The sequence below is a fragment of the Pseudomonas sp. TMW22090 genome (assembly GCF_022496665.1).
GTDB classification, from domain to species: Bacteria; Pseudomonadota; Gammaproteobacteria; order Pseudomonadales; family Pseudomonadaceae; genus Aquipseudomonas; species Aquipseudomonas gregormendelii.
Map to the genome: position 1 here is coordinate 1 of NZ_SCFH01000005.1, position 115,343 is coordinate 115,343.

A 115,343-nucleotide genomic window follows, 5' to 3' on the forward strand; every position below is an offset into this window, starting at 1 on the left:
GTGACGCTGATGTTCAGGGTGGAGGTGACATTGCTACCGGAACCGTCGGTGACGGTGTAGCTGACCACTGGCACGCTGCCGTTGTAGTTGGCGGCCGGAGTAAAGGTGTACGCCCCGTTCGCGCCGATCACCAGGGTGCCGACATTGGCGATGGTCGCCGTTGTGCCAGCGGCGTAGGTGGTTTCGCCGATGGTGAAGTTAAGCACGCTGACCGGGCCGTCGACGCTGGAAGTTCCGGTCAGCACGCTGCCGGAGACTGGGGCATCTTCGGTGGTGGTCACGGTTTCGCCGAGATCGGTGAAGCTGTCATCAACCGGAGTGACGCTGATATTCAGGGTCGAAGTGACGTCAGTACCGGAACCGTCGGTAACGGTGTAGCTGACCACTGGCACGCTGCCGTTGTAGTTGGCGGCCGGAGTAAAGGTGTACGCCCCGTTCGCGCCGATCACCAGGGTGCCGACATTGGCGATGGTCGCCGTTGTGCCAGCGGCGTAGGTGGTTTCGCCGATGGTGAAGTTAAGCACGCTGACCGGGCCGTCGACGCTGGAAGTACCCGTCAGCACGCTGCCGGAGACGGGTGCATCTTCGGTGGTGGTCACGGTTTCGCCGAGGTCGGTGAAGCTGTCATCAACCGGGGTGACGCTGATGTTCAGGGTCGAAGTGACATTGCTACCGGAGCCGTCGGTGACGGTGTAGCTGACCACTGGCACGCTGCCGTTGTAGTTGGCGGCCGGAGTAAAGGTGTACGCCCCGTTCGTCCCGATCACCAGGGTGCCGACGTTGGCGATAGTCGCGGTGCTGCCGGCGGTGTAGGTGTTCGCACCGATGGTGAAGTTGACCACGGTCACATCGCCGTCGACGCTCGAGGTACCAGTGAGGACGCTGCCGGTAACGGCAGTGTCTTCCAGGGTGGAGACCGTTTCGCTGGCATCGGTGAAGCTGTCATCAACCGGGGTGACGCTGATGTTCAGGGTCGAGGTGACGTCAGAGCCAGAGCCGTCAGTGACGGTGTAGCTGACCACTGGAACGGTGCCGTTGTAGTTGGCGGCTGGGGTGAAGGTGTAAGCCCCGTTCGCTCCGATTACCAGGGTGCCGACATTGGCGATGGTCGCCGTTGTGCCAGCGGCGTAGGTGGTTTCGCCGATGGTGAAGTTGAGCACGCTGACAGGGCCGTCGACGCTGGAAGTCCCGGTCAGCACACTGCCGGAGACTGGGGCATCTTCGGTGGTGGTCACGGTTTCGCCAAGGTCGGTGAAACTGTCATCAACCGGGGTGACGCTGATATTCAGGGTCGAAGTGACATTGCTACCGGAACCGTCGGTGACGGTGTAGCTGACCACTGGAACGCTGCCGTTGTAGTTGGCGGCCGGAGTAAAGGTGTACGCCCCGTTCGCGCCGATCACCAGGGTGCCGACGTTGGCGATAGTCGCGGTGCTGCCGGCGGTGTAGGTGTTCGCACCGATGGTGAAGTTGACCACGGTCACGTCGCCGTCGACGCTCGAGGTACCCGTGAGGACGCTGCCGGTAACGGCGGTGTCTTCCAGGGTGGAGACCGTTTCGCTGGCATCGGTGAAGCTGTCGTCGACCGGGGTGACGCTGATATTCAGGGTCGAGGTGACGTCAGAGCCAGAGCCGTCGGTAACGGTGTAGCTGACTGTTGGCACTGTGCCGTTGTAGTTGGCGGCCGGAGTAAAGGTGTAGGCGCCATTGGCCGCAATGACCAGAGTGCCGACATTGGCGATAGTCGCGGTGCTACCAGCGGTGTAAGTGCTCGCACCGATGGTGAAGTTGACCACGGTCACGTCGCCGTCGACGCTCGAGGTGCCAGTGAGGACGCTGCCGGTAACGGCAGTGTCTTCCAGGGTGGACACGGTTTCGCTGGCATCGGTGAAGCTGTCATCGACCGGGGTGACGCTGATGTTCAGGGTGGAGGTGACATTGCTACCGGAACCGTCGGTGACGGTGTAGCTGACCACTGGCACGCTGCCGTTGTAGTTGGCGGCCGGAGTAAAGGTGTACGCCCCGTTCGCGCCGATCACCAGGGTGCCGACATTGGCGATGGTCGCCGTTGTGCCAGCGGCGTAGGTGGTTTCGCCGATGGTGAAGTTAAGCACGCTGACCGGGCCGTCGACGCTGGAAGTTCCGGTCAGCACGCTGCCGGAGACTGGGGCATCTTCGGTGGTGGTCACGGTTTCGCCGAGATCGGTGAAGCTGTCATCAACCGGGGTGACGCTGATGTTCAGGGTCGAAGTGACATTGCTACCGGAACCGTCGGTGACGGTGTAGCTGACCACTGGCACGCTGCCGTTGTAGTTGGCGGCCGGAGTAAAGGTGTACGCCCCGTTCGCGCCGATCACCAGAGTGCCGACATTGGCGATGGTCGCTGTGCTACCAGCGGCGTAGGTGGTTTCGCCGATGGTGAAGTTAAGCACGCTGACCGGGCCGTCGACGCTGGAAGTACCCGTCAGCACGCTGCCGGAGACGGGTGCATCTTCGGTGGTGGTCACGGTTTCGCCGAGGTCGGTGAAGCTGTCATCAACCGGGGTGACGCTGATGTTCAGGGTCGAGGTGACGTCAGAGCCAGAGCCGTCAGTGACGGTGTAGCTGACCACTGGCACGCTGCCGTTGTAGTTGGCGGCCGGAGTAAAGGTGTACGCCCCGTTCGCGCCGATCACCAGGGTGCCGACATTGGCGATAGTCGCGGTGCTACCAGCGGCGTAGGTGGTTTCGCCGATGGTGAAGTTGACCACGGTCACGTCGCCGTCGACGCTCGAGGTACCAGTGAGGACGCTGCCGGTAACGGCGGTGTCTTCCAAGGTGGAGACCGTTTCGCTGGCATCGGGGAAGCTGTCATCACCCGGGGTGACGCTGATGTTCAGGGTCGAGGTGACGTCAGAGCCAGAGCCGTCAGTGACGGTGTAGCTGACCACTGGCACGCTGCCGTTGTAGTTGGCGGCCGGAGTAAAGGTGTAGGCGCCATTGGCCGCAATGACCAGAGTGCCGACGTTGGCGATAGTCGCGGTGCTACCAGCGGCGTAGGTGGTTTCGCCGATGGTGAAGTTAAGCACGCTGACCGGGCCGTCGACGCTGGAAGTTCCGGTCAGCACGCTGCCGGAAACTGGGGCATCTTCGGTGGTGGTCACGGATTCGCCGAGATCGGTGAAGCTGTCATCGACCGGGATGACGCTGATATCCAGTGTACTGGTCAATCCAGTGTTGGTTGTGTAGGTGACTTGCGGTACGGCGCCGTTGTAATTTGCGTCCGGAGTAAAGGTGTAGTTGCCGTTAGTACCGATGGTCAACGTACCGACGCCGATGATGGACGCCGTCTGGCCTGCGGTGAAACTGCCCGTCATGCCGGCGACGGTGAAGCTGGCGACACTGAGGGGCGTGTCGGAATCGCTATCGTTGTTCAGTACGTTGCCGGTCGCGACGCTGTCTTCGGCCTGTGTGCCAGTATCAGCAGTCACTACGCTCTGAGCGTTGGTGGTTGTGGTGTCCTGGATGCCGGTATCGAGCGTGCTGATCGTGGCAGCGAAATCAAGGCCGTCGGTGGGGAAACCAATGATCGGGTCGACCCGGCCGGCGGTTTCTTCCAGCATCACGAAGCTATGACCGCCGCCTGCCGCGCCGCCCGTGCCGGTAGCCGTAGGGCCTGCGGCAGTGGCTTCCAGATCTTTAGTCGGGTCGGCGCCGGCTACGATGGCTTGTTGCAGTTCTTCAACCGATGGCGCGGCTTGCGCGGTGGCCTCGGCAAGGTCCGTGATGGAGTCAGGAGCGCTGCCGCTCCATTGCGTCTCGCGACCCAGGTCCAGTGTGCGGCCGTCGGCCAGCTCAAGGGTGACGGCGCCGGCCAGGCCGGTGTCGACCTGATCACCGACGAACAGGCGATCGCCTTCAACAAGCACGCGCCGGATGCCCTCTGGGGACACCACGAAAACTTGACCAACAATGCTTTTGACGATGGCAACAACACTGCTCATTGAAGACTCTCCGGGTGTCACGTTCAGTAGACTTCCATGGACCTGACGGCACTGTTGCCTAATCAGTCTGGACGCTCTTTCCTGCAATAATAGTTACAACTTTGACGCTTTCTAGCGTCAATATTCTGTCAATAATTTTCGGCTATAAACCATATGCCAAACTATTGACCTTATGGGTGCCATCCTAAACAATCGCCCCGGTAATGTCACATTGATATTCGGGTGGCAACCGGTGCCGAACCGTGTGATCCAGTACCCATTTTGCACTTTCCGACAAACGGTATAGGGTCTGCTCAGGATCCCCTGTGACTGCACGTTTTGCAGTGATTCAGGACAACGAATTATCAAGTATCCAGACTGCCCATTGACGAACAATCCAGTCCGACCATTTCTCCTGATTGCTCGTTTTGCCTCATTTTTCCCTGGACTGGGTCTTGAGGGTATTCGCAGGAATTGAATCGCGCCGCATGACGTTCAGGGATGCCGCAAGTTGCTGTTGCCGGATTTGCGGCGTACTTCTCAGCAACGCGTCAACAATCCGTGCTCTGCGTGGTTCAGAAACATTCAGTTATTTACTCGGTACCGAATCAAGGCGACCATGGGCAAGTTGCTCAAGAGCCAGGGAGTGGTCGCACCGTTGGCATCCGTTGTGCAAAACAGCGTGAAGCCAAGGTCCAACTGCCCGGTACGGATTGAGCAGAACCTTAATCGTTCAATTGTTAGCCAAGAGTGCCGAGCGTGGAATCAGAAGTCAGTCGAGTTCATCTCATCCATGATCCACGCGCGTTGCATGACGATCCATTACTGGACGGTCTGCTAGCCCTTTGCACGTTGCATCAGAAGCCCGCCAGCGCCGCGATGTTGACCACAGGCCTGCCATTGCCCAAGCAGCGACTAAGTGTTGAGTTGCTGCCGCGCGCTGCGGCCCGTGCTGGCCTGCAAGGGCGAGTGCTGGTGCGCAAGCTGGAGCAGATACCAGAGATCGCAATGCCCGCGCTACTGCTGCTCAAGGACGGTCGAAGCGCCGTCCTTCTCGGCTGGCATGGCGAAGACCAGGCTCGCCTGCTGTTGAGCGAAAGCGACGGCGGCGAGAGTCTCGTCGCTCGAGAATTGCTGGCCGACGACTACATTGGCAAAGTGTTCTTCGCCCAACCCCAACATAAATTCGACGTCAATCACGGCACGCTCATTCCCCGCGCGCGGTCGTGGTTTCGCGACACCCTCAAGCGTTCCCGCTGGCTGTATGCCGATGCGATCGCCGCCAGTTTCCTGATCAACATCATCGCCATGGCGGCGCCCTTGTTCGTCATGAACGTGTACGACCGCGTAGTGCCGAACCAGGCCGAGTCCACCCTCTGGGTGCTGGCCATCGGTATCTGCGGTGCCTACATGTTCGACCTGATTCTCAAGAGCCTGCGCAGCCTGTGCCTGGATCTTGCCGGCAAGAAAACCGACCTGATCATCTCGGCAACGCTGTTCGAGCGAATTGTGGGTATGTCGATGAAGTTTCGGCCAGCCCGGGTCGGCAGCTTCGCGCAAAACATCCACGAGTTTCAGAGCCTGCGCGACTTCCTCGCGTCGCTGACCCTCACCAGCCTGATCGACCTGCCGTTCACGCTGCTGATCTTCATGGTTATCGCGATCCTCGGCGGGCACCTTGTGTGGATTCCGGTGCTGGCCTTCCCGATTGCCTTGCTGATCGGTTATGCGCTGCAGAAGCCACTGGTCGCGACCATGGAGCGCACCATGGCGCTCGGCGCAGAGCGCCAGTCGAGCCTGATCGAAACCCTGGCCGGCCTGGATGCAGTGAAGGTCAACAACGCTGAAAGCGAACGCCAGTACCAGTGGGAACAAACCATCGGCACCCTCAGCCGCCTTGAGCTGCGGGTGAAAATGCTCTCCGGCCTGGCCATGAACATCACCCTGCTGATCCAGCAACTGGCCGGGGTGATCATGATTGTGTTCGGCGTGTACCAGATCATCGCTGGCAACTTGAGCATGGGCGGTCTCATCGCCTGCTACATGCTCAGTGGTCGCGCGCTCAGCCCGCTGGCGTCGCTGTCCGGCCTGCTGACCCGCTATCAACAGGCGCGGGTCACCATGACCTCGGTCGACCAGATGATGGAGTTGCCCCAGGAGCGCAATTTCGAAGAGCGTCCGCTGAGCCGCAAGGTATTGCAGGGTGGCATCGAATGCCGTCAGTTGAACTTCACCTACCCGCAACAACAGAACCCGGCGCTGAAAAATATCAACCTCGTCATCAAGCCGGGCGAGAAAATCGGCATTATCGGTCGCAGCGGCTCGGGCAAGAGCTCGCTGGCCAAGCTTATAGTGGGCCTGTATCAACCGGATGACGGCGCGTTGCTGGTGGACGGTGTCGACATTCGCCAGATCGACGTCAGCGAGTTGCGCCACAGCATTGGCTACGTGGCCCAGGATATCCAGCTGCTGTCCGGCACGCTGCGCGACAACCTGGTCTCCGGCGCACGTTACGTGGAAGACGAAATGGTCCTGCAAGCCGCCGAGCTGGCAGGCGTGCACGAGTTCGCCCGCCTGCACCCGCAGGGGTATGAGTTGCAGGTGGGTGAGCGGGGGCAAAACCTGTCTGGCGGTCAGCGGCAGAACGTGGCCCTGGCCCGGGCCCTGCTGCTCAACCCGCCGATACTGTTGCTCGATGAGCCGACCAGCGCCATGGATAACACCGGTGAAGAACGCCTCAAGCAACGCCTCGCAGCGGTGATTGAAAACAAGACCGTGGTGCTGGTGACGCACCGTGCCTCGCTGTTGTCGCTGGTCGATCGCCTGATCGTCATCGACCGTGGGCAGATACTCGCCGATGGGCCGAAAGCCGTGGTGATGGAAGCGTTGAAAAAGGGGCAAATCAGTGTTGCTTAAGTCCGGGATCAAAGGTTCCATCCGCCGCTATTTCAAAGGCACCGATTCACTGCATGGGCAGCCGCTTCCGGAGGTTAACAAGGCCCTCATCGAAGATGCTCCGCGCGTGGTGCGCCTGACCATTTGGGGCATCATCGGCTTTTTCCTGTTCCTCCTGATCTGGGCCAATTTTGCCGTGATCGATGAGGTCACCAAGGGCGACGGCAAGGCGATTCCTTCGTCGAAGATCCAGAAAATCCAGAACCTTGAGGGCGGTATCGTTGCCGAGCTGTTTGTCTCGGAAGGGCAGATCGTCGAGGCTGGTGCCCCTTTGATCCGCCTGGACGACACGCGTTTCGCCTCCAACGTTGGTGAAACCGAAGCTGATCGCCTGGCGATGCTGCTGCGTGTTGAGCGCCTGAGCGCCGAAGTCGATGACCGGCCACTGAAATTCCCGGCTGACGTGCTGAAGGCCGTTCCGGGTCAGGCTGCCAGCGAGGAGTCGCTGTACATCAGCCGTCGCCAGCAGCTGCACGATGAGATCGGCGGCCTGCAAGAGCAGTTGATCCAGCGCCAGCAGGAGCTGCGCGAGTTCACCTCCAAGCAGTCCCAGTACCGCAATGGGCTGGCTTTGCAGCGTCAGGAAATCAACATGTCCGAGCCGCTCGTGGCCCAGGGTGCGGTGTCGCCGGTAGAGGTGCTGCGACTCAAGCGCGCGGAGGTTGAAACCCGTGGCCAGTTGGACGCGATGACGCTGGCTATCCCGCGTGCCGAGTCGGCCATCAAGGAAGTGGCGCGCAAGATCGATGAGACCCGGGGCAAATTCCGCAGCGAAGCGCTGACCCAGCTCAACGAAGCCCGCACAGACCTGAACAAGGCCCAGGCTACCGGCAAGGCGCTGGAAGACCGTGTCAGCCGGACCCTGGTGACATCGCCTGTGCGCGGCATCGTCAACAAGCTTCTGGTGAACACCATTGGTGGGGTGATCCAGCCGGGCAGTGATCTAATCGAGATCGTGCCGCTGGACGACACCTTGCTGGTGGAAGCCAAGATTCGTCCGCAGGACATCGCGTTCCTGCATCCGGGGCAGGAAGCGACGGTGAAATTCACTGCCTACGACTACACCATCTATGGCGGTCTGAAAGCCAAGCTTGAGCAGATTGGTGCAGACACCATCACCGATGAAGACAAGAAAACCACTTACTACATCATCAAGCTGCGCACTGATAAGAGCCACTTGGGCACAGATGAGAAGCCGCTGCTGATTATCCCCGGAATGGTGGCTTCGGTGGATATCATCACGGGTAAGAAAACGGTGCTCAGCTATCTGCTCAAGCCGATCATTCGCGCTCGGGCTGAGGCCTTGCACGAGCGGTAGACCTCATCCGATGCACCCATCCCTGTAGGAGCGAGCTTGCTCGCGAAAACCCCGAGGGCGCCTCGGGGTGTCAGGAAGCCAGCGTTATCGTTGACGACCATCGCGAGCGAGCCCGCTCCTGCAGGAGCCCCCAAGCCTCACGAGACAAAAGCCATATCGTTATTCAATAACGGTATTTAAATTCTAATTCTTATATCTATAAAGTCACTTCCCTGCGTACCTGCCGACCAATCGGCGCGCCGCACGACACGAACCAACACGGGACCTCCGTGAGTTTCTTGATCGACGCGCGCGCCTTTGAGCGTGCCGTGCGTGGGAGTGATTTTTATGTCCGCCGTATCCGCCTCCAGCAGCATCGCGCCACAAACCTTCGACATTCGCCCGTTCACTGGCGCTGTCGGTGCCGAAATCATCGGCCTTGACCTGTCCCGCCCGATCAATGATCAGGATTTCGCCCGCATTCACCGAGCGCACCTTGACCATCACGTGGTGGTATTTCGCGACCAGCGCATCACCCCCGAACAACAGATTGATTTCAGCCGACGGTTCGGCGTGCTGCAAATCCATGTCCTCAAGCAGTTTCTGCTCACCGGCCACCCGGAAATCCTCATCGTTTCCAACATTATCGAAAACGGCCAATCCATCGGTCTCGGTGACGCTGGCAAGTTCTGGCACTCCGACCTTTCCTATAAAGAACTTCCAAGTCTGGGCTCGATGCTGCATGCCCAGGAGCTGCCGTCCGAAGGCGGCGATACGCTGTTCGCCGACATGCACAAAGCCTGGGACAACCTGCCGGACGCGCTGCGCAAAGCCGTGGAAGGCCGCTCGGCTGCGCATTCGTACACGGCGCGCTACAGCGAGACCAAGTTCGAAGGCAACTGGCGTCCCACCCTGACACCGGAGCAGCTCGCCCAAGTCGCCGAAGTCGTGCACCCCATCGTTCGTACCCACCCGGAAAGCGGGCGCCAGGCGTTGTTCGTCAGTGAAGGCTTCACCACGCGCATCGTCGGCCTGCCTGAAGACGAAAGCCGGCAACTGTTGGCCGAGCTGTACGCCCACAGTGTGCTCGAGCAAAACATCTATCGCCATCAATGGCAGCCCCATGACCTGGTGTTCTGGGACAACCGCTCGCTGATCCACCTCGCCGCCGGGTGCCCAAGTCATCTGCGCCGCAAGCTGTATCGCACCACCATCCAGGGCGATGCGCCTTTCTGATTTGCCGGAGAAACACCATGTCCAGACGTCTTCCATTTGCACCCCTGGCTGCCGCTATCGGCCTGGGTTTGAGCCTGATCGCCGGCAGCCTGGTAGCGCCCGCCGCAGCCCACGCCGAAGGTGAAATCCGCATTGCTGAACAATTCGGCATCGTTTACCTGCTCCTCAACGTGGTGCGCGATCAGAATCTCATCGAGAAACACGGCAAAGAGCAGGGCATCGATATCAAGGTCGACTGGACCCAGTTGTCCGGAGGCGCGGCAGTCAACGACGCCTTGCTCTCGGGTTCCATAGACATCGCCGGCGCCGGCGTAGGACCGTTGCTGACCATCTGGGACCGCACCCACGGCAAGCAGAACGTCAAGGCCGTCGCTTCCCTGGGCAACTTTCCGTACTACCTGGTGAGCAACAATCCCAAGGTCAAGACCATCGCCGATTTTACTGAAAAGGACCGCATCGCGGTGCCGGCGGTCGGGGTTTCCGTGCAGTCGCGCTTCCTGCAATACGCCGCCGCCAGGCAGTGGGGTGACAAGGAGTTCAATCGACTCGACAAGTACACCATCGCGCTGCCCCATCCGGACGCCACGGCTGCGCTGATCGCCGGTGGTACCGAGCTGAGCGGGCATTTCTCCAATCCGCCGTTCCAGGATCAGGCCCTGGAAAATCCCAACGTGCACGTGGTACTGAACACCTACGACCTGCTCGGTCCAAACTCGCCGACGGTGCTGTTTGCCACCGAGAAATTCCGCGACGAGAACCCCAAGACCTACAAGGCCTTTGTCGATGCGTTGACCGAAGCGGCGCAGTTCGCCCAGAACGACAAAGGAGCTGCGGCTGATACCTACATCCGTGTGACCAAGGCGAAAATCGACCGTGCCGCGCTGCTGAAAATCATCGATAACCCGCAGTACGAATTCAGCGTCACGCCGAAAAATACTTATCCGCTGGCCGAGTTCCTGTACCGCGTCGGCGCGATTAAAAACAAACCGGATTCCTGGAAAGATTACTTCTTCCAGGATGCCAAACCGCTGCAGGGGAGCTGATCAAGATGAACGCCCCCTTGCAAGGCCACACGGTCAGCAAACCGAGCGCAGCAACCCAGGCGTTGCTGTCGGTCGATAAAGTCAGCCTCGAATACCGCACGCCCCAGCGTGTGGTTCGAGCGACCCACCAGGTCAGTTTCGAGATCGATCCGGCCGACCGCTTCGTACTCCTTGGCCCTTCAGGGTGCGGAAAATCCACCCTGCTCAAGGCTGTCGCCGGGTTCATTGAGCCCTGCGAAGGCGAGATCCGCCTGCAAGGGCAGACGGTCCATGCGCCAGGCCCGGACCGCATCGTGGTGTTTCAGGAATTCGACCAGCTCCCGCCCTGGAAAACCGTGAAGCAGAACGTCATGTTTCCGCTGCTGGCCTCTAAAACCCTCAAGCGCAAAGAAGCTGAAGAGCGCGCGCTGCACTACCTCGACAAGGTTGGTCTGGGTGCGTTCGCCGATGCCTATCCGCATACCCTGTCCGGAGGCATGAAGGCGCGTGTCGCCATCGCTCGCGCCTTGGCCATGCAGCCCAAAATCCTGCTCATGGACGAGCCCTTCGCCGCCCTCGACGCTCTAACCCGACGCAAGATGCAGGAAGAGCTACTGCTGCTATGGGAAGAGGTGCGCTTCACCTTGCTGTTCGTCACTCACTCCATCGAAGAAGCGTTGGTGGTGGGCAATCGCATCCTCCTCCTGTCGCCCCATCCGGGACGAGTGCGGGCGGAAGTCCACAGCCATCAATACGATTTGCACAGCCTCGGAGGATCGCAATTTCAAGCGTCGGCGCGCCGGATTCACCGGTTGCTGTTCGATGAAGGCCAGTCGCCGGAAACCGAGCGTGAGCTGGATTTTTCCGATATCCGCATCGCTTATTGAGCCATTGAGAGGAGTGCCCGATGAGCCTTTTATCATCCCCGCGTAAAGAGTTTGAAACTGAACTGCAGCCACTGTTGAGTGTTCCGGTTGAGCGTGAGCTGCCGTTGCGCCAGCGCTTGTGGCAGCAAGGCTGGCTGCGCAAAAGTCTGATCCTGATAATGCTCGCGGTGCTGTGGGAGGTGATTGCGCGAATCCAGAACAACGACCTGCTGCTGCCCAGCTTCATGCAAACCGCCAACGCCCTGTATGGAGGGCTGCTCAGTGGCGAGTTGCTGGGCAAGGTGTGGATCTCTCTGGTAGTGCTGCTCAAGGGCTACCTGATCGGCATCGTCCTGGCATTCGGCTTGACCACCTTGGCGGTATCGACCCAGTTCGGCCGCGATCTGCTCAGCACCCTGACCTCGATGTTCAACCCGCTTCCGGCGATTGCACTGCTGCCATTGGCACTGCTGTGGTTTGGGCTGGGGCAGAACAGCCTGATTTTCGTGCTGGTGCATTCAGTGTTGTGGGCATTGGCGTTGAACACCTACGCCGGCTTTCTCGGGGTCTCGGAAACCCTGCGCATGGCCGGGCGCAATTACGGGCTCAAGGGGATGAGATTTGTCTTGTTCATCCTCATCCCCGCCGCGCTGCCCTCAATCCTCGCAGGTTTGAAAATAGGCTGGGCCTTCGCCTGGCGTACGCTGATTGCCGCTGAACTGGTGTTCGGAGCGACCAGTGGCAAGGGTGGGTTGGGCTGGTACATTTTTCAGAATCGCAATGAGCTGTACACCGATAAGGTGTTTGCCGGGTTGGCGGTGGTGATTCTGATTGGGTTGCTCGTGGAGAACCTGGTGTTTGATACGTTGGAAAGAGTGACAGTGAAGCGGTGGGGGATGCAGCGGTAAGCCTTCACCTCTCTTAACCTGGGGGAGCAAAGCTTGCTCGCGATTGCCGTAACACTGTCTAACTGATCAACGCGTCATCGCTCATCGCGAGCAACCTTTGCTCCTACAGGGTGCGCCTTCACTGTTAGGATTGCGGCTAAGTCAATCCTGATCGTTTACGAGTGCTCAGTATGCAGCTTCCGGACATGAACCTATTGGTCGCCCTCGACGCCTTGCTCGACGAGGGGAGTGTGGTGGGCGCTGCGCGGCGGATGAATCTCAGCCCGGCAGCGATGAGTCGGACGCTGACGCGTATTCGTGAAGCCATTGGCGATCCGATCCTGGTGCGGGCGGGGCGTGGCCTGGTGCCGACGCCCAAGGCGCTGGAGTTGCGTGAGCAGGTGCGGGATGTGGTGGAGCAGGCCTCGTTGTTGTTTCGCTCGGCCGATGATGTGGATCTGGGGAGCTTGCGCCGACGTTTCAGCATTCGCGCCAATGACTTCTTTGTGGGCGTCTACGGCGGCAAGCTGTTCGACACCATGGAGCGCCAGGCCCCTCATTGTGAGCTGCGTTTTGTTCCTGAGGGGGATGGGGATGACGAGGCCTTGCGAGAGGGGCGGATCGATCTGAGCGTCAGCAACAATCGCCCGCTGATGCCTGAGGTGAAAGTGCAGAATCTGTTCGCCACGCACTTCGTCGGCCTGGTTCGTGAGGATCACCCATTGTTCGATGAAGAGATCACTGCCGAGCGATATGCGGGGTTTTCCCATATCAGCATGTCGCGCCGTGGTATTGCCCGTGGGCCGATCGATACGGCGCTCAATGCCCTGGGGTTGGAGCGGCGGGTGGCGGTGATTGCGCCAAGTTTCCATGCGGCGATGTTTGCGTTGCCGGATTCCGATTTGATCCTGCCCGTGCCCAAGGAAGCGTTGCTGAGCATCCGGCGCCTGGGCCTGAAGCTGCGCTCGTTTACCCTGCCGATACCGCTACCGACCATCATGCTGACCCAGGCCTGGCATCCGCGGTTCGATAAGGATCCAGCGCATCGCTGGCTGCGTGAGACGTTGAAGTCGTGTTGTGATGAGACTTGGTCGGCAGCGCAGCCTTAAAAGATCAGAGGATCGCAGTCACCTTCAGGTATGCCTGTAGGAGCTGCCGAAGGCTGCGATCTTTTGATCTTTTATGACGATTGCGCCCCACGCACTTATAACCTGCCAATAAGTTGATTTTCGTCAGCTGCCACCCTTCATAAAATAGCCGGGTATTCAAATCCCGGAGCCTGCAGTACATGACTTCCCTCACGGTCCCGGCACCTGTCGCCACGGCCGCTGCTTCGCCCCCGGTATTCGGCCCGCGGATTATCATCGGCCTGGTCGGCGTGCTCATCGCCGTGCTGGTGTCCGGCCTGAACGAGATGGTCACCAAGGTGGCCCTCGCCGACATCCGCGGTGCGCTGGCCATTGGTTACGACGAAGGTACCTGGCTGGTCGCCAGCTACACCGCTACATCGGTGGCGGCCATGGCCTTCGCTCCGTGGTGTTCGGTGACCTTCTCTCTGCGCCGGTTCACGCTCTGGGCCATCGGCGTATTTACCGTGCTGGGTGTGCTGTGTCCGTTCGCCCCGAACTACGAAAGCCTGCTGCTGATGCGCACTTTGCAAGGCCTGGCGGGGGGAGCGTTGCCGCCGATGCTGATGACGGTCGCGCTGCGCTTCCTGCCGGCCGACGTGAAGCTCTATGGGCTGGCAGGGTATGCATTGACAGCCACTTTTGGTCCCGGCCTCGGCACTCCGCTGGCCGGGCTGTGGACCGAGTACGTCGGCTGGCAGTGGACCTTCTGGCAAATCGTCGTGCCGTGCCTGATCGCCATGGCCGCGGTGGCTTACGGTTTGCCCCAGGATCCGCTGCGCCTTGAGCGCTGCAAACAGTTCAACTGGCGCGGTTTGCTGTTGGGATTCCCGGCGATCTGCATGCTGGTGATCGGCATCCTGCAGGGCAATCGCCTGGACTGGTTCGAGTCGAGCCTGATCTGCACGTTGCTCGGCGGCGGGTTGCTGCTGCTAGTGCTGTTCCTGATCAACGAATGGTCGCAACCGATACCGTTTTTCAAGATGCAGATGCTGGGTATCCGTAACCTGGCCTTCGCGTTGCTCACCCTGGCCGGGGTGCTGGTGATCCTGCTGGCGGTGATCATTATTCCGTCCAGCTATCTGGCGCAGGTCCAGGGTTATCGCCCGATCCAGACCGCGCCAATCACCTTGTTGGCAGCACTGCCACAGTTGATCGCGCTGCCACTGGTGGCGGCCTTGTGCAACCTGCGCTGGGTCGATTGTCGATGGGTGCTGGGGATTGGCCTCGGCATGTTGGTGCTGTCATGCATCGGGGGCTCGCAGCTGACGTCGGTGTGGATTCGCGACGATTTCTACCCGCTGCAACTGCTGCAGATTTTCGGCCAGCCCATGTCGGTGCTGCCGTTGTTGATGCTGTCCACCGGCAGTATCAGCCCGATGGAAGGGCCGTTCGCCTCCGCCTGGTTCAACACGGTCAAGGGCCTGTCGGCGGTGATCGCCACCGGCGTGATTGAGGCGCTGACCACCGCAAGACAACATTTTCACTCGACCATGCTGGTCGACCGTCTCGGCAATTCGCCCCTGGCGGACAGTGACAGCCCCGGCCTCGCTCACCGTTTGCACCAACAGGTCGTCGTGCTCACCGCATCGGATCTCTACCTGTGCATGGCCGGCGTCGCATTGGCGCTGATCCTGCTGATTTTCTGGATGCCAACGCGGATCTATCCGCCCCGGGCCCCGACTTGAACGCTCCACGAAACAGAAGGTTTTTATGACGACTCTCTCCAGGAAAAAAGCGGCCGTCGGCATCGCGGCGGTGGTTACGCTCGGCGTATTGATTTACCTGCTGGCACCCGGTTTGTTCGGCAAACGTACACACCAGACCACCAATGATGCTTTCGTTTCTGCGGACTTCACCCTGGTGGTCCCGCGTGTTGCCGGGTTCATCAAGGAAGTGCTGGTGGAAGACAACCAGCAGGTGAAGGCCGGGCAGTTGCTGGCGCTGATCGATGACCGGGACCTGCGCGCAGCCGCCCAGGCCGCCGACGCGGAAACGCTGGTCGCCAGGGCTCAATTGCAGAATGTGCGGGCAACGCTGGAGCGCCAGGCCTCCGTGATCGCCCAGGCGCAAGCGAGCGTGGTATCGGCCAAGGCAGAAAGGGACTTCGCCGAACATGAACTGAACCGCTACAACCACCTCGCTGGCGTCGGTGCCGGCACGGTACAGAACGCACAGCAAGCCCGCACTCGCATCGACCAGGCGTCGGCGAAGCTGGCCAATGTCACGGCTGTATTGGCCGCAGAGCGCAAGCAGGTGGACATCCTCATCGCCCAGCGGGATGCGGCTGAAGGTGGCCTCAAGCGTGCACAGGCTGCGTTGGAAATTGCCAGTTTTGAGCTGTCGTACACACGCATCGTTGCGCCCCAGGACGGCATGGTTGGCGAGCGCGCAGTGCGAGTCGGCGCGTACGTCACGCCCGGCAGCAAAATCCTCGCAGTGGTGCCGCTGGCGCAGGCTTATGTGGTGGCCAACTTTCAGGAGACCCAATTGGCCGACGTGCGGCCCGGGCAGCAGGTCCAGGTACGCGTGGACAGCCTGGACGGCGAAGCGCTGACGGGGCGTGTCGAAAGTATTGCACCGGCCACCGGGGTGACGTTTGCCTCGATCAAGCCGGACAACGCGACGGGTAACTTCACCAAGGTGGTACAGCGGATTCCGGTGAAGATTGTGCTTGATCCAGGGCAGCCGTCGGCCGAGCGGCTGCGAGTTGGCATGTCGGTGGAGGCGAGTATCGACACTGCCGCGACCGATAAGCATGAGGTGGCGCAACGATGAAAGGATTGGTTGATTGGGCCGGCGCCTCCGCGAGCAAGCCCGCTCCCACAAGGGGCCTGATTCATTCCCCCACGTTTTGCCTGGACTCTGATCACCTGTGGGAGCGGGCTTGCCCGCGAAGAGGCCGCAAGCCAAAACTCACCCTCTGTGCCTTACTGGTAATAAGCCTCTCAGCCTGCACGGTCGGCCCCGACTTCCAGAAACCCCAGGTACAGCAAATGGCCGACTGGTCGCAGCCCACCAAGGCGGCCGCGAGTCAGGCGGTCGCCGAAAACATGGACGAGCGCTGGTGGGAAGTCTTCAACGATCCCAAACTTTCAGCGCTCACCCAGCGTGCCCTGACCGACAACCTGGACCTCAAACTCGCCAGCAGTCGCCTGCAGCAAAGCCGCGCAGCACGCCAGGTGATCACCGCCGACCGTTACCCCAACACCGCCGCCACCGGCAGCTATGGGCGTAAACGCAACAGCGGCGAAGGCTTGAACGACCCTTCGGGCAACAACGGTGACTCGGCCTTCAATTTGTGGGACGCCGGCTTCTCGGCGTCCTGGGAGCTGGATTTCTGGGGCCGGGTGCGGCGCGAGACCGAGGCTGCCGATGCCACCCTCGAAGTCGCCGAAAATGATCGTCGCGGGGTACTGCTGTCGGTGCTCGCCGAAACCGCCCGGGACTACATCCAGCTGCGCGGAGTACAAGGCACACGAGCAGTCACCGAACAAAACCTCGACGTCGCCCGGCACAGCCTCAAGCTGTCACAGCTGCGCCTGGCCGACGGCGTCGCCACGGACCTGGACGTCGCCGAAGCCGCTGCGCAAGTGTCCGCCATCGAGTCGCGCCTGCCGGCGCTTGAGCAACGCCAGTCGCAGTTGATCAACGCGTTGAGCCTGTTGATGGGGGAACCGCCCCATGCGCTGTCCGCTGAATTGGCCGCCGATGCACCGGTACCGCAGAGCCCAAGCCAGATCGCCATTGGCTTGCCTTCGCAACTGGCCGAGCGACGACCGGATATCCGTCAGGCCGAAGCACGCCTGCACGCCGCCACCGCGAGTATTGGCGTGGCCAAAGGCGATTTTTATCCACGGATTACCTTGTCAGGCAACGTCGGCTCCCAAGCGATGCAGTTGAGTGATTTCGGAAGCTGGGGTTCTCGCGCATTCGGCATCGGTCCGCAGTTCAGCCTGCCCTTGTTCGACGGCGGTCGCCTGCGCGGCGTGCTCAACCTGCGCGAAGCCCAGCAACAGGAAGCGGCTATCGCCTATCAGCAAACTGTCCTGCGCGCGTGGCACGAAATCGATGATCAGATGAGCGCCTACAATGCCAGCCAGCGGCGTCGCGACAGCCTGGCCGAAGCCGTGCGCCAGAACCAGATCGCACTGACCACCGCGCAACGGCAATACGTCGAGGGCGTTGTCGATTTCGTCAACGTACTCACCGTACAAGGCGAACTGCTGGCGACCCAGGAACAGTGGGTAGAGAGCTCGACCGGGGTGTCGTTGGCGATGGTTGGCTTGTACAAGGCGTTGGGTGGGGGATGGGAGTCGGTGTATCCGCTTGAGGCAGCCACAGTTAGCCGTTAATCAATGTCGTTTTGCCAGTTGCTGCGTAAAGTGTAATGATAATTGCTATCAATCACACGCGTAGACCACCCATGGACGCAGCAACTGACGGCAACGACTCTCTCCATCGTCTTTACCGCGATAACCATGGCTGGTTGCAGGGCTGGCTGCGCAAGCGCCTGGGTGATCGTGAGCATGCGGCAGATGTGGCCCAGGATACGTTTTTGCGCCTGCTGGTATCCGGGCGCCTGCCCGGCCCGCTGGAGAGCCGCAGCTATCTGACGCAGATTGCCCGCAACCTGGTGATCGACCAGTGGCGGCGGCTGCGGATCGAGCGCGCCTATCTGGAAAGCATCGCGCATCTGCCGGAGCCTGAGTCGCCGTCCCTGGAGACTCGCGCCCTGATCCTCGAAACCCTGACCCAGATCGACGCGATGCTCGACCGTATGCCGGACAACGTACGCCAGGCATTCCTGCTGTCGCAATTCGAAGGCCTGAGCTATGCGCAGATTGCCGAGCGGCTCGGGGTGACCGTCAGCTCGGTGCAGAAGTACATGACCCGGGCGATCCTTGCCTGCTACCAGTTGGTCTACGAATCATGAGCCGTGCGCTTGATGCTCCGATCGATACCGCGATCGTCGAGCAGGCCAGTGAATGGCTGATGCTGCATTGGGGCGGCGAACTGGATGCGGACCAACGCAAGGCATTCTCCAACTGGCAGCACGCCCATCCTGAGCATCGGCGCGCCTGGCAGCGATTGCAGCAGCTGCAGGAAACCTTCGGCGCGGTACCTGCAGGGTGCGCTCGGGCGGTGCTGCGAGACAGTCCCGATCCGCAGCGCCGGGCAGCGCTGAAAATGCTCGGCCTGTTGCTGGTGGCTGGCGGCAGCGGATATCTCCTGCAAAACCAGGTGTCCTGGCGCTCGACGTTCGCTGAGCACCGCACGGCGACCGGTGAAATCAGGCACATGACCCTGAGCGATGGCACCCGGCTCGACCTCAATAGCAACACGGCAGTCGACCTGCGCTTCACCGCGCAGGAGCGCCGTATTCGCTTGCTCAGCGGCGAAATCCTGCTCAGCAGTGGGCACGATCCGATCCGCCCATTGATCGTGGAAACCGCCAGCGGCGATGTCCAGGCGCTGGGGACCCGCTTCTCGGTGCGTGAAATGGACGACGGGGCGCGAGTTGAACTGTACGAAGGCCAATTGCGCATCGGCCCGCGCCATGGCGCCACCGCACACATGAATGCCGGCGACAGCCTCTGGTTCAGCAGCGACGGTGCGGGCCACAAGCAACCTGCAAATCCGGATGACAGCAGCTGGAGCCAGGGCCGGCTGGTGGCCGAGCGGCAACCGCTGGGGCGTTTCCTGGCCGAGCTGGCGCGTTATCGACCGGGCTGGATTCGTTGCGACGAGGCGGCCTCCCAGCTGCTGTTGACCGGGGTGTTCCCGCTCGATGACACCGACGCGGTGCTGGCCGCCCTCGAGCGCACGTTGCCGGTGCATGTCGAGTCCGTGACCCGTTACTGGGTGACGGTAAAACGTCGCGCCTGATGCTGAAAAAATAAATTAACCAAATGCTTGTCGGTTTTCATCCCCCGTTCGGGATACCTCTTGAAAGCAAATCAAGAAGCATTCTCATGGGGAGTTCCGGAATGCCACACCGCCCGACACAGAAGATTTTTCCTTTGAATGGTGTAATGCGCCGCGGCGTGTTCGCCACCCTGCTGGCCACTACACCGATGCTGCCGTCCCTGTCTTGGGCTGAAGAGGCAAGCGTCAGCCAGGTGCGCCAGTACAGCATCGGCGCCGGCAATCTCGATCAGGTCCTGAATCGTTTTGCCAGTCAGGCGGGGATTCTACTGTCGGTGGACGCTCAGCTCACCTCGGGCAAGCGCAGCACCGGGTTGCAGGGGCGGTTCGATGTGGCGCGAGGTCTTGAGCGCGTGCTGGCAGGCAGTGGCTTGCAGGCCGTTTACGCTCAGGGCGGCTGGTCGTTGCAAGCCGTCGCGCAAGACGGTCCGCTACAACTGGGCGTTACCCAGGTGAATGCCACCGAGGCGCTGGAAAATGCCTGGGGCCCGGTCGCTGGCATCGTTGCCAAGCGCAGTGCCACCGGGACCAAGACCGATGCGGCGCTGGTAGAAATTCCGCAAACCATCAACGTCGTCACCGCCGCCGAGATCAACTCTCGCAGCGCGCAAAGTGTCACCGAAGCCCTGCGCTATACGCCGGGCATCACGGGCGGGGGGTTCTCTGACCGGGTGAAGATTTTCGATGAGCCGACCTCGCGCGGGTTCTCGCCTACACCGTTGTACCTCGATGGCCTGCACCTGCCCTATGGCGGCGGCAGTACCGGTGGTGCGCTGCAGATCGAGCCTTACTCGCTCGAGCGGATCGAGGTGCTCAAGGGCCCGGCGTCGGTGCTGTATGGGCAGAATCAGCCAGGCGGTATCGTCAATCTGGTCAGCAAGCGCCCGACCGAAACGCCCCTGCATCAAATCAAATTCGAGGCCGGCAGCTATGACCATAAGAGTGCGGCCATCGACCTCGGTGGCCCGCTGGATGACGAGGGCAAGTTCCTCTATCGCCTGACCGCCCTGGCCAACGACAGCAATGACGAAATCGATTACGTCGAAGAACGGCGCCAGTTCATCGCGCCCAGTTTCACCTGGCGGCCGAGTGAAGACACCAGCCTGACAGTGTTCGCCCAGTACCAGAAAGACAAAGGCGTGCCCGAGGCCCAGGGCTTGCCAGCAGTCGGCACGCTGTTCGACAACCCCAACGGCAAGATCGACCGCGACCTGTTCCTCGGTGAGCCCGGCGTCAACGACTACCACCGTGAGCAGTACGCGTTCGGCTACGAGTTTTCCCACCGCCTGAACGACGTCTGGACCTTGAAGCAGAATGCGCGCTACGCCCGTGTCAACGACCACTACACCGCGCCGCTGCACGGTTACCGGTTCGTCACCAACCCCATCACCGGGCAGAACGACCAGCGTTACCAGACCCGCTACGGCGTGGACTGGCAACAGGACAACAAAGTCTTCGGTGTGGATAACATCGCCCAGGCCGAATTCGATACCGGTCCATTCAGCCATACCGCAATCGTCGGCCTTGATTACTACCACTTCAATTCAAAGTTCGACGGCCTGTACGACTACAACCCGCCGATCATCGCCTTGTTCACGCCGACCTATGGCCAGCCGTTGAATTTCGGCAACAACTATCGCTGGGACAACACCATCACCCAGACCGGTTTATACGCCCAGGATCAGATCAAGCTCGACCAGTGGATCTTCGTCCTCGGCGGTCGTTACGACTGGGCCGAGACCGATAACAAGCAACCGCTCAGCGGCGCTCACACCAGCAGCAAGGATGAGAAATTCACCGGCCGCGGCGGCATCGTCTACCTGTTCGATAACGGCTTGGCACCCTTTATCAGCTACTCGGAATCGTTCCTGCCGCTCACTGGCACCAACGTCCAGGGCAAAGCGTTCGACCCTTCCACCGGCAAGCAGTACGAGGCGGGCGTGAAATACCAGCCACCGGGGCAGAACAGCTTCGTGCAGATTTCCGCTTATGAGCTGGAACAGGAAAACATCCTGACCACCGATCTCGGCAACCCCGGGTTCAGCAACCAGAGCGGCGCCATACGCTCCAAAGGCATCGAGCTCGAAGCCAAGGCAGAGCTGACCGAGGCACTGGACGTGATCGCTTCGGCGTCGCGCAACGACATCAAGTACACCAAGGACAACGACGGCCGCAAAGGTCGCCACCCGGCGGGCAATCCACCGCTGACAGCCGCGCTCTGGGTCAACTACACCTTGCTCGGCGATACACCCTTGTCAGGATTGGGCGCCGGCCTGGGTGCGCGTTATGCCCGCGGCAGTTATGGCGATGACTACGAAGGCGCATTCCAGATCCCGTCCTACACCGTGTACGACGCCAGCCTGACTTACGACCTCGGCACCTCGGCATTTCGCCTCAAAGGCGTGAAGCTGGCGCTGAACGTAAAGAACCTGACGGACAAGGAATACGTCGCCAGTTGCGTCAGTGAGTGGGATTGCTACTACGGCGATGGCCGGACTGTGGTGTCGAGCCTGACTTACGATTGGTAAGGCAAATTGCAGAAACTGTGGGAGCTCGAACGACTCAACTCGAATCGACACCACAAATCCCTGTGGGAGCGGGCTTGCCCGCGAAAGATGCCGTCACATTCAGTATCCATGCTGACTAAGGCACCGCTTTCGCAAGCAAGCCCACTCCCGAGGGAACCGCATCTGCCGAGGCCGGCTCTTCAACCCTTCCCAGACAAATCCGCCATTCCCTTGAGCAACTCAATCGGCAGCGGAAACACAATCGTCGAACTCTTGTCCCCCGCAATCGAACTCAACGTCTGCATATACCTCAACTGCATCGCCCCAGGTTGACGGCCGAGCATTTCGGCGGCCTGCATGAGTTTTTCCGAGGCCTGCAGTTCGCCTTCGGCGTGGATGACTTTGGCCCGGCGCTCGCGTTCGGCTTCGGCTTGTTTGGCAATGGCGCGGACCATCGATTCGTTGAGGTCGACGTGCTTGATCTCGACGTTGGCGACCTTGATGCCCCAGGCATCCGTCTGGGCGTCCAGGACTTGCTGGATGTCGATGTTCAGGCGCTCGCGCTCGGCGAGGAGTTCGTCAAGCTCGTGCTTGCCCAGCACTGCGCGCAAGGTGGTTTGTGCCAGTTGGCTGGTGGCCATCAGGAAGTCTTCCACCTGTATTATGGCCTTCTGCGGATCGAGGACGCGGAAGTACAGCACGGCGTTGACCTTGACCGAGACGTTGTCGCGAGTGATCACGTCCTGGGACGGCACATCCAGTACCACGGTGCGCAGATCAACTCGGACCATCTGCTGGACCACCGGAATCAGCAGGATCAGGCCTGGCCCTTTGACTTGCCAGAAGCGACCGAGCTGGAATACCACTGCGCGCTCGTATTCTCGCAGGATGCGAAAGGTCGACCCCGCCAGTGCGATCAGCAACAGCAAGAGCGCGGCAAAACCCAGTTGCATACCCATGGCTATTCTCCTGGCGGCGAAGTATCAGCTGCGGCGACTTGCAGCATTAGTCCCTTGCGCGCCACCACGCGCACCCGCTGTCCGGGTTGCAGTGGCGTGGCGCTTTGGACTTGCCACTGTTCACCTTGCAGGTGAACCCAGCCGGTCAAGCTGCTGCCGGACTGCAGGGCGGTGATCGCAGTCACGCTGCCAACCAGCCCGGCATCACCGCTGACGGTGTGGCGCGGTCGGGTTTTGAGGGCGCGCACCAGCAGGAAGACCAGCAGCAACCCGCTGACCAGCCCCAGGCCGAGCATCATTGGTACCGGGACTTCGGTATTGGTCAGGATCACCGCGCCAATTACGAACATCACGATGCCGCCCAGGCCCATGACCCCATAATTAGGCAGGGCTGCTTCAGCGATCAGGAAACCAAGGCCGAAGATAATCAGCCAAACGCCGATCGGGTTGGCGCCCAGCAGCACGACCGGGTCCGCCGCGAAAGCCGATCCGCTCAGCGCCAGGAATAATGCAGTCGCACAACAACGGGTGTTCACGTGACCCTCCGGGAGCGTCATCCAGTGGCTCTGTATTCAGTCTAGTCGAGGGCTCGACTGTATGAATTTTGATCAATCGGCACACTGGCCCGATGGGCGGATTTCCCCCGCGATCGCCTTGGCGGGCCTAGACTTTTGTAATGGAGCCAATGGGTTTAACCATCGTCCGCGGGTAATCCATGCGGACACCGAGGTGCATCATGCGTATGGCAAAAACTGTGCAGAGCAGCCTGGAAAAGGCCAACTGCGAATTTGACATCGTCAGTCACCCTCACTCGGCCAGCAGCCTGGAAACCGCGCGTGTCGCCGGTATTCCGGCCGAACGAGTGGCCAAGTCGGTGATCCTGGATGATCACCATGGGCGTTACCTGATGGCCGTCCTGCCGGCCAGTCGGCACCTGGACTTGAGCAAGGTCCGCGGCAGCGGGGAGTGGCAGATCACTCGTGAAAGCAACCTGGCGCACCTGTTCAATGACTGCGAACGCGGAGCGGTGCCGGCGCTGGGTGAGTCCTACGGCCTGGACATGGTCATCGACCCGTTGCTGACGCGGCAAAAAGACATCTACCTGGAGGCGGGTAATCACAACAACCTGCTGCACATGAGTGTGCCGCAGTACTTGAAAATGGTGCCGCACGCGCAGGTAGTCGAGGTGAGTGATTGAATTCTGCGGCGTCAGCGACCTCTATTCGCGAGCAGGCTCGCTCCCGCAGGGAAAATGCGCTCAACTGTGGGGACGAGTCTGCTCGCGATTACTTCTTGATCACCATAGGAAGCCTGACATGGAATCCCCAACACATAGCTTGCCCTCTCTGTTCAAGCAGCTGGGGCTGGCCGACGATCCGGTCAGCATCGACCAGTTCATCGCCACCCACTCGCCGCTCAAGCCGGAACTGCACCTGGCGGACGCATTCTTCTGGACCCAGAGCCAGGCAACGTTCCTGCGGGACGAAATTCTGGATGATGCGGACTGGGCGGAGGTGGTTGACCAGTTGAATGTGTTGTTGAGAAAGGGAAGGGGCGCTTAACAGGCAGAGAAAAGTTACTCCAGGGTTGCTGGCCGTCAGAAAAAAGACCAGAATTAAGACCTAAAAGAGGTCTTAATTATGCAAAATGTTCTAGCCGATATGGCTGTCAGTGTTTCAGAGTTGAAGAAAAATCCTTCAGCCGTTCTGAACGGCTCATTGGGTGGTCCTGTCGCAGTGCTCAATCATAATCGCGTCATGGGTTACATGGTTCCCGCGGATGTTTTCGAACGCATGGTTGAACGCCTCGACGATCTCGAGTTGGCAGAAATCGTTCGCTCGCGTCTTCATGAGACACCGGTGCCGGTAACGCTGGATGACTTATAAGCTCGAGTTTCTGCCATCTGCCCGCAGGGAGTGGGACAAGCTGGGACACACATTGCGCGAGCAATTCAAGCAAAAGCTGGCAGAAAGATTAGAGGTGCCTCGAATACCTTCGGACCTACTGCATGGAATGTCTGACTGCTACAAGATAAAACTGAAGGCATCGGGATATCGTCTGGTTTATCAAGTAGTGGATGAGCGTGTAGTCGTTTCAGTTGTGGCGGTAGGTAAGCGCGAGCGCAGCGAAGGCTACGAGCGAGCTCGAAAACGCTGAACGCAGCCAAATTGTTTCAAAACTTGACCAGCATTCCCCGCAAATGCGATATTGATAGTTAGCAAACTAACAGTGTGTGCATTGTCTCGTGCCGAAGAACCTCGACGCCCTCCAAATGAACATCAGCAGTGCCATGGTGGTAGCCGCCAGGCACTGGCGCAAAATCTGCCAGACCACGCTGGTCAATTATGGAATTTCCGAAGCCTGCGCCGTCCCGCTCTTGATGATCGGGCGTTTGGGTGAGGGTGTGCGTCAGGTGACGGTGGCGCAGGCGGCGGGGATGGAAAGCCCTTCGCTGGTGCGCTTGCTCGATCAGCTTTGTCATTCCGGCTATGTACGGCGTACCGAAGATGCCCATGATCGCCGGGCCAAGTGCCTGAGCCTGACTGAAACCGGGCGGGAGCTGGTGCAGGCGGTTGAAGCCGAGTTGGTCCGCTTGCGTCATGAAGTGCTCGAAGGCATCGACCAGAGTGACCTGGAAGCCACGTTGCGGGTGCTTCGGGCGTTCGAAGCGGCGAACGCGCCGTCGGTGACTGGCTCGTGAGCGGATTTTTTACCGGCATGCCCCCTGCGCGGGACTGGTTCTACGGGGTTCGCACGTTTGCCGCCTCCATGATCGCGCTCTACATCGCCATGCTCATGCAAATGCCCCGTCCATATTGGGCGATGGCCACGGTATATATCGTCTCCAGCCCTTTTGTCGGCCCCACCAGTTCCAAGGCGCTGTACCGTGCGGTCGGGACTTTTCTAGGCGCCATGGCAGCGGTTTTCTTCGTGCCGATGTTCGTGCAAAGCCCTTACGTACTGGTGGTGGTGATCGCGCTATGGACCGGGACGTTGCTGTTTCTGTCCCTGCACCTGCGTACTGCCAACAGCTATGCCTTGATGCTCGCTGGCTACACCTTGCCGCTGATTGCCTTGCCGGTGGTGGATAACCCGTTGGCGGTGTGGGATGTGGCCGAAGCGCGTACGGAGGAAATTTTCCTCGGTATCGCAGTAGCTGCGGTGGTTGGCGCGATGTTCTGGCCGCGCCGGCTGGCGCCGGTGTTCAACGACTCGGTGGGGAAATGGTTTACCGACGCTTCGACTTACAGCCTGCGGTTTCTCAATCGCCAGGTGCAGCCCGATGAAGTCAGCGCCCTGCGGGCCTCGATGGTCGCGACCTTCAACACCCTGGAACTGATGATCGGCCAGTTGCCCCACGAGGGAGCCCGGCCACAAACCGTGCGCAATACCAAAGAGCTGCGTGGGCGGATGATTCATCTGCTTCCCGTGATTGATGCCCTGGACGATGCGCTGTATGCCCTGGAGCGGCGTACTCCCGAGCTGGTGGAGAAATTTGCCCCGTTGCTGGCGGCCACCACCCAATGGCTCGAACACAAGGACGCCGACCTGCATCGCTGGCAGGCCCTGAAAAACCAACTCGAAGCCCTGCAACCTGGCGCCGAGGCGCTGGATGATCGCAGGCAACTGTTGTTCTCCAATGCCATCTATCGCCTAGGTGAATGGATCGACCTGTGGCAGGACTGCCGCAGCCTGCAGCATGCCATTGAGTGCGAAAGCCAGGACAGCTGGCGCGCAGTGTATCGGCACTGGCGCCTGGGCCGGCTCTCGCCGTTCCTGGATCGTGGGCTGATGTTGTATTCGGCGGCATCGACGGTCACTGCGATCATCGTGGCGTCGGTGCTGTGGATCCTGCTCGGCTGGACTGACGGCGGCGCTGCAGTGATTCTCGCGGCCGTGGCGTGCAGCTTCTTCGCCTCGATGGACGACCCGGCGCCGCAGATTTACCGGTTTTTCTTCTGGACGGCGATGTCGGTGGTGTTCGCCAGCCTGTACCTGTTTCTGGTCCTGCCCAACCTGCATGACTTTCCGATGCTGGTGCTGGCGTTCGCGGTCCCGTTCATTTGCATTGGCACCCTGACGGTCAAGCCGCAGTTCTACCTGGGCATGTTGCTGACGCTGGTTAACACCTCGTCGTTCATCAGTATCCAGGGAGCCTATGACGCGGATTTCCTGAGCTTCGCCAACTCCAATCTGGCCGGCCCGGTCGGGCTGCTATTCGCGTTCGTCTGGACCCTGATTGCCCGCCCATTCGGCGCGGAACTGGCAGCCAAGCGCCTGACCCGGTTCAGCTGGCGCGACATTGTCAGCCTCACCGAGCCGGCGACCCTGTCCGAACATCGGCACCTGGGCGTGCAGATGCTCGATCGCCTCATGCAGCACCTGCCGCGGCTGGCGATGACCGGCCAGGACACCGGCATTGCCCTGCGCGAAGTGCGCGTGGCGTTGAACCTGCTCGACTTGCTGGCCTACACGCCACGGGTCACAGGCGTTCCGCAGACGCTGCTGCACCAGGTAGTGGCGGAAGTTGGCGCCTACTTCAAGGCCTGCCTCAAGGCGGACGAACGCTTGCCCGCGCCGACGGCCCTGCAGATGACGCTCGATCGTACCCGCCGTGCGCTCACCACCGAGTGTGACGAAGGGGCGCGCCTGCACTTGCTCCACGCCCTGAGCGGGCTACGCCTGGCACTGTTGCCGGGGGTGGAATTTGTCGGCACGGGCGAACTCGAAGAACCGCTTCCCCATGGCATCGATGGAGCGCCTTTATGATCGGTGATCTGGATATCAGCGGTGTTTTCCTGCCCACGCTGCTGGTGCTGATGGGCATTACTTACGTGATTTTCCTGCTGGTGCACGGGCTGCTGACGCGTCTGCACTTTTACCGTCTGGTCTGGCACCGGGCATTGTTCAACGTGGCTCTCTACGCCTTGCTACTTGGCGCCGTGGACTCACTCAGTCGATACCTGATGACATGAAAAAACCTTTTTTGACCCTCGGTCGCGTGGTGCTGACCCTGCTGATCGTGACCTTCGCCGTCGTCGTCGTCTGGCGCATGGTGATGTACTACATGTTCGCCCCATGGACCCGGGACGGGCACATCCGTGCCGACATCGTGCAGATCGCGCCGGACGTGTCCGGGCTGATCCAGACCGTTGAAGTGCGCGACAACCAGCTGGTCAAGCGTGGCCAGGTGCTGTTCAGCATCGACCAGGACCGCTTCAAACTCGCGTTGCGCCAGGCCAGGGCCGCCGTGGCTGATCGTCAGGAAACCCTGGCGCAGGCGCAGCGCGAGCACAAACGTAACCGTGGCCTGGGCAACCTGGTGCCGGGCGAGCAACTGGAAGAAAGCCAGTCCCGGGTCGCCCGCGCCGAAGTCGCGTTGATGGAAGCCCAGGTGGCGGTGGACAGTGCCCAGCTCAACCTGGATCGCTCAACCATCCGCAGCCCGGTGGACGGCTACGTCAACGACCGGGCGCCACGCCATCAGGAATTCGTAACCGCCGGGCGCCCGGTGTTGTCGGTGGTGGACAGCAACTCGTTCCACATTGACGGCTATTTCGAAGAGACCAAGCTCGACGGTATTCACGTCGGCCAGAGCGTCGATATCCGGGTGGTGGGTGACCGCTCGCGATTGCGTGGGCATGTCGAAAGTATCGTTGCCGGTATCGAAGACCGCGACCGCAGCAGCGGCAGTAACCTGCTGCCCAACGTCAACCCGGCATTCAGCTGGGTACGGTTGGCCCAGCGGATTCCGGTGCGCATTGCTTTCGATGACGTGCCTGCGGACTTCCGCATGATCGCCGGGCGTACCGCCACCGTATCGATCATCGAGGATCAGCAACAGGAGCCCGCGCAATGAGCAAGGCTTCGGGTTTGGCGGTGATCGGCCTGGGCATGTTGCTGTCGGCCTGCCAGGTGGTCGGGCCGGATTACCACCTGCCGGACGAAGCCGCCCTGCACCGTGATGATTTGCAGGGCGAACTGGCGGTGAACGACAAGAACGTCGTTTCCGCGCCCGTGCCCGGTGATTGGTGGCGGTTGTACCAGGATCCGCGCCTGGATCAACTGGTGCAGCAGGCCATGGTCACCAACACCGATCTGCGAGTGGCAGCGGCGAACATTTCCCGGGCCCGGGCACAGGTCGACGAAGCGCAAGCGGCAGGCGGCTGGAGCGGCGGTGTGAAAATAGGCGCCCAGCGTTTGCAGGAGTCCGGCGAAGCATTCCTGCTGGCGGACAAGGTGCCGGTGGCCAATGTGGGCGATATTGGCATCACCACCTCCTACCAATTCGACCTGTTCGGCACCTTGCAGCGCGGTATCGAGGCGGCGAAGGCCAATGCCGACGCGACTCAAGCGGCAGCCGATACTGCACGAATCACCCTGGTGGCCGATGTGGTGCGGGCCTACACCCAGGTGTGCGCGGCCAACGAAGAGCAGGAAATCGCCCAGCATTCCCTGGATCTGCAAGCCCAGGGCACCACGCTGGTACAGCGGCTGCGCGATGCGGGACGCGGTGATGAAACCCAGGTGACCCGCTCGCAAACCCAATTCAAATCCCTGCGTGCCGAAATGCCGCGCTACGAGGCGGCCCGTCAGGCGGGCTTGTTCCGCCTGTCGATGCTACTCGCCCAGCCAGTGGATCAATTGCCCGCCGGGACGGCGACTTGCGCCGAGCTGCCAAAAATTACCCAACTGTTACCTGTGGGTGACGGTGCCACGTTGCTCAAGCGCCGCCCCGACGTGCGGCAGGCCGAGCGGCGACTCGCGGCCTCCACCGCCGGCATTGGCATCGCCACGGGCGAGCTGTACCCGGACATCAGCATCGGCGCGTCGGTTGGAACCGTCGGCATCCTGGAAAACCTCGGCAAGCCGGCGACCAATCGCTGGGGCTTCGGCCCGTTACTGAGCTGGACCGTACCGTCCAACGGCTCGCGGGCGCGCATTCGTGAGGCCGAAGCGACCACCCAGGGCGCTCTGGCGCATTTCGATGGGGTAGTGCTCAACGCCATTCGCGAAACCCAGACCGGCCTGGCCCAATACTCCGCGTTGCTGCAACGTCGCGATGCGCTGGCCGAGGCGGAACAATCGGCGCAACAGGCAGCAGACCAGACCCACCGCTTCTTCCAGGCCGGCCGGGCGTCGTTCCTCGCGGACCTGCAAGCCACCCGGACCTACACCGACGTACGGGCGCAGTTGGCCGCCGCGAACACCCAGGTTGCCATGAGCCAGATCGATTTGTTCCTGGCGCTGGGCGGCGGATGGGAAAGCGGACGAACGCAAGGTTCGAACTCCAGCAAACCCTGAGGCCGTTGCTATGCTTTGATTTGTTGGGCTGACGCGCCACGAGCCACGCCAGTCCACTGATCAAGGCTCGCGTTGGTCATGGGGACTAAAATAATGAAAAACCCTTATGCTCCCGGCTTCTGGTGCGCTATAGCCGCACTGGTCCTGCTGTCAGCCACCTATTTCTACGGCATCATGCTGGCCCACCAGATCGACAAGGCCCTGATATTTCTCGACAGTGCCTCGGCCCTGATCGCCGTGCTGTCGATTGTGGTGGTCGCCTGGGCTTCTGTTCAGGGCGCCCGTATCAAGAAAAAACACCTCGAACAAGGCAAGACACTGGTGCTCATCTGGGACACCAAGGTGGCTTTGCGCCGGGTTGAAACCGTGTTCGACCGCTATTTCTGGGGCAGCTACTGGCAACCCGGCCGCACTTTCCAGGAAGTCATGGGCGAGCTGACCGGCACGCCGCTGGAAAAAAGCCTGGAAACCTTGAAGAAGCAGTGCCTGGCACTGGACAAGCAGGTGTCGGACGAGGAGCGGCATTGGCTAAGCAACGCCCGCGAGCTCTCCGATGTCGCCACCGCCATGGCCCGGGAGCGTTACCAGCTGGACTTCTGCGACCCGCGCGCGGAGGTGACGGGTGGGGCGGTGATCAATCGGGATTTTGAGGTGCTGGTGTATACCTGGACCGCGCGGCTGAAGAGTTTTGACCATCAGCTCGATGAAATTGAAGTGCAGTATTCCTGATTCAGTGGTGGCCGGACCAACGCCTTCGTCGGAAAGCCGCCCAGAGCAAGCCCGCTCCCACAGCGACCGCTTTGAACCTGTGGGAGCGAGCTTGCTCGCGAAGGCAATCTAATGTGCGCCGAAACTCTCCCCCCCCTGCACAGTCCCATGGACACTCTTTAACCTTTAATCATTGGGCCACCCAGTGCGCCCGGTGCTAATCTCCATCGCACTTTCAGCTTAGTCGTGTCCGTAACCCGTCACGGGTTCAGGGAAGACGACACACCTTCAAACAACGGACATTGATCGGGTAATTCATGAATAAATCAGCAGGCGTGCTTCTGGGAATTGTCGTGGCAATCGGTGCAATCAGCGCAGGGGGTGCCTGGTACACCGGCACCAAGCTTGAGGGCGTGCTCAATACCTCGATCGCCGATGCCAACAAGGAGCTGCAAGCCGCGCTGGTAGGTTCCAACGGCACCGCGTCGCTGGAGCTGGTATCGCTGGAGCGCAACATATTCAGCAGCACCGCGCATTACCGCCTCAAGGGTGAAGGCGAGATGTTCGGTGAAGCCCCGGTGGAGTTACTGTTCGTCGACCACATCGAGCACGGCCCTCTGCCATTCTCCCGCCTCGTGTCGCTGAAGTGGCTGCCAGTCATGGCCACCAGTCACTACGAACTGGAAAAAACCCCACTCACCGCCAAATGGTTCGCCGCGGCCAAGGACAAATCCCCGCTCACCGGCGTGGTCAACATCGGCTACGACAAATCCACCAACGGTAACCTCCAGTTGCTGCCGCTGGACGTCGCCCTTGACGACAAGTCCCAGCTGAAGTTTTCCGGATTGAACGTCGACGTCGATGCCAGCGCCCAGGCGAAAAAGGTCAAGGCCAACGGTTACATGGACAGCCTGACCCTCACGACCGTGGCTGAGGACCTGACGCCGGTTAAAGTCGAACTCGGCGGCCTGACCTTCGCCAGCAACCTGACCAAGGGTAGCTACGGGTATTACGTCGGCGAAAACACCGTCGAGCTGACCGACAACAAGACCACCTTCGGTGCCGGCCAGTCAGTATTGGGCCTGAAGAAGTTTGAAATGAAGAACCAGACCGAAGAATCGGGCACCAGCGCTTCAGGCCGTGCCGATTACAAGGTGGGCGAGGTGTCGCTGAACGGCAAGACCATCGGCTCCGCGCAGATGGCCATGAGCCTGAAGAACCTGGATATTCCGGCGACCATGTCGTTGATGCAGGTTTACCAGACCAAACTGCAACCTTACGAAAAGGCCGCGGCTGAAGCAGCAGCGGCAGGTTTGCCGGCGCCGGAGCTGGTGCTGACCCCGGCTGAAGAGGCCCAGGTAAAAACCGGCCTGGAAAAACTGCTGGCCGCCGGGCCGCAGGTTGCACTGGAAAACCTCTCGCTGAAAACCGCCAACGGCGAAAGCAAGGCCAACCTGGTGCTCGACCTGACCAAGCCGAAATCGATGGACCTGCCGCCGGATCAGTTGACTCAGCAGCTGATCGCTCTGCTGGACCTCAACGTGCAAGTGTCCAAGCCGATGTTGGTTGACCTGTTCAGCGTGCAGTCACAAATCGATGGCCAGACCGATGCCAAGCTGATCGCCGACCAGGCCACGGCCACTGCGGACATGTTCGGCAGCATGGCGGTGGGCAGCGAGTTTGCCAAACTCGATGGCAACAACATCGTCACCAAGCTGCACTACGCCAACAACCTGGTGGAGTTCAATGGCCAGAAGATGACCGTTGAAGAGTTTGTCGGCTTCATCATGAGCAAAATCAGCGCTCCGGCACCCGTCGAGTAAGCTCCCGCGCTGGCGGATGAACCGCTGACCCCGTAGGAGCTGCCGAAGGCTGCGATCTTTTGATCTTGTAAGTCAAAAGATCGCAGCCTCAGGCAGCTCCTACGGGGAATGTTGCAGCAACTAATTCAATGAGCATCGCGAATCAGTCGCCAGGCTTCATCCAGGGACAACGGCTGTTTCATACGTTCCGCCAGCATCGCCATCGCCCGCTCTTCATCGCACGCAACCGCAGCCGCGACCACTCCGTGTTGACCAAACAGCCCAATAAACGGCGGATGGTAGGGGTCGCCCTTGAACTCCACCTCGTCCCACGTTTCAGCGTGCCCGAGGTAGTCGTAGTTCTTGCCGAAATGCCAGGTCCAGAAATACGGGACGTCGAGGTAATGCTCAGCACCCCCGAGCATGTTCGCGGCGGCGATGCGCGCCTGTTGCTGGGCCAGGCGCCAGTGCTCGATGCGGTGGGGCTGGCCGTTGAGCGGGAAGGTCGCGATATCACCGACTGCCCATAGACCCTCGGTTAGGCGCATGCCGCCGTCGACCAGCAAAGACTGATCTTCGGCTCTGGGCAGATCTGAAAATGCCTCGGTCGCGGGAGTCACCCCAATCCCCGCCAGCACCAGGTCTGCGGGTAAGCGCTGGCCGTTGTCCAGCAGCACGGCTTCGACTTTTTCGCTGCCTTCGATTCCGGCAGCTTCACCGTCGGTATGAAAGCGCACGCCGTGGGCCTCATGTCGGGCGCGAATGGCTTTGCCGACAGTGTCGCCGAACTGCCTGGCGAAGGGCACTGTATGGCGGGCCAGAATCGTTACGTCCAGGCCGTATTCACGCAGGGCCCCTGCACACTCCAGGGCAATGAAACTGTCGCCGATGATCACGGCTTTCTGTCCGGGTTTTGCCGACTGCATGATCTCTTGCGCCTGATTTCTGGAGCGCAAGACGAAGACCTGTGGCAGGTCGGCGCCGGGCAGCTTGAGCGGATTGGGGGTGCCTCCGGTGGCGAGCAAGGCGGCGTCGTAGGCAAGGGTCTGTCCGTTAGTGAGCTCCAGAGTCTGGTTGTCGGCGTCCAGGCGTGCTACTTCGCCGGTCAATCGCTCGATCCGCTGCTCTTGGTAGAAGTGCTCGTCGCGCAGGGGCGGGACTTCTTGCGGCGACATTTCAGCGGACAACACAAACTTGCTCAACACCGTCCGGTCGTAGCCCGCTTCTGCTTCGCGATCGACCAGCTGGATTCGGCCACCGAAGCCTTTTTCCCTCAGCGCAGCCGCAGCCGCTGTCCCTGCGGCACCCGCACCGACTATCAAGAAGGTTCGCTCATCGTCGGCGGGTGGGGTATTGGCGGCTGGTAGCGGTTGATCATCGACCCACACCTGATCATCGCGCATTTGCAGTGGGTAACGCTTGAGGCTGTCGAGGGCAGGCGGTTCGCAGAGGGCGCCATCTTCCATTCGGTACGCGGCTTTGTGCCACGGACAAATCAGCCGCCCGTTGCACAGCGCTCCCTCCGCCAGCGGCGCCCCGGCATGTGGGCACTCGCCCTGGTAGGCGCGCAACTCATCGCCAACCCGCAGCAGAACGATTTTCGTCCCCGCGACCTCGACTTCCAGACCACGGTGTTCCGGTATATCGGCGAATTGGGCAACGCGTTGCAAGGCCATGATCGCTCTCCAGGCAGGCATTTCCATTAAGACTGGGCGGCCGATCGCGAGGTTCAGCCAAATCCCTCTGCCACGGCGCGAACGGTGCGGCTATAGTTCGCAAGCCGACGTTGGCCCCACCCGCACCAGGTGCTCCGCAATGACCCGATTGACCTCTTTGACCCCTTGGCTGGCGGCCCTTGCAGTTGCCTTTTTCGTACAACTGCCGGCCCAGGCCCAGGAGCGTTTCACCGTTAACATTCCGGGCGTCTCCGATGACCGGCTGTTCACTGCCGCGGCAGCCAGCGACGCCGAAGGCTGCGGCGGCCACAACGTTTCCCCGGCACTGAGCTGGAATGCCGGCCCGGCCGGCACCTTGAGCTACGCGATCGTGATGCATGACCCCGACGGGCAAAAAGGCCAGGGCGTCGATCATTGGCTGCATTACGGCATCAAGGCCTCTACCCATCAGATTGCCGAAGGTGCGGGCACCAAGTCCACGCTCGACGGAGTCGGTGGCCTGAACAGCAAGGGCACCAAGGCCTACGTCGGTCCTTGTCCGCCTGTCGGCGACAGCGCCCACCACTACATCATCCAGCTTTACGCCCTGGACCTCGCTCCCGACGCCTTGCCCGCCGGCCTGACGCGTACCCAGTTGCTGGAAAAGATCAAAGGGCATGTGCTGAAGAACAGCAGCGTAGTGCGCCGTTATCACCGCTGAATATTTTTTCCGGTGAGTTAACCCGAACCTGCCGGGCTGCCCGTCTCAAAGGATGAATGGATCATCTTCCTTGAGGTCAGCCCCCATGTCCCTCCCTCTGCATTTCCTCCGCCCGGCCGCCCAGGGTTTCGCCGCGGGCCTGCTGCTGGCGACGGCCGGCTGCGGTGTCTCGTCCACGCCAGACTCCGCTTCGATTGCCTCAGCACCCGCGCAAGCTGAGTTGAAGACCGAAGCCTTGGTCCTTGGCGATGCCGCCGCGGCCAAGCGCACTGTGCGAGCAGCGCCGCTGGCGACTTTTGCCCCAATGCCAGAAGCATCCCCTGCGGGCTACCAGGACCAGCAGCGCGAGCAGTATCAGGCGCTGGCCGATAACCCGATTCACAGCGTGGCTCAAACGCCGCTCTCAACCTTCAGTGCCGACGTCGACACCGGCGCCTACGCCAATGTCCGGCGCTTGCTCAACCAGGGGCGCCTGCCGCCCGAAGGAGCGGTGCGCCTGGAAGAAATGGTCAACTACTTTCCCTACGACTACGCCTTGCCCACCGACGGCTCGCCCTTTGGCGTGACCACGGAGCTGGCGCCAACTCCCTGGAATCCGCACACCCGGTTGCTGCGCATCGGCATCAAGGCGTCGGACCGTGCCGTGGCGGACCTGGCCCCGGCAAACCTGGTCTTCCTGGTGGATGTATCCGGGTCGATGGACCGTCGCGAAGGCCTGCCGCTGGTCAAGAGCACGCTGAAACTGCTGGTCGATCAACTGCGCGACCAGGATCGCGTGTCGCTGGTGGTGTACGCCGGTGAATCTCGTGTGGTGCTGGAGCCGACATCCGGACGGGAAAAAGCGAAAATTCGTACCGCCATCGATCAGTTATCGGCGGGCGGCTCGACCGCGGGCGCATCAGGCATCGAACTGGCCTACCAGATGGCACGGCAGGCGTTCATTGCAAATGGTATCAACCGCATCCTGCTGGCCACGGATGGCGACTTCAACGTCGGCATCAGCGACTTCGACAGCCTCAAGCAAATGGCGGCGGACAAGCGCAAGTCCGGTGTTTCCCTGACCACATTGGGTTTCGGAGTGGATAACTACAATGAACACCTGATGGAGCAACTGGCCGACGCGGGCGATGGCAACTACGCCTATATCGACAACCTGCGCGAGGCGCGCAAGGTCCTGGTCGACCAGCTCGGTTCAACCCTCGCGGTCGTCGCGAAAAACGTGAAGCTGCAAGTGGAGTTTAATCCGGCCCAGGTCAGCGAGTACCGCCTGTTGGGCTATGAAAATCGCGCCTTGAAACGCGAAGATTTCAGCAACGACAAGGTCGACGCTGGCGAAATCGGCGCAGGCCATACGGTAACCGCCCTGTACGAAATTGTTCCAAAGGGGGAGAAAGGTTGGCTGGAGCCGCTGCGCTACAGCCAGGCCGCCAGCATTGATGCCACCAAGACAACGGAAATGGCCATGCTGCGCGTGCGTTATCAGCTGCCGCAAGGTGGGAATAGTCGCTTGATTGAACACCCGATCGTTGCAGGCCAAGCCGAAGCCGCCTCTGACGATCTGCGATTCGCCGCAGCCGTGGCAGCTTTTTCCCAGCAGCTGAAGGACGGGCGCTATACCGCCAGCTTCAGTCTGAAAGACACTGAGGCACTGGCCCGTGGTGCTCGGGGCGAAGACCGGTTTGGCCTGCGAGCGGAGTTCGTGCAGTTGGTCGAGCTGGCGCAAAGCCTGCAAACCACCGAACATCAGGCAATGATCCAAGAGACCCGCTGACATGACTGCCCCACCCCCAAGCTCGGCCACCAGCAGCGACGAATCCCTGCTGTCGCGCTATCGCTCTGGCGAAAGCGCAGCGTTCGAGATCCTGTACGCCCGCCACCGCCAGGGACTGTACCGATTCCTTCTTGGCCTCAGCGGTAAAGCCGAGCTGGCCGAAGAGGTGTACCAGGACACCTGGCTGAGCCTGATCCGCAGCACCAGCCAGCCACAAGGCCGGGCGAATTTTCGTACATGGTTGTACCAGATTGCCCGCAATCGACTGATCGACCACTGGCGCAAACACGGAATTCGTAACCCTTTGCACGACAGCTATGACGAACAGGTCCACGCCTTGCCTGATGACGCCGCCGATCCCGCGCAATTACTGAGCCTGAGCCGCGACACCCAGCGCCTGGAAACCGCCCTGCAAACCCTGCCGGCGGACCAGCGCGAAGTGTTCCTGTTGCGTGCCCACGGCGATCTCGACTTGCCACAGATCGCCACCCTCACTGAAACACCGCTGGAAACCGTCAAGAGTCGCTTGCGTTACGCCCAGCAAAAACTGCGTCGGCTGCTGGCCGAGGAGGTACTGACATGACTGACGCCCGTAAATCACCCGAAGAGGAAGTGGTAAAACACTTTCGTGAACAGTCTACCGACGAGCCACCGGCACACCTGGATGCGTTCATCCTCGCCGCAGCGCATCGAGAAACCCCGGCACCCAAGGCAAGCCTCTGGCAGCGGTGGTCGCAAGCCTGCCAAAAGCCGCGCTGGCAAGTCGCATTCGCCAGCCTGGTCGGCGTCGCGCTGATGCTGGCGCTGGTGCAACCCGGTCCCGAGCGGGAGCCCGCCTACGACTTCGCGCCAACCCCCAAAGCCTCCGCCCCGGCACCTGCAGCGCCGATGGCCGAACTCGCCGCGCCTGCGCAGCGTGAATCGATGCGTGCGCAAATGGCCGACGAAGCCAAAGTCAGCAAACGCATGGCAGCGCCGGCAAAGAGCCTGGATGAGCAGTTGCTTGAGGTGGTGCGCCTGCAGGAAATCGGTCAGAAACCAGCGGCGGACAAGTTGTTAGAGTCGCTGAAACAACGTTTCTCCAACGAAAACCTGGACGACCGGCTCAAGGAACTGCAGAAAAACCAGCACCGATAACGGTCCGCCATTTGGCAACCAACCCTGAAAGCGCGCACTATCGGGCCATAGCCGATGCGTTGGAGGAAGCCATGGCGAAAAAAATCGACCGCATCGCCCAAATGCTCAACTGCCCGGTGAAGGGAGAGGAACTAAGGCGGGCAGTGACCGAGAGCCGCAAGGAATTCCTGTTGGCTCAGGAGAAGGAGCAGGCCTTGGAGGAGGATGACCTTGATGATGAGGTGTTCGAGGATGAGGAGGGGGATGATGAATATGATGAGTTTGATTGGACTACGGAGTGAGGGAGCTGCGGAGTAAACCTGATTCAGGTCGAGACACCACCCACAAAAAAAGCCCCAGACCTTAAGGCCTGGGGCTTTTTCGTTTCTACTATGGTGCACCAGGCGGGATTCGAACCCACGACCACTGCCTTCGGAGGGCAGTACTCTATCCAGCTGAGCTACTGGTGCAAGCGGGCGCCATGATACTCATAAGCGCTGCGGGCGTCCATGCTGCTGAATCGCCTGTGTTTTTTTGGCCGCCGAACGGACGGTTGTCACGTTGATCAGAAAAAATGGGCAAATGAACGGTTTTCGTTCTTTTTTTCGAACAGGCTATTGTCCTTTACCCCCTTTGATCCTAGGATTCGTTTGAGATTTCAAACGCTCTTGTCTGGGTGCTGAACCGCGCGAGTCCAATCCGTGCGCTATTTATGTGCTTCAGCCCGGTGAATGATTTCCCTGACGGCAGCCTATAAGGCGCCTTTCTACAATCATAATTTGCTCCGCGCCCGGCGCGGTGCTGTTAAGGAAAGCCGACATGCAGCTTAAAGACACCCAGTTGTTCCGCCAGCAAGCCTTCATCGATGGCGCTTGGGTCGATGCGGACAGTGGTCAGACGATCAAGGTCAACAACCCGGCAACGGGCGAAATTCTGGGCACCGTGCCGAAAATGGGCGCTGCCGAAACCCGTCGTGCAATCGAAGCCGCCGACAAGGCGCTCCCGGCCTGGCGTGCACTGACCGCCAAGGACCGTGCGAACAAGCTGCGTCGCTGGTTCGAACTGATCATCGAAAACCAGGACGACCTGGCTCGCCTGATGACCCTGGAGCAGGGCAAGCCATTGGCCGAAGCCAAGGGCGAAATCGTCTACGCCGCTTCCTTCATCGAGTGGTTCGCCGAAGAAGCCAAGCGCGTCTACGGTGACGTGATTCCGGGCCACCAGCCAGACAAGCGCCTGATCGTGATCAAGCAGCCTATCGGCGTGACCGCGGCAATTACCCCGTGGAACTTCCCGGCCGCGATGATCACCCGTAAAGCCGGCCCGGCCCTGGCCGCCGGTTGCACCATGGTGCTCAAGCCTGCTTCGCAGACTCCGTTCTCGGCGTTCGCCCTGGCTGAGCTGGCCCAGCGTGCCGGCATTCCTGCTGGCGTGTTCAGCGTTGTTTCCGGCAGCGCCGGCGACATCGGCAGCGAGCTGACCAGCAACCCGATCGTGCGTAAACTGTCCTTCACCGGCTCGACTGAAATCGGTCGCCAGTTGATGGCTGAATGCGCCAAGGACATCAAGAAAGTGTCCCTTGAGCTGGGTGGCAACGCGCCGTTCATCGTGTTCGACGACGCGGACCTGGATAAGGCCGTCGAAGGCGCGATCATTTCCAAGTACCGCAACAACGGCCAGACCTGCGTCTGCGCCAACCGCCTGTACATTCAGGACTCGGTCTACGATGCGTTCGCTGAAAAACTGAAAGTGGCCGTGGCCAAACTCAAGATCGGCAACGGTCTGGAAGACGGCACCACCACTGGCCCGCTGATCGATGAAAAAGCAGTGGCCAAGGTCAAGGAACACATTGCCGACGCCGTGGCCAAAGGCGCCACCGTGCTGTCGGGTGGCAAATCCATCGAAGGCAACTTCTTCGAGCCGACCATCCTGACCAACGTGCCTAACAACGCAGCCGTGGCCAAGGAAGAAACCTTCGGCCCATTGGCGCCGCTGTTCCGCTTCAAAGACGAAGCCGAAGTGATCGCGATGTCCAACGACACCGAGTTCGGCCTGGCGTCGTACTTCTATGCCCGTGACCTGGGCCGTGTATTCCGTGTGGCTGAAGCCCTGGAATACGGTATGGTCGGCGTCAACACCGGGTTGATCTCCAACGAAGTCGCGCCTTTTGGCGGTATAAAGGCTTCCGGCCTGGGCCGTGAAGGCTCCAAGTACGGCATCGAAGATTACCTGGAAATCAAATACCTCTGCCTGGGCATCTAAGCTCGGCTGACGGGAATGCAATAAGCGGAAAGGGCACGAGAGCGCTGACCCTTTCTGCGTTTCAACCGGAATTTTCTCTGTGGCCGGGAAAGCTATGGCAGTCGATCATCGCATGCTGCCGTAGTTGCCTCCCCGCCGCATTTTCCTTGAACCACGCCGCCCGATGAGCGGCGAATGAGGACTTTATGAGCAAGACTAACGCTTCTTTGATGAAACGCCGCGAAGCCGCTGTACCACGCGGTGTTGGCCAGATTCACCCGATCTTCGCCGAGTCCGCGAAAAACGCTACCGTTACCGACGTTGAAGGTCGCGAGTTCATCGACTTCGCCGGCGGTATCGCAGTACTGAACACGGGTCACGTGCACCCGAAAATCATCGCCGCCGTGACCGCGCAGCTGAACAAGCTGACCCACACCTGCTTCCAGGTGCTGGCCTACGAACCGTACGTAGAGCTTTGCGAAAAAATCAACGCCAAGGTGCCTGGTGATTTCGCCAAGAAAACCCTGCTGGTGACCACCGGTTCCGAAGCTGTAGAGAACGCCGTGAAAATCGCCCGGGCCGCCACTGGCCGTGCCGGCGTGATCGCGTTCACTGGCGCCTACCACGGTCGCACCATGATGACCCTGGGCCTGACCGGTAAAGTCGTGCCTTACTCGGCCGGCATGGGCCTGATGCCAGGCGGCATCTTCCGCGCGCTGTACCCGAACGAACTGCACGGCGTGAGCGTCGACGACTCGATCGCCAGCATCGAACGCATTTTCAAGAACGATGCCGAGCCGCGTGACATCGCTGCGATCATCATCGAGCCGGTTCAGGGTGAAGGCGGTTTCTACGTCGCGCCTAAAGAGTTCATGAAGCGTCTGCGCGCCCTGTGCGACCAGCACGGCATCCTGCTGATCGCTGACGAAGTGCAGACTGGCGCTGGCCGTACCGGCACGTTCTTCGCCATGGAACAGATGGGTGTTTCTGCCGACCTGACCACCTTCGCCAAGTCCATCGCTGGCGGCTTCCCGCTGGCGGGTGTGTGCGGCAAGGCTGAATACATGGACGCCATTGCTCCAGGCGGCCTGGGCGGTACCTACGCCGGTAGCCCGATCGCGTGCGCTGCTGCGCTGGCGGTGATGGAAGTGTTCGAAGAAGAACACCTGCTGGACCGCTGCAAGGCAGTCGGCGAGCGTCTGGTCACTGGCCTGAAAGCCATCCAGTCCAAGTATCCAGTGATCGGTGAAGTACGTGCCCTTGGCGCGATGATCGCGGTCGAGCTGTTCGTAGACGGCGACAGCCACAAGCCAAACGCACCGGCAGTCGCTGCCGTTGTGGCCAAGGCTCGCGACAAAGGCCTGATCCTGCTGTCCTGCGGCACCTACGGCAACGTTCTGCGCGTACTGGTACCACTGACTTCGCCGGATGAGCAACTGGACCAAGGTCTGGCAATCATCGAAGAGTGCTTCTCGGAGCTTTGATCTAAAGTGCTCTTATGAAAGTGTGAGCTGATCGACAAAAAAACCCGCTTCGGCGGGTTTTTTTGTACATGAAACCCACAGCGCTGTTTCCTGTGGCCTGCATTGACTATGGTGCATGCATTGAGAGGAGAGCCTGTTTGCATGAGAGCCGTTGAGTTACCCGCTGTACCTCGAGTGCTGATTGCCGAGGCGGATCCCTGGTCGCGGGATTTGCTCCAGCAAGTGCTGCTGAACGTGCGCTGCGATGCTCGCATCGATCTCTGTGCCGATGGCCAGGACGCGTTGTCGCGACTGGCGGAAAACGCCTACGACCTGGTGATCGTCGACTGGGCGTTGCCTGGTGTGGATGGCTTGAATGTGTTGCGCAGCGTTCGCCAGCGCAAGCGCAATCCGCCGTTGCCGTTCATTCTGATGAGCAGCCGCAATGACAGCGCCAGCGTGCGCGAAGCCTTACCGTTGGCGCCTACGGCTTACCTGACCAAGCCGTTGAACATGGAAAACCTGACCCAGCGATTGCAGGATCTGCTGCTTGATGCCGGGCAGGAAGTTTTTTGTGAAGTGCCGGCCCTGGCGGCGGGCATGACCTTGGCGGTGTATCTGGAGCGCCGGCGGACGCTGGCTGACGGTGCACCACTGATGACCGATGTGGAGGTAGCGGTCAAACGCAGCCTTAACCCCGGGGGGCTTGACCTGACCGTCCTCGAAGAGGAAACGCGTACCGATCCGCAGATTACCGCCGTGCTGATCGCCGCCGCCAACAGCGCCGCCCAACACCGCGGCGCTGCCGTGCAAACCTTGGCCCAGGCCCTGCATCGCCTGGGCTGCGGGCAGAGCATGAACCTGATTCTGGGGCTGACCCTCAAGCGCAGCGCGCGGCTCAGCGACCCGTACCTGGCGGATTACGCCGAGCGTTATTGGGACTTGTCGCTGCATACCGCCGAATACGCGCGGACCCTGGCCCGTCTTCTCGACCTGGACCAGGAGCGCTGTTATTGCGCGGGCATGCTGCATCGGCTGGGTGACCTGGCCTTGCTGCGTTGTTTGCAGGAATGGAAGCAGGCCGGCGGCGAGCTTGACGAGTTGGCTCAGGTCGACGAGGCGCTGAGTGGATTTGCGGCCGCTTACGGTTCGGCGCTGCGCACCCGCTGGCGCCTGCCGCTGGAGCTGCGAGAGCTGATCGCGGCGGTCTATCAGCTCGGTGGCGGGGTTTATTCCCGCGAAGCGCTGGTGATGAACATGGCGGCTCAACTGGCGGGCCTGGGCGAGGATGAGGGGCTTGAGGCGCTGGCCAAGGGGCGCACGGCGAGGTTGCTGCAGATCGGCCTGCCGGAGTTGGTGCGGTTGCGCAAAAAATAGCCGCCCCCGCCCCGTAGGAGCTGCCGAAGGCTGCGATCTTTTGATCTTGTAATCTTTGGTTAGCCCCAAATCAAAAGATCGCAGCCTCGTCTCTCTCGGCAGCTCCTGCAGGGGCCGTGCCGTAGCGAATCAGCCGGGGATGATCCGGTTCTTGCCCTGTCGCTTGGCTTCGTACATCGCGGCATCGGCCCGGGAGAACAGGCTGTCGACACTGTCATCCTCAGGCAAGAGGCTGGTCAGGCCCTGGCTGATGGTGATAGTGAAAGTCCGGCTGTCGTGGCTGAAGCTCAGTTGTTGAATTTCCCGTTGCAGGCGCTCGGCCACCTGCATGGCCACCCCGGGCTCGCAGCCTGGAAACACTGCCGCAAACTCCTCTCCGCCGATGCGCCCGAACACGTCACCACGACGCAATGCGGCGCGACCGCACTCAGCGATGCGTTGCAATACGTTATCGCCTTCCTGGTGGCCATAGGTGTCGTTCACGGTCTTGAAATCATCGATATCCAGCATCAGGAACGACAGCGGGGTGCCCTGGGTTCGCGCCCGCTCGAACTCGTGGTTGGCGCATTCGAAAAAATGCCGGCGGTTGCTGCTCTCGGTCAATTCGTCGGTAGTGGCCAGGCGTTGCAATTCGGTTTCGAGGTGCTTTTTTTCGGTGATGTCTTCGGCAATGCCGACGATGATCAAAGGCTGGCCCGGCTCGCCCTGGCGGTTGATAAAGCACTTGTCGCTCAGCCAGCGTACCTGGCCGTCGGCGGTAACGATTCGATATTCACGGTCTTCGACCGAGCCTTTGTCCAGCACGGAGGCCAGGCTGCGCTCGGCTTCTTCCAGGTCATCCGGGTAAACGCTGTCGCGCCACTGGTTGTAGTCGGCCAGCAACGGGTCGGTGGGGCGACCGAAAATCCGTTCGTAGGCCGGGCTGACGTAGAGCACCTCGCGGGTTTCCCAGTTGAATGCCCACAGCACCGCGTTGACGCTCACCAGCAGCGAGCTCAACAGCTGTTCGCGTTCACTCAAGCGCGCGACCTCGCCTCGGGCCTGCATCAGCGCCATCAGGGTCTGCGCGGCCTCTGGCCATTGCGGCGGGGAAGAATCCTGCAGGTTTTTATCGACCATCGACACTAATCTCAAAGAGCGTGCCGCGAGTTCGGCAGCGGCTGCAACGAAGACCGCCAGGGTGGCGAAGTGCTTTTGAGATAGGGGATTTGGAACTAAGTTCCCGGGGTGGGGAGAGCAGGGGGATGCGCCCGCCGGGCGGTAAGCGAAGGGGTTTATCGCGTACAGCGGTTGTTCAGGGGGCGTGTGCTGCGCAAAAAACGAGCGGGAGCAAGCTTACTCGCCACAGGAGCGCGGCTTGCTGTCCCAGAGCACCTCGGGCGAGGTGCTCTGCCTGGGCTCAGGCGTTGGCGGGGCGCAAGGAGTAGGTTTTCAGCTGGTCGGCGAAGTCACGCAGGGATTGAATCCCGCTGGCTTCAGCCTCGTGAATCCAGTCCTTGATGGCTGCCAGCATGTCGTGACCGTTGGAACTGGTCTTGACCCAGATCTGCTGCAAAGCCAGGCGCTTCTCGTAGATGACCTTCAGTGCATGACTGTGCTCGAGCATGGTCTGGATCCGCACATGATGTTTGTCATCCAGCAGGCTGGTTTCACGCGACAACAGGCGCTTGGCCCGGTGGAACTGGTGGCGAACGGAGTGATCGACCTTTTCCAGCTCTTGCTTGACCAGGGGCGCGATGACCAATTTGCGGTACTGGGCCATGATCTGGAAACGATTGTTGAGGATCGCCATGGCGGTATCCATGTCCAGGTTGCCTTTGCCTTCAACCCGATGGGCAATTGGCGCGACCCGCTGAACCTTGGCCAGGCGCAGGAAGCTGAAAACCTGGATCCAGGCCCAGCCGAGGTCGAACTCCCACTTCTTTACCGACAGTTTTGCCGAGTTGGGGTAGGTGTGGTGGTTGTTGTGCAGTTCTTCGCCGCCAATCAGGATGCCCCAAGGCACCAGGTTGGTGGCCGCATCGCGGCATTCGAAGTTGCGATAACCGATGGCATGGCCCAGGCCGTTGACCACGCCGGCCGCCCACACAGGGATCCACATCATCTGGATGGCCCAGATGGTGATGCCGATGGTGCCGAACAGCAACACGTCGATGATACCCATGATTGCCACACCCAGTAGCGGAAAGCGGCTATACAGGTTACGTTCGATCCAGTCTTCCGGGCAGTTCTTGCCGTAGATGCGCAGGGTCTCCGGATTTTCCGCTTCGGCGCGATACAGCTCCGCACCTTTGCGCAAAACGGTGGACAGGCCCTTGACGACCGGACTGTGCGGGTCATCGACGGTTTCGCATTTAGCGTGATGCTTGCGGTGGATAGCGGTCCACTCACGGGTGTTCTGCGCCGTGGTCAACCACAGCCAGAAGCGGAAGAAATGTTTCAGGCCGGCATTGAGCTCAAGCGAGCGATGGGCTGAATAGCGATGCAGATAGACAGTGACGCCGATGATTGTGATGTGGGTCATCAGCAGGGTGACTGCCACCAGTGACCAAGGCGACAAGCCAAGAAAACCTTCGTACCACATAGGCTGTAGGGCCCTCGATAAAGAAAAAACAGCCCTCGCATTATCACCAAGCTCACAGATAAAACCAGTCACCCTTTCAGATAAGAGTGGCTGGATGTTTCTTTGCCCTATAATTCCAATCATTTTGAGGGACATGGACGACCGAATGTCTGCTACCTATCGCGATGCCCTGCGTGCAGCACTGCTGTATCTGCTGCTTTCCGTCCTCTGGGTTTCGCTCAGCGGTTTTGCATTAAACAGTTTCTTCGATGATTCGGCCGAGGCGTTGCACTGGCAAACGATCAACGGCTACATCTGGCTATTGCTGAGCGCGGGAATTATTTTCATTGCCCGCACGCGTTTGTTCCGCTGCCTTGGGATTGGTGCGCAGTTGGCTGAGCGTTCTGCGGATAGAGAGCGGCTGCGTCAGGCCGCAGCCGTGTTTGATTGCACCCGCGAAGGCGTGCTGGTCACAAATGACAAAGGATTGATCGTTCACGTTAACCGGGCGTTCATGCAGATCACCGGCTATCAGCGCGAAGAAGTGATGGGCCAGCAACCGAGCCTGTTCAAATCCGGTCGCCATCCGGCGAGCTTCTACCAGGCCATGTTCAAGACGCTCAACAGTGTTGGCGAGTGGAGCGGTGAAATCTGGAATCGGCGCAAAAGCGGGGAAATCTATCCGCAATGGCAGACGATCCGTATCGTTCGTGACGATGATGGACGGGTCAGCCAATACGTGGCGGTATTCTCCGACATCAGCGCAATCAAGAATTCCGAGAATGTGCTGACCCATCTTGCCCATCACGACCCATTGACCGACTTGCCCAATCGCCTGCTGTTCACCGACCGCGCCGAACAGGCCGTGGCATCGGCACAGGTGCACAAGCGTGGCTGCGCGCTGCTGGTGATCGACCTGGATCACTTCAAGATGATCAACGACAGCCTCGGTCACACCGTGGGCGATCAGATGCTCAAGGCCGTGGCCGAGCGGCTGCTGGCGATGTTCGGGCCAGGCATTACCCTGGCCCGCCTCGGGGGCGATGAATTTGCAGTCCTGGCGGAGGGGTGCCCGCAACTGGTCCATGCGGCGGCCCTGGCCCAGCGGATCATTGACGGCTTCAAGGAAGCCTTCGTGATCGACGGCAATCAGCTGTTCATCAACGCCAGCGTGGGCATCAGCCTGTTCCCTAGCGACGCCCTGAGTGCTGCGCAGTTGCTGCGTAATGCGGACGCGGCATTGTCCAAGGCGAAAAATGCAGGCCGCGACAGCTATGCGCTTTATACCGAAGAACTGACGGCCCAGGCCCAGCAGCGGGTCGAGACCGCGTTCGAGTTACGCAGGGCGCTGGAGCAGGATGAGCTGCGGGTGTATTACCAGCCGGTCCACGACCTGAAGACCAGTCGCCTGGTCGGCGTTGAGGCGCTGGTGCGCTGGGAGCACCCTCTGCGGGGGTTGGTTTCGCCTGCCGAGTTCATTCCCATCGCCGAGCGTACCGGCTTGATCGCCGAAATTGATGCCTGGGTCATGCAGCAGGCATGTCAGCAGATGTGCCAATGGCAGCAGTCTGGCGTTGTGTTGTCGTTTGTTGCGGTGAATGTGTCTGCGCGACTGTTTGCCCGCCGTGAGCTGTACCAGCAGGTGGCGCAGGTGCTACGCGACACAGGGCTCAACCCGGCGTATCTGGAGCTGGAGGTGACCGAGAGCGCGGTAATGGATGACCCGGAAGTGGCGCTGGAGCAGATGCATCGCTTGCGTGAGCTGGGCGTGCGCCTGGCGATCGATGATTTTGGCACCGGCTATTCATCCTTGCTGCGGCTCAAGCGCTTGCCCGTACAGAAACTCAAGATCGACCAGGGTTTCGTTGCCGGGCTGCCGTGGGACGACGACGACGTGGCGATCGTGCGGGTCATAATCGCGTTGGCCAAGAGCATGGGCATGCAGGTACACGCTGAAGGGATCGAGCAGGTCGAGCAGGCCAGTTTCCTGCTCGAGCACGACTGCGATCTGGGCCAGGGCTATTGGTTCGCGCGACCGATGCCTGCTGCGCAACTCGACTGGGCGCGGGCGCCGCATATCGGTTAAACCCTCTCGTGGTCTGCTTGAAAGATCGCGCAGCATCAATCGCAGCCTCGTTTCACTCGCCAGCTCCGACGGGGCGGAGGATGGGCGGTGTTCATGAAGTTCACTTCTGGTTATATAAACATTCTTAAATAGTCTTTTTAAGAATATCCGCACCTATCTACTATTGGTCCCACGCCGCAAGCAGTGCCGCCACTGCCAGGCAACCTCTCAGTCGAAGGAGCAGCACCATGAGCGCATCCCTACGTAGCGTTGACGGCCAGGACGAAGCAACCATCTTGCGCGAGATCCAGAGCGCACTGCGCGACCTGCGGTTCGGGGCAGTGGAAATCACTGTGCACAACGCTCAGGTCGTGCAGATCGAACGCAAGGAAAAATTCCGTCTGCAGCAGCCGGGCAACAAGCCGGGCTGATCACCGATCACCCGCTTGGCCGAACGATGTTTAAGCCGCGCCGCGATTCCAGAAAACCAAAAAAAGCCAACACAATCAGAATTCCAGGAGCTTTCACCATGTCGTCGATTCGTCATTTCGCTTTGGCCGCCCTGGCCAGTGCCCTTTTTGCTGGTTCCGCGGTTGCCAAGGATTACGAACTGCTTAACGTGTCGTACGACCCGACTCGCGAGCTGTATCAGGAGTACAACGCGGAATTCGTCAAATTCTGGCAGAAAGACCACGCCGGCGATTCGGTGAAAATCCAGCAGTCCCACGGTGGCTCGGGCAAGCAGGGCCGTGCGGTCATCGACGGCCTGCGTGCCGACGTCGTGACCCTGGCCCTGGCCGGCGACATCGACGAAATTGCCAAGCTTGGCAAGACCCTGCCAGCCGACTGGCAGAAGCGTCTGCCGGAGGCGAGCACCCCTTACACCTCGACCATCGTGTTCCTGGTGCGCAAGGGCAACCCGAAAGGCATCAAGGACTGGGGCGACCTGGTCAAAAATGATGTGTCGGTGATCACCCCGAACCCGAAAACCTCCGGCGGCGCTCGCTGGAATTTCCTCGCGGCCTGGGCTTATGGCCTCAAAGCCAACGGCGGTGACGAAGCCAAGGCCAAGGAATATGTGCAGACGCTGTTCAAGCACGTCCCTGTGCTGGACACCGGCGCTCGCGGTTCGACCATCACTTTCGTCAACAACGGTCAGGGCGACGTGTTGCTGGCTTGGGAAAACGAAGCGTTCCTGGCTCTGAAGGAAGATGGCGGCGCCGACAAATTCGAGATCGTCGTGCCTTCGCTGTCGATCCTGGCCGAACCTCCAGTGGCTGTAGTCGACAAGAACGCCGAGAAAAAGGGCAACGAGCAGATCGCCGAAGCCTACCTCAAGCACCTGTACAGCCCGGCCGGCCAGGAAATTGCAGCGAAGAATTTCTACCGCCCACGTGACAAGGAAGTCGCCGCCAAGTATGCCCAGCAGTTCCCGAAACTGGAGCTGGTGACCATCGACAAAGACTTCGGCGGCTGGAAAACTGCCCAACCGAAATTCTTTAATGATGGCGGGGTGTTCGACCAGATCTATCAGGCGCAGTAATCTCACTCGAAACGAGCCCCAACATGTGGGAGCGAGCCTGCTCGCGAAGGGTATTTCAGTGACAGGGATGTTGACTGATTCTTCCTCTTCGCGAGCAAGCCAGCTCCCACATTGATGCGTTTTTAACCAAGGACTTTTATGTCGCGTCGTATCTCCCCCGTCATACCCGGCTTCGGGCTGACGCTGGGCTACACCTTGGTGTACCTCAGCCTGATTGTGCTCATTCCACTGGCGGCGATGTTCGTGCACGCCGCTCAACTCACCTGGGATCAGTTCTGGGCAATCATCTCCGCGCCTCGAGTGCTGGCGGCGTTGAAGCTGAGCTTCGGCACTGCGCTCTATGCCGCGATCATCAACGGCATCATCGGCACGCTGCTGGCCTGGGTGCTGGTGCGCTATACCTTCCCGGGGCGCAAGATCATCGATGCGATGATCGACTTGCCCTTCGCCCTGCCGACCGCCGTCGCCGGCATCGCGCTGACTGCCCTGTACGCGCCGAATGGCTGGGTTGGCCAACTGGCGGCAGACCTCGGCTTCAAGATCGCCTACACCCCTCTGGGCATCACCCTCGCGCTGACATTCGTTACGCTTCCATTCGTGGTACGTACGGTACAGCCGGTATTGGCCGATATCCCTCGTGAAGTCGAAGAAGCTGCGGCGTGCCTGGGTGCCAAACCCCTGCAGGTGTTTCGCCATATCCTGGTGCCAGCGCTGTTGCCAGCCTGGCTGACCGGCTTTGCCCTGGCCTTTGCCCGTGGGGTTGGCGAATACGGCTCGGTGATTTTCATCGCCGGCAACATGCCGATGAAAACTGAAATCCTGCCGTTGCTGATCATGGTCAAGCTCGACCAGTACGATTACACCGGCGCCACGTCCATCGGTGTGTTGATGCTGGTGGTTTCCTTCGTCCTGTTGCTGCTGATCAACCTGCTGCAACGCCGTATCGAAACCCCATAAGGAGGCGCACACATGTCCCAATCGTCTATTGCTGCTGCTTCCTCGAACGCTGCCCGTCGTGGCAGTGCCAGTTCCCGTCGGGTGCTGATCGGTCTCGGCTGGCTGGTGTTCGCCCTGTTCCTGTTGCTGCCGCTGATCATCGTGGTCTCCCAGGGTTTGAAATTGGGTATCGGTGCATTCTTCACCGCGATCTTCGAGCCTGATGCGCTCTCCGCGCTGAAGCTCACCCTGATTGCCGTATTGATCTCCGTACCCCTGAATGTCGTGTTTGGTGTCAGCGCCGCGTGGTGCGTGAGCAAATACTCATTCCGTGGCAAGAGCATGCTGGTGACCCTGATCGACCTGCCTTTCTCGGTTTCGCCAGTGATCGCCGGCCTGGTCTACGTGCTGATGTTCGGCGCCCAAGGGCTGTTCGGGCCGTGGCTGCAGGATCATGACATCCAGATCGTCTTCGCCTTGCCGGGCATTGTGCTGGCGACGATCTTCGTCACCGTGCCATTCGTGGCGCGCGAACTGATCCCGCTGATGCAGGAGCAAGGCACTCAGGAAGAAGAAGCCGCCAGGCTGCTGGGGGCCAATGGTTGGCAGATGTTCTGGCACGTCACCGTTCCCAACATCAAGTGGGGCCTGATCTACGGCGTGGTGCTGTGTACTGCACGGGCCATGGGTGAGTTCGGTGCGGTGTCGGTGGTCTCCGGGCACATTCGCGGGGTGACCAACACCTTGCCGTTGCACGTCGAGATCCTCTACAACGAATACAACCACGTGGCCGCGTTCGCGGTAGCGAGCCTGTTGCTGATCATGGCGCTCTTCATCCTGCTGCTGAAGCAGTGGAGCGAAAATCGTATTAACCGCCTGCGCGCCAGCGCCGCGGAGGAATAATTCATGTCGATCGAAGTGCGTAACGTCAGCAAGAATTTCAACGCGTTCAAGGCGCTGGACAACATCAGTCTGGACATCCAGAGCGGTGAGCTCGTGGCGCTGCTCGGCCCCTCCGGTTGCGGCAAGACCACTCTGCTGCGGATCATCGCCGGCCTGGAGACGCCGGATCAGGGCAATATCGTGTTCCACGGTGAAGACGTTTCCGGCCACGACGTGCGTGATCGTAACGTCGGTTTCGTGTTCCAGCATTACGCGCTGTTCCGCCACATGACGGTGTTCGACAACGTCGCGTTCGGCCTGCGCATGAAGCCGAAAAACCAGCGTCCGAGCGAAAGCCAGATCGCGGTCAAGGTTCACGAATTGCTCAACATGGTGCAGCTGGACTGGCTCTCGGATCGTTATCCGGAACAGCTTTCCGGAGGTCAGCGCCAGCGTATTGCCCTGGCCCGCGCCCTGGCGGTAGAGCCCAAAGTCCTGCTGCTCGACGAACCGTTCGGCGCCCTCGATGCCAAGGTCCGCAAGGAACTGCGGCGGTGGTTGGCGCGCCTGCACGAAGATATCAACCTGACATCGGTGTTCGTGACCCACGACCAGGAAGAAGCCATGGAAGTGGCCGACCGCATCGTGGTGATGAACAAGGGCGTGATCGAGCAGATCGGCTCACCGGGTGACGTCTACGAGAACCCGGCCAGCGATTTCGTGTACCACTTCCTGGGGGATTCGAACCGGTTGCACCTGGGCGAAGACAATCACGTGCTGTTCCGTCCCCACGAAGTGTCGCTGTCGCGCCATGAGCTGGAGGATCACCATGCGGCCGAAGTGCGCGATATCCGCCCGCTGGGTGCGACGACCCGGGTGACGCTCAAAGTCGAAGGCCAGAGCGAGCTGATCGAAGCGGAAGTGGTCAAGGACCACGACAGCCTCACCGGGTTGGCGAAGGGGGAGACGCTGTTCTTCAAGCCGAAGGTCTGGCAGAAACTCGCCAACATCTAAAAGCATCGCGGGCAAGCCCGCTCCCATAGGGTTTGAGGTTGGTCACAAGTTTGTGTTCAACACCAATCCCCTGTGGGAGCGGGCTTGCTCGCGAAAGCGATCTACGCCGCCGCGTTTTTCTGACGCAGACGCACACCCCCCGCACGCACCTCGATCTGCTCTTTCAGGTCATGTCGCAGCCCCAGCAAAAATGCCAACTCCGCCACCACAAACAGCGGCCCGACAATCAACCCCGTCACGTCATCGACAAAGGCCGGTTTGCGTCCTTCGTAGTGATGGCCGACGAACTGAATCGCCCATCCCACCACAAACATGCCGATGCCGCTGGCCAGCCACACCAGGGTGCTTTGCTGGGCCAACACATGACCGGCCCAGACGCACAAACCCAGGAGTACCGTCATCAGTAGCCCGAGACGCAGTTCCAGGCGCAGGTAGAACCAAGCCGACGCCAGCGACACCAGCACCGCCGGCGAAAGCCAGCCTCCAGCCCATTGCGGGCGGGACAGCAACACCGCTACCGCGACCACAATCAGCGGAATTCCGATGAAATGACTGGCGATGTTTCTCGGGTCGCGGTGATAAGCGGCATATTGACTGAGGTGGTCAACCAGGCTTTTTTTCATTGTTATTCCTCCTGTAGGGTGAGTGATCATCCACCGGTTGGATTTTTTGCTCTGTCAGCCAGGCGACAATCTCGAGGAGTTTTCATGGACATGCAGGTCTGGCGTGCGCGTTTGCTGAACGGCCAGTGGTTCAGTCATCTGCCTGCTCCTCTACAGGATAGTCTGCTGGCAGCGGCCCGGCTGCGACGCTTGTCTGCGGGGCAGCGATTGTTCAAACGTGGTGACCCGCCATGCGGGCTGTACGCGGTGCTCGAAGGTGCCGTGCGCATCGGCGCGGTTAACGAGCAGGGCAAGGAAGCGCTGTTGAGTCTGGTAGAGCAGCCGCACTGGTTCGGTGAAATCTGCCTGTTCGATGGGCAGGCGCGCACCCATGACGCATTTGGCCTGGGCCAGTGCACCCTGCTGCATATCCCCCAGACGGCGCTGTTGGCGATGCTCGATGAGCAGCCTCTGTATTGGCGGCAACTGGCATTGCTCATGAGCCAGAAACTGCGCCTGACCTTTATCAATCTCGAACAGCTGAGCCTGCTGCCGGCCCCGGCACGCCTGGCGCACCGCTTGCTGATGATCGCCGACAGCTATGGCGAAATCGATCCGCCACGTCGTGTGCTGCACCTGCCACAGGAGCAGTTGGCGTCGATGCTGTCACTCTCGCGCCAGACGACCAACCAGTTGCTCAAGGAGCTGGAAGGACAGGGCATCGTCAGCTTGAGGTACGGCGAGATAGAAATTACCGATGCCGAGCGGCTGCGGGCATTGGCGGTCATCTTTTAGTGGGTTTTGTCCCCGAACGCGCATAGCCTGTAGCGACGACAAATGAGGTGTGCCATGCGTGTGCTGTTAGTAGAAGACGAGCCGGAGACCGCCAAACTCCTGGCCAACGGCCTGGGTGAAGCGGGTTATACGGTCGATGTAGCGCTGAACGGGATGGACGGCCGACGTTTTATCGAGTCCGGCGCGTACGAGATGATCATCCTCGACGTCATGCTGCCGGGCCTCAACGGCTGGCAGCTGCAGCAACAGATCCGCAAACTCGGCGACACGCCAGTGTTATTCCTCACCACCAGGGACGGTATCGAAGACCGCCTGCGGGGGCTGGAACTGCACGAAGAAGACTACTTGCTCAAGCCTTTCAAGGTGAGTGACCTGGTGGCGCGGGTGCGCAAATTGTTGCGCCGGGATCGTGGGCGTTAACCTCACCGCAACCCATCGCGAAACTGCCCCGGTGTCATCCCGGTCCAACGCTTGAAGGCGCGGCTGAAGCTGCTGGTGTCGGCAAACCCCAGCAGGTAGCTGATCTCGCTCAATGAGCATTGCGGGTCCCGCAGGTGCAACAACGCCAGGTTCTCGCGGCTTTCGTTGAGCAACGTGTCAAACCGGCAACCTTCATCTGCAAGGTGCCGCTGCAGGCTGCGCAAACTCAAGTGCAGGGTGTGGGCGATGTGTTCGGCGCTGGGCTCGCCTTCGGGCAGTTGTTCTTCTATGGCGTCACGGACCTTGCGTTCCCAGGTCAGCGGCTTGAGTTGCGCCAGGGTGCGCTTGAGCACGGTTTCGTTGTGCTCGGCCAGCTCCGGGTTGGCGTCGTCCAGATGGCTTTCAAAGTCCTCCAGGGAAAACTCCAGGCGATCCTCGTCGGCGGCGAAGTGCACCGGTGAGCGGAAAACCTTGTGCCATTGGTGCGCATCAGCCGGTTCCGGGCGCCGCAGGTACACCGCCATCGGCGCGTATTCGCGGCCGAGGCGGTTACGGCAGGTGCGCACATAAATCGCAGTGAAGGCATCAATGGCTTCATAGGCCGGCGCCGGGCTGCCCGGCGGGACTTTCAGGCGGAAGCGATAGCGATCCTCGCCACGGGTCAATTCGAGTTCAAGGGCGTCGCTGACCACCTGGTGATAGCGCACGATGCGTTCGAACACTTCGCGCAAGCTACCGCTGGCCACCAGCGCGTACCCGAGTGCGTGAAAGGTGGTGGGACTGACAAAGCGTGAAACCCGCAGGCCGATCGCCGGGTCCCCACTGACCTGCACGGCGAGTTCCCACAGCCGAGTGGTGCCGGACAACGGATAACGGGCGTTAGGGTCGTCCATCCATAGCGGGTCGAGCCCCGCCTGGTGACACAGGGCGGTGCTGTCGAGGCCCAATGCGTCCAGTTGCTTGCGCAGGGCACGGGTCCAACTGGCGAGGGAGGTCGGTTCAGTCATGCTGATTGGCGCTTCCGGTCAACAGGTTGGCGTTCACGGCTACCGCCTTGCGAGGGTTCGCAAGGCAGGATGCGAACATCGATAACCAGAGGATGGAAGCATGGACCGTACTTCTGCAAGTCCCCAGCGACTGAATGCATCCCAACGATCAGCGCACATACGCGAAGTGGTGTTGGCCAAGGGCGTCGAATTGCGTCAGCGCTATCCGATTCTCCATCATCAAGACGCCTTGGGCGCGGGCATTCTGGCCTTTGCCCTGGCCGGGATGATCGGTTCTGCAGCGCTGTACATCAACGGTCATATGGCCTGGTGGGTGTGCCTGCTGCTCAACGCATTTTTCGCTTCACTGACCCACGAACTGGAACACGACCTGATCCACAGCATGTATTTTCGCAAGAAGCGCATCCCGCACAACCTGATGATGGCTCTGGTGTGGCTGGCGCGGCCGAGCACGATCAACCCGTGGATCCGTCGCCACCTGCACCTCAATCACCACAAGGTGTCCGGTACGGAAACCGATATGGAAGAGCGTGCCATCACCAACGGCGAGCCTTGGGGTTTCGCGCGACTCCTGATGATCGGCGACAACATCATGTCGGCGTTCATTCGCATGCTGCGGGCCAAAACCTGGGCGCATAAATCCAGCATCATCAAGCGCACGCTGAAGGTGTATGCGCCGCTGGCGTTGGTGCACTGGGGCGCCTGGTACGTGTTTCTCGGGTTTCATGCAGCCAATGGCGTCGCACATCTGACGGGCGCCCCCATTGTATGGTCGGCCACCACGTTGTCAGTGATGCAGGTGATCGATATTGCCGCTGTCGTGATCATCGGGCCGAACGTACTGCGTACTTTTTGCCTGCACTTCGTCAGCTCGAACATGCACTACTACGGCGATGTGGAGCCGGGCAATGTGATGCAGCAGACACAGGTACTGAATCCCTGGTGGATGTGGCCGATGCAGGCGTTCTGCTTCAACTTCGGCAGCAGTCACGGGGTTCATCATTTTGTGGTGAAGGAGCCTTTCTACATTCGCCAGATGACGGTGCCGGTGGCGCATAAGGTCATGCGCGAGATGGGGGTGCGGTTCAATGATTTCGGGACGTTCAAACGGGCTAACCGATTTGTGCGCAAGGAAGAAGTTCAGGGGCAAACCGTGGAGGGTCTACGGGTCTGAAGCCCTCATCGCTGGCAAGCCAGCTCCCACAGTGAATCGGTGGTCAACACACAATCTGTGAACGATCGAGATCCACTGTGGTAGCTGGCTTGCCAGCGATAGCGGTGCGTCAGGCAACAAATCACTCCGGCTGGAAAGGCGACTCACTCAATATCACCCCGGTCTCATCGACATACTTCTGCCAATGCTCGATCAGGGCGTTCAGTTTCTCTGGCAGAAGCAACGCCAAATCATGAATTTCCCCCGGATCACTGCCCAAATCATACAGCTGCCAGGTTGCCGGCCCGGCCGGCCCTGGAATAAAAACCGCTTTCCACTGCCCCTGCCGAATAGCCCGGCGCCCGAACAACTCCCATCCCGTCACCGTGTGCTCGTCGTGGACCTGCGCGGTCTCGCCCGACAGAAATCCCAGCCACGATTTGCCGCGAACTTCTGCCACTGACTTGCCACGCCAGCGCTTGCCGGGATGGCGAACGCCAGCCAGGTCGAGAATGGTCGGCGTGATGTCCATCACCGTGCCAAACCCATGACTGATCTGGCCCTTGAGTGGCAGTTGCGGATAGTGCACCAGCGCTGGCACACGAATTCCCCCTTCAGTGGTGAAGGCCTTGAACAGGCGCGAAGGGGCAGTGGCTGTCTGCGCCCAATTCGGCCCGTACCAGACGTAGGAGTTGGCACGGCCGATATTGTCCAGGCTGTTGTCGTAATGCTGATTCAAATAAGTCAGCAATTGCGGACCGAATTTTGGAAACGCCTCCAGCAACGCACCTTCGGCACCGTTATCGGACATGAACAGGATGAACGTATTGTCCAGTTGCCCTTGCTGGCGCAGGTAGTCGACGATGCGTCCAATGTTCCAGTCCATGCGCTCGACCATCGCCGCGTAGACCTCCATGGCCCGTGCGGAGATCTGTCGTTGCTCGTCGCTCAACGCATCCCATTGCGCGCTCAGCTCAATTAACGGATGGGGCTCGACATCCGGCTCAATCAACCCCAGGGCCTTGAGTTTTTCCAGTCGTTCCAGGCGCAGTACCTCGGGGCCTGCGTCATAGCGGCCGCGGTACTTCTCGACTACATCGACCGGTGCCTGCAACGGCCAGTGTGGCGCGGAAAATGGCAGGTAAGCGAAGAACGGCCGGGTCTGGTCACGTTCCTTGAGATACTGCAGAAGCTTGTCGCCGAAGGCATCGGAGGAATAGAAATCCTTCGGCAATTCGTCGATGAACGTGTCGTCCTCGATGTACAGCGCCGGGGTGGACTTCAGCAGGCCAGGGGTTTGCTCGTCATAGGTCGGCTCAAAGCCATAATGGTTGGCGGCGCCGGGCAACAGTGAAAACGAGCGCTCGAAACCCCGTGCGTGCGGCGCCAGCTCTGCGGTCAGGCCCAAGTGCCATTTGCCACTCATCAAGGTCTGGTAACCCGCCTCGCGCAGCAGCTCGGGCAGTGCCACGACTCGGTCATTCAGATAGCCTTCGTAACCCGGTTTGCCGATCAGGTCCGGGGTCAGCGCCTCGGCCATGGTGCCAATGCCAGCGATGTGATGGTCGGTGCCGGTCAGCAACATCGAACGGGTCGGCGAACAGGTGGGTGCGGTATGAAAATCGGTCAGGCGCAGGCCGTTGCTGGCCAGGGCGTCGAGGTTCGGTGTCGCGATCTCGCCGCCGAAGGCTCCGATATCGGAGAAGCCCAGGTCGTCGGCCAGGATCACTAGAAAATTGGGACGTTGCGGCATCGAAAATCTCCTGTTCAGCAGGCAATGAAGGACAGCGGCAGGTCCCGTACCTGCACCGGTACGGGTGGTTGGTAATGGCCGTCGCTGGTCAGTTCGTAGAGCAGCTCTTCGCGCAGTTGATGAAAGTCGAAACTGCTGCGCTGGCGCGGATGCGGCAGGGCGATGTCGACCACTTGCTTGATCCGCCCGGGACGGGGCTCCATGACCACGACACGGTCAGCGAGGAAAATCGCTTCCTCGACATCGTGAGTGACCAGAATGGTGGTGATTCTGGCCCGGGTGCGGATCGTCAACAGCTCGTCCTGCATCTGCTGGCGGGTCAGCGCGTCGAGGGCGCCGAAGGGTTCGTCCAGCAGCAGGATTCGCGGGCTGGCCACCAGTCCGCGGGCGATGGCCACACGCTGTGCCATGCCGCCTGACAGCTGATGCGGGTAAGCGCGGGTGAAATCGGTCAGGCCCACCAACTCGATAAAGTCATTGATGCGTTTTTGCTTCTGTTCGGTGCTCAGTGGTTCGTTGACCAGGCCGAGGCCGATGTTGTCGGCCACCGTCAACCACGGAAACAGGCGATGTTCCTGGAAGACAATGCCGCGCTCGCCACCGATGCCGGTCACGGCTTTTCCGTCCACGCTGATCTGCCCCCGGAACTGCGTGTCGAGGCCCACCAGGAGCCTGAGCAACGTGGATTTGCCGCAGCCGCTGGAACCGACGATGGCAACAAATTCGCCCTCGGCAATGTCCAGGTTGAATTCGCCAATGGCCTCCAGTTCGACGCCGTCGACATCGAAGGTTTTGCCCACGTTGTTGAAGCTGACAATCGGTGCGTTCATGCGTGTCTCCAGCGAGTAGCGCGTATTTCGAGGCGTTGGCCAATGAGATTGAGCAGCGCACCGGTCAGGCCGACCAGCAGCATGCCCGCCATGATCAGGTCCATGCGCAGCAGTTGCTGTGCGCCGATCATCTGGCTGCCGATACCGCCGTTGGACGGCATGAAGTATTCAGCGCCGATGGTGCCGAGCCAGGCGTAAATCAGGCTCAGTCTGAGCCCGGCGAAAATCCCCGGCGCAGCCCCCGGCAATATCAGTCGACGCAAGCGTTGGCGCAGGTTCAGGCGCAGCACTTGAGCGGCTTCATTGAGTTGCGGCGAGAGATTGGCGACGCTGCGTTGAGTGGCGATAAACAGCGGGAAAAACGCGGCGAGGGCGACAAACACCCACTTCGCCGATTCCCCGAGACCGAACCACGCGGTGAGCAACGGCACCCAGGCGAAAATCGCAATCTGGCGGATCGCGGCGAGGGTCGGGCCGAGCACGCGTTCGCTGTTGCGCGACAGGCCCAGCAGCAAACCGAGCGCAAATCCCAGCCCACCGCCCAGCACCAGGCCGCCAAGTGTTCGACCCAGGCTCAGGGCCATGCCGCTGATCAGCGTACCGTCGAGCAAACCCTTAACGGTTGTGGCCAGAACTGCCAGCGGACTGACCAGGATGTTGGCGTCGACCCACTGTTGTTCCGTGGTCAATTGCCACAAGGCCACTAGCGCAAAAGGCAGCAACCAGGGTTGTAGACGTTGCCAGCCCTGATACCTCGGACCCCTGCGGATCTCCGCCGTGGCCGGGTGCGGCCAGTGGACCAGCTTCTTGTCCAACAGACCGATCCCGCGATCCATGATCACGCCAACCAGGCCAATCACCACGATGCAGACAAACACGATGTCGAGCATGAACAACTGCCGTGCCCACACCATCAGGTAACCAATGCCTTCACTGGAGGCGAGCAATTCAACCGCCAGCAATGACGTCCACCCGGCGGCCAGTGCCAGGCGTACGCCCGCCATGAATGCCGGCAGTGCGGCAGGCAGCACCAGACGACGGATCAGTAGCCGGGGGGGTAATCGCAGTACGGCAGCGGCTTCACGTAATTTGGGTTGGGCATCACGCACACCCACCAGCGTGTGCAGCGTCACCGGCACCACGATGGCCTTGATCAGCACCACCAGTTTCAGTACCTGGCCAATCCCGAAAAACACCATGAACAGCGGGATCCACGCCAGGGTCGGGACTTGTGCCAGACCTGCGAAGGTCGGGAACACCAAGCGCTCAAGACGTTGACTGAACCCCAGCGCGGCACCCAATGCAGCGCCGGCAGTGATGCCGGCGAGCAGGCCCCAGAACAGGCGCTGCAGGCTGATCCACAAATGGCTCCACAGTTCGCCCTGTGCAAGTTCGATGGCACTGCTCCAGACCAGCGAAGGCGCCGGCAGAATCTGCTCGCTCATCCAGTGATTGCGGCTGGCGAGGCACCACAGGGCGAACAGGCTCAAGGGCACTATCCAGGGCCACACACGCTGGCCCAGTGTTGGCCAAAGACGGCCATTGAGTGGCGCAGCGGCAAGCGGCAGGCTCAGCAGGGATACACGGGCCATGGATGACCTCCGTTGTCGGTTTTATCGGGTCGCGGATCTAGATCAAAAGCTCGCAGCCTTCGGCAGCTCCTACAGGGGATCGACGTGCGTCCGTAGGGGCTCGACATGCATCCGTAGGAACTGCCGAAGGCTGCGATCTTGGCGATGCAGCCCCAACACAAATTGTTATATAAATAATCAAATCAATACTATTAAGAGATAAGCGAGACCATTTAAGGCTTGCAGGCCCCACGCATCCAATGCATTCGAAGAATATTTTTGATGCTCTCTATGCATATCGATCCAGGGCGCCCGTAATTGCTCGCTTAGGTCTAAATGATCTAAAAATGTGAATTTATAGTATTTAAGTGCTGGTCAGGATTCAGCCTACTTTCAGCGCCTCAATGCTGTCGTCATCAGGAGCCGCACCCATGACCATTCCCTTCAAACGAGTCATCAGCCTATTCGCCGCACCGGCTTTGGCGGGGCTGATGGCTTTCACCGTCAACGCCGCCGAGCTCAAGGAAATCCGCATTGCAGTGCCAGACCTTAGTGCGGGCACGCAGCACAGTGGTGGTGGGGTGGTGGACGTGCTGCGCGACCAGCAGATCTTCGAAAAAGCCTTCGCCGACCAGGGCATCAGGATTCAGTGGAATTTCTTCAAGGGCGCTGGGCCCGTGATCAACGAAGCGGTTGCAAATGGTCAGGTGGACCTGGCTTACCTCGGGGACCTGGCGGCAATCATCGGCAAGTCAAATGGCCTGGACACACGCCTGCTAAGCGCTTCTGCTCGCGGCGTGAAACAGTACCTGGGCGTAGTCCCCGGCTCGGGAATCAAGTCGCTGCAAGACCTCAAGGGCAAGCGCGTGGCGATCTTCCGCGGCACCGCTACCCAGTTGTCTTTCGACGCGGCGCTGGCCAGCCAGGGTTTGAGCGAGAAGGACCTGAAAGTCATCAACCTGGACTTCAACGGCGCCGTGGCAGCGTTGGCGGCCAAACAGATCGATGCCTCCTGGGGCAGTTCCGGATTGACCTCGTTGCAAGCGAAAGGCTTGGCCGAGTTGCCGCTCAATACCAAGGACCTGGGTGGCGCAGGCAGCATTCAGAGTGTCTTGGTTGGCACTGGTAAATTTGTCGACGAGAACCCCGAGGTGGTCGCCAAGCTGTTGAAAGCCCAGCAGCAAGCGGTGGAGTGGCTGACTCAGGACAGCAACAAGGATGCGTACATTCAGTTGGTGTCGCGGCTGGCGAGTTACCCCTCGATTATTCTCACGCAGGATTTGCAAGATCAGAAGTTGAGCGAGGTGTTCCCCTCGACGCTGGACCCGGTGTTCCTGGGCAAACTGCAGGACTCAGTGGATCTGGCTTCGCAGCAGAGGTTGATTCGTAAGCCGTTCAAGGTGAGTGACTGGGTGGCGCCGCAAATGGCCGCTGCCCAGCTCTGAATCCACAGTGTTCTTGCTGGCCTCAACGCGGGCAAGCCCGGCTCCCACAGTTGACCGTATTCCTTCTGATGGAACTCGGACAACTGTGGGAGCCGGGCTTGCCCGCGATGAGGCCCTAAACCGCGACACTCATCTCTTGCTTATCCACCGCCACCAACGTCTCGATCATCGCCCGCGCCGCTGGCGACAACCGAAACCCCGTACGACTCACAATCCCGCACCGTGCATTGAGGGTCTCGATGTTCTGCGGCAGATTGCGCCAGTGCAGCAGCACCAGAGAACCCTTGGCGATGTCCTCGACAAACGCCTCCTGAGTTCCCACACCAATGGCGTTCGATTGCAGCACGATCTTTACCAGTGCCGGGAAATGCTCGGTTTCGATGCTTGGGGAAAAATCCGTCCTTCCACTGAGGTTTGCCAGCAGTTTACGAATGCCCGGCGGTATCAGCGTGGTCGCCAGCGGGTAGTCGAACATGTCGTTGGTCGACAGGCTTTCCTTGGCCAGTAACGGATGCCCCGGACGGCAGAAAAACACCCCGCGCTTGGGCGTCAGCGCCTGGGTCTGGAAGTTCGGATCGGCCTCGAAATGGCGAATATCGGCAATGAAGAATTCGATCTCTTCGCGGCTCAGGGCGCGGCTGAGTTTTTCCCAATTATCCACCTGAAAACAGGTACGCACTTTCGGGTGGGCATTGATGAATTGCGCCACTGCATCCGGCACCAGCTTTACCGCCGGGGCCGGGCCGCAGCCGAAGCGCAGTTCACCGGCGTCGAGCTTGGTCATCTGCGTCACTTCAGCGCTCAGTAGCGCGGCGCCCTGCACCAGTGTCAGCGCATGTTGCAGCACCACCTGGCCCTCGGGCGTCGGGCGCAAGTCTTTGTTGCCGCGGTCTACCAGGACACAACCGAATTCCTGCTCCAACCCTTGAATACTGCGGCTGAACGCCGGTTGAGTGATGCCCATGGCGTCGGCCGCGCGAACGAAACTGCGGTGTTCGTTAAGGGCGATGAAGTAGCGTAGCTGGCGGAGATCCATATGCTTTTGCGGCATCCTAAAAATAGCTCGAAGGCATTTGCGACGAGGGTTGGTTGAGGTTTTAAATGCAAGCTCTTATTCCGTCAACGAAGCATGTGCATATCTATTAGATCTAAATTGAATATAGATAGAGCGTTGTTTCGCTGCCGCTCAACCGTAAGCAGTCCGATGAGGGTCTACCCATGAGCAATGCCGCTTTAGCTGTGAAACCCGATGTTCACGCGCTTGAAATCCATCCGGTGGCCGGCCGGATCGGTGCCGAGATACGTGGCGTGCAACTCTCCGGCGAACTGGACGCCAGCATCGTCAACGCTATTCAACAGGCGTTGGTGCAATACAAGGTGATCTTCTTTCGCGAGCAGTCGCATCTGGACGACCAGACTCAGGAAGCCTTTGCACACCTGCTCGGCGAGCCGGTGGCGCACCCGACCGTTCCAGTGCGCGACGGCACCCGTTTCTTGCTGGAACTGGACGGCGCGCAAGGCCAGCGCGCCAACTCGTGGCACACCGACGTGACCTTCGTCGAGGCCTACCCGAAGGCTTCGATCCTGCGCTCTGTGGTTGCCCCGGCATTCGGTGGCGATACGGTGTGGGCCAATACCGCAACGGCCTACAACGAACTCACGCCGCAGCTGCAAGAACTGGCCGACAAGCTGGTGGCTGTGCACAGCAACGAATATGACTACGCCGGCGCCAAGCCCGACGTGTCGGCAGAGAAGCTGGAGCGCTACCGCAAGATCTTCACCTCGACCGTCTACGAGACCGAGCACCCGGTGGTTCGGGTGCACCCGATCAGCGGCGAGAAGAGCCTGCTGCTGGGGCATTTCGTCAAGCGCATCAAAGGTTATTCGCAAGCAGATTCGGCGCACCTATTCGGGTTGTTGCAAAGCCACGTGATCCGCCAGGAAAACACGGTGCGCTGGCGGTGGACGGCCGGTGACGTGGCCATTTGGGACAACCGCTCCACCCAGCATTATGCGGTGGATGACTACGGCACACAGGACCGTGTGGTCCGTCGCGTGACATTGAAAGGAGAGGTGCCGGTTGGCGTGCAGGGCCAGCGCAGCCAAACGACCAAGGGGCCGGACATCGGCGGCGTCTGATCCGACGCCATCGCGAGCAGGCTCACGCCCACAGGATCTCGTGAACACGGGAGATTCCTTGTAGAAGTGAGCCTGCTCGCGATAGCGGCTTAACATTCAACCCGGATGCTTTTTACCAAACCCCGATCTGCACCATTTTCTCGGTCTCCGGCTCGCCATAACGAAACCTCTGCCCGCGCAGATCAATCTCCTGGTGACTGATGGTTGTCCTGCGTTTCAACCCTCGCACCCATTCGAACAAATACCCCGCATGCTCCTCGCGAACCGAGGCAAGCGCCGGGTCTGCGCCCAGGTCCCGCAACTCCTGCGGGTCATTGAGCAGGTCAAACAACTGCGGCCGAAAGCCGTCATACGCTAGGTATTTCCAGCGCTCGCTGCGGACCATGGTCATGCGGCAACGGTCGATCGGTTGCTCAAGTCGTTCTCGCGCCGGGGCCTGGAATGCATAGTCGTATTCGCTGATCGCAAAGCGGCGCCATTCAATTCCAATGCCCTGCAACAAGGGAATCAACGAGCGGCCTTCAAGCCGATGCTCTGCGCTCGGCAAGCCCAGTGCATCGAGAAACGTCGGCAACGCATCAATGGTTTCCACCAGGCGATCATCGACCGAGCCTCGCGTCACATCGGCCTTGGCTCGCGGGTCGCGAACGATCAGTGGGATGCCCACGGCAGGTTCCAGTAAAAACTCTTTTTCGCCCAGGTAATGGTCCCCGAGAAAATCGCCATGGTCACTGGTGAACACAATCAACGTGTCATCCCAGCGCCCGTTGCTTTGTAGAAAATCGAACAATCGGCCGAGCTGGTCATCGACCTGCCTGATCAGCCCCATGTACGTCGGAATGACATTCAGGCGCACCTCGTCACGAGAGAAATTCAGGCTCTCTTCATGCTGGCGAAACGCGTTGTACACCGGATGATCGCTCGCCTCCCCAGTGGCTGCGCGTACGGGCGCGATCACCTCGTCAGCGCCATACAACGCGTGATAAGGCGCCGGTGCGATGTATGGCCAGTGCGGTTTGATGTACGACAGGTGCAGGCACCACGGCTGCGCGCCTTGCTCGTTGATGAAGTCGATGGCGCGGTCGGTGGTGTAGACGGTTTCCGAATGCTGTTCGGGGACACGTGCCGGCAGGTGGGCGTTGCGCATTTTCCAGCCACTGAGGATTTCGCCGTGTGCACCTTCGCCAGCGTTGGCCCAGTCGTGCCAGGGGTTACGGCCTTCGTAGCCAAGGCCGCGCAGGTAATGGGTGTAAGGCGCCGAGTCGCGCTTGTCGTCAAACAACGGATCATCAGGGAAGATCCCGTCGTGACGAAAGTACGGCTCGAAGCCGACTTCATTCAGCGTTGCAGCTTGCTCGCCGGACGGGGCGATGGCCAGACGTTGCAAGGCGTCGACGTTAGGCGTGGCGTGGGTTTTGCCCACCAGCGCGGTGCGGATGCCGTGGGGGCGCAGGTAGTCGCCGATAGTCAGCTCTTCCAGCGGTAATGGCACGGCGTTCCAGGCCACTTGATGGCTGCTGACGTAACGCCCGGTGTAGGCCGACATCCGCGATGGTCCGCAGATCGTGCCTTGGGTGTAAGCCCGACTGAACCGCACGCCCGCGGCAGCCAGGCGGTCGATGTTGGGAGTGTGCAAATGCGGGTGGCCGTAGCATGAGAGGTAATCACGGCGCAGTTGGTCGCACATGATGTACAGCACGTTGTTTACGGTAGTTTGGGGGTTGGACATGGGTTCCACCGATCAGAAGACAGGTGGGGTTTTTCGCTGCTCGGACGGGGTCGAGGCAAGTGCATTTGGGGAATGGAGTTTATGCAGTGGCTGCAACGCTGGCCGGTCCACCGCCCTTGTTCGGTGTTTCAAACGGCAAGATTCTCCAGCGAATAGACGTCTTCATCCTGCTCATCAACCTCTTTGATCTGCGCGATCATCGCCTCTGCCAGCGGCGATAACCGATACCCCGCCCGGCTGACAATCCCATAGCGCGTGTACATCTCCTCCAGGTCATCAGCCAGCCCCTCGACCTTCAAACACACCAGCTCACCCTTGGCGTGATGCAGCGCATCAGCGTAGGCGCCGACAATACCGATGGCGTCTGAACGCATCACCACGCTCAGGAGGCTGTAGCTGTTTTCGCACTCCACATTCGGCGTGAAATCCGGGCGGCCGCTGAGGTCGACGATCACCTTGCGCAGGTTCGGCGGGCGGATAGTCACTGCCATCGGATAACTCATCAACTCGGTTGCACTGACGCTGTCGCGGCCCGCCAGTGGATGTCCGACGCGGCAGCAGAAATGCCATTTACGCGGGCGCAGGCGATGGGTCAGGTAAACCGGGTCGGCCTCGAATTGCCGGGTGTCAGCCACAAAAAATTCGAATTCCTCGCTCAACAGACGCTTGCTCAGGCTTTGCCAGTCATCCACCTGAAACTGCACGCGCGCTTTCGGATAGCGGCCAATGAAGCTGCCGATCGCCCTCGGTATCAGCCCCGCCGCCGGCGCCGGGCCGCAACCGAAACGTAGCTCGCCCGCTTCCAGCCCATTGAACTGGTTGATCTCGTTAGCCATCTGCTGCGCCCCGCTGACCAGGCGTCGTGCGTGCTCAAGCAGCACCTGCCCCTGCTTGGTCGGCGCCAGGTCCTTACGTCCGCGATCTACCAGCTGACACCCGACGCTGTGTTCCAGGGCCTGGATGCTGCGGCTGAACGCCGATTGCGAGAGGTTCACGGCCAGCGCGCCGGCGACAAAGCTGCGCTGATCCGCCAGAGCGATGAAGTGACGTAGTTGACGCAAGTCGATATGCATTTTTCACATAAAAAATATCGGGTAAATGCATTGGATATGCATTAGGCCGACTCCTTATAAAGGCTATCTCTTATGCAGTAAAAGTTTGTAAAAACATAAATAAATAACTTTAAAGAATATGCGTCGTTGAAATGTCATTGCGCATTTTTGACCAGGAGCCGCTTCATGAGTCCGTTGAACCTCGCTTCACCCCTTGCCCCCCGACGGCTCAAACGCCTGCCCCTGGCCTTGTTGCTGGCCGGGAGCGCCAGTTGGACCCAGGGTTATGCCGCCGCAACAGCGGACCCTGCACCGGCGCCTGCCAGTAAAGTCACGGCTGACGGTTCACAGCTGGAAACCGTGACCGTCACCACTCGACGCCGCGAAGAAAGTTCGCAGGACGTGCCGACGCCAATGAGTGTGGTCAGCGGCCAGGCGCTGGAGACGCAAAGGGTTTACCGGATCCAGGATTTGCAGCAACTGGTACCCAGCGTCAATGTCGCCTACATGCATGCGCGCCAGTCCAGCGTGTCGATTCGCGGGCTGGGCAACAACCCGGCCAGCGATGGCCTGGAAGGCAGTGTCGGCCTGTACATCGACAACGTTTACCTGGGACGACCGGGCATGGCGGTCTTCGACCTGATGGACATCGAGCAGCTCGAAGTATTGCGCGGTCCCCAGGGCACGCTGTTCGGCAAGAACACCACGGCCGGCGTCATCAACATCAGCACCCGCGCACCGACGTTCACACCAGAGCGCAGCATCGAGACGTCGGTGGGCGAGGACGGATACTTCCAGACCAAAGGCACGGTTTCCGGCCCCCTGAATGACCAGCTCGCCGGGCGGTTTTCCGCCTATCGCACCCGCAGCGATGGCGACATCAAAAACGAATTCGATGGACACGACTTGAACGGCGGGTCGCGCGAAGGCTTGCGTGGCCAGCTGCTGTTCAAACCCAATGAATCGTTCAACCTGCGCTGGATCGGTGACTACAACGAAGAAGATTCAAGCGCCGGCACGCGCGTGCTCTACAACACCGGCCCGACCATCAACGGCGTCAATGTCTATCAGGCGCGGGCCAACGCGGCCGGTGCCACACTGGTCAACGGCTCCCACCGCAAGGTCAACCTCGACAACGATCAGCACGTCACAGTGCATCAGGGCGGCACGTCAGTGGAGGCCAACTGGACCTTGCCGAGTGACTTCACGTTGACGTCCATCAGCTCCTATCGCTGGTGGAATTTCACCCCGCGTAACGACGACGGCCTGAACGTCGCGGCGACTTACAACGCCGGGGTTTCCGTGGAAGACAAACAGTACTCCCAGGAATTTCGCCTGGCCTCGCCCAAAGGCGAATTCTTCGATTACGTGCTCGGTGCGTATTACTTCGGCAACGACCTGGACAACAAAACCTTCGCCAATTACGGACCGCAAGCCGACATCTGGAACGGCACGCCAGCCGGTGCACTGGCCAACGTCAACAGCGTCGGTAATGGCCACATCAAGACCGACAGTTTTGCGCTGTTCGCCCAAGGCACCTGGCACCTGAGCGAACGCCTGGACTTCACCGCCGGCGTGCGTGGTACCTATGAGCAGAAAAATGCGTGGGTGACCCGTGACGCGCCAGAGGGCGGTGCGGCAGTGACAGGCGCTGCGGCAACGGCAAGACGCGGTCGCGCCGGGGCCTATGACTCGGGCGATTTGAACCAGTACAGCTCCAGCCCCTCGGGATTGTTGAACCTCAGCTATCGCTTCAACGACGACCTGCTGGGTTACGCCACGTTGTCCCACGGCGAGAAATCGGGGGGTGTGAACCTGGCAGTGGGCTCCGCTCCAACGGCGGGTGCCGACTCGTTGCTGATCGGTACCGAGCGCGCCAACAACGCCGAACTCGGTTTCAAAAGCACGCTGTGGGACCGACGCCTGCAACTCAATGCCAACGTGTTCTGGACCCAGGTCAATGCCTATCAGACCAACGCCTACGACGCCGATAACCGCGTTCAGTACCTGACCAATGCCGGTTCCGTGCGCTCGCGCGGCGTTGAAGTCGAAAGCACACTGATCCCCGTGCGCGGCCTTACCCTGAACATCAACGGATCGTACAACGATGTCAGTTACCTCTCCTACAAAGATGCGCCGTGCCCGCCTGAAGTCAGCCTGGCACCCGGCGCCCCTGCGTCTTGCGACCTCACGGGACACCAGGTTGTCGGCGCTTCGAAATGGATCGGCAACGCCAACGGCGAATACAAATGGAACCTGAGTAACGGCTTTGAAGAGTACGTCACCGCCAGCTATGCCTTCCGCTCCAAAGCGGTGGGCACGGTGGAAGACTCTGACTACGGCCAGATCCCAAGCTACGCCGTGGTCAACCTGTCTACCGGCCTGCGCGGCGACTTCAAGCAAGGCCAGTGGGATGTCTCGCTGTGGCTGAAAAACGCCTTTGATAAAACCTATTACTCCACCCTCTGGACCGGCGGCAACGGCGGTTATGAAGGCCTGCTCGGCACGCCTCAGACTTTAGGTGTGACCGGCCGTTATGACTTCTGATAACCCGGCAGACCAGCGCCAGTCGCTGATCAATGCTGGAAAAAGGCGCCAAAAACCATGCTTGCAGGGAATGTTTTTAATGCCTGAAAAGCATGGCGAGCCTGCCCGTCGACGGGAGTCCTTGCAGAACAAGGCCTACAGGCCATCGAAGATTTCGCATATTCGTTTTCGGTCTATCCATAACTTTAAAGATTACTTTAAGAGATAAGCGTCTAGCCCAATGATTCACCCATCGATACGTCGCACGGGGGATGTCGGGTCCGGCCTATCGGGTTATTCGCAAAGAGACCGCAGGAGTAAAGCAATGGGTAATGTCCAGACCGCCGCCAGTGCACAAGAGGTGCTGTGGCGCCAGGGTCCAGGTGGCGAGTTGGTCGACCTCGGCCGGGTACATCGCGTGCCTTTGGGGCAGCAGCGTTTGCAGCGCGCCCCAAGGGGCATCCTCAGCCGCCGGGAAACGATTTTGCTGGGGGTGCTGGCACTGCTCGTGCACGGTGCAGTGATCTATTGGGTCAACCAGCAGCCGACCGCCGTGTTGCCGGTGGTGCCGCCGGAAATTCCGCCGATGACCATCGAGTTTTCGCAACCGGCACCGCCCGTGGTCGAGCCGCCACCACCACCGCCACCTGTTCAAGAGGTGGTCGAGCCACCCCCGCCGGTTGAAGACGAACTGGCAGTGAAACCGCCACCACCGAAACCGATTCCCAAGCCGAAACCGGTCGCCAAACCGATTCCGAAGCCGGTGCCCAAAGCGGTTCAACAACCACCAGCGCCGCCACAGCCGGCCGCGCCTGTTGCGGCCCCGGCGCCCCCCGCTCCCCCTGCGCCAGCACCCGTGACGCCGGCATCGGCCAACGCCGGGTACCTGAAAAACCCGGCGCCGGAATACCCCTCGCTGGCTCAGCGGCGCGGTTGGGAAGGCACGGTGTTGTTACGGGTCCATGTGCTCGCCAGCGGCAAGCCGGGTGAGATCCAGATCCAGAAAAGCAGCGGTCGCGAGGCCCTCGATGAGGCGGCCCTGAGCGCCGTGAAACGCTGGAGTTTCGTGCCCGCCAAGCAGGGTGATGTCGCCCAGGATGGCTGGGTCAGTGTGCCCATCGATTTCAAGATTCATTAAACAGAAACCTATTTCACGCGAAACGTTTACACGAGGAATTCATCATGACGTTATTGGCATCTCCACTTGAGTCCATCGAAAGCGCGGTGATCTGGCTGCTGGTGGTTTTTTCCGTGGCCACCTGGGGCCTGGCCTTGCTCAAGGGCGTGCAGTTTGGCCGCCTGAAAGCGCAGGATCGCAAGTTCCACAAGCAGTTCTGGGCGGCGTCGAGCCTTGATTCAGCGGCGGAGTTGGCCGAGACCCAGCCAGGCGCTGCGGCGCGGGTGGCTCAGGCCGGCTACGCGGCGATCCAGGTCGGTGAAGCGCCACACGCGGCGGATCTGAGCCAGGCGATCAACCATCAGGATCGCCTCGAGCGGGCCCTGCGTCAGCAGATCGTGCGTGAGCGCCGCTCGCTGGAAACCGGGCTGGCAGTGGTGGCAAGTATTGGCAGTACGTCGCCGTTCATTGGTTTGTTCGGCACGGTGTGGGGGATCATGGAAGCGTTGAAAGGCATCAGCGCGGCAGGCTCGGCCAGCCTCGAAACCGTGGCAGGGCCGATTGGCGCGGCACTGGTTGCGACCGGTGTGGGGATCGCCGTCGCGGTGCCGGCAGTACTGGTTTACAACTACTTTTTGCGGCGCCTGAAACTGACGGCGGCGGACCTGGACGACTTCGCCCATGACTTCTACAGCCTGGCGCAAAAGAGTTCGTTCCGTGTGCTGGTCCACCCGACGGCGCACAAGGCTGCTGCGCCGGGCAACGCGCAAAAAGTGAAGGAGGCGTCCTGATATGGCCTTCTCCACGCAAGACAGTGATGAGGTGCTGAGCGAGATCAACGTCACACCGCTGGTAGACGTCATGCTGGTGTTGCTGGTGGTGTTTATCGTCACCGCACCGCTGCTGACTAACGCCATTCCGATCAACCTGCCCAAGACCGAAGCCGTGGCGCCGGTAGAGCAGAAAGATCCACTGGTGGTGAGCATCGATGGCGCCGGCAAGCTGTTTATCAATAAGGATGAAATCCAGCCTGATTTGCTGGAGTTCAACCTAAAGTCGGCCAAGGCCAAGGACCCCGAGGTGCGCGTGCAATTGCAGGCGGATGACGGGGTGAATTACGGCGAAGTGGCGCGGGCGATGGCATCGATTGAACGGGCAGGTATTACCAAGCTATCGGTGATCACCGCTCGCTAACAGATTCAAGTTTTCCGGGGCCGTCTCCTTGGCAGGGTGCGGCCCCTTTTTTTGCCTGAAAAAACACCTCGCAGGAGCTGCCGCAGGCTGCGATTTTTTTGTCTTTTACAAACAAGATCAAAAGAGCGCAGCCTGCGGCAGCTCCTACGGTGTTATTCGATAGTGATCTTAATAAATAGCTTCTTATTCCTTAACGGATATAACTCTACTCCCTATACTCGTTCAGGAACAGACACGCAGCAGGAGAGTTCCCCCATGCGCAACGAATCAATTCGCTACCTGATTGTGCCGGGCTGGCAAGGATCGCCAGATGATCATTGGCAGAGCCACTGGCAGAACAGTTTGCCGAACAGCGCACGGGTGGAGCAGGCCGACTGGCTGACGCCCCGTCGTGAGGACTGGGTCGCGGCGCTGGCCGAGGCGATTGCTGCGGACAGTACGCCGGTTATCCTGATTGCTCACAGCCTGGGCTGCATCACGGTCGCCCATTGGGCGGCTGCCGCGCCCGTGCAGTTTTTGCGTCAGGTGCGCGGCGCGTTGCTCGTCGCTCCGGCAGACGTGGAGCGTCCGGCCTGCGTGCCCGCCTTGCGCAACTTCGCACCGATTCCGACCGACCTGCTGCCGTTTCCGAGTCAGGTCGTCAGCTCCGACAACGACAGTGCCGTCAGTGCCCCGCGAGCGCTGGAACTGGCGCGTAACTGGGGCGCCGAGGCGGGGATCCTGGCGGGGGCAGGGCACATCAATGTGAAGTCCGGCCACCAGCGCTGGGAGCAGGGTTTTGCCTACCTGTATCGCCTGCAGAACCGTATGGAACATCACGCCCTGCGTCGCGCCTGATTTTTCCTCTTTTTTAACGCCCCCGCCCTACGGCGGTTTTGGGCGGGAGTCTGCCATGAGTTTTGAAGCCTTCGGTCAGCCGCTGCTGACCTTCCCCGACGCAGAAAAAAGCCCACTGAGTATCCGCGCCAAGGCGCTGGTGTTTGTCGATCCACGCTCGCGGCAGTTGCGCCAAGAGCTCGAGCAATTGGCGCCGCGTGCGATTTGCGTGCTGATTCGTGGCGAGACCGGTAGCGGCAAGGAGCTGCTGGCGCGGCACATCCATCGCGCCAGCGATCGCAGCGGGCTTTTCGTGTCGGTCAATTGCGGTGCAATCAGCCCGACCTATGCGGATGCCGAATTGTTCGGTTACGCCGCCGGCAGCTACACCGGGGCAGCGAGCAGCCGCGCGGGCTGGTTTGGGTCGGCGAACGGCGGCACCTTGTACCTGGATGAGATCGGCGACCTGCCGCTGCCTATTCAGATCAAATTGCTGGCGGCCCTGGAAAATCATGAGGTCACCCGCGTGGGCGCTCATCAGCCAAGCCCGGTGGACGTGCGATTGGTGGCCGCCACCAGCATTGACCTGGCGCAAGCCGTAGCTGCCGGGAAATTCCACGAACGTTTGTATCACTACCTCAGCGAAGGCCAGCTGGAGCTACCGGCGTTACGTGATCGAGTGGGCGATATTCTGTCATTGTCCGAATACTTCCTCGGCATCTATAGCCAGCGCCTGGACTTGCCGGTGCCGTTGATCAGCGAGGCGGCGCAGCAAGTGCTGGAGCAGCACAGTTGGCCGGGCAATACCCGGGAGCTGGAGAACGTTATTCATTTTGCGTTGCTGGTCAGTACGGGCGACGAGATTCTGCCGGAGCATTTGAATTTGCCGACGGTGCCGAGTGCGCTTGAGCAAATTGAACGGCAGCTCAGGCATGTTCTCGCAAAGGGTTCCGATAACGAGAAGGCTGCCTTGAAGCTATTGCTCCAGCAAAGCGTGCTCCTACAGAAAAGTGCGTGATTTCCTGTATGAACAAAATGGAATATCAAAGTGAATAAAAGATATTGTTAAGGAATAAAAAATCCCGGTATTGTCCGCGTCACGTCAGCGATAGCACTTCACTGGCACTCGTACTCTATAGCCGTCGTCGATGACGATCGCGATTTTCGATAAGGACACTGCATGAAAAAGGTTCTGTTGTTCACCGCATTGGCGGCTGCCCTGACCGCGGGCCTGGCCCAGGCCGGCGAAAAACTGGTAGTGGCGGCGACTCCGGTTCCACACGCCGAGATTCTGGAACTGATCAAGCCGACCCTCGCCAAAGAAGGCGTGGACCTGGAAATCAAGGTCTTCACCGACTACGTTCAACCCAACGTACAAGTCGATCAGAAGCGTCTGGACGCCAACTACTTCCAGACCCTGCCGTACCTGAACAGCTTCAACGAAGGCAAAGGCACTAACCTGGTGACCGTGATCGGCGTGCACGTCGAACCGTTCGGTGGCTACTCCAAGAAGGTCAAAAGCCTGGCTGAACTGAAAGACGGCGCGACCATCGCTATCCCGAACGAAGGCAGCAACAGCGGCCGTGCCCTGATCCTGCTGCAGAAGGCTGGCCTGATCGAGTTGAAAGACCCGAAAAACGCTCTGGCCACCCCGAAGGACATTGCCAAGAACCCGCATAACTTCAAGTTCAAGGAACTCGAATCGGCCATGCTGCCGCGGGTTCTGGATCAGGTCGATCTGGACATGATCAACACCAACTACGCGCTGGAAGCCGGCCTGAACCCGGCTAAAGACGCCTTGGTCATCGAAGGTGCCGATTCGCCTTACGTGAACTTCCTGGTGGCCCGTCCGGACAACAAGGACAGCGTTGCCATTCAGAAGCTGGCCAAGGCGTTGACCAGTCCCGAAGTGAAAGCTTTCATTGCGAAGAAATACAGCGGCGCGGTACTGCCTGCGTTCTGATTTGTCCGCTAACCGCATTACGGTTGCAAACGCCGACGGCTGATAGAGCGTCGGCGTTTTTTTATGCCCCCGAAAAGCATCTCTGACAGGTGTCAGCCATTGGATTTGAGTGCGGGAATGGACATCGGGCCTTCAACCCGGTGCTGATGCGGTTCAACAGCCCGGCGCGGCAGTAGCATAATCGGTTTATTTGACGCCCATCAGAGGCACCCTTGGAACCCTGTTCTAAGCTCACAGTCGTATCGACATTCGCACGCCCGTACTACGCAAAGGAGTCTGCATGGCTGGTCCTGGAATAAAACTGGTGGTTGGGCTGAGCCTGTTGGCTTTGCTGACTGCCTGCGGTGACGAAAAACCGGTCGAGAAGGACCGCCCGCGGGTGTTCGTGCAAGAGGTCAAACCGGCGGATTACGCGGCCTCGGTGACCCTGACGGGGGATGTCCAGGCACGGGTGCAGACCGAACTTTCGTTTCGGGTCGGCGGCAAGATCATCCAGCGCATGGTCGATGTCGGGGACCGCGTGACGGCCAGGCAAGTGTTGGCCAAGCTGGACCCCAAGGACCTGCAGACCAATGTCGACTCGGCGCAGGCCCAGGTCACCGCCGAACAGGCGCGGGTCAAACAGACTGCTGCGGCGTTCGTGCGCCAGCAAAAGCTCCTGCCCAAGGGTTACACCAGCCAAAGCGAATACGATTCGGCCCAAGCCGCCTTACGCAGCAGCCAGAGCGCGTTGACGGCCGCCCAGGCTCAGTTGGCCAATGCGCGTGAACAACTGAGCTACACCTCGTTGATCGCTGACGCACCCGGCGTGATTACTGCGCGCCAGGCTGAAGTCGGCCAGGTGGTGCAGGCCACGGTGCCGATTTTCAGCCTGGCCCGGGATGGCGAGCGCGATGCGGTGTTCAACGTCTATGAATCGCTGCTGACCGAAGCCCCGGAAGACAAGACGGTGGTCGTCAGCCTGCTGGACAACCCGGCAATCAAGACCACCGGCACCGTTCGCGAAGTCACGCCTGCGGTCTCTGCACAAACCGGCACCGTACAGGTCAAGGTCACGCTTCATGATTTGCCTGATGGCATGCAATTGGGTTCTGTGGTGAGTGCCACGGCCAAGACCCCGGGCAAGTCTGCCGTGGTGCTGCCGTGGTCGGCGCTGACCAAAAACATCAGCGAGCCTGCAGTGTGGCGAGTGGACGGTGAGGGCAAGGCGCAACTGCACACGGTCACTGTCGGCCGATACCTGACCGGTAAAGTCATCATCAGCGACGGCTTGAATGCGGGCGACAAAGTCATCATCGCCGGCGGGCAATTGTTGCACCCTGGGGTAAAAGTGGAAATCGCCGAGAACACCTACAAGGATCTGGAAGTGGGGAACCAGCCATGAAGCGCCTGTTGCTGGTAATGGCCGGGGTCATGTTGGCAGCCTGCTCGAAGAAAGAGCCACCGCCGGAGCCGGTGCGCCCGGTGTTGTCGATCAAGGTCCAGGCGCTCAACGAGGAAACCCTCGGTCGCTTCGCCGGCAGTATCCAGGCGCGCTACGAGAGTAACGTCGGGTTCCGCGTGCCCGGGCGCATCGCCAGCCGTAATGTGGATGTCGGCGCCGAAGTCGAGAAAGGCGCTTTGCTCGCCACGCTCGACCCCACGGATCAGCAGAACCAGTTGCGCGCTGCCCAGGGTGATCTGGCGAAGATCCAGGCCCAGCTCATCAACGCCCAGGCCAATGCCCGGCGCCAGCAGGAGCTGTTCAATCGCGGCGTCGGCGCGCAGGCTCAGCTGGACATTGCCCAGACCGATCTGAAAACCACCCAGGCGTCCCTTGATCAAGCCAAGGCCGCCGTCAATCAGGCCAAGGACCAACTCGGCTACGTCGAGCTGCGCACCGATCACAGGGCCATCGTCACCGCGTGGAATGCCGAAGCAGGCCAGGTCGTCACCGCAGGTCAGCAAGTGGTCACACTGGCCCAACCGGATATCAAGGAGGCAGTGATTGACCTGCCGGACACCCTGGTCGACCAGTTGCCACCGGACGTGGTGTTCCAGGTGGCCTCGCAGCTGGACCCGAGTATCACCAGCACCGCCATCGTTCGCGAAATCGAACCTCAGGCGCAGAGCGCAACCCGCACCCGGCGCGCGCGCCTGACCCTGGCGGATTCACCCCCTGGCTTTCGCCTGGGCACGGCCATCAGCGTGACGCTCAGTTCGGCGATCAAGCCGCGTATCGAATTGCCGGTCACCGCCTTGCAGGAAGTCGATGGCAAGACGCGAATCTGGGTGATCGATGCACAAAGCCAAACCGTTTCCCCGCGAGACGTCAATGTGATCAGCCGTACGGACGACTCGGTGGTGCTGGCCGATGGCGTGAAATCTGGTGAGCGTGTGGTCAGTGCCGGCGTGAACAGCCTGAAACCCGGGCAAAAAGTGAAAATCGACGAGGAAAGCCCACAATGAAAGGGAGTTTCAATTTATCCGAATGGGCCCTCAAGCATCAGTCGTTTGTCTGGTATCTGATGTTCGTCGCGCTGCTGATGGGCGTGTTCTCCTACATGAACCTGGGCCGCGAGGAAGACCCCTCGTTCACCATCAAGACCATGGTCATCCAGACCAACTGGCCGGGTGCGACCCAGGAGGAAACCCTCAAGCAGGTCACTGACCGCATCGAGAAAAAACTCGAAGAGCTTGATTCCCTCGACTACGTCAAAAGCTACACCCGGCCCGGCGAATCCACGGTGTTCGTCTACCTGCGCGACACCACCAGTGCCAAAGACATCCCGGAAATCTGGTACCAGGTGCGCAAAAAGATCAACGACATCCGCGGTGATTTTCCGCAGGGTATTCAAGGGCCGGGATTCAACGACGAGTTCGGTGATGTGTTCGGCTCGGTGTACGCCTTCACCTCTGATGGTTTGTCGCTGCGCCAGCTGCGCGATTACGTCGAGCAGGTCCGCGCGCAGATCCGCGACGTGCCGGGGTTGGGCAAGGTCGAAATGGTGGGCGAGCAGGACGAAGTGATTTACCTGAACTTCTCCACGCGCAAACTCGCGGCCCTGGGCATCGATCAGCGCCAGGTGGTGCAGAGCCTGCAATCACAGAACGCGGTGACGCCTGCCGGTGTGATCGAGGCAGGCCCTGAGCGGATTTCGGTGCGCACGTCCGGCCAGTTCGCTTCGGAAAAAGACCTGGCGGACGTCAATCTCAAGCTCAACGATCGTTTCTATCGCCTGGCTGACATCGCGGACATAAGCCGCGGCTACGTCGACCCGGCGACGCCCGAATTCCGTTTTAATGGCCAGACCGCCATCGGCCTGGCCATCGCCATGAAGAAGGGTGGCAACATCCAGGAGTTTGGCAAGGCCCTGCATCAACGCATGGAAGAACTGACCGCTGACCTGCCGGTCGGCGTGGGCGTTCACAGCGTCTCCGACCAGGCCGAAGTGGTGGAAAAAGCCGTCGGCGGCTTCACCAGCGCATTGTTCGAGGCGGTGGTCATCGTGCTGATCGTCAGCTTCATCAGCCTCGGCGTGCGTGCCGGGCTGGTGGTGGCGTGTTCGATTCCGCTGGTGCTGGCGATGGTCTTCGTCTTCATGGAGTACAGCGGTATCACCATGCAGCGGATCTCCCTGGGCGCCTTGATCATCGCCCTTGGCCTGCTGGTGGACGACGCCATGATCACGGTGGAGATGATGGTCACGCGCCTGGAGATGGGCGAAACCAAGGAGCAGGCGGCGACCTTCGCCTATACCTCCACGGCCTTCCCGATGCTCACCGGTACGCTGGTAACCGTAGCCGGCTTCGTCCCGATCGGCCTCAACGCAAGTTCGGCGGGCGAGTACACCTTCACGCTGTTTGCGGTGATCGCGGTGGCGATGCTGGTGTCATGGGTGGTGGCGGTACTGTTTGCCCCGGTGATCGGCGTGCATATTCTCAGTGCCAATGTGAAGCCGCACAACGCCGAACCCGGCCGTATCGGGCGGGCGTTCAATGGCGGCATGTTGTGGGCCATGCGCAATCGCTGGTGGGCGATCGGCATCACCATTGCGCTGTTCGCGGCGTCGGTGTTCTGCATGCAATTCGTGCAGAACCAGTTCTTCCCGTCCTCGGACCGTCCGGAAATTCTCGTCGACCTGAACCTGCCGCAAAACGCTTCCATCGCCGAAACCCGCAAGGCGGTGAACAAGCTCGAAGAAACGCTCAAGGGCGACCCGGATATCGTGCGCTGGAGCACCTATATCGGCGAAGGTGCGATCCGTTTCTACCTGCCCCTCGACCAGCAATTGCAGAACCCGTACTACGCGCAACTGGTCATCGTCAGCAAGGGCCTGGAGTCGCGCGAGGCCCTGAGCCAGCGCTTGCGTGAACGCCTGCGCAAGGATTTCGTCGGCATCGGCAGCTACGTCCAGGCCCTGGAAATGGGCCCGCCGGTCGGGCGGCCGATCCAGTACCGGGTCAGCGGCAAGGACATCGATCAAGTGCGCAAGCATGCGATCGCGCTGGCCACCGAGCTGGACAAGAATTCGCACATTGGCGAGATCATTTACGACTGGAACGAGCCGGGTAAAGTCCTGCGCATCGACATCGCCCAGGACAAGGCACGGCAGCTGGGGCTGTCCTCGGAAGACGTGGCCAACCTGATGAACAGCATCGTAGTGGGCGCCCCCGTGACCCAGGTAGATGACGATATCTATCTGATCAACGTGGTGGGACGCGCAGTGGACGCCGAACGCGGCACGCCGGAGACCCTGCAGAACCTGCAGATCGTGACGTCCAGTGGTACGTCGATTCCGCTGCTGTCGTTCGCCACCGTGCGCTATGAACTTGAGCAGCCGCTGGTGTGGCGTCGCGATCGCAAGCCGACCATCACCATCAAGGCGGCGGTGCGGGACGAGATTCAGCCCACCGACCTGGTCAAGCAACTCAAGCCGGCCATCGAGCAGTTCGCCTCGACATTGCCGGTCGGCTACAAGGTCGCCACCGGTGGTACGGTCGAGGAAAGCGGCAAGGCCCAGGGCCCGATCGCCAAGGTCGTGCCGCTGATGCTGTTCCTGATGGCGACGTTCCTGATGATCCAGTTGCACAGCGTGCAGAAGCTGTTCCTGGTGGCCAGCGTCGCGCCGCTCGGATTGATCGGCGTGGTACTGGCGCTGATCCCCACCGGCACGCCCATGGGTTTCGTGGCGATCCTGGGGATTCTTGCGCTGATCGGTATCATCATCCGTAACTCGGTGATCCTGGTGACGCAGATCGAGGCTTTTGAGAAAGACGGCTACTCGCCGTGGGACTCGGTCGTGCAAGCCACGGAGCATCGGCGCCGGCCGATTCTGCTCACGGCAGCGGCAGCGAGCCTGGGGATGATCCCGATTGCCCGGGAAGTATTCTGGGGGCCCATGGCCTACGCGATGATTGGCGGGATCATCATTGCGACCTTGCTGACGCTGCTGTTTTTGCCGGCACTGTATGTGGCCTGGTACAAGATTCGCGAGCCGAAACCGGAAGCGCAGTAAAGCGAGCGCTCCGCGCTCATCGCGGGCAAGCCCGCTCCCACAGGTATCAGGGAGGATCACAATTTGTGGTCCTGCCTTAATGCACAGGTATCAGGGAGGATCACAATTTGTGGTCCTGCCTTAATACACAGGTATCAGGGAGGATCACATTTTGTGGTCCGACCTTAATCACTGTGGGAGCGGGCTTGCCCGCGATGGCGTCCTGCCAGATTACCCGGGCTTACGCCACACACTCGCCAACCACGGCTGCTGCTCCTGCGGCAGCCCTGCCGGGCGATAGTAATGCTCCAACTCCACAAACCCCGCCTCGGCCAGCAATTGCTGCCACGCCTGCCAGTCGTGATAGGCCCCATACCGCGGCCCGTTCCAACCTTCCTCGTTCTGCCCGCGAGGATTTGAGCTGAACAACACACCACCTGGCTTCAACGCCCCGCGCAACTCCTTCAGCACCCTCGGCAGCTCCTGGCGCGGGATGTGAAACAGCACGGCATTGGCAAAAATCCCGTCAAAGCGTTCACCGGGCAAATCCAGCTTCAGAAAGTCCTGCTGCCAGACCTCACAGCCACTGTCTGCACGGGCCATCTGCGCGAACTGCTCCGAGCCGTCCAGGCCCACAGCCGTGTGGCCCATGCGGGAAAACGTCTGCAGATCGCGCCCCGGGCCACAGCCGAAATCGAGAATGTCGAAAGGCGCGCTACCCTGGATATGCCGCAGCAGAGCGTCGATATTCTGGCTGACATCATGATCGCGAGTGCCTTCGCGAAACCCCTCGGCCACCGAGTTGTAATGGCCCAGGGTGGAGGCGGTGATTTTTTCCAGGTCGTCAGGGGTCTGCTTCATGGTGGGCTGCGCGGCAATGGGAATGCGCCAAATATACGCCATCAGGCTGGTGGCTGCCGCGCAGCCATTCGCGAGCAAGCCGCATTCCCTGTAGGAGCGAGCGTGCTCGCGAAGGCGGCCTCAAGCAAAACCCGTCAAGTCAGTCTTTCGCCTGATTCATCCCCAGACAATCAATCGACCGGTCAACCATCGCCTTGGCGATCTCCAGCAAATGCCAAATCGAATACACCATGGCTCGGTCGGCACCCTTGAGGTGGTCGCCACACTGATAGGCCGTGACCGATGCGCACCGCAACAAATCGGCGATGTAGAGCTGGGTGTCTTCAAAGCTTACATCGTTGCTGACGTTGTAGAACCTGAGCTCATCGGGAGCCGACGGTTGTTCGCCGGCCAGGTAGAAATCGATGGCACGGTAGAGTGCGGAGCGGTCTCTTTGGAGGTCATCGTTCCTGGTTGCATTGGAGGGTGGATCGGGGACAGGCTTTTTCATTGTTAAACTCCAGGTGGTGGTAGGAGCCAACCGATTTCGCGACTAAACGAGAAGGGGTGGCGGCTGCACGCAGGTTAGTCGACCGGTCACCTGGAACCCCGGCGCACCCGAGGGTGCCCTGCGCACAGCCACCATAAAGTTCAGGCGATAAAAAACACCTGAGAGAGGTAGCGCTGTACGCCAAGTGATATCCGGGCGACTAAACCCGGTCACTGATGAGCAGTGACGGGCCGAGATTAGACACGGAAATCAGTAGGCGCAAGCGGGCGAAATAATCTAGGAAATTTCCTGCAAAGGGAAGGGAACATGCGTGTAGGAACGCTGATTTTTCTGTCAGAAAACTTCCCGGTTTGTAGCGTTTTTCCGATCGCCAGGATCGCAGCCTTCGGCAGCTCCTACAGGAGCGTGGTGATCCGCACATCCTCGGTGAACATCTATCCCTGTAGGAGCTGCCGCAGGCTCGGGCCGCGATCGGACGATCTTTTGATCTTGATTCAGCGCTTGTTCAACCCCCGCGCCAGGCGATCCCCGCCCAGCTGGATAATCGCCACCAAGACCACCAGCAGCACGATCACCGTCAACATGATCTGGCTGTCAAACCGCTGATAGCCGTACCGATACGCGATGTCACCCAGCCCACCGGCACCAATCGCGCCGGCCATTGCCGATGAGTTGATCATGGTGACCAGGGTGATGGTGAACCCGCCGACAATCCCCGGCAGCGCTTCAGGCAACAGCACGTGCCAGACAATGTGCCAGCGCCGGCAGCCCATCGCTTGCGCCGCTTCGATCAGCCCATGATCCACCTCGCGCAGGCTGACCTCGGCAATGCGCGCAAAGAATGGCGTGGCGGCAATCGTCAGGGGCACTACGGCCGCCCAGACACCGTAGGTGGTGCCGACGATCAGCCGGGTGAATGGAATCAGGGCCACCATCAGAATCAGGAACGGGATCGAGCGAAACAGGTTCACGAACGCGCCCAATGCACGGTTGAGCGCCGGCGCTTCGTAGATGCCGCCCTTGGCGCTGGTGACCAGAATGACCGCCAGCGGAATGCCCGCCAGCAGCGCGATCAATGACGAGACACCCACCATCAGGAAGGTGTCGATAAAGCCTTGCAGCAAGCGATCAAACCACATAGCCAAGCACCTCTACCTGTTGCGCCCATTGCCCGGCGCGTTGGCGCAGTTGCTGAGCGCCCAGAGACGAGCCTGACACCGCCAGCAGCAGTTGCCCCAGGGCATGTCCCTGAATCCGTTCCACACCACCTTGCAGCAGGCGCACGCGACCGCCGAGTGCGCTGAACAGCGCAGCCAGGTCGGGCTCGTCGGTGGCGCTGCCGGTGAACTGCAGACGCAGCACCACCGCTGCATCCGGCGATGGTGGTTGCGGCTGCAAACGGCTTTGCAGTTCCTGCGGCAAGGTGTGTTGCAGCGGCGCAAGCAGGGTCTTGCTGACTTCGTGCTGCGGGTTGCCAAACACTTCCCAGACCGGGCCCTGCTCGACGATGTGTCCATGCTCCAGCACCACGACGCGGTCGCAGATGTCGCGGATCACCGCCATCTCGTGGGTGATCAGCACGATGGTCAGGCCCAGGCGCTGATTGATCTCGCGCAGCAGGCCGAGGATCGATTGGGTGGTCTCCGGGTCCAGTGCCGAGGTGGCTTCGTCGCACAGCAGAATCTGCGGGTCGTGCACCAGGGCCCGGGCGATGCCGACTCGCTGTTTCTGCCCGCCGGACAACTGTGCCGGGTAGGCCTTGTGCTTGCCTTCCAGGCCGACCAGCTCCAGCAGTTCGTGCACTTTGCGCTCGCGTTTTTCCTTCGGTACACCCGCCACTTTCAGCGGCAACTCGACGTTCTGCCACACCGTCTTGGCGGACATCAGGTTGAAATGCTGGAAGATCATGCCGATGCGTCGCCGCAGCGCCACCAGGCGGTCTTCATCGAACTCGCCGATGTCGACCTGATCAATCAGCACCCGCCCGCTACTCGGTTGTTCGAGGCGGTTGATGGTGCGGATCAGCGACGATTTGCCGGCGCCGCTGCGGCCGATGATGCCGAATACTTCGCCGCGCTGGATCGCCAGGTCGATGCCGTGCAGGGCCGCCACCGGACCCTGCTGGCCATTGTAGGTTTTGCCCAGGCCAACGAAGCGCACGTGGGCGCGGTTCAATTCCGGGTGCAGTTGGGCTTGTTGCGCATTACGTTGCTCTGGAATATCCAGTCGCAGCTGGGTGGCAGCGCTCATTCTCAGCTTTCCCAGCCAGCTTGATAGAGCTTGCCGTGGGCCTGGTCCAGGGCGGCGCGAACGGCTGGCGAATGCTGGTAGATGTCGACGAACTTGATCAGGCGCGGGTCGGTTTTGCTCTTGGGCTGGATCACGAACTGGATCACGTATTCCTTGTGATCAAGGCCGTCGAACAGCAGGGCAGAGCCAGCATCAAAAGTCTTGGACAGGCGGATGTAGGCCGGGTAGCCCTGTACCAGGTCGGCGTCATCGTATGCGCGTACCAGTTGCACCGCTTCGACCTGGAGAATCTTGATTTTCTTCGGGTTGGCGACGATGTCTTCTTCGGTGGCCTTGTAGCCGACACCCTGCTTGAGGGTGATCAGGCCGGCCTTGGCCAACAGCTGCAGGCCGCGGCCGCTGTTGATCGGGTCGTTGGCGATCGCGACGGTGGCGCCTTCTGGCAGCTCATCGAAGCTTTTGTATTTTTTCGAGTAGAGACCGACGTTGTTGATGATTCCTGGCGCGAACGGCACCAGGTCAAACCCTGCGGCGGCCTTGGCGTTTTCCAGGAAAGGGATGTGCTGGAAGTAGTTCACGTCGATGTCGCCGGCGGCGAGGCTGACGTTGGGGGCGATCCAGTCGCTGAATTCGACGAGTTCGACTTTCAGGCCCTGCTTGTTGGCTTCTTCGACAGCGGCTTCCAGGGGAATGGCAAAGGCGGCGGTGGTACCGATTTTCAGTGGGGCGTCAGCGGCGAAGGTCACCGAGCTGAAGAGGCCGAGGGCCAGGGCCAGTACTTTGACTGGGTGAGAGATGAGCTTTTTGGTCATGATGGTTTTTCCAGTCAGTGCATGAATTTGGGCGTTTGTGCGAATGTCATCGCGAGCAAGGCTTGCCCGCGATGCTCTTAGCGGCGGAACTCGGCGCCGATGTGTTGCGCTGGCAAATGCGCCTGTGCGTGGAACAGCTTCTCCCGCAGGCTGCCGTCGTCGTAAGCGGTCTTGTACGACCCTCGACGCTGCAACTCCGGGATCACCAGCTCGATGAAATCCACATAGCTTTCCGGTGTGACGATGCGCGTCAGGTTGAAGCCGTCGAGACCGGTCTCGGCGATCCACGATTCGAGTTCATCGGCCACTTGCTCCGGCGAACCGACCACGGTGATGTAGCGGCCACCGAGGGCGTGTTGTTCGAGCAACTTGCGTCGGGTCCAGTCATTGTTCTGCAGGTTTTTGGTCGCTGACTGGATGGCGTTGCTCTTTACGTACTGGATCGGCTCATCGATTTCGTATTCGGCAAAATCGATCCCGGTAGACGCCGAGAAGTGCGCCACGCCGGCTTCCGCGCTGGCGTAGCTCAGGTACTCGGCATGCTTGTTCCAGGCAAGTTCTTCGGTGGCGCCGACGATCACGTTCAACCCCATGAACACCTTGATGTCCTCGGGCTTGCGTCCGGCCTCGACGGCACTGGCGCGCACCTTGTCCACCTGGGCCCTGGTCGACGGTTTGTTGTGGCCGCTGATGAACACGCACTCGGCGTGACGCCCGGCAAACAGCAGCCCGCGATCCGAGCTGCCAGCCTGGAACAGCACCGGCGTGCGTTGCGGTGAGGGTTCGCAGAGGTGATAACCCTCGACCTGATAGAACTCGCCCTTGTGCTCGACCTTGTGCACTTTGTCTGGTTGCGCATAGACGCGTTGCACGGGGTCGTTCACCACTGCACCGTCCTCCCAGCTGCCTTCCCAGAGCTTGTAGAGCACTTGCAGGTACTCATCAGCCTGGTCGTAGCGCCGGTCGTGTTCGACCTGTTCGCGCAAGCCCATGGCTTTGGCCGCGCTGTCGAGATAACCGGTGACGATGTTCCAGCCAACCCGGCCTCGGCTCAGGTGGTCGAGCGTGGACATGCGCCGGGCGAACAGGTACGGCGGCTCATAAGTGAGGTTTGCCGTCAGGCCGAAACCAAGATTGCGGGTGACGGCGGCCATGGCCGAAACCAGCAGCAGGGGATCGTTGACGGGCAGCTGGATTGATTCTTTGAGCGGCACGTCCACCGAATTCTGGTAGACGTCATACACCCCGACGATGTCGGCGATGAACAAGCCATCGAACAGGCCGCGCTCGAGCAGTTGCGCCAGTTCGGTCCAGTATTCGATGGTTTTATATTCGGTGGAGTTGTCCCGTGGATGGGTCCACAGCCCGTGATTGATGTGCCCGATGCAGTTCATGTTGAATGCATTGAGCAGGATCTTCTTCTTAGCAACGGTCATCAGATGGTCCCCCGTAGTGGTGGGTTTTCATCGTTGAGGTAGTAGTTGCCCACGGCGTGGTATTTCCAGCGCACCGGGTCGTGCAGGGTATGTACCCGGGCGTTGCGCCAGTGGCGATCCAGGCCATGTTCGATCAGGGTCGCCTGGCTGCCTGCCAATTCGAACAGTGTGCTGCCCGCCGCGAGAGAGATTTCGGTGCTGATGGCGCGGGCTTCGGCGACGGCAATCGAGGCTGCCGCGACGGTTGCGGCCTGGGTGTCGACCTGGGCCTTGTCGAGGTATTCGCCGGCGCGTTCCAGCAGCGCTTCGGCTGCGTGCAGGCGAATGCTCAAGTGGCCGAAGCTTTTGATGGTCAGCGGGTCTTCAGTGGCCTTTTCGTGGGTGGCGTCAATCCATGGCCGGGTCTTGGTGCGCACGAAGTGCAGCGCATCTTCGTAGGCGGCGCGGGCGATACCGGTGTCGATGGCCGCGTGGAGAATCTGCGCCAGGGGGCCGACTGGCGTTGGCCGCTCGAAAGCGCTTTGAAACGGGATCACGTCCTCGGCCGCGACGAACACATCTTCGAATACTACTGAGCCGCTGCCGGTGGTGCGCTGGCCGAACCCGCTCCAGTCGTCGATCACCGTCAGGCCTTTGCTGTTGCGCGGCACGAACGCCAGTTGCTGCACCCCATGCTCATCCACCACCGAAGTGGGGATGCGCTGGGCATAGATTGCGCCGGTGGCGTAGAACTTGCGACCGTTGATGCGATAGCCGTCGCCCTCTCTGGTGAGGCGAGTGACGCGGTCGTGGGCGGTTTTGGTGCCCAGTTCGGCGAGCGCATTGCCGAAGCGCTGGCCGGCCAATACTTCGGTGTACAGGCGTTTTTTCTGCTCTTCACTGCCGTTTACACGCAGCACTTCGAGGGCGTAGAAATGGTTTTGCGGAATTTGCCCCAGGGAGCCATCTGCCTGGGCGATCAGAGCGATGACCTTGGCCAATGTGACGTTGGACACGCCGGCGCCGCCATATTCTTTAGGCACGCTGATGCCCCAGAGGCCCGAGCGCGAAAACACTTCAAGTTCCGGGTGTGGCAAACGGCGTTCGCGGTCGCGCAGGGCGCTGTCGCGTTTGAAATCATCGGCCAGGTCACTGGCGACGACCAAGGCTTGCTCATCGCTGGTTATGACCGCGACGTGGTGAGAAAGAGGCATGTGCTTCTCCAGAGATCTGGTCAAAAGTGTTCCGGGGGTCAAATCCAGGAATGACGAGCCGGCAGGGTGCCGTTCAAGTGGTAAGTGCCGACCGCGTGATATTTCCAGCGCACCGGATCGTGCAGCGTGTGCACCCGCGCATTACGCCAGTGGCGGTCGAGATTGAATTCGGCGAGGGTGGCGCGACTGCCAGCCAGTTCGAAGAGTTTTTCACTGGCCTGTAACGAGATCTCGGTGGTCAGCACTTTGGCTTCGGCCACGGCTATCGAGGCTCGGGCCGCAGACTCGGCAGTCAGCGGCGTGGCGCTGACCTGATCAAGGACCTTGCCGGCTTTGCGCAACAGCGCTTCGGCTGCGTGCAGTTCGATTTTCAGCTTGCCGATGTCGGCGATCACATAGAGGTCGTCGCTGGCTCGTTCGACCTGGGCATCGATCCATGGCCGGGCACGGGTTTTCACGAACTCGATGGCGTCGTCGATGGCGCCCCGGGCGATACCGGCGTCAATCGCTGCCTGAATCAACTGCGAGACGGCGCCCTGGATATTGGGCGTGTCATTGATCTTCCAGTTATCCACGACCAGTTCAGGTTCAACCTGCACGTTGTTCAGCAGAATGGTGCCGCTGGCGGTAGTGCGCTGGCCAAAACCCGACCAGTCATCAACGATGCGCAAACCCGGCGTGCCGCGACGAACGAAGGCCAGGACTTGCTTGCCGTCGTCGTTGAGCGCCTTGACCGCTACCCAATGGGCGAACAGCGCGCCGGTTGAGTAGAATTTCTGCCCGTTGATCACGAAATCGTCGCCGCTCTGGGTGATTCGCGCCTTGAGTTCCAGAGTGTTTTTGGTGCCGCGCTCGGGACCGGCATTACCGATCCGCCAGCCTTGAAGCACGCTGGTGAACAACTGCTTTTTTTGCGCATCGGTGGCGCTGCCGAGCAGTAGATGAAGGATGCCGAACTGGTTCTGCGGGATTTGACCCAATGCCGGGTCGGCCGCGGAAATAATCGCGAACACCTCGGCCAGGGTCACGAAGGAAACCTGCGGGCCGCCGTATTCGCGGGGAATGGAAATACTGCCCAGGCCGCTACGGGTGAACTGTTCGATTTCCGACCAGGGCAGCTTGCGCTGCTGGTCGCGCCTGGCTGCTTGCAGGCGCGCGACCTGCGCGAGTTCACGAGCGGCCTTGATGGCTTGCGCATCGTTGCGCAGCACCTGTGCTGGCAATAACAACGGGGCGATATCCAGATCACTCTGGACGAGTGCATCTGCCAGACTGGACATCAGTGCCACTCCTTGGCTGCACGCAATGCCCTGGCGTTCTGCACTGGGGTGATTGTGTTCCGGACCATACCTACCTCACATCTTTATGGAAACGCCGCGCGAAATGGCGGCGAACGAAATCAAGAATGTCCGGTGGTCCGGTGCATATACCGTAAACGTGTATAAATAATAAATAAACTAACTTTTAGGAATATGCATAGAAGGTATGGCTGACTCTCACTCCCACGCAGACGTCTCGGTTTGAGCCGCACACAGGTTTTGAGTTTGTAACGCAAGGGAGACTTCCATCCTTGGAAGTTAAAAGTATTGCGGGGAGGTTATGCGTGGGTGCTGTTCAGAAACTTGCTAAGGAATTGTTTAGTCCGTTCTTCTTGAGGATTGGCAAACAATGCTTTCGCCTCACCTTGTTCCACGATCACGCCCTTGTCGAAAAACACCACGCGGTTGGCGACATCCCGGGCGAACCCCATTTCATGAGTCACGATAACCATGGTGCGCTTCTCCTCGGCCAGACCGCGGATGGTCGCCAGCACTTCACCCACCAGCTCCGGGTCCAGCGCTGAAGTCGGTTCATCGAACAAAATCACTTCCGGCTCCATCGCCAGCGCCCGGGCAATTGCCACGCGCTGTTGCTGGCCACCGGAGAGGCGCCTTGGATAGGCGTCTTCCTTGCCGGCCAGGCCGACCTTGGCCAAGAGCTTCTTACCCAAGGCGACAGCCTCGGCCTGGGGGATTTTTTTCACCACGATGGGCCCTTCGATGACATTTTCCAGGGCGGTGCGATGGGGGAACAGGTTGAAGTTCTGAAACACGAAACCCACGTGCTGGCGCAGGCGGCGCACCAGGCTTTGCTGCTGGTTCAGTGGACGGCTGCCATCGATTTCGATGTCGCCGACCTTGATCCGGCCGCTGGTGGGTTCTTCAAGAAAGTTAAGGCAGCGCAGGAAGGTGGTTTTGCCCGAGCCGCTAGGCCCGATGATCGCCACCACCTCGCCGGCCTTCACCTGCAGGTCGATGCCGTTGAGCACCACCTGACCCTTGAACTGCTTTGTCAGTTTTTCCACGACAATCATTGGGTCAGGACTCCTGGTCGTGCCGATTGACCCGCTCTTCCAACTTGTTCTGCAGGTGCGACAGCACCGTGGCCAGAATCCAGTAGATCAGTGCGGCGGCAAGATACATGGTGAAGATTTCGAAGGTACGAGCGGTGATCAGCTGCGCCTGGCGGAACAGTTCCGGCACCTGGATGGTGGCTGCCAGGGCGGTGTCCTTGACCAGCGAAATGAAGCTGTTGCCCAGTGGCGGCAGGGCCGTGCGCATCGCTTGCGGAAGAATGGCCCGGCGCAAGGTCTGCGCACGGGTCATGCCGATACTCGCGGCGGCTTCCCATTGGCCGCGTTCGATGGAGCTGATCGCGGCCCGCAGGATTTCGCAGGCGTAGGCGGCCATGTTCAGCGAGAAGCCAATCAGGGCCGCTGGCAACGGATCAAGTTCGACACCCAGTTGCGGCAAGCCGTAATAGATCACGAACAGTTGCACCAGCAACGGTGTGCCGCGAAAGAACGACACGTAGATGCGGGCGATCCAGCTCACCAGCTTGAAGCGCGACAAGCGCATCAAGGCCAGGCCAAAGCCCATCAGCAGGCCGAAAAACATGCCGCCCAGGCTCAAGATCACCGTGTAGTACGCACCCTTCAGCAGGAAAGGCGCGGAATCCAGCGCGAGTTGGAAAGCCTCTTCCATTATTTAGTGACGTCAGCGTTGAAGTACTTTTCCGAAAGCTTGGTCAGTGTGCCGTCGGCACGCAGCTTGTCGATCGCCTTGTTCACGGCCGCCAGCAGTTCAGGTTCGCCTTTACGCAGGGCGATACCGGCTTCCTGACGGGAGAACGGTTCACCGGCGGCGGTGGTGTCCTTGGCCTTTTTGGCGTATTCCAGCGCTGCAAGGCGGTCGATCAGGATGGCGTCGATACGACCCACTCGCAGGTCCTGGAACTTGGTCGGATCATCTTCGTAAGTGCGCACGTCGGCGCCCGGTACGTTGGCTTTTACCCACTGTTCGTAGTTGGTGCCCAGGCCCACGCCGACTTTCTTGCCAGCGAGGTCATTGGCGGTTTTGATGGTGTCCTTGTTCTTGGTCAGAACCAGCGCCTGAATCCCGGAAACCGTGTACGGTTCGGAGAAGTCGTACTTCTTCTTGCGCTCTTCGGAAATGGTTACTTGGTTGACCACGGCGTCGAGGCGCTTGGATTCCAGGGCCGCGAGGATCCCGTCCCATTTGGTCGGTTGCAGCTTCACTTTCACGCCCAGTTCTTTGGCCAGGGCTTCGGAGAATTCAACTTCGAAGCCGGCCAGTTTGCCGTCGGCGTCGACGAAACTGAACGGTGGGTAGGTGCCTTCCAGGCCGACGTTGATCACGCCTGCGTCCTTGATTTTTTGCAGTTGCTCACCGGCAACGGCCTGGCCGATCAGGCCGGCGCTCAGCGCCAGGCCCAGCGAACCTACCAGCAGATTTCGACGTAGTACGGAAAAATTCATGACAAGCCCCTGTGGTTTCTTATGGGAAGACGCTTTAGGAAAGTTGGCAAATTCGGGATTGAAGCGACTGCATGATGCTGCCCTGAAGCAGCATATGTGTTTTGCCACAAATTCGCCTGCGGCGCGACTATATGATGACGACGATAGATAATAAAATAATAAATATCGCTTCTTTTATTCGTTAAAAGAATAAGCGGCACACCATTGCAGGAGCTGCCGAAGGCTGCGATCTTTTGATCTTGCAACCCGTTAAAGGAAATCCTTGTAAGCAAACAACGCCGGCGCCCCACCCGTGTGCAGGAAAATGATCGGTCCCTCATCAAAACGCTGCCGGCCAATGCCATCGAGCATTCCAGCCATGGCCTTGCCGGTGTACACCGGGTCCAGCAACAAGCCTTCCTGACTCGCCAGCAGTTTCACGGCCGACAAGGTCCCGGCGTTTGGCTCGCCGTAACGCGGGCCGAAATACTCGTCCCACAGTTGCACTTTGAAGGCTGGTGGCAGGCTCATACCCAACAGCTCTACCGTGCGCTCGGCCAGCCCCTGCACCTTGGGGCGCTGCTCTTCATCGCTGCGCGATACGGTCACCCCGATCACTGGCAAATCCGGCAGTACTTCGCTCAAAGCCAAGGCCAGACCGCTGTGGGTCCCGGCGCTCCCGGAGGCAAGGACCACGGCGGCAAAGGTCAGGCCGGTGTCCTTGATCTGCTCGGCCAACTCAAGGCCGGCGCGCACGTAGCCCAGTGCACCCAAGGCATTCGAACCGCCAATCGGCACTACATATGGGTTCTTGCCATTGTTACGCAGGCGATCTGCCAGGGCCTGCAGTTGGCCGTCGGCATTGTCGAGGTTTTCCACCCGCTCAACCTTGGCGTCGAACAGGTCCAGTAGCAGGCGATTGCCATTGCCCAGGTAATTTTGGTCATCCGTGCCCAGGGGATCTTCCAACAGGGCGACGCAGCCCAGTCCCAGCTTGGCGGCCAGGGCTGCCGTTTGCCGCACGTGATTGGATTGCAGCGCCCCGGCGGTGATCAAGGTATCGGCACCCTGGGACAATGCGTCGGCTGCCAGGTACTCGAGCTTGCGCAGCTTATTGCCGCCCATCGCCAGTGGCGTCAGGTCGTCGCGCTTGACGTAGACATCACGGCCCAGCCAGGTCGAGAGGCGTTCGAGTTTTTCCAGGGGCGTGGGATGGCCGAGCAGGTCGAGGCGGTCAAAACGGGCGAGCTGTTGTTTGATCATGGTTCCGTACTGGCGGAGGAAGGTGTCAGGACTATAGGCAGCCCCAAATCCGTGGGCAACCGTGAATCGCTTATAGCTGAAAGTACTGGGTACAGCACTATTGGTTCTTAATTCGATTTTGAGACCTTGCCGTAAAGTAATTGCCGTCAAGGCGGCCAGACAGTCCGGCCGCCCGAGAGGAGTTTTTACCGTGAGCGAGCGTTCCAGCCATTGGCAGTTGCAGACCATCGTCAGCCAACTGCGTACAGCGCGTGATCAGTGGCGCACCCAGAATGGCCGTGTCAGCGGAGAGCAGGGCGGTCGGGAATTACCTTCCCGGGCGGCCATGGCGGAAATTCTTGAAGCGCTGTGTGGAGCATTGTTCCCGATGCGCCTGGGCCCTGTGGACCTGCGCGAGGAGAGCGAAGACTTCTACGTCGGCCACACCCTGGATGTCGCCCTCAACGCGTTGCTTGCCCAGGCACGCCTCGAACTGCGTTACGCCGCGCGCCACAGTGCGCAGGCCGATACCGAGGTCGAGGCGCGGACGATTCAGATCATCCAGGATTTCGCACTCGCCTTGCCGGGCCTGCGCAGTTTGCTGGACACCGACGTACTGGCGGCTTATCACGGCGACCCGGCGGCACGCAGTGTCGATGAAGTGCTGCTGTGCTATCCCGGCATCCTGGCGGTGATTCACCATCGCCTGGCGCACCATTTGTATCGCGCCGGCTTGCCCCTGCTGGCGCGGATCAGCGCGGAAATCGCGCACTCGGCCACCGGGATCGATATTCACCCTGGTGCGCAGATTGGCCGCAGCTTCTTTATTGATCACGGGACGGGCGTGGTGATTGGCGAGACGGCCATCATTGGCGAGCGCGTGCGGATTTATCAGGCGGTGACGCTAGGCGCCAAGAGGTTTCCGGCGGATGAGGACGGGCAGTTGCAGAAGGGCCATGCCCGGCATCCGATTGTCGAGGATGACGTGGTGATCTATGCCGGTGCGACGATCCTGGGGCGGATAACCATTGGCAAGGGCTCGACCATTGGCGGCAATGTCTGGCTGACTCGCAGTGTGCCGGCGGGGTGCAACCTGACACAGGCGAATCTGCAGCACGACGACGGGACGCAGAAGTAAGGGCTGAAATCCTCAGTGATCTTGCTAACGCCTTCGCGGGCAAGCCACGCTCCCACAGGATTGACGTCGTTCGCGTAATTACCGTACGACACAACTCTGCCTTCGCGGGCAAGCCACGCTCCCACAGGATTGATGTCGTTCGCGTAATTACCGTACGACGTAACTCCTGTGGGAGCGTGGCTTGCCCGCGAAGGATTTCAAGCCGACCGAGATAATGGCATTTATCGCTACTTTCTTGCTGAACGAATACCTGCAGCCCCGCGTCATACCCTTCCTTGAGCTAGCGTACAGACAGTACCGCCGAGCCTTGCGATTAGTCCTTAGCGCCCTATTCATGTTTAACTTGAACGTTCATTCAAGTTAAAACCTTGGTTCGCTGCCCGCTCACAACAGGAGGCTTGCCTTTGCTGAGTCCGATTTTTACAGCCACATCCGCAACCGTTGAGGTGCACGCTTCATGAGTGCATCGTCTCTCCCTCCAAGCGGCCAGGTCCGCATGAATCCGCCGGTGTTCTACTTCGCGGCGACGTTTATCCTGCTGTTTGGCATTGTCGTCATCGCCATGCCTGAACAGGCCGGTGCCTGGCTTCTGGAAGCGCAAAACTGGGCGGCCAACACGGTCGGCTGGTATTACATGCTCGCGATGACCCTGTATCTGGTCTTCGTGGTGGTCACCGCCTTGTCTGGCTACGGCAAGATCAAGCTCGGTGCCGACCACGACGAACCCGAATTCAGTTACCTGTCCTGGGCCGGCATGCTGTTCGCCGCCGGGATCAGCATCACACTGTTCTTCTTTTGCGTGTCCGAACCGCTGACTCACCTGGCGCAACCGCCTCAAGGGGAAGCGGGCACGGCGGATGCCGCACGCCAGGCAATGCAGATTCTGTTCCTGCACTGGGGTCTGCACGGTTGGGGTGTGTTCGCGTTCGTGGGCATGGCGCTGGCTTACTTCGCCTACCGGCATAACCTGCCCCTGGCCTTGCGTTCGGCGCTGTACCCGCTGATTGGCAAGCGCATCAACGGCCCGATCGGCTACGCGGTGGATGGCTTTGGCATCATCGCCACGGTGTTCGGCCTGGGTGCCGACATGGGTTTTGGGGTGTTGCACCTCAATTCCGGCCTCGACTACCTGTTCGGTATCGCCCATACCCAGTGGATTCAGGTCGGCTTGATCACGCTGATGATGGGCGCGGCAATCATCGTTGCGGTGTCCGGCGTCGACAAAGGCGTGCGGGTGATGTCCGATATCAACATGCTGCTGGCCTGCGCGTTGCTGCTGTTTGTGTTGTTCGCCGGTCCTACCCAGCACTTGCTCAATACCTTGATCCAGAACATCGGCGACTATCTCGGCGCCTTGCCGATGAAGAGCTTCGACCTGTACGCCTATGACAAACCAAGCGACTGGCTGGGTGGCTGGACGGTGTTCTACTGGGCCTGGTGGATTGCGTGGTCGCCGTTCGTGGGGCTGTTCATCGCACGGATTTCCCGTGGCCGGACCATCCGCGAGTTCGTCTTTGGCGTATTGCTGATTCCGCTGGGTTTCACCCTGGCGTGGATGTCGATCTTCGGTAACAGCGCGATCGATCAGGTGCTCAATCACGGCATGAGTGCACTGGGCATGTCCGCCATCGACAACCCGTCGATGACGTTGTACCTGCTGCTGGAAACCTATCCGTGGAGCAAGACGGTGATCGCGGTCACCGTGTTCATCAGCTTCGTGTTTTTCGTCACCTCGGCCGACTCCGGCACGGTGGTGCTGTCGACGCTATCGGCCAAGGGGGGCAATCCCGATGAGGATGGCCCGAAATGGCTGCGAGTGTTCTGGGGCGCGATGACGGCGCTGGTGACCAGTGCGTTGCTGTTTTCCGGCAGTATCGATGCGCTCAAGTCAGCGGTGGTGCTGACCTCGCTGCCGTTCTCGCTGATTCTGCTGCTGATGATGTGGGGCCTGCACAAGGCGTTTTACCTGGAGTCGCAGAAGCAGATTGCGCAGCTGCATTCCCTTGCGCCGGTATCCGGCTCGCGGCGTGGCGGATGGCGTCAACGCTTGACTCAGGCCGTGCATTTCCCGTCGCGTGACGAAGTCTATCGCTTCCTTGATACGACGGTGCGCCCGGCGATTGAAGAAGTGACGGCCGTGTTCGTCGAGAAGGGCTTGAGCGTGGTCACTCAACCCGACCCGGCCAACGACAGCGTCAGCCTGGAAATCGGTCATGGCGAGGAGCACCCGTTCATCTATCAAGTGCAGATGCGCGGTTACTTCACCCCGTCCTTCGCCCGGGGTGGCATGGGCTCCAAGCAGCTCAACAATCGCCGTTACTACAGGGCTGAAGTGCATTTGGCCGAGGGCAGTCAGGACTATGATCTGGTCGGCTACACCAAGGAGCAGATCATCAACGACATCCTCGATCAGTACGAGCGGCACATGCAGTTCCTGCATTTGGTACGTTGATCAAACGGTGGTGGCTCAGGCTTGAGTCACCACCATGAACAACACCAATGCCGCCGGCGGAGCGCTGAACACCACACTGCCGACTACCAGGTCCGAGCTCGCGGACTGGCCGGCAGTGACCACGCCGATGGTGCCAGACCTGCCTGCACACCAGCTTAAACCAACCCGCCATTCACCCGCAGAATCTGCCCGTTGACCCAAGCCGAATCCGGCCCCACCAGAAACGACACCACGCGAGCGATGTCCTCCGGTTGCCCCAGGCGCTCCAACGGCGGCATCTTCGCGAAGTTCTGAATCTGCTCTTCGCTCTTCCCGTGCAAAAAAAGTTCGGTCGCCACCGGACCGGGTGCGATCGCGTTAACGCTGATCTGCCGTCCGCGCATCTCCTTGGCGAACACTTGCGTCAGCGATTCCACTGCCGCCTTGCTGGCAATGTACACCGCATAGCCCGGCAGGTTCATGCCGACGGTACTGCTGGAGAAGTTGATAATACGCCCGCCGTCATTCAGGCGAGTGGCCGCTTCACGCAGGGTGTTGAACGTGCCCCGGGCGTGGATATTGAAGGTCTGGTCAAACAGCTCGTCAGTATGTTGGGCCAGCGGCATCACTTTGAGGATGCCGGCGTTATTCACCAGCACATCGACTTTGCCCAACTGCGTTTCGGTCTCGTCGAACAGTTTGCGCACGTCTGCGGCATTGGCCACGTCGGCCTTGATAGCGGTGGCCTGATGACCCGCCTGACGCAGTTCCTCCACCAGTTTTGCAGCTTCGGTGGCACTGCTGGCGTAGTTGATGGCGACAGCGAAACCTTCGCTCGCCAGTTGCCTGGCGATGACGGCGCCGATGCCGCGGGAAGCGCCGGTCACGATGGCAACTTTCGATGTTAGAGAGGTCATGGCGTTGATACCTGCTGATGAAGGTTTTCGTTCGGATCTGGGAGTACAGCAGCTTTACCCTGGTGGCCGAAGACCTGAATCTGCCTCGGGCGACCTTGACCCACACACTGAACCAGTTCGAGGCTTGGCTCGGCACGCGGCTGCTTGAGCGTAGTACACGCAAGGTACGTCCCACCCGGGAGGGCGAGGCGCATTACTTGCGCTGCGCGCAGCTGCGATCTATTTAGCGTATGGCACGCTGTTGCGGTAAGTCACTCAAGCGCTCTCGCGCGCTATCACATGGCATTCCAGCAGGTTCAACCGCTGTAACTCATCTTCGACCGGCAGCACCCCAAGGCTTTCCAATACCCGTGTCGCCGCCAGCACGCCAATCTGCAGCGCCGGGGGCTTGATGGTGCTTAAACTGGGCAGCAGCATTTCGGCAAATGGGTAATCGCCAAATCCGAGCACAGCGCAGTCTTGGGGTATGTTCAACCCGGCTCGCTGTCCTGCCAGCAAACCACCGGCGGCGAGGTTGTCGTTGGCGAAGATGATCGCGTCGGGAGGTGGCGAGGTTCCCATCAGCGCCTCCATCGCCTGCTTTCCGGCTTCGAATGGCGACCGGTCCGCTTCTGGCGCGAACACCCAAGGCTCCAGCCCCAATCCACGAAGTGTGGCGCTATAGCCGTCGCGTCTTTCCAGCGCACTGAAATCCCCGGCCGCGCTGTTCTGCACAAACGCGATCCGTCGGTAGCCTTTTCGGTGCAGATAGCGTGCTGCCGTCACGCCCACCTCAAAGTGAGAAAACCCGATCTGAATCGGTTCGCGCTCTGGCTGATAGTCCCAGGTTTCAATCACCGGGATGTCCGCTTCAGCGATCATCTTTTCAGTGCCCGCACTGTGGAAATGGCTGGTGAGCACCAGCGCTGCCGGCGACCAGCCCAGGAAGGCCCTGACGGCGCTTTCCTCTTGCTCGGCGCTGAAGTAGCTGGACGCCAGTAGCAGTTGATAACCATGGCGGTTGAGGGTGTCGCTGAACCCCTGAATGGTGCTGGCGAAGATGGGGCCGGAGATGTTCGGGATGACCATGCCGACGATTTTCCCCCTGGCAGAGGCCAAGCCTCCAGCGACCAGATTCTGCACGTACCCCAACTCGGCGACTGCAGCGGCAATGCGCTCGCGTCGTTCGGGCGAAACCTGTTCCGGCTGGTTGAAATAACGCGAAACGGTGATTGCCGACACACCTGCCTGCCGCGCCACGGTATTGAGTGTCACCCGCCCGGCGCCACGGCGTTTGCGGGGCTTGTCTGCGCTCAAGTCACCATCCTTATTAAAAACTAAATGGTATATAAAAGTAATTTTTCAGTATTGGACGGTCTATACGCGCCTTGCTGATACTGTTGATGTTAGCGCTAACAAAGCGTTTTGTCTGCTACTCGCTCGAGCGAATGCCCAAGACACATTTCAGGCGCTGTCGTCGCAGAACGGCAGGGGTTCAGGGCATACATTCGAGCGGGCAGACCATGCACAATTTTCCTGGGGCAACACAAAAACTGGCGCAATCCATTAGTGCCGCGGGCTGGTTACTTTCCGGGTTGGCCGCATTGCCGCTGCCCACTGCATTCGCCGCTGATAGCGCCGATCAGGAACCGACGCTCAAATCCGTCACGGTCACTGCCACCCGCCGTGAAGAATCACTGCAAAAAGTCCCTGTTGCAGTGTCGGTAATCGACGGCGAGCAGCTTGAACGCGACAACCGCAACGGCGTGGCGGGTATCGTCCAGCAGGTGCCGTCGCTGAACTTTCGTGCTGGCGCGTCGAACAAGGACACCTCATTGTTCGTTCGCGGTGTCGGCACGATTTCCACGTCGCCCGGCGTCGAACCGACCGTCGCCACGGTGATCGATGGCGTGGTCTACGCCCGTCCGGGCCAGTCGACCCTCGACCTCCTCGATCTGGAGCGCGTCGAAGTGCTGCGCGGTCCGCAAGGCACGCTGTTCGGCAAGAATGCGTCTGCCGGCGTGCTCAACATCACCAGCAAGGCGCCGACCGCCGAGACCCACGGCTATATCGATCAGTCCTACTACACCGGCAACGAAAGCCGCACCCGTTTCGGCCTCGGCGGCAGCTTGATTCCAGATACGCTGAAGGGCTCGATCTCGACACTGTTCGGCAGCTACGACGGTAACGTCGACAACGAGCGCAACGGTCAGGAGGTCAACGGTTACAACCACAAGGGCGCCCGCGGCAAACTGGAGTTCACGCCCAACGATGACCTGACATTCACCTTCATCGCCGACTTCATGCAGTCCCACGACGATGCACCGAACGGTGTGGTCAGCGAGTCGCTGACGCCGGCATTCGCCAACGCCTTGAACCCGGTGCGCGGGTCCAGTGACAACCGCAAGATCAACACCGACACGCGCACCCATGTCGAGGACATCAACAAGGGCCTGTCCGGCCAGCTCGACTGGCAGCTGGGCGATTACACCCTGACTTCGATCACCGCATGGCGCGGCTGGGACAACACCCAGTATCAGGATGGCGATCGCCTGAGCACCATCACCGCAGCGTTCCCCGGCACCGCCGACAAGGGCGACCTGGCATTCGATCAGTATTCACAGGAGCTGCGCCTGGCTTCACCGAAAGGCGAGTTTCTCGAGTACGTCGGTGGGCTGTTCTACATGCACGGCAAGGACGAGGAAACCTATCAGCGGACGCTGATCACGCCCACCAGCGTCAATCGTGGTGTCGCCGATTACAGCACAACAAGCGACAGCTACGCGGTGTTCGGTGAAAGTACGCTCAACTTCACCTCGAACTTGCGTGGCATCGCCGGCTTGCGCTGGACGCATGACGATCTGGAATACGATCACCGTCGGGTCTCCACATCGGCAACCACTGTCAGCGGCATTCAACCTGCGACCAGCAGTTCGGGGGCGGTGGATGAGGATGGCTGGTCCGGTCGGCTCGGCGTGCAGTACGACTTGAGCGATGCAGTCACCATCTACCTGACGTACTCGCGCGGCTATAAAGGCCCGGCTTACAACGTGTTCTTCAATATGCAGCCGCGTGATACGGACGCGCTCAAACCGGAAACCTCCAACAATTGGGAGCTGGGGATCAAAGCCACTTCCTGGAACAATCGCCTGACCACCAACCTCGCGATCTTCCACAGTGATTACGACAACTACCAGGCGAACTTTTTCGACACCGTTGCCGGCCAGGTTGTCACTCGCCTGATCAACGCCGGCAGTGTCAGCACCGAAGGCGTAGAACTCGATTATTCGTTGCAAGCTACCCAGCAACTGAAGTTCTCCGGTGCCCTGGCCTACACCCGCGCGCGCATCGACGAGTTCGCCTGCCCGACCGGCGCAGCGGCATCGTGCAACGTCAATGGCAAGCCGCTGCCGTTCAGTCCGGACTGGAAAAGCTACGTGCGCGCCGATTACACGATTGCGTTGGATAACGGCCTGGATATCGAACTGGGCACCGACTACAGCTGGCAGAGCGAAGTGCAGTACGACATCAGCCAGAATCCTGACACCAAACAGGGTGCCTACGGAATCTGGAATGCCAGCGTGGCCCTGGCGGATTACAGCAACGGCTGGCGCGTGGCGCTGTTGGGCAAGAACCTGGCGGACAAATCCTATTCAACGGCCCTGGCCAGTGGCGGCAGCTACATCTACCGTGCGGTGCCACGCGACGACGAACGCTACTTTGGTGTGCAACTGCGCAAGGATTTTTGAACATGACCCGTCAACTCAAGCTGGGTGCATTTTTGATGGCCGGCGGGCACCACGTCGCGGCCTGGCGTCACCCTGACGTGCCGGCCAATGCCGGGCTGGATTTTGCCCATTACAAGCGGTTGGCGCAAATTGCCGAGACGGCGAAGTTTGACGCGTTGTTCGTCGCTGACAGCGTCGCCGCACCCGGCGGTGAGATTGCCAGCCGCATGGCGCGCTCGGATGGCTTCGAGCCGTTGACGCTGCTGTCGGCGCTGAGTGCCGTAACCGAACACATCGGCCTGATTGCCACGGCTACCACCAGCTACAACGAGCCCTATCACGTGGCACGTAAATTTGCCTCGCTGGACCACCTGTCCGGCGGGCGAGCAGGGTGGAATCTGGTGACCTCGGACAACGCAGCCGAAGCGCACAATTTTGGCCGGGAGCAACACATGGGACACACTGAACGCTACAGCCGCGCCCGTGAATTTCATCAAGTGGTGACAGGGCTTTGGGACAGTTGGGAGGACGACGCTTTTATCCGCGACAAGGCCAGCGGTGCGTATTACGACCCGGCCAAGTTGCACGTGCTGGATCATGACGGTGAACACTTTCGGGTTAAAGGCCCGTTGAACGTGGCTCGCTCACCGCAAGGGCAGCCAGTGATTGTGCAGGCTGGGTCTTCTGAAGTCGGCCGTGAACTGGCGGCGCAGACGGCGGAAGTGGTGTTCACCGCGCAAACCTCGCTGGCCAGTGCCCAGGCGTTTTATGCGGATCTCAAGCGGCGCTTGCCGCGCTATGGTCGCAGCGCCGATGCCTTGAAAATCATGCCCGGTGTTTTTGTGGTCGTCGGGCGAACCGAACATGAGGCGCAGGAAAAAAATGAAACGTTTCAGCAATTAGTCGATCCAGAGGTTGGCGTCGCATTACTTGGGCGTATGCTGGGCAACTTCGACTTGTCGAAGTACCCATTGGACAGCCCGTTGCCAGACTTGCCGCTGACCGAAAGCGGCCAGCAAAGCCGACAGAAATTGCTGACGGAACTGGCAGGCCGGGAAAACCTCAGCCTTGCCGAACTGGGCCGAAAGATTGCCGGTGGTCGTGGGCATTACACCGTGATTGGCACGCCGGAGCAGATTGCCGACCGATTGCAGGAGTGGTTCGAACAGGGCGCGGCGGATGGCTTCAATGTGCTGGTGCCGCATCTGCCGGGCGGGCTGGAGGATTTTGCCAACGGCGTGGTGCCGGAACTGCAACGGCGCGGGTTGTTCAGAACAGAGTACGAAGGTCGCACGTTGCGCGAGAACCTTGGGCTGGCTCGGCCAGGCAATAGATTTGTGTAGACGCATGGTACGGATGTTTGTGGCGACGATTCGACAAGCCCCCCGCCACAAAGCAAGTGTCCGACTTTAGTAAGCTGCTCCTTGAACAAGAGAGGATTCGATGACTTACACCGCTGCTGAAAACCGTTACGAAACCATCCCATACCGCCGCGTAGGCCGCAGCGGGCTGGTGCTGCCGGCGTTGTCGCTGGGCCTGTGGCACAACTTCGGCGACAGCACGCCGATCGACACCCAGCGCTCGTTGTTGCGCACGGCGTTTGACCTGGGCATCAACCACTTCGACCTGGCTAACAACTATGGCCCGCCCTACGGCAGTGCCGAGATCAACTTCGGTCGTTTGCTGCGTGAAGACTTCAAGCAGTACCGCGACGAACTGATCATCTCGAGCAAGGCCGGCTGGGACATGTGGCCCGGCCCCTATGGCCAGGGCGGAGGGTCGCGCAAGTATGTGCTGGCCAGCCTCGACCAGAGCTTGCAGCGCTTGGGCCTGGACTACGTTGATATCTTCTACTCGCACCGTTTCGACCCGGACACGCCACTGGAAGAAACTGCCAGCGCACTGGCAACAGCGGTGCAGCAAGGCAAGGCCCTGTACATTGGCATCTCGTCCTATTCCGGGGTGAAAACCCGCGAAATGGCCGAACTGTTGAAAGAATGGAAAGTGCCGCTGCTGATCCATCAACCGGCTTATAACTTGCTCAATCGCTGGGTGGAAAAGGACCTGCTGGATACCACCGACGAGCTCGGCACCGGGGTGATCGCCTTCACGCCGCTGGCCCAGGGTCTGCTGACTGACAAGTACCTCAACGGCGTCCCGGCGGATGCGCGGGTGAATCGTCCGGGGGGTGGCTCGTTGCAGGCCTCGCATTTGTCTGAAGCCAACATCGCTCATGTGCGCGCGCTGAACGAAATTGCCAAGCGTCGTGGCCAGAGCCTCGCGCAGTTGGCACTGGCCTGGACACTGCGTGACCCGCGGGTGACTTCGGCGCTGATCGGTGCAAGCCGGCCGGAGCAGATTATCGAGAACGTCGGGGCGTTGAAAAATCTGAGTTTCAGTGCTGAAGAGTTGGCGGAGATCGACCGGTTTGCCCAGGAAGGCGGGATCAATCTCTGGGAGAAGCCTTCGACGGCTGAGTAAGCGTCAGGCGTCAGGTTATCTGGCGCCGGTTAGATCGCCTTCGCGAGCAAGCCCGCTCCCACAGTCAGGTCTGTGCATGGCATGGACTCCTGTGGGAGCGGGCTTGCCCGCGAAGGGGCCATCAAATTCGCGACAAAAACTAGGCAACTACCGAAAGAACGGAACATCCCCCAGCACCGTAGCCCGCTGCATCACCCGCCGCGCCGGTCGGTAATCGTCTACCGCGTAATGCTGCGTCACGCGGTTATCCCAGAACGCCACGTCGTCCTTCTGCCACCGCCAGCGAATGGTGAACTCCGGGCGAGTGGCATGGGCGAACAGCAGTTTCAGCACCGCCTCGCTTTCGGTGTCTGACAGCTCGTTGATCTTCGAGGTGAAGCCCTCGTTGACGAACAGTGACCGACGCCCGCTCGCCGGGTGCGTGCGAACCACCGGGTGCGATAACGGCGGGTTCTTGCGTCGGGCCTCTTCCCATTGGGCGAACGCGTCAGGGGTGTTGCCATAGCGCTCCACCGGGAATGACCGGGTGAAGTCGTGAGTGGCTGTCAGCCCTTCGAGCATGGATTTCATGGGGGCGGACAGCGCCTCGTAGGCTGCAATGCCACTGGCCCACAAGGTGTCGCCGCCAAACTCGGGCAGCAGCTTGGCACTGAGCACCGCGCCCATTGCCGGGGTGGGCAGGAAGGTCACGTCGGTGTGCCAGATAGCGTTGTCGCGCACGTCAGTGACGGCGGTATCAAGGATCAGCACCTCCGGCTGTTCCGGCACATTGGGGTAGATCGGATGAATGTGCAGGTCGCCGAAATACGCGGCGAATCGTGCCTGTTGTTGTGGCGTGATCGGTTGGTCGCGGAAGAACAGCACCTGGTGCTTGAGCAATGCCTGCTCAATAGCGTCGCGTTGTTCCGGAGTCAGTGGCTGGCTCACGTCGACACCGCTGATCTGCGCGCCGAGGGCCGAGCTTAAAGGGACTATTGTCAGGTTACTCATCGTGATTCTCTTCAATTCTGAGTGTCGTCTATGTTTGGTGAACGACACGGCACCTGTAGGCGCTGTCGGAGGCTGCGATCTTTTGATGTTGTTTTTTAGACGCAAGATCAAAAGATCGCAGCCTCGGTTCCCTCGACAGCTCATACAGGGCTGGGTCCAAAAAGGGGTATTCAAATTTTTCAGTGGGCCTGGCCGTGCCACGGCACCAGCTTGCGTTGCAGGGCGCGCAGGCCCATTTCCATGGCGAAGGCGATCAGCGCGATAACCAGGATCCCGAGTACCACCACGTCAGTGACCAGGAACTGCGCGGCCGACTGCACCATGAAGCCCAAACCGCTGGTGGCGGCGATCAGCTCGGCGGCGACCAGCGTCGACCAGCCAACCCCCAGGCCAATGCGCACGCCGGTCAGGATGTCCGGCAACGCGCTCGGCAGAATCACATGGCGAATCAGCTGCGCGCGGGTAGCGCCCAGTGACTGTGCGGCACGCAATTTGGCCGGATCGACGGTGCGCACGCCGGTGGCGGTGGCAATGGCAATCGGGGCGAAGATCGCCAGGTAGATCAGCAGGACTTTGGACAGCTCACCGATGCCGCACCAGATCACGATCAGTGGCAGATACGCCAGCGGTGGGATAGGGCGGTAAAACTCGATCAGCGGATCGAGAATGCCACGGGCGATGCGGTTGTGACCGATGGCGATACCCACCGGAACGGCGGTCAGCACGGCAAAGCCCAGGCCCAGGCCGATACGGCTGAGGCTCGCGCCCAAATGCTGCCACAACGTCGAGTCCATGTAGCCGGTGGTTACCAGCAACCAGCCCTTCTGCAGGACGGCCGACGGTGGTGGCAGGAACAGCGGCTCGATCATGCCGGTTGCCGTCACAGCCCACCAAAGCGCTACCAGTGCGACCATTGTCAGGACGCTGATCCAGCGTGTGCTCAAGCTGCGCCGTACGGGAATCACCGTTGAAGCGGTTTTTACCGTAACGGCAGGAATTTCGTAGCTGCTCATGCGCGCTCCTGCCGTTGTGCGGCGCTGCGTTGGGAGAACACCTTGGCGAGCACGTGTTCGCGGGTTTCGATAAAGCGTGGGTCGGATTTGATCGCCCGTGCCGACTCGCCGGCGGCGTAACGCTGACCGAAGTCCAGGCTCAGGCGCTCGACGATTTGCCCCGGATTTGGCGCCAGCAGAATCAGGTCTGTGGCGAGGAATACGGCTTCCTCAATGTCGTGGGTAATCAGGAATACTGGTTTGGCGGTGCGCTGCCAGACTTGCAGCAGCAGTTCCTGCATCTGTTCGCGGGTGAACGCATCGAGCGCGCCGAAGGGTTCGTCCATCAGCAGTACCCGCGGGTCGGCCGCCAGCGCACGGGCCAGGCCGACACGCTGTTTCTGGCCGCCCGAAAGCTGCCAGATGCGCCGGTGTTCGAAACCGGAAAGGTCCACCAGCGTGAGCATTTCCCGCGCACGGATTTCGCGCTTGTCTTTCGAGACGCCTGCCAGTTCCAGGCCGAAGCCGACGTTAGCCAGCACGTCCTGCCAAGGCAGCAGGGCGTCGTCCTGAAACACTACGCCGCGTTCGGCGCTCGGTCCCTTAACGGGCACGCCGTCGAGGGTGATGCGCCCTGCGCTGGGCTCGACGAAACCGGCAATCAGGTTCAACAGCGAAGTCTTGCCACTGCCGGACGGGCCTAGAGCCACCAGCAACTGCTGAGGCCCGAGGCTCAAGGAAATATCCGCCAGTACCGGTTCGGCGGCGCCGGGGTACTGTGCGCTGATGCGCTCCAGCTGTAGCAAGGCCATCGCGATGAGCTCCCGATCAGTTAGTGATGAACTTGGCGCTGACGTAAGGCGCGTAGTCCGCAAGTACAGCTTCGACCTTGCCTTGCTCCTTGAGGAACACGGCGGTGTCGGTGATGGCTTTGGTGGTCGGCGCGCCTAGGGTGATCACCTGATCAGCCGCCAGCGGGTAGACGTTGCCTTGCAACAGCAGTGGAATGTCGCTGGCCTTGGCGCCGGAGAGTTTCACCAGCTTGTCGACGTTGGCTTGATTGGCGAGCCAGGCTGTTGGGTCTTTGCGGTAGTCGGCGTAGGCGTCGAGGGTAACTTTGGCGAAGGCGGTGACGATTTCCGGGTGTTTTTCAGCGAAATCTTTACGCACGATCCAGGCATCGAAAGTCGGTGCGCCAAACTTGGCCAGTTCGCCAGAGGTAATCAGCACTTTGCCGTTTTCCTTGGCAACGCCCAGGGCTGGATCCCACACGTAGGTAGCGTCGATGTCACCCCGTTTCCACGCGGCGATGATGGCTGGCGGGGCCAGGTTCAATACGGTGACTTTCGAGGGGTCGATGTTCCAGTGCTTCAGCGCGGCCAGCAGGCTGTAGTGGCCGGTGGAAACGAATGGCACGGCGATCTTCTTGCCGATCAGGTCTTGCGGGGTCTTGATCCCGGAACCGTCGCGGGCCACCAGGGCTTCGGCTGCACCGATCTGGGTGGCGATCAGGAAGGTTTCCACCGGTACTTTGCGGGTGATCGCAGCAGTCAGGGGGCTGGAGCCGAGGTAGCCGATCTGTACGTCGCCGGAGGCAATGGCGGCAATGATGTCGGCGCCATTATCGAATTTGCGCCAGTCGATCTTGGCGTTGGTGGCTTTTTCATAGGCGCCATCGGCCTGGGCGACTTTCGCCGGGTCTACGGTGGTCTGGTAAGCAACGGTGACGTCGGCGGCCTGGGCGAAGAAGCTCGCCACAGCCAGCGAAGCGGCCGCCAGGAGGCGAAGGGGGAAATGCAGTTTCATCGGAGAAGCTCCTCAACAGGCGGCCGGGAGTTGGCGTGTGAGGAGACTAAATGATCTAAGAATGCTGAAATAAATAACTTTTTCGCATTAGCTTATGAGCGGAAAAAGCGAAGGATCAAAAGATCGCAGCCTGCGGCAGCTCCTACACAGGTCGCGTGCAGGCTCGGGGGCTGCGTGGCGCGGGCAAAAAAAATCGCAGACTCCAGCCGATCCCTGTAGGAGCTGCCGCAGGCTGCGATCTTTTTAAAGCTGCCGATTAATTACTGATGGCCAGAATGCTTGCTTGATACGACCCGACGAACACATCGAAATCGCCGACTTCGTTCTTCTCCAGCTCCACCTGTTCCGCCAGCGACGAGCGTGCACGGTCTTCGAATTTCGCCTGGTCTTCGGCAGAAAGCGGTTCGCTGCGGAAATATTCCGCATGCGCCTGGCTCTGGCGCAACGAGAACTGACTGAAACTCTCCTTATGCTCCGCCATCGCTGCCAGCACCTGGGCCGATGGGGTCAGGGACGGGTCCTTGACCTTGGCCAGCTGGGCATCCAGCGCCTTGCTGTGAGCATCGCCGCCGTGGCTCTGGTCCAGTATCGCCGCGAGGGGCGCAATGTGCTCCAGCAACTCGCTGGCCCACTCCTTGAGGTCCACCGGCTGGCCGTCGCGCTGCAGTTGCAGGCCCGGGCGGCGACCTTCCTTGACCACGCTAAGGAAGTTCGAGGTCGCGTTGCCGCACGAGGTGTTGGTCAGCAGCGGGCTGTCGTTGAGCGCGCAGTACAGCAGGAACGCGTCGAGGAAGCGCGACTCGGTGAGGTCGATGCCCATCGGCAGGAACGGGTTGATGTCCAGGCAGCGCACTTCGACGTACTGGATACCACGTGCCACCAGCGCCTGGATCGGGCGCTCGCCAGTGTAGGTCACGCGCTTGGGGCGAATGTTGGAGTAGTACTCGTTTTCGATCTGCAGGATGTTGGTGTTGAGCTGAACCCACTCTCCATCCTGATGGGTGCCGATCTCCACGTACGGGGCGTAGGGAGTGGCTACCGCTTTGCGCAGGCTGTCGGTGTAGCTGACCAGGTCGTTATAGCAAGGCGTCAGGCCGGCCTGGGCGTTACTCTGGTAACCCAGGTCACTCATGCGCAGGCTGGTGGCGTAAGGCAGGTAGAGCGTGTCCGGGTCCAGTTGCTCCAGCTGATGGGAGCGCCCTCGCAGGAAGCCCGCATCCAGGGCTGGTGAAGCGCCAAACAGGTACATCAGCAGCCAGCTGTAGCGACGGAAGTTACGGATCAGCGCGATGTAGGCCGAGGACTGATAGTCGCGATCGGTGCCGACAAAGCCTTCAGCTTCCTTGAGCAGCGGCCAGAGTTGTTCCGGCAGGGAAAAATTGTAGTGAATCCCGGCGATGCATTGCATCGTCTTGCCGTAGCGCAGGGCCAGGCCCTTGCGGTAAACGTACTTGAGCTGACCGATGTTCGAGGTGCCGTAGTAGGCAATCGGGATGTCTTCCTCAGCCGGCAACGGGCACGGCATGGAAGGACTCCACAGGTACTCGCTGCCGAGCTTGCTGTAGGCAAAGCGGTGAATGCTGTCCAGGCTCGCCAGCGTATCGGCCGGGTCCGGCAGGGCGGGCGTGATGAACTCCAGCAGCGACTCGGAATAGTCGGTGGTGATTTGTTCATTGGTCAGCGCGGAACCCAATTCTTCGGGGTGGGGCGTTTGCGCCAGGCGACCTTCGCTGGTTACGCGCAGGCATTCACGTTCGATGCCGTGAAGGCACTGTTCGAGCAGAGAGAGGTTAGCGCGCTCGCCAAGCAGAGCCAGGCGGCGGTTGAGAATTTCGCTCAAGTTGGATTCCTTCACGCGTCAGTCGCCCCAATATGGGGGTGGGCAAGACGGTCTACAAGGGTGAAGTTGAAACTGGCGTTTTCGCCTGGTTTTTTAGCAGCACGGACTTCATGCCAGTCGGTCAAGGACCCTTCGCCGCGAACCCTGTGGGAGCGGGTTTGCCCGCGATGAGGGAGTGTCAGTCACCATTTATGTTGCCTGACACACCGCCATCGCAGGCAAGCGCGCTCCCACAGAAAATCCCGGCGCCGCTTTCATAGCGCCGAAATTACCTCAAAATGATGATCGGTAGCTACAGGACAGCGAACGTGCCTTGCGCTTTTGCGACCAATTTTTCGCCTTGCATCACCTCGGCCTCGACCACTAGCGTGCGACGGCCCGGGTGGATCACCCGTGCCGTGCACATCACCTCGCCCTCAGACACCGCGCGAATGTAGTTGATCTTGCATTCGATGGTCGCGCTCTGCTGGTCGAAGCCATGGGTGCTGGAACAGGCCAGGCCCATGGCAATGTCCACGAGGCTGAACAAGGCGCCGCCGTGCAACTTGCCGCCGCGGTTGCGCAGTTCGGGCTGCAGTGCCAGGGCGACTTGCGCCACCCCTGTCTCCAGGTTGTGCAAACGACAACCCAGCAGCTTGAAGAACGCGCTTTCGGTCAACCCTGGCGGGATCTCCATCAACGCTTCTTCAGTTGCTTGGCGTTGGCGAACAGCGAGGCCATGGCATTGTTGGCAGGGGCCGGCGCCGTGGTTTCCTTGCGTGGTGTAGTGTTCTGGGACTGGCGCGGTGCCGAACCAGGACGCGCACCACGAGCGCCATCGATTTTCTCGCCAGGGGTGTCGCTCATGCGCATCGACAGGCCCACGCGCTTACGCGGAATATCGACTTCCATGACCTTCACTTTCACCACGTCACCGGCCTTTACCGCTTCACGGGGATCCTTGATGAACTTCTCCGAAAGTGCAGAGATATGTACCAAACCGTCCTGATGCACGCCGATGTCAACGAATGCGCCGAAGTTGGTCACGTTGGTGACCACGCCTTCGAGGATCATGCCCAGCTGCAGGTCCTTGAGGTCTTCGACGCCTTCCTGGAACTCGGCAGTCCTGAACTCGGGACGCGGGTCGCGACCGGGTTTTTCCAGCTCTTGCAGAATGTCGGTGACCGTTGGCAGACCGAACGTCTCGTCGGTGTACTTCTTCGGATCCAGGCGCTTGAGAAAGCTGGCGTCGCCAATCAGTGAGCGGATGTCGCGGTCGGTTTCGGCGGCAATGCGCTGCACCAGTGGATAGGCTTCCGGGTGAACGGCGGACGAATCCAGCGGGTTGTCACCGTTCATGACCCGCAGGAAGCCGGCGGCCTGTTCGAAAGTTTTTTCACCCAGGCGTGCGACTTTTTTCAATGCGGCGCGGGTCTTGAACGCACCGTGTTCGTCGCGGTGGCTGACGATGTTCTGCGCCAGGGTCGCATTGAGGCCGGAGATGCGGGCCAGCAGTGCCACGGAAGCAGTGTTGACGTCCACGCCCACGGCGTTCACGCAGTCCTCGACCACTGCGTCCAGGCCGCGGGCCAGTTTCAGCTGTGATACGTCGTGCTGATACTGGCCGACGCCGATGGATTTCGGATCGATCTTCACCAGTTCGGCCAGCGGGTCCTGCAGGCGACGAGCGATGGACACCGCGCCACGGATCGACACGTCGAGGTCCGGGAATTCCCTGGAAGCCAATTCCGACGCCGAGTAAACCGATGCGCCGGCCTCGGAGACCATGACCTTGGTCATTTTCATCGCCGGGTATTTCTTGATCAGCTCAGCGGCGAGCTTGTCGGTTTCACGGCTGGCGGTGCCGTTGCCGATGGCGATCAGGTCGACCGAATGCTTGGCGCAAAGGGCTGCCAAGATCGCAATGGTCTGGTCCCACTTGTTGTGCGGTACGTGGGGGTAAACCGTGGCGTGATCCAGCAGTTTGCCGGTGGAATCGACCACGGCGACCTTGCAACCGGTACGCAGGCCCGGGTCCAGGCCCAGTGTGGCGCGCGGGCCGGCCGGGGCCGACAGCAGCAGGTCGTGGAGGTTGTGGGCGAACACATTGATCGCCTCGGTTTCCGCGCCATCGCGCAACTCGCCGAGCAGGTCGGTTTCGAGATGGGTATAGAGCTTGACCTTCCAGGTCCAGCGCACCACTTCGCCCAGCCATTTGTCGGCGGCGCGGTTCTGGTTCTGAATGCCGAACTGCTGGCCGATCATGCCTTCGCAGGGGTGCATGGTGCCCGGCAGCTCGTCGCCGACTTTCAGCGCGGAACTGAGAATGCCTTCGTTGCGGCCACGGAAAATCGCCAGGGCGCGGTGCGATGGCATGCTTTTGAGCGGTTCGTCGTGTTCGAAGTAGTCGCGGAACTTGGCGCCTTCCTCTTCTTTACCGGCGATCACGCGGGCACTGAGGATAGCCTCCTGCTTGAGGTAGCTGCGCAGTTTGTCCAGCAGGCCGGCGTCTTCGGCGAAGCGCTCCATCAGGATGTACTTGGCGCCTTCAAGGGCCGCCTTCACATCGGCGACGCCTTTTTCCGCGTCGATGAAGCGTGCAGCTTCGACGTCCGGGGCCAGGGTCGGGTCGTTGAACAGGCCGTCGGCCAGCTCGCCGAGGCCGGCTTCCAGGGCGATCTGGCCCTTGGTGCGGCGCTTCTGCTTGTACGGCAGGTACAAGTCTTCGAGGCGGGTCTTGGTGTCGGCGAGCTTGATGTCGCGCTCCAGCTGCGGGGTCAGCTTGCCTTGTTCCTGAATACTGGCCAGGATGCTGATGCGCCGTTCGTCGAGTTCTCGCAGGTAGCGCAGACGCTCTTCCAGATGACGCAACTGGATGTCATCGAGGCTGCCGGTCACTTCTTTCCGGTAGCGGGCGATGAAAGGCACGGTAGAACCTTCATCGAGTAGCGCGACGGCCGCTTCGACCTGTTGTGGGCGTACACCGAGTTCCTCGGCGATGCGGCTGTTGATGCTGTCCATAAAACCACCTGACAAATTGTGAAAGCAGGCTCGCAGGCACAGGATTAAAGGCTCGGCGAGTCTGGTTGAGCGGCCTGGCCTGCGCCGCTACCTGGATCAACAGGCATCCCGTTGACCCGTGAAATCGAACAATTACTGCCAGCGCCATGAAAATAAAAATTGGCTGCTGCTGTAAACGATCAGACGTTGCCTGACACAAAAGGCCGCGCATTATAACCAGCATCGGTCATTCGGGGCATCGCAGGCTCCCGCTACCCACCCGGTTTACTGGCGGTGGAGGAAAAATCTGCTAACAATGCACACGGTGCGTATAACGGCAGCTACGCCATAATGCGCGCGGAGCTAAAAGGAGCATCTAATGAGCAGCACTGCAAACATTGCTGAAGGCGAAAAAATTCTTATTGTTGATGACGACCCGGGGCTGAGCAGCCTGCTGGAGCGCTTTTTCGTCAGCAAGGGCTACCGTGCCCGCACGGTACCGAACACGGAGCAAATGGACCGCCTGCTGGCGCGTGAAGTGTTCAACCTGGTCGTTCTCGACCTGATGCTGCCAGGCGAAGACGGCCTGACCGCCTGCCGCCGCCTGCGTACCGCGAACAACCAGATTCCAATCATCATGCTGACCGCCAAGGGCGATGAGCTGAGCCGGATCAAGGGTCTGGAGCTGGGTGCCGACGACTACCTGGCCAAGCCGTTCAACCCGGACGAGCTGATGGCGCGGGTCAAGGCGGTGCTGCGTCGCCAGTCGACGCCAGTGCCAGGCGCACCGGGCAGCGAAGACGAGAGCGTGACGTTTGGTGACTACGAACTGTCGCTGGCCACCCGTGAGCTCAAGCGTGGCGAAGAAGTGCACATGCTTACCACTGGCGAGTTCGCCGTGCTCAAGGCGTTGGTAATGAACGCGCGTCAGCCATTGACTCGCGACAAGCTGATGAACCTGGCTCGTGGTCGTGAATGGGATGCGCTCGAACGCTCCATCGATGTGCAAATCTCGCGTCTGCGCCGGATGATCGAACCTGATCCATCCAAACCGCGTTACATCCAGACGGTTTGGGGCGTGGGTTACGTATTCGTGCCGGATGGCGCAGCCACCAAGTGATTGGCGATTTGTAGGAGCGGGTCATGCGGATGATTTTGTCCGCAGACTCGCAAACCGCAATATGCGAGCATCGCTCGCTCTTGCAAGTGTTTAGCGGTTATCCATGAAAACGCCCGTGTGGTTCCCCCAAAGTTTCTTCTCTCGCACCCTGTGGCTGGTGCTGATCGTTGTGCTGTTTTCCAAGGCGCTGACCCTCGTTTATCTGTTGATGAACGAAGACGTGCTTGTGGACCGCCAGTACAGCCACGGCGTCGCCTTGACGCTGCGCGCCTATTGGGCGGCTGATGAAAACAATCGAGACAAGATCGCCGAAGCGGCAACGCTGATTCGTGTGGTTGGCACCGGTGTGCCGGAGGGTGAGCAGCACTGGCCCTACAGTGAAATCTACCAGCGACAGATGCAGGCAGAACTCGGTGCCGATACCGAAGTCCGGTTACGTATGCACTCGCCCCCGGCCCTCTGGGTGCGGGCGCCGAGCCTGGGTGACGGCTGGCTGAAAGTACCGCTTTACCCGCATCCGCTGCGCGGTCAGAAAATCTGGAACGTGCTTGGCTGGTTCCTCGCCATCGGGTTGCTGTCCACGGCTTCGGCCTGGATTTTTGTCAGTCAGCTCAATCAACCTTTGAAACGCCTGGTCTATGCGGCCAGACAGCTCGGCCAGGGGCGCAGCGTGCGCTTGCCGATCAGCGACACGCCGAGCGAAATGACCGAGGTGTACCGCGCCTTCAACCAGATGGCCGAGGACGTCGAGCAGGCGGGCCGTGAGCGTGAGCTGATGCTTGCCGGGGTATCCCACGACCTGCGAACCCCGCTCACCCGTTTGCGCCTGTCCCTGGAGCTGATGGGCGACCACAGCGACCTGACCGACGATATGGTGCGTGACATCGAGGACATGGACGCGATTCTTGACCAGTTCCTGGCGTTTATCCGTGATGGGCGCGATGAATCGGTGGAAGAAGTCGACCTGATCGATCTCGTGCGCGAAGTCGCTGCTCCTTACAACCAGAACGAAGAAAAAGTGCGTTTGCGCCTGGAGCCGATCCAGCCGTTCCCGCTACGGCGGGTGTCGATGAAACGACTGTTGAACAACCTGATCGGCAATGCGCTGCATCACGCCGGCAGCGGTGTGGAGGTGGCGGCTTACGTATCCGGAGATACCAGCGCGCCTTACGTGGTGCTGAGCGTCATGGACCGTGGCGCCGGGATCGATCCGTCGGAGCTGGAAGCCATTTTCAATCCGTTCACCCGTGGCGATCGTGCCCGGGGCGGCAAGGGCACCGGATTGGGCCTGGCGATCGTCAAGCGGATTGCTTCGATGCATGGCGGCAATGTCGAACTGCGCAACCGTGAGGGTGGCGGGTTGGAGGCGCGGGTGCGCTTGCCGTTGGGGTTGATGTTGCCGCGCGATGCGGTTTAACGGCTGAAAAAAAGATCGTCCGAACGCGGCCCGAGCCGTCGGACGATCTTTTGATCTTCCCGCTTTAGCCTTTTCCTTTGGTGCGCGTCATATTCGGCCCACCATTCTTTTCAAGATGCTCGATGATGATCCCCGCCACGTTCTTGCCGGTGGTGGTCTCGATGCCTTCCAGCCCCGGCGACGAGTTGACTTCCATCACCAGCGGCCCGTGATTGGAACGCAGGATATCCACGCCTGCAACGGCCAGCCCCATTACCTTGGCCGCGCGCAAGGCCGTCATGCGTTCTTCCGGGGTGATCTTGATCAGGCTTGCGCTGCCGCCCCGGTGCAGGTTGGAGCGGAACTCCCCGGGTTTGGCCTGGCGTTTCATCGCAGCAATCACTTTGTCGCCCACCACGAAGCAGCGAATGTCCGCCCCACCGGCTTCCTTGATGTATTCCTGGACCATGATGTTCTGCTTGAGACCCATGAACGCCTCGATCACCGACTCCGCCGCAGTCGCGGTCTCACACAACACCACGCCGATGCCCTGGGTGCCTTCCAGTACCTTGATCACCAGAGGGGCGCCGTTGACCATTTCGATCAGGTCGGGAATATCATCCGGGGAGTGCGCAAACCCGGTGACCGGCAAGCCGATCCCTCGGCGCGAGAGCAGTTGCAGTGAACGCAGTTTGTCCCGCGAACGCGCGATGGCCACCGATTCGTTGAGCGGAAATACCCCCATCATCTCGAACTGGCGCAGGACCGCGCAGCCATAAAACGTCACCGATGCCCCGATACGCGGGATGACCGCATCGAAACCTTCCAGCGGCCGGCCCCTGTAGTGGATCTGCGGCTTGTGGCTGGCGATGTTCATGTAGGCGCGCAAGGTGTCGACCACGACCATTTCGTGGCCACGCTCGGTTCCGGCTTCGACCAGACGACGAGTGGAATACAGACGCGGGTTCCGCGACAGCACAGCGATCTTCATGCAACACCTGTGGAAAGGGTAGATACCGGGAACACCGGCTTGTCTTGTACGTATTTGATGCCCGGATTGACGACCAGTTGGCCGTCGATAAGGGCTTTGGAACCCAGTAGCAGGCGATATCGCATGGATTTACGGCAGGCGAGGGTGAACTCGACCCGCCAGACCCGATCACCGAGGGCCAGGGTGGTGCTGACCACATAGCGCTTCTGCGCATGGCCATTGGAGCTCTTGATGGTTTTCATGGTCACCAGCGGGGCTTCGCAACGTCGGTGACGCAGTTGCACTACCGTGCCCAGATGCGCGGTAAAACGCACCCATTTTTCGCCATCGCGCTCAAACGGCTCGATGTCGGTGGCATGCAGGCTCGAGGTGCTGGCACCGGTGTCGATTTTTGCCCGCAGGCCTGCCACTCCCAAATCCGGAAGCGCCACCCACTCGCGCAGACCGACAACGGTCAAATGGTCAAATGTCTTCAATAGGAATAAACCGACGATTAACGCGTCCAGGTACCCGCTGGTACCTGGGCCAACGCTTTGAATGCAGGCTTGGCGAACCAATAGCCTTGCATCAGAAAAATTCCACAGTCCGCCAGGAAATCCCGTTCTCCAGCGCTTTCGATGCCTTCGGCAATGACTGTAACGTCCAGATCCGCACAGATTGTGACAATCCCCCGCACGATAGCCTGACGAACACGATCGCGATCGACATCACGGATCAGCGCCATGTCGAGTTTGATCAGGTCGGGTTGGAAGTCAGCGAGCAGATTGAGCCCCGAGTACCCCGCACCGAAGTCATCGATGGCGGTCTTGAAGCCGAATTCGCGGTATTCACGCAGAATATTGGTCAAATGGCGATAGTTATCTACGTGCTCGCTTTCCAGGGTTTCGAAAATCAGCCTGTCTATGGGGAAATTGTGTTTTTTGGCGGCCTTCAGCGTGCTGCGAATACACAGCTCCGGGCGGTACACGGCGTTGGGCA

98 protein-coding genes, 1 tRNA gene and 1 pseudogene (1 of these 100 running past the window's edge) are annotated in these 115,343 nt (G+C 60.3%); 61 read left to right on the forward strand and 39 right to left on the reverse strand.

Features of this window, described 5'->3' with window-relative positions; genetic code table 11:
• The coding region (locus EQV97_RS15165) for a retention module-containing protein (protein WP_240889184.1) at positions 1-3,983 on the reverse strand (3,983 nt) is incomplete at its 3' end.
• Positions 3,984-4,721: 738 nt separating this feature from the next.
• Between EQV97_RS15165 and EQV97_RS15170 the strand changes: the two genes are divergently transcribed.
• The 13 genes from EQV97_RS15170 to EQV97_RS15230 all read left to right on the forward strand — a co-directional run bounded on the left by EQV97_RS15170 (position 4,722) and on the right by EQV97_RS15230 (position 21,808).
• On the forward strand, positions 4,722-6,878 hold the full coding sequence (locus EQV97_RS15170) for a type I secretion system permease/ATPase (protein ID WP_045059504.1): 2,157 nt from the start codon (positions 4,722-4,724) through the stop codon (positions 6,876-6,878).
• A complete protein-coding gene (locus EQV97_RS15175; protein ID WP_045059503.1) occupies positions 6,868-8,235 on the forward strand; it encodes an HlyD family type I secretion periplasmic adaptor subunit in 1,368 nt (455 codons plus the stop codon). Before EQV97_RS15170 ends, EQV97_RS15175 begins: the two co-directional genes overlap by 11 nt.
• A gap of 327 nt (positions 8,236-8,562) precedes the next feature.
• On the forward strand, positions 8,563-9,450 hold the full coding sequence (locus tag EQV97_RS15180; RefSeq protein ID WP_240889185.1) for a TauD/TfdA family dioxygenase: 888 nt from the start codon (positions 8,563-8,565) through the stop codon (positions 9,448-9,450).
• 17 nt (positions 9,451-9,467) lie between these two features.
• Positions 9,468-10,493 carry an ABC transporter substrate-binding protein gene (locus EQV97_RS15185; RefSeq protein ID WP_122840821.1) on the forward strand — a complete coding sequence of 342 codons (1,026 nt, stop codon included), beginning with the start codon at positions 9,468-9,470 and terminating at the stop codon, positions 10,491-10,493.
• Positions 10,494-10,498: 5 nt separating this feature from the next.
• Positions 10,499-11,359: an ABC transporter ATP-binding protein gene (locus EQV97_RS15190; RefSeq protein WP_122840820.1), complete on the forward strand. Its 861-nt coding sequence runs from the start codon at positions 10,499-10,501 to the stop codon at positions 11,357-11,359.
• Between the two features lie 20 nt (positions 11,360-11,379).
• Complete coding sequence (locus EQV97_RS15195) at positions 11,380-12,246, forward strand: ABC transporter permease (RefSeq protein WP_122840819.1); 867 nt, start codon at positions 11,380-11,382, stop codon at positions 12,244-12,246.
• A gap of 170 nt (positions 12,247-12,416) precedes the next feature.
• Positions 12,417-13,334, forward strand: a complete 918-nt coding sequence (locus tag EQV97_RS15200) for a LysR family transcriptional regulator (protein WP_122840818.1) — start codon at positions 12,417-12,419, stop codon at positions 13,332-13,334.
• A gap of 179 nt (positions 13,335-13,513) precedes the next feature.
• A complete protein-coding gene (locus tag EQV97_RS15205; protein ID WP_122840817.1) occupies positions 13,514-15,040 on the forward strand; it encodes an MFS transporter in 1,527 nt (508 codons plus the stop codon).
• A 25-nt stretch (positions 15,041-15,065) separates the two neighbouring features.
• Positions 15,066-16,130, forward strand: a complete 1,065-nt coding sequence (locus EQV97_RS15210) for an HlyD family secretion protein (protein ID WP_045059496.1) — start codon at positions 15,066-15,068, stop codon at positions 16,128-16,130.
• Positions 16,127-17,707, forward strand: a complete 1,581-nt coding sequence (locus tag EQV97_RS15215) for an efflux transporter outer membrane subunit (RefSeq protein WP_240889186.1) — start codon at positions 16,127-16,129, stop codon at positions 17,705-17,707. The genes EQV97_RS15210 and EQV97_RS15215 overlap by 4 nt, the downstream gene beginning before the upstream one ends.
• A gap of 71 nt (positions 17,708-17,778) precedes the next feature.
• Positions 17,779-18,288 carry a sigma-70 family RNA polymerase sigma factor gene (locus EQV97_RS15220; RefSeq protein WP_122840815.1) on the forward strand — a complete coding sequence of 170 codons (510 nt, stop codon included), beginning with the start codon at positions 17,779-17,781 and terminating at the stop codon, positions 18,286-18,288.
• Positions 18,285-19,241 carry a FecR domain-containing protein gene (locus tag EQV97_RS15225; RefSeq protein ID WP_240889187.1) on the forward strand — a complete coding sequence of 319 codons (957 nt, stop codon included), beginning with the start codon at positions 18,285-18,287 and terminating at the stop codon, positions 19,239-19,241. The genes EQV97_RS15220 and EQV97_RS15225 overlap by 4 nt, the downstream gene beginning before the upstream one ends.
• Before the next feature lie 101 nt (positions 19,242-19,342).
• Positions 19,343-21,808 carry a TonB-dependent siderophore receptor gene (locus EQV97_RS15230; protein WP_240889188.1) on the forward strand — a complete coding sequence of 822 codons (2,466 nt, stop codon included), beginning with the start codon at positions 19,343-19,345 and terminating at the stop codon, positions 21,806-21,808.
• 179 nt (positions 21,809-21,987) lie between these two features.
• On the opposite strand, the gene EQV97_RS15235 is transcribed toward EQV97_RS15230, so the two are convergent.
• On the reverse strand, positions 21,988-22,746 hold the full coding sequence (locus tag EQV97_RS15235) for a slipin family protein (RefSeq protein WP_225571020.1): 759 nt from the start codon (positions 22,744-22,746) through the stop codon (positions 21,988-21,990).
• A 2-nt stretch (positions 22,747-22,748) separates the two neighbouring features.
• Positions 22,749-23,282, reverse strand: a complete 534-nt coding sequence (locus EQV97_RS15240) for an NfeD family protein (protein WP_240889189.1) — start codon at positions 23,280-23,282, stop codon at positions 22,749-22,751.
• A 200-nt stretch (positions 23,283-23,482) separates the two neighbouring features.
• Between EQV97_RS15240 and EQV97_RS15245 the strand changes: the two genes are divergently transcribed.
• The 11 genes from EQV97_RS15245 (at position 23,483) to EQV97_RS15295 (ending at position 32,582) form a co-directional block, all read left to right on the forward strand.
• Positions 23,483-23,944 (forward strand): YbaK/EbsC family protein, encoded by a 462-nt coding sequence (locus EQV97_RS15245; protein WP_122840810.1) that lies wholly within the window; start codon positions 23,483-23,485, stop codon positions 23,942-23,944.
• Positions 23,945-24,062: 118 nt separating this feature from the next.
• Positions 24,063-24,308: a DUF2789 domain-containing protein gene (locus EQV97_RS15250; RefSeq protein WP_240889190.1), complete on the forward strand. Its 246-nt coding sequence runs from the start codon at positions 24,063-24,065 to the stop codon at positions 24,306-24,308.
• Positions 24,309-24,386: 78 nt separating this feature from the next.
• Entirely contained in the window at positions 24,387-24,632 is a 246-nt protein-coding gene (locus tag EQV97_RS15255; protein WP_045059492.1) for a type II toxin-antitoxin system Phd/YefM family antitoxin, read from the forward strand.
• Positions 24,622-24,903 carry a type II toxin-antitoxin system RelE/ParE family toxin gene (locus tag EQV97_RS15260; RefSeq protein ID WP_240889191.1) on the forward strand — a complete coding sequence of 94 codons (282 nt, stop codon included), beginning with the start codon at positions 24,622-24,624 and terminating at the stop codon, positions 24,901-24,903. Before EQV97_RS15255 ends, EQV97_RS15260 begins: the two co-directional genes overlap by 11 nt.
• 115 nt (positions 24,904-25,018) lie before the next feature.
• Positions 25,019-25,447, forward strand: coding sequence for a MarR family transcriptional regulator (locus EQV97_RS15265; RefSeq protein WP_122840808.1), 429 nt, complete (start codon positions 25,019-25,021; stop codon positions 25,445-25,447).
• The gene (locus tag EQV97_RS15270) at positions 25,444-27,516 is read left to right on the forward strand and encodes an FUSC family protein (RefSeq protein WP_122840807.1); all 2,073 of its coding nucleotides are present in this window, start codon (positions 25,444-25,446) and stop codon (positions 27,514-27,516) included. Before EQV97_RS15265 ends, EQV97_RS15270 begins: the two co-directional genes overlap by 4 nt.
• On the forward strand, positions 27,513-27,722 hold the full coding sequence (locus tag EQV97_RS15275) for a DUF1656 domain-containing protein (RefSeq protein ID WP_045059488.1): 210 nt from the start codon (positions 27,513-27,515) through the stop codon (positions 27,720-27,722). Before EQV97_RS15270 ends, EQV97_RS15275 begins: the two co-directional genes overlap by 4 nt.
• Complete coding sequence (locus EQV97_RS15280; protein ID WP_240889192.1) at positions 27,719-28,606, forward strand: HlyD family secretion protein; 888 nt, start codon at positions 27,719-27,721, stop codon at positions 28,604-28,606. The genes EQV97_RS15275 and EQV97_RS15280 overlap by 4 nt, the downstream gene beginning before the upstream one ends.
• Entirely contained in the window at positions 28,603-30,051 is a 1,449-nt protein-coding gene (locus EQV97_RS15285; RefSeq protein WP_122840805.1) for an efflux transporter outer membrane subunit, read from the forward strand. Before EQV97_RS15280 ends, EQV97_RS15285 begins: the two co-directional genes overlap by 4 nt.
• 93 nt (positions 30,052-30,144) lie before the next feature.
• Entirely contained in the window at positions 30,145-30,780 is a 636-nt protein-coding gene (locus EQV97_RS15290; protein ID WP_045059485.1) for a hypothetical protein, read from the forward strand.
• Between the two features lie 296 nt (positions 30,781-31,076).
• A complete protein-coding gene (locus EQV97_RS15295) occupies positions 31,077-32,582 on the forward strand; it encodes a YdgA family protein (RefSeq protein WP_122840804.1) in 1,506 nt (501 codons plus the stop codon).
• A gap of 125 nt (positions 32,583-32,707) precedes the next feature.
• On the opposite strand, the gene EQV97_RS15300 is transcribed toward EQV97_RS15295, so the two are convergent.
• Positions 32,708-34,237: an FAD-dependent oxidoreductase gene (locus EQV97_RS15300; protein ID WP_122840803.1), complete on the reverse strand. Its 1,530-nt coding sequence runs from the start codon at positions 34,235-34,237 to the stop codon at positions 32,708-32,710.
• A gap of 139 nt (positions 34,238-34,376) precedes the next feature.
• Here EQV97_RS15300 and EQV97_RS15305 point away from each other — a divergent pair, with 139 nt between their 5' ends.
• The 5 genes from EQV97_RS15305 to EQV97_RS15325 all read left to right on the forward strand — a co-directional run bounded on the left by EQV97_RS15305 (position 34,377) and on the right by EQV97_RS15325 (position 38,126).
• Entirely contained in the window at positions 34,377-34,937 is a 561-nt protein-coding gene (locus tag EQV97_RS15305; protein ID WP_240889193.1) for a YbhB/YbcL family Raf kinase inhibitor-like protein, read from the forward strand.
• 85 nt (positions 34,938-35,022) lie between these two features.
• Positions 35,023-36,708, forward strand: a complete 1,686-nt coding sequence (locus EQV97_RS15310; RefSeq protein ID WP_240889194.1) for a VWA domain-containing protein — start codon at positions 35,023-35,025, stop codon at positions 36,706-36,708.
• Position 36,709: 1 nt separating this feature from the next.
• Positions 36,710-37,291 (forward strand): RNA polymerase sigma factor, encoded by a 582-nt coding sequence (locus EQV97_RS15315; protein ID WP_122840800.1) that lies wholly within the window; start codon positions 36,710-36,712, stop codon positions 37,289-37,291.
• A complete protein-coding gene (locus tag EQV97_RS15320; RefSeq protein WP_240889195.1) occupies positions 37,288-37,845 on the forward strand; it encodes a hypothetical protein in 558 nt (185 codons plus the stop codon). The genes EQV97_RS15315 and EQV97_RS15320 overlap by 4 nt, the downstream gene beginning before the upstream one ends.
• A gap of 11 nt (positions 37,846-37,856) precedes the next feature.
• Complete coding sequence (locus EQV97_RS15325; protein WP_225571027.1) at positions 37,857-38,126, forward strand: hypothetical protein; 270 nt, start codon at positions 37,857-37,859, stop codon at positions 38,124-38,126.
• A 91-nt stretch (positions 38,127-38,217) separates the two neighbouring features.
• Here the strand turns inward: EQV97_RS15325 and EQV97_RS15330 are convergent.
• Positions 38,218-38,294 (reverse strand) — tRNA-Arg (locus EQV97_RS15330).
• A gap of 349 nt (positions 38,295-38,643) precedes the next feature.
• On the opposite strand from EQV97_RS15330, the gene gabD reads away from it, so the two are divergent.
• The 3 genes from gabD to EQV97_RS15345 all read left to right on the forward strand — a co-directional run bounded on the left by gabD (position 38,644) and on the right by EQV97_RS15345 (position 42,905).
• Positions 38,644-40,086 (forward strand): NADP-dependent succinate-semialdehyde dehydrogenase, encoded by a 1,443-nt coding sequence (gabD, locus tag EQV97_RS15335; RefSeq protein ID WP_122840797.1) that lies wholly within the window; start codon positions 38,644-38,646, stop codon positions 40,084-40,086.
• Positions 40,087-40,271: 185 nt separating this feature from the next.
• Entirely contained in the window at positions 40,272-41,549 is a 1,278-nt protein-coding gene (gene gabT / locus EQV97_RS15340) for a 4-aminobutyrate--2-oxoglutarate transaminase (protein WP_045059477.1), read from the forward strand.
• 141 nt (positions 41,550-41,690) lie between these two features.
• The gene (locus EQV97_RS15345) at positions 41,691-42,905 is read left to right on the forward strand and encodes an HDOD domain-containing protein (RefSeq protein WP_122840796.1); all 1,215 of its coding nucleotides are present in this window, start codon (positions 41,691-41,693) and stop codon (positions 42,903-42,905) included.
• Positions 42,906-43,034: 129 nt separating this feature from the next.
• On the opposite strand, the gene EQV97_RS15350 is transcribed toward EQV97_RS15345, so the two are convergent.
• Entirely contained in the window at positions 43,035-44,024 is a 990-nt protein-coding gene (locus EQV97_RS15350) for a sensor domain-containing diguanylate cyclase (protein ID WP_122840795.1), read from the reverse strand.
• 280 nt (positions 44,025-44,304) lie between these two features.
• Complete coding sequence (desA, locus tag EQV97_RS15355; protein ID WP_240889196.1) at positions 44,305-45,489, reverse strand: delta-9 fatty acid desaturase DesA; 1,185 nt, start codon at positions 45,487-45,489, stop codon at positions 44,305-44,307.
• A 145-nt stretch (positions 45,490-45,634) separates the two neighbouring features.
• Between desA and dibA the strand changes: the two genes are divergently transcribed.
• The 6 genes from dibA (at position 45,635) to EQV97_RS15385 (ending at position 51,908) form a co-directional block, all read left to right on the forward strand.
• Entirely contained in the window at positions 45,635-47,554 is a 1,920-nt protein-coding gene (dibA, locus tag EQV97_RS15360) for a phosphodiesterase DibA (protein ID WP_122840793.1), read from the forward strand.
• Between the two features lie 227 nt (positions 47,555-47,781).
• Positions 47,782-47,964 carry a sulfur starvation response protein OscA gene (gene oscA, locus EQV97_RS15365; protein ID WP_007975618.1) on the forward strand — a complete coding sequence of 61 codons (183 nt, stop codon included), beginning with the start codon at positions 47,782-47,784 and terminating at the stop codon, positions 47,962-47,964.
• Between the two features lie 98 nt (positions 47,965-48,062).
• A complete protein-coding gene (locus EQV97_RS15370; RefSeq protein ID WP_122840792.1) occupies positions 48,063-49,076 on the forward strand; it encodes a sulfate ABC transporter substrate-binding protein in 1,014 nt (337 codons plus the stop codon).
• Between the two features lie 138 nt (positions 49,077-49,214).
• Complete coding sequence (cysT, locus tag EQV97_RS15375; protein WP_122840791.1) at positions 49,215-50,033, forward strand: sulfate ABC transporter permease subunit CysT; 819 nt, start codon at positions 49,215-49,217, stop codon at positions 50,031-50,033.
• 12 nt (positions 50,034-50,045) lie between these two features.
• Complete coding sequence (gene cysW / locus EQV97_RS15380; RefSeq protein WP_240889197.1) at positions 50,046-50,915, forward strand: sulfate ABC transporter permease subunit CysW; 870 nt, start codon at positions 50,046-50,048, stop codon at positions 50,913-50,915.
• A 3-nt stretch (positions 50,916-50,918) separates the two neighbouring features.
• Complete coding sequence (locus tag EQV97_RS15385; RefSeq protein WP_045059469.1) at positions 50,919-51,908, forward strand: sulfate ABC transporter ATP-binding protein; 990 nt, start codon at positions 50,919-50,921, stop codon at positions 51,906-51,908.
• A gap of 101 nt (positions 51,909-52,009) precedes the next feature.
• Here EQV97_RS15385 and EQV97_RS15390 read toward each other — a convergent pair whose 3' ends face one another.
• Positions 52,010-52,531, reverse strand: a complete 522-nt coding sequence (locus EQV97_RS15390) for an Mpo1-like protein (RefSeq protein WP_122840790.1) — start codon at positions 52,529-52,531, stop codon at positions 52,010-52,012.
• 84 nt (positions 52,532-52,615) lie between these two features.
• Here EQV97_RS15390 and EQV97_RS15395 point away from each other — a divergent pair, with 84 nt between their 5' ends.
• Entirely contained in the window at positions 52,616-53,305 is a 690-nt protein-coding gene (locus tag EQV97_RS15395) for a Crp/Fnr family transcriptional regulator (RefSeq protein ID WP_122840789.1), read from the forward strand.
• A 54-nt stretch (positions 53,306-53,359) separates the two neighbouring features.
• Entirely contained in the window at positions 53,360-53,725 is a 366-nt protein-coding gene (locus EQV97_RS15400) for a response regulator (RefSeq protein ID WP_045059466.1), read from the forward strand.
• Between the two features lie 2 nt (positions 53,726-53,727).
• Here EQV97_RS15400 and EQV97_RS15405 read toward each other — a convergent pair whose 3' ends face one another.
• Complete coding sequence (locus EQV97_RS15405; RefSeq protein WP_225571031.1) at positions 53,728-54,732, reverse strand: AraC family transcriptional regulator; 1,005 nt, start codon at positions 54,730-54,732, stop codon at positions 53,728-53,730.
• Between the two features lie 100 nt (positions 54,733-54,832).
• Here EQV97_RS15405 and EQV97_RS15410 point away from each other — a divergent pair, with 100 nt between their 5' ends.
• Positions 54,833-55,906 carry a fatty acid desaturase gene (locus EQV97_RS15410; RefSeq protein WP_240889198.1) on the forward strand — a complete coding sequence of 358 codons (1,074 nt, stop codon included), beginning with the start codon at positions 54,833-54,835 and terminating at the stop codon, positions 55,904-55,906.
• A gap of 121 nt (positions 55,907-56,027) precedes the next feature.
• Here EQV97_RS15410 and EQV97_RS15415 read toward each other — a convergent pair whose 3' ends face one another.
• Genes EQV97_RS15415 through EQV97_RS15425 form a run of 3 tightly spaced genes read right to left on the reverse strand, consistent with a single transcriptional unit; the run spans position 56,028 to position 60,060 of the window.
• Complete coding sequence (locus tag EQV97_RS15415; protein WP_240889199.1) at positions 56,028-57,638, reverse strand: arylsulfatase; 1,611 nt, start codon at positions 57,636-57,638, stop codon at positions 56,028-56,030.
• Between the two features lie 14 nt (positions 57,639-57,652).
• Positions 57,653-58,468, reverse strand: coding sequence for an ABC transporter ATP-binding protein (locus tag EQV97_RS15420; protein ID WP_240889200.1), 816 nt, complete (start codon positions 58,466-58,468; stop codon positions 57,653-57,655).
• A complete protein-coding gene (locus tag EQV97_RS15425) occupies positions 58,465-60,060 on the reverse strand; it encodes an ABC transporter permease subunit (RefSeq protein ID WP_240889201.1) in 1,596 nt (531 codons plus the stop codon). The genes EQV97_RS15420 and EQV97_RS15425 overlap by 4 nt, the downstream gene beginning before the upstream one ends.
• A 410-nt stretch (positions 60,061-60,470) precedes the next feature.
• On the opposite strand from EQV97_RS15425, the gene EQV97_RS15430 reads away from it, so the two are divergent.
• Positions 60,471-61,484: an ABC transporter substrate-binding protein gene (locus EQV97_RS15430; RefSeq protein WP_122840783.1), complete on the forward strand. Its 1,014-nt coding sequence runs from the start codon at positions 60,471-60,473 to the stop codon at positions 61,482-61,484.
• Positions 61,485-61,599: 115 nt separating this feature from the next.
• On the opposite strand, the gene EQV97_RS15435 is transcribed toward EQV97_RS15430, so the two are convergent.
• On the reverse strand, positions 61,600-62,520 hold the full coding sequence (locus tag EQV97_RS15435; protein ID WP_225571037.1) for a LysR family transcriptional regulator: 921 nt from the start codon (positions 62,518-62,520) through the stop codon (positions 61,600-61,602).
• A gap of 182 nt (positions 62,521-62,702) precedes the next feature.
• On the opposite strand from EQV97_RS15435, the gene EQV97_RS15440 reads away from it, so the two are divergent.
• Positions 62,703-63,623: a TauD/TfdA family dioxygenase gene (locus EQV97_RS15440; RefSeq protein WP_225571038.1), complete on the forward strand. Its 921-nt coding sequence runs from the start codon at positions 62,703-62,705 to the stop codon at positions 63,621-63,623.
• Between the two features lie 112 nt (positions 63,624-63,735).
• On the opposite strand, the gene EQV97_RS15445 is transcribed toward EQV97_RS15440, so the two are convergent.
• Positions 63,736-65,352 (reverse strand): alkaline phosphatase family protein, encoded by a 1,617-nt coding sequence (locus tag EQV97_RS15445; protein WP_240889202.1) that lies wholly within the window; start codon positions 65,350-65,352, stop codon positions 63,736-63,738.
• Between the two features lie 128 nt (positions 65,353-65,480).
• Positions 65,481-66,425 (reverse strand): LysR family transcriptional regulator, encoded by a 945-nt coding sequence (locus EQV97_RS15450; protein WP_201148516.1) that lies wholly within the window; start codon positions 66,423-66,425, stop codon positions 65,481-65,483.
• 165 nt (positions 66,426-66,590) lie between these two features.
• On the opposite strand from EQV97_RS15450, the gene EQV97_RS15455 reads away from it, so the two are divergent.
• The 10 genes from EQV97_RS15455 (at position 66,591) to EQV97_RS15500 (ending at position 79,518) form a co-directional block, all read left to right on the forward strand.
• Positions 66,591-68,951 (forward strand): TonB-dependent receptor, encoded by a 2,361-nt coding sequence (locus tag EQV97_RS15455; protein WP_240889203.1) that lies wholly within the window; start codon positions 66,591-66,593, stop codon positions 68,949-68,951.
• A gap of 304 nt (positions 68,952-69,255) precedes the next feature.
• Positions 69,256-70,068 carry an energy transducer TonB gene (locus tag EQV97_RS15460; protein ID WP_225569222.1) on the forward strand — a complete coding sequence of 271 codons (813 nt, stop codon included), beginning with the start codon at positions 69,256-69,258 and terminating at the stop codon, positions 70,066-70,068.
• Positions 70,069-70,112: 44 nt separating this feature from the next.
• Complete coding sequence (locus EQV97_RS15465) at positions 70,113-70,838, forward strand: MotA/TolQ/ExbB proton channel family protein (RefSeq protein ID WP_205893928.1); 726 nt, start codon at positions 70,113-70,115, stop codon at positions 70,836-70,838.
• A 1-nt stretch (position 70,839) separates the two neighbouring features.
• On the forward strand, positions 70,840-71,241 hold the full coding sequence (locus EQV97_RS15470; protein ID WP_003220570.1) for a biopolymer transporter ExbD: 402 nt from the start codon (positions 70,840-70,842) through the stop codon (positions 71,239-71,241).
• Between the two features lie 255 nt (positions 71,242-71,496).
• The gene (locus tag EQV97_RS15475) at positions 71,497-72,078 is read left to right on the forward strand and encodes an alpha/beta hydrolase (RefSeq protein ID WP_122840775.1); all 582 of its coding nucleotides are present in this window, start codon (positions 71,497-71,499) and stop codon (positions 72,076-72,078) included.
• A gap of 55 nt (positions 72,079-72,133) precedes the next feature.
• Positions 72,134-73,075 (forward strand): sigma 54-interacting transcriptional regulator, encoded by a 942-nt coding sequence (locus tag EQV97_RS15480; protein WP_240889204.1) that lies wholly within the window; start codon positions 72,134-72,136, stop codon positions 73,073-73,075.
• A gap of 162 nt (positions 73,076-73,237) precedes the next feature.
• A complete protein-coding gene (locus tag EQV97_RS15485) occupies positions 73,238-74,020 on the forward strand; it encodes a MetQ/NlpA family ABC transporter substrate-binding protein (RefSeq protein ID WP_045061290.1) in 783 nt (260 codons plus the stop codon).
• Between the two features lie 280 nt (positions 74,021-74,300).
• Positions 74,301-75,404 carry an efflux RND transporter periplasmic adaptor subunit gene (locus tag EQV97_RS15490; protein ID WP_201148537.1) on the forward strand — a complete coding sequence of 368 codons (1,104 nt, stop codon included), beginning with the start codon at positions 74,301-74,303 and terminating at the stop codon, positions 75,402-75,404.
• Positions 75,401-76,468: an efflux RND transporter periplasmic adaptor subunit gene (locus tag EQV97_RS15495; protein WP_201148536.1), complete on the forward strand. Its 1,068-nt coding sequence runs from the start codon at positions 75,401-75,403 to the stop codon at positions 76,466-76,468. The genes EQV97_RS15490 and EQV97_RS15495 overlap by 4 nt, the downstream gene beginning before the upstream one ends.
• Entirely contained in the window at positions 76,465-79,518 is a 3,054-nt protein-coding gene (locus EQV97_RS15500; RefSeq protein WP_225569224.1) for an efflux RND transporter permease subunit, read from the forward strand. Before EQV97_RS15495 ends, EQV97_RS15500 begins: the two co-directional genes overlap by 4 nt.
• A 210-nt stretch (positions 79,519-79,728) precedes the next feature.
• On the opposite strand, the gene EQV97_RS15505 is transcribed toward EQV97_RS15500, so the two are convergent.
• From EQV97_RS15505 to EQV97_RS15560, 12 genes are all read right to left on the reverse strand, one after another.
• Entirely contained in the window at positions 79,729-80,358 is a 630-nt protein-coding gene (locus EQV97_RS15505; protein WP_240889205.1) for a class I SAM-dependent methyltransferase, read from the reverse strand.
• 139 nt (positions 80,359-80,497) lie between these two features.
• Positions 80,498-80,848, reverse strand: coding sequence for a hypothetical protein (locus tag EQV97_RS15510; protein ID WP_122840770.1), 351 nt, complete (start codon positions 80,846-80,848; stop codon positions 80,498-80,500).
• Between the two features lie 494 nt (positions 80,849-81,342).
• Positions 81,343-81,987, reverse strand: coding sequence for a methionine ABC transporter permease (locus EQV97_RS15515; RefSeq protein ID WP_045061295.1), 645 nt, complete (start codon positions 81,985-81,987; stop codon positions 81,343-81,345).
• The gene (locus EQV97_RS15520; protein WP_240889206.1) at positions 81,977-83,098 is read right to left on the reverse strand and encodes an ATP-binding cassette domain-containing protein; all 1,122 of its coding nucleotides are present in this window, start codon (positions 83,096-83,098) and stop codon (positions 81,977-81,979) included. Before EQV97_RS15520 ends, EQV97_RS15515 begins: the two co-directional genes overlap by 11 nt.
• A 2-nt stretch (positions 83,099-83,100) precedes the next feature.
• Positions 83,101-83,910 (reverse strand): MetQ/NlpA family ABC transporter substrate-binding protein, encoded by an 810-nt coding sequence (locus EQV97_RS15525; protein ID WP_122840767.1) that lies wholly within the window; start codon positions 83,908-83,910, stop codon positions 83,101-83,103.
• Positions 83,911-83,987: 77 nt separating this feature from the next.
• A complete protein-coding gene (locus EQV97_RS15530; protein WP_240889207.1) occupies positions 83,988-85,346 on the reverse strand; it encodes an LLM class flavin-dependent oxidoreductase in 1,359 nt (452 codons plus the stop codon).
• On the reverse strand, positions 85,346-86,539 hold the full coding sequence (locus tag EQV97_RS15535) for an SfnB family sulfur acquisition oxidoreductase (RefSeq protein ID WP_240889208.1): 1,194 nt from the start codon (positions 86,537-86,539) through the stop codon (positions 85,346-85,348). The genes EQV97_RS15530 and EQV97_RS15535 overlap by 1 nt, the downstream gene beginning before the upstream one ends.
• Before the next feature lie 38 nt (positions 86,540-86,577).
• The gene (locus tag EQV97_RS15540; protein ID WP_240889209.1) at positions 86,578-87,819 is read right to left on the reverse strand and encodes an SfnB family sulfur acquisition oxidoreductase; all 1,242 of its coding nucleotides are present in this window, start codon (positions 87,817-87,819) and stop codon (positions 86,578-86,580) included.
• Positions 87,820-88,136: 317 nt separating this feature from the next.
• Positions 88,137-88,892, reverse strand: a complete 756-nt coding sequence (gene tcyN, locus EQV97_RS15545) for an L-cystine ABC transporter ATP-binding protein TcyN (protein ID WP_240889210.1) — start codon at positions 88,890-88,892, stop codon at positions 88,137-88,139.
• A 4-nt stretch (positions 88,893-88,896) separates the two neighbouring features.
• On the reverse strand, positions 88,897-89,562 hold the full coding sequence (gene tcyL, locus EQV97_RS15550; RefSeq protein WP_122840762.1) for a cystine ABC transporter permease: 666 nt from the start codon (positions 89,560-89,562) through the stop codon (positions 88,897-88,899).
• On the reverse strand, positions 89,562-90,356 hold the full coding sequence (gene tcyJ, locus EQV97_RS15555; protein ID WP_045061303.1) for a cystine ABC transporter substrate-binding protein: 795 nt from the start codon (positions 90,354-90,356) through the stop codon (positions 89,562-89,564). The genes tcyL and tcyJ overlap by 1 nt, the downstream gene beginning before the upstream one ends.
• Before the next feature lie 249 nt (positions 90,357-90,605).
• On the reverse strand, positions 90,606-91,598 hold the full coding sequence (locus EQV97_RS15560) for a D-cysteine desulfhydrase (protein ID WP_201148530.1): 993 nt from the start codon (positions 91,596-91,598) through the stop codon (positions 90,606-90,608).
• 190 nt (positions 91,599-91,788) lie between these two features.
• Here EQV97_RS15560 and epsC point away from each other — a divergent pair, with 190 nt between their 5' ends.
• Positions 91,789-92,715, forward strand: coding sequence for a serine O-acetyltransferase EpsC (epsC, locus tag EQV97_RS15565; protein WP_045061305.1), 927 nt, complete (start codon positions 91,789-91,791; stop codon positions 92,713-92,715).
• 496 nt (positions 92,716-93,211) lie between these two features.
• A complete protein-coding gene (betT, locus tag EQV97_RS15570) occupies positions 93,212-95,167 on the forward strand; it encodes a choline transporter BetT (protein WP_163019513.1) in 1,956 nt (651 codons plus the stop codon).
• Positions 95,168-95,322: 155 nt separating this feature from the next.
• Here the strand turns inward: betT and EQV97_RS15575 are convergent, their stop codons facing one another.
• Positions 95,323-96,063 (reverse strand): SDR family oxidoreductase, encoded by a 741-nt coding sequence (locus EQV97_RS15575; protein ID WP_240889211.1) that lies wholly within the window; start codon positions 96,061-96,063, stop codon positions 95,323-95,325.
• A 17-nt stretch (positions 96,064-96,080) separates the two neighbouring features.
• Here EQV97_RS15575 and EQV97_RS15580 point away from each other — a divergent pair.
• A pseudogene (locus EQV97_RS15580) lies at positions 96,081-96,278 on the forward strand (LysR family transcriptional regulator); the annotation flags it as partial.
• Positions 96,279-96,318: 40 nt separating this feature from the next.
• Here the strand turns inward: EQV97_RS15580 and EQV97_RS15585 are convergent.
• Positions 96,319-97,359 (reverse strand): LacI family DNA-binding transcriptional regulator, encoded by a 1,041-nt coding sequence (locus EQV97_RS15585; RefSeq protein WP_240889212.1) that lies wholly within the window; start codon positions 97,357-97,359, stop codon positions 96,319-96,321.
• 206 nt (positions 97,360-97,565) lie between these two features.
• Here EQV97_RS15585 and EQV97_RS15590 point away from each other — a divergent pair, with 206 nt between their 5' ends.
• From EQV97_RS15590 to mgrA, 3 genes are all read left to right on the forward strand, one after another.
• Positions 97,566-99,791 carry a TonB-dependent receptor gene (locus EQV97_RS15590; RefSeq protein WP_240889213.1) on the forward strand — a complete coding sequence of 742 codons (2,226 nt, stop codon included), beginning with the start codon at positions 97,566-97,568 and terminating at the stop codon, positions 99,789-99,791.
• 2 nt (positions 99,792-99,793) lie between these two features.
• Positions 99,794-101,113 carry an LLM class flavin-dependent oxidoreductase gene (locus tag EQV97_RS15595; protein WP_240889214.1) on the forward strand — a complete coding sequence of 440 codons (1,320 nt, stop codon included), beginning with the start codon at positions 99,794-99,796 and terminating at the stop codon, positions 101,111-101,113.
• Between the two features lie 100 nt (positions 101,114-101,213).
• Positions 101,214-102,251 (forward strand): L-glyceraldehyde 3-phosphate reductase, encoded by a 1,038-nt coding sequence (mgrA, locus tag EQV97_RS15600; RefSeq protein WP_240889215.1) that lies wholly within the window; start codon positions 101,214-101,216, stop codon positions 102,249-102,251.
• Positions 102,252-102,398: 147 nt separating this feature from the next.
• On the opposite strand, the gene tauD is transcribed toward mgrA, so the two are convergent.
• The 7 genes from tauD to EQV97_RS15635 form a co-directional block, all read right to left on the reverse strand.
• On the reverse strand, positions 102,399-103,241 hold the full coding sequence (gene tauD, locus EQV97_RS15605) for a taurine dioxygenase (protein WP_205893595.1): 843 nt from the start codon (positions 103,239-103,241) through the stop codon (positions 102,399-102,401).
• 179 nt (positions 103,242-103,420) lie between these two features.
• On the reverse strand, positions 103,421-104,254 hold the full coding sequence (gene tauC / locus EQV97_RS15610; protein WP_240889216.1) for a taurine ABC transporter permease TauC: 834 nt from the start codon (positions 104,252-104,254) through the stop codon (positions 103,421-103,423).
• A complete protein-coding gene (gene tauB / locus EQV97_RS15615; RefSeq protein WP_122840755.1) occupies positions 104,251-105,045 on the reverse strand; it encodes a taurine ABC transporter ATP-binding subunit in 795 nt (264 codons plus the stop codon). The genes tauC and tauB overlap by 4 nt, the downstream gene beginning before the upstream one ends.
• Positions 105,046-105,061: 16 nt before the next feature.
• Positions 105,062-106,039 carry a taurine ABC transporter substrate-binding protein gene (gene tauA / locus EQV97_RS15620; protein WP_240889217.1) on the reverse strand — a complete coding sequence of 326 codons (978 nt, stop codon included), beginning with the start codon at positions 106,037-106,039 and terminating at the stop codon, positions 105,062-105,064.
• A gap of 256 nt (positions 106,040-106,295) precedes the next feature.
• Positions 106,296-107,879: a glutamate--cysteine ligase gene (gshA, locus tag EQV97_RS15625; protein ID WP_225569232.1), complete on the reverse strand. Its 1,584-nt coding sequence runs from the start codon at positions 107,877-107,879 to the stop codon at positions 106,296-106,298.
• A gap of 292 nt (positions 107,880-108,171) precedes the next feature.
• Entirely contained in the window at positions 108,172-108,555 is a 384-nt protein-coding gene (locus EQV97_RS15630) for a PaaI family thioesterase (protein WP_240889218.1), read from the reverse strand.
• Positions 108,555-110,879 (reverse strand): Tex family protein, encoded by a 2,325-nt coding sequence (locus tag EQV97_RS15635; RefSeq protein ID WP_240889219.1) that lies wholly within the window; start codon positions 110,877-110,879, stop codon positions 108,555-108,557. Before EQV97_RS15635 ends, EQV97_RS15630 begins: the two co-directional genes overlap by 1 nt.
• A 358-nt stretch (positions 110,880-111,237) precedes the next feature.
• On the opposite strand from EQV97_RS15635, the gene ompR reads away from it, so the two are divergent.
• Positions 111,238-111,978: a two-component system response regulator OmpR gene (gene ompR / locus EQV97_RS15640; protein WP_045061316.1), complete on the forward strand. Its 741-nt coding sequence runs from the start codon at positions 111,238-111,240 to the stop codon at positions 111,976-111,978.
• Between the two features lie 103 nt (positions 111,979-112,081).
• The gene (locus EQV97_RS15645; protein WP_122840750.1) at positions 112,082-113,395 is read left to right on the forward strand and encodes an ATP-binding protein; all 1,314 of its coding nucleotides are present in this window, start codon (positions 112,082-112,084) and stop codon (positions 113,393-113,395) included.
• A 64-nt stretch (positions 113,396-113,459) separates the two neighbouring features.
• Here the strand turns inward: EQV97_RS15645 and rimK are convergent, their stop codons facing one another.
• The 3 genes in view from rimK to EQV97_RS15660 are tightly spaced (at most 35 nt apart) and all read right to left on the reverse strand, a layout consistent with a single transcriptional unit that may run on beyond the window.
• Positions 113,460-114,365 carry a 30S ribosomal protein S6--L-glutamate ligase gene (gene rimK, locus EQV97_RS15650; protein ID WP_045061318.1) on the reverse strand — a complete coding sequence of 302 codons (906 nt, stop codon included), beginning with the start codon at positions 114,363-114,365 and terminating at the stop codon, positions 113,460-113,462.
• On the reverse strand, positions 114,362-114,823 hold the full coding sequence (locus EQV97_RS15655; RefSeq protein ID WP_177328584.1) for an ATP-dependent zinc protease: 462 nt from the start codon (positions 114,821-114,823) through the stop codon (positions 114,362-114,364). The genes rimK and EQV97_RS15655 overlap by 4 nt, the downstream gene beginning before the upstream one ends.
• Positions 114,824-114,858: 35 nt before the next feature.
• A protein-coding gene (locus tag EQV97_RS15660; RefSeq protein ID WP_122840749.1) for an EAL domain-containing protein crosses the window boundary here: on the reverse strand, positions 114,859-115,343 show its 3' portion. Its footprint extends 295 nt past the window's final position; 485 of the gene's 780 nt are visible here — the last part of the coding sequence; the start codon falls outside the window, past its right edge; the stop codon is at positions 114,859-114,861.

Bases quoted from the DNA above. Each gene is read 5' to 3' on its own strand.
- EQV97_RS15180 (WP_240889185.1), top strand. From the start codon at position 8,563: ATGTCCGCCGTATCCGCCTCCAGCAGCATCGCGCCACAAACCTTCGAC.
- EQV97_RS15185 (WP_122840821.1), top strand. From the start codon at position 9,468: ATGTCCAGACGTCTTCCATTTGCACCCCTGGCTGCCGCTATCGGCCTG.
- EQV97_RS15190 (WP_122840820.1), top strand. From the start codon at position 10,499: ATGAACGCCCCCTTGCAAGGCCACACGGTCAGCAAACCGAGCGCAGCA.
- EQV97_RS15195 (WP_122840819.1), top strand. From the start codon at position 11,380: ATGAGCCTTTTATCATCCCCGCGTAAAGAGTTTGAAACTGAACTGCAG.
- EQV97_RS15200 (WP_122840818.1), top strand. From the start codon at position 12,417: ATGCAGCTTCCGGACATGAACCTATTGGTCGCCCTCGACGCCTTGCTC.
- EQV97_RS15205 (WP_122840817.1), top strand. From the start codon at position 13,514: ATGACTTCCCTCACGGTCCCGGCACCTGTCGCCACGGCCGCTGCTTCG.
- EQV97_RS15210 (WP_045059496.1), top strand. From the start codon at position 15,066: ATGACGACTCTCTCCAGGAAAAAAGCGGCCGTCGGCATCGCGGCGGTG.
- EQV97_RS15215 (WP_240889186.1), top strand. From the start codon at position 16,127: ATGAAAGGATTGGTTGATTGGGCCGGCGCCTCCGCGAGCAAGCCCGCT.
- EQV97_RS15220 (WP_122840815.1), top strand. From the start codon at position 17,779: ATGGACGCAGCAACTGACGGCAACGACTCTCTCCATCGTCTTTACCGC.
- EQV97_RS15225 (WP_240889187.1), top strand. From the start codon at position 18,285: ATGAGCCGTGCGCTTGATGCTCCGATCGATACCGCGATCGTCGAGCAG.
- EQV97_RS15230 (WP_240889188.1), top strand. From the start codon at position 19,343: ATGCCACACCGCCCGACACAGAAGATTTTTCCTTTGAATGGTGTAATG.
- EQV97_RS15235 (WP_225571020.1), bottom strand. From the start codon at position 22,746: ATGGGTATGCAACTGGGTTTTGCCGCGCTCTTGCTGTTGCTGATCGCA.
- EQV97_RS15245 (WP_122840810.1), top strand. From the start codon at position 23,483: ATGCGTATGGCAAAAACTGTGCAGAGCAGCCTGGAAAAGGCCAACTGC.
- EQV97_RS15250 (WP_240889190.1), top strand. From the start codon at position 24,063: ATGGAATCCCCAACACATAGCTTGCCCTCTCTGTTCAAGCAGCTGGGG.
- EQV97_RS15255 (WP_045059492.1), top strand. From the start codon at position 24,387: ATGCAAAATGTTCTAGCCGATATGGCTGTCAGTGTTTCAGAGTTGAAG.
- EQV97_RS15260 (WP_240889191.1), top strand. From the start codon at position 24,622: ATGACTTATAAGCTCGAGTTTCTGCCATCTGCCCGCAGGGAGTGGGAC.
- EQV97_RS15265 (WP_122840808.1), top strand. From the start codon at position 25,019: ATGAACATCAGCAGTGCCATGGTGGTAGCCGCCAGGCACTGGCGCAAA.
- EQV97_RS15275 (WP_045059488.1), top strand. From the start codon at position 27,513: ATGATCGGTGATCTGGATATCAGCGGTGTTTTCCTGCCCACGCTGCTG.
- EQV97_RS15280 (WP_240889192.1), top strand. From the start codon at position 27,719: ATGAAAAAACCTTTTTTGACCCTCGGTCGCGTGGTGCTGACCCTGCTG.
- EQV97_RS15285 (WP_122840805.1), top strand. From the start codon at position 28,603: ATGAGCAAGGCTTCGGGTTTGGCGGTGATCGGCCTGGGCATGTTGCTG.
- EQV97_RS15290 (WP_045059485.1), top strand. From the start codon at position 30,145: ATGAAAAACCCTTATGCTCCCGGCTTCTGGTGCGCTATAGCCGCACTG.
- EQV97_RS15295 (WP_122840804.1), top strand. From the start codon at position 31,077: ATGAATAAATCAGCAGGCGTGCTTCTGGGAATTGTCGTGGCAATCGGT.
- EQV97_RS15300 (WP_122840803.1), bottom strand. From the start codon at position 34,237: ATGGCCTTGCAACGCGTTGCCCAATTCGCCGATATACCGGAACACCGT.
- EQV97_RS15305 (WP_240889193.1), top strand. From the start codon at position 34,377: ATGACCCGATTGACCTCTTTGACCCCTTGGCTGGCGGCCCTTGCAGTT.
- EQV97_RS15310 (WP_240889194.1), top strand. From the start codon at position 35,023: ATGTCCCTCCCTCTGCATTTCCTCCGCCCGGCCGCCCAGGGTTTCGCC.
- EQV97_RS15315 (WP_122840800.1), top strand. From the start codon at position 36,710: ATGACTGCCCCACCCCCAAGCTCGGCCACCAGCAGCGACGAATCCCTG.
- EQV97_RS15320 (WP_240889195.1), top strand. From the start codon at position 37,288: ATGACTGACGCCCGTAAATCACCCGAAGAGGAAGTGGTAAAACACTTT.
- gabD (WP_122840797.1), top strand. From the start codon at position 38,644: ATGCAGCTTAAAGACACCCAGTTGTTCCGCCAGCAAGCCTTCATCGAT.
- gabT (WP_045059477.1), top strand. From the start codon at position 40,272: ATGAGCAAGACTAACGCTTCTTTGATGAAACGCCGCGAAGCCGCTGTA.
- EQV97_RS15345 (WP_122840796.1), top strand. From the start codon at position 41,691: ATGAGAGCCGTTGAGTTACCCGCTGTACCTCGAGTGCTGATTGCCGAG.
- EQV97_RS15350 (WP_122840795.1), bottom strand. From the start codon at position 44,024: ATGGTCGATAAAAACCTGCAGGATTCTTCCCCGCCGCAATGGCCAGAG.
- desA (WP_240889196.1), bottom strand. From the start codon at position 45,489: ATGTGGTACGAAGGTTTTCTTGGCTTGTCGCCTTGGTCACTGGTGGCA.
- dibA (WP_122840793.1), top strand. From the start codon at position 45,635: ATGTCTGCTACCTATCGCGATGCCCTGCGTGCAGCACTGCTGTATCTG.
- oscA (WP_007975618.1), top strand. From the start codon at position 47,782: ATGAGCGCATCCCTACGTAGCGTTGACGGCCAGGACGAAGCAACCATC.
- EQV97_RS15370 (WP_122840792.1), top strand. From the start codon at position 48,063: ATGTCGTCGATTCGTCATTTCGCTTTGGCCGCCCTGGCCAGTGCCCTT.
- cysT (WP_122840791.1), top strand. From the start codon at position 49,215: ATGTCGCGTCGTATCTCCCCCGTCATACCCGGCTTCGGGCTGACGCTG.
- cysW (WP_240889197.1), top strand. From the start codon at position 50,046: ATGTCCCAATCGTCTATTGCTGCTGCTTCCTCGAACGCTGCCCGTCGT.
- EQV97_RS15385 (WP_045059469.1), top strand. From the start codon at position 50,919: ATGTCGATCGAAGTGCGTAACGTCAGCAAGAATTTCAACGCGTTCAAG.
- EQV97_RS15390 (WP_122840790.1), bottom strand. From the start codon at position 52,531: ATGAAAAAAAGCCTGGTTGACCACCTCAGTCAATATGCCGCTTATCAC.
- EQV97_RS15395 (WP_122840789.1), top strand. From the start codon at position 52,616: ATGGACATGCAGGTCTGGCGTGCGCGTTTGCTGAACGGCCAGTGGTTC.
- EQV97_RS15400 (WP_045059466.1), top strand. From the start codon at position 53,360: ATGCGTGTGCTGTTAGTAGAAGACGAGCCGGAGACCGCCAAACTCCTG.
- EQV97_RS15405 (WP_225571031.1), bottom strand. From the start codon at position 54,732: ATGACTGAACCGACCTCCCTCGCCAGTTGGACCCGTGCCCTGCGCAAG.
- EQV97_RS15410 (WP_240889198.1), top strand. From the start codon at position 54,833: ATGGACCGTACTTCTGCAAGTCCCCAGCGACTGAATGCATCCCAACGA.
- EQV97_RS15415 (WP_240889199.1), bottom strand. From the start codon at position 57,638: ATGCCGCAACGTCCCAATTTTCTAGTGATCCTGGCCGACGACCTGGGC.
- EQV97_RS15420 (WP_240889200.1), bottom strand. From the start codon at position 58,468: ATGAACGCACCGATTGTCAGCTTCAACAACGTGGGCAAAACCTTCGAT.
- EQV97_RS15425 (WP_240889201.1), bottom strand. From the start codon at position 60,060: ATGGCCCGTGTATCCCTGCTGAGCCTGCCGCTTGCCGCTGCGCCACTC.
- EQV97_RS15430 (WP_122840783.1), top strand. From the start codon at position 60,471: ATGACCATTCCCTTCAAACGAGTCATCAGCCTATTCGCCGCACCGGCT.
- EQV97_RS15435 (WP_225571037.1), bottom strand. From the start codon at position 62,520: ATGGATCTCCGCCAGCTACGCTACTTCATCGCCCTTAACGAACACCGC.
- EQV97_RS15440 (WP_225571038.1), top strand. From the start codon at position 62,703: ATGAGCAATGCCGCTTTAGCTGTGAAACCCGATGTTCACGCGCTTGAA.
- EQV97_RS15445 (WP_240889202.1), bottom strand. From the start codon at position 65,352: ATGTCCAACCCCCAAACTACCGTAAACAACGTGCTGTACATCATGTGC.
- EQV97_RS15450 (WP_201148516.1), bottom strand. From the start codon at position 66,425: ATGCATATCGACTTGCGTCAACTACGTCACTTCATCGCTCTGGCGGAT.
- EQV97_RS15455 (WP_240889203.1), top strand. From the start codon at position 66,591: ATGAGTCCGTTGAACCTCGCTTCACCCCTTGCCCCCCGACGGCTCAAA.
- EQV97_RS15460 (WP_225569222.1), top strand. From the start codon at position 69,256: ATGGGTAATGTCCAGACCGCCGCCAGTGCACAAGAGGTGCTGTGGCGC.
- EQV97_RS15465 (WP_205893928.1), top strand. From the start codon at position 70,113: ATGACGTTATTGGCATCTCCACTTGAGTCCATCGAAAGCGCGGTGATC.
- EQV97_RS15470 (WP_003220570.1), top strand. From the start codon at position 70,840: ATGGCCTTCTCCACGCAAGACAGTGATGAGGTGCTGAGCGAGATCAAC.
- EQV97_RS15475 (WP_122840775.1), top strand. From the start codon at position 71,497: ATGCGCAACGAATCAATTCGCTACCTGATTGTGCCGGGCTGGCAAGGA.
- EQV97_RS15480 (WP_240889204.1), top strand. From the start codon at position 72,134: ATGAGTTTTGAAGCCTTCGGTCAGCCGCTGCTGACCTTCCCCGACGCA.
- EQV97_RS15485 (WP_045061290.1), top strand. From the start codon at position 73,238: ATGAAAAAGGTTCTGTTGTTCACCGCATTGGCGGCTGCCCTGACCGCG.
- EQV97_RS15490 (WP_201148537.1), top strand. From the start codon at position 74,301: ATGGCTGGTCCTGGAATAAAACTGGTGGTTGGGCTGAGCCTGTTGGCT.
- EQV97_RS15495 (WP_201148536.1), top strand. From the start codon at position 75,401: ATGAAGCGCCTGTTGCTGGTAATGGCCGGGGTCATGTTGGCAGCCTGC.
- EQV97_RS15500 (WP_225569224.1), top strand. From the start codon at position 76,465: ATGAAAGGGAGTTTCAATTTATCCGAATGGGCCCTCAAGCATCAGTCG.
- EQV97_RS15505 (WP_240889205.1), bottom strand. From the start codon at position 80,358: ATGAAGCAGACCCCTGACGACCTGGAAAAAATCACCGCCTCCACCCTG.
- EQV97_RS15510 (WP_122840770.1), bottom strand. From the start codon at position 80,848: ATGAAAAAGCCTGTCCCCGATCCACCCTCCAATGCAACCAGGAACGAT.
- EQV97_RS15515 (WP_045061295.1), bottom strand. From the start codon at position 81,987: ATGTGGTTTGATCGCTTGCTGCAAGGCTTTATCGACACCTTCCTGATG.
- EQV97_RS15520 (WP_240889206.1), bottom strand. From the start codon at position 83,098: ATGAGCGCTGCCACCCAGCTGCGACTGGATATTCCAGAGCAACGTAAT.
- EQV97_RS15525 (WP_122840767.1), bottom strand. From the start codon at position 83,910: ATGACCAAAAAGCTCATCTCTCACCCAGTCAAAGTACTGGCCCTGGCC.
- EQV97_RS15530 (WP_240889207.1), bottom strand. From the start codon at position 85,346: ATGACCGTTGCTAAGAAGAAGATCCTGCTCAATGCATTCAACATGAAC.
- EQV97_RS15535 (WP_240889208.1), bottom strand. From the start codon at position 86,539: ATGCCTCTTTCTCACCACGTCGCGGTCATAACCAGCGATGAGCAAGCC.
- EQV97_RS15540 (WP_240889209.1), bottom strand. From the start codon at position 87,819: ATGTCCAGTCTGGCAGATGCACTCGTCCAGAGTGATCTGGATATCGCC.
- tcyN (WP_240889210.1), bottom strand. From the start codon at position 88,892: ATGATTGTCGTGGAAAAACTGACAAAGCAGTTCAAGGGTCAGGTGGTG.
- tcyL (WP_122840762.1), bottom strand. From the start codon at position 89,562: ATGGAAGAGGCTTTCCAACTCGCGCTGGATTCCGCGCCTTTCCTGCTG.
- tcyJ (WP_045061303.1), bottom strand. From the start codon at position 90,356: ATGAATTTTTCCGTACTACGTCGAAATCTGCTGGTAGGTTCGCTGGGC.
- EQV97_RS15560 (WP_201148530.1), bottom strand. From the start codon at position 91,598: ATGATCAAACAACAGCTCGCCCGTTTTGACCGCCTCGACCTGCTCGGC.
- betT (WP_163019513.1), top strand. From the start codon at position 93,212: ATGAATCCGCCGGTGTTCTACTTCGCGGCGACGTTTATCCTGCTGTTT.
- EQV97_RS15575 (WP_240889211.1), bottom strand. From the start codon at position 96,063: ATGACCTCTCTAACATCGAAAGTTGCCATCGTGACCGGCGCTTCCCGC.
- EQV97_RS15590 (WP_240889213.1), top strand. From the start codon at position 97,566: ATGCACAATTTTCCTGGGGCAACACAAAAACTGGCGCAATCCATTAGT.
- EQV97_RS15595 (WP_240889214.1), top strand. From the start codon at position 99,794: ATGACCCGTCAACTCAAGCTGGGTGCATTTTTGATGGCCGGCGGGCAC.
- mgrA (WP_240889215.1), top strand. From the start codon at position 101,214: ATGACTTACACCGCTGCTGAAAACCGTTACGAAACCATCCCATACCGC.
- tauD (WP_205893595.1), bottom strand. From the start codon at position 103,241: ATGAGTAACCTGACAATAGTCCCTTTAAGCTCGGCCCTCGGCGCGCAG.
- tauC (WP_240889216.1), bottom strand. From the start codon at position 104,254: ATGAGCAGCTACGAAATTCCTGCCGTTACGGTAAAAACCGCTTCAACG.
- tauB (WP_122840755.1), bottom strand. From the start codon at position 105,045: ATGGCCTTGCTACAGCTGGAGCGCATCAGCGCACAGTACCCCGGCGCC.
- tauA (WP_240889217.1), bottom strand. From the start codon at position 106,039: ATGAAACTGCATTTCCCCCTTCGCCTCCTGGCGGCCGCTTCGCTGGCT.
- EQV97_RS15630 (WP_240889218.1), bottom strand. From the start codon at position 108,555: ATGGAGATCCCGCCAGGGTTGACCGAAAGCGCGTTCTTCAAGCTGCTG.
- EQV97_RS15635 (WP_240889219.1), bottom strand. From the start codon at position 110,879: ATGGACAGCATCAACAGCCGCATCGCCGAGGAACTCGGTGTACGCCCA.
- ompR (WP_045061316.1), top strand. From the start codon at position 111,238: ATGAGCAGCACTGCAAACATTGCTGAAGGCGAAAAAATTCTTATTGTT.
- EQV97_RS15645 (WP_122840750.1), top strand. From the start codon at position 112,082: ATGAAAACGCCCGTGTGGTTCCCCCAAAGTTTCTTCTCTCGCACCCTG.
- rimK (WP_045061318.1), bottom strand. From the start codon at position 114,365: ATGAAGATCGCTGTGCTGTCGCGGAACCCGCGTCTGTATTCCACTCGT.